Origin of the sequence: Pseudonocardia kunmingensis, from assembly GCF_006716445.1 — a bacterium.
Lineage (GTDB): Bacteria > Actinomycetota > Actinomycetes > Mycobacteriales > Pseudonocardiaceae > Pseudonocardia > Pseudonocardia kunmingensis.
The window spans coordinates 2,837,056-2,950,041 of record NZ_VFPA01000001.1 but is presented as its reverse complement, the minus strand read 5'-3'; the positions used below and the strand labels follow the sequence as shown (position 1 = coordinate 2,950,041).

Annotated in this window: 108 protein-coding genes, 1 tRNA gene, 1 pseudogene and 1 other annotated feature (2 of these 111 cut by a window edge); of the genes and pseudogenes, 59 read left to right on the top strand and 51 right to left on the bottom strand. The window is 73.5% G+C overall.

The features are described from left to right. Positions 1-173, bottom strand: the beginning of a protein-coding gene (locus tag FB558_RS14045; protein WP_142052735.1) for an amino acid ABC transporter permease. The gene continues 634 nt to the left of window position 1, outside the view; 173 of the gene's 807 nt are visible here — the first part of the coding sequence; the start codon lies at positions 171-173; its stop codon lies beyond the left edge, outside the window. Positions 174-180: 7 nt separating this feature from the next. Next, complete coding sequence (locus FB558_RS14040; RefSeq protein WP_246106419.1) at positions 181-987, bottom strand: basic amino acid ABC transporter substrate-binding protein; 807 nt, start codon at positions 985-987, stop codon at positions 181-183. Between the two features lie 220 nt (positions 988-1,207). Here FB558_RS14040 and FB558_RS14035 point away from each other — a divergent pair, with 220 nt between their 5' ends. The 5 genes from FB558_RS14035 to FB558_RS14015 all read left to right on the top strand — a co-directional run bounded on the left by FB558_RS14035 (position 1,208) and on the right by FB558_RS14015 (position 5,827). After that, the gene (locus tag FB558_RS14035; RefSeq protein ID WP_246106418.1) at positions 1,208-1,537 is read left to right on the top strand and encodes an antitoxin; all 330 of its coding nucleotides are present in this window, start codon (positions 1,208-1,210) and stop codon (positions 1,535-1,537) included. A gap of 197 nt (positions 1,538-1,734) precedes the next feature. After that, complete coding sequence (pdhA, locus tag FB558_RS14030) at positions 1,735-2,931, top strand: pyruvate dehydrogenase (acetyl-transferring) E1 component subunit alpha (protein WP_142052729.1); 1,197 nt, start codon at positions 1,735-1,737, stop codon at positions 2,929-2,931. A 2-nt stretch (positions 2,932-2,933) separates the two neighbouring features. Beyond that, complete coding sequence (locus FB558_RS14025; protein WP_142052726.1) at positions 2,934-3,908, top strand: alpha-ketoacid dehydrogenase subunit beta; 975 nt, start codon at positions 2,934-2,936, stop codon at positions 3,906-3,908. Between the two features lie 8 nt (positions 3,909-3,916). After that, positions 3,917-5,281 carry a dihydrolipoamide acetyltransferase family protein gene (locus tag FB558_RS14020; protein ID WP_142054188.1) on the top strand — a complete coding sequence of 455 codons (1,365 nt, stop codon included), beginning with the start codon at positions 3,917-3,919 and terminating at the stop codon, positions 5,279-5,281. Positions 5,282-5,347: 66 nt separating this feature from the next. Then, positions 5,348-5,827, top strand: a complete 480-nt coding sequence (locus tag FB558_RS14015) for an FxsA family protein (RefSeq protein ID WP_142052723.1) — start codon at positions 5,348-5,350, stop codon at positions 5,825-5,827. Positions 5,828-5,850: 23 nt separating this feature from the next. Here the strand turns inward: FB558_RS14015 and FB558_RS14010 are convergent, their stop codons facing one another. Beyond that, positions 5,851-6,495 (bottom strand): SIMPL domain-containing protein, encoded by a 645-nt coding sequence (locus FB558_RS14010; RefSeq protein ID WP_142052720.1) that lies wholly within the window; start codon positions 6,493-6,495, stop codon positions 5,851-5,853. A gap of 97 nt (positions 6,496-6,592) precedes the next feature. Between FB558_RS14010 and FB558_RS14005 the strand changes: the two genes are divergently transcribed. Then, positions 6,593-7,426, top strand: coding sequence for a DUF1206 domain-containing protein (locus FB558_RS14005; RefSeq protein WP_170231296.1), 834 nt, complete (start codon positions 6,593-6,595; stop codon positions 7,424-7,426). Between the two features lie 350 nt (positions 7,427-7,776). Here the strand turns inward: FB558_RS14005 and FB558_RS14000 are convergent, their stop codons facing one another. Further along, positions 7,777-8,376, bottom strand: coding sequence for a TetR/AcrR family transcriptional regulator (locus tag FB558_RS14000; protein ID WP_142052714.1), 600 nt, complete (start codon positions 8,374-8,376; stop codon positions 7,777-7,779). Positions 8,377-8,455: 79 nt separating this feature from the next. Between FB558_RS14000 and FB558_RS13995 the strand changes: the two genes are divergently transcribed. From FB558_RS13995 to FB558_RS13975, 5 genes are all read left to right on the top strand, one after another. Next, the gene (locus FB558_RS13995) at positions 8,456-9,457 is read left to right on the top strand and encodes a saccharopine dehydrogenase family protein (RefSeq protein WP_142052711.1); all 1,002 of its coding nucleotides are present in this window, start codon (positions 8,456-8,458) and stop codon (positions 9,455-9,457) included. A 125-nt stretch (positions 9,458-9,582) separates the two neighbouring features. Next, positions 9,583-10,803, top strand: coding sequence for an ATP-binding protein (locus FB558_RS13990; protein ID WP_142052708.1), 1,221 nt, complete (start codon positions 9,583-9,585; stop codon positions 10,801-10,803). Positions 10,804-10,986: 183 nt separating this feature from the next. After that, entirely contained in the window at positions 10,987-11,304 is a 318-nt protein-coding gene (locus FB558_RS13985) for a GroES family chaperonin (protein WP_211366386.1), read from the top strand. A gap of 99 nt (positions 11,305-11,403) precedes the next feature. Continuing rightward, the gene (locus tag FB558_RS13980) at positions 11,404-13,803 is read left to right on the top strand and encodes a VanW family protein (RefSeq protein ID WP_142052705.1); all 2,400 of its coding nucleotides are present in this window, start codon (positions 11,404-11,406) and stop codon (positions 13,801-13,803) included. 52 nt (positions 13,804-13,855) lie between these two features. Next, a complete protein-coding gene (locus FB558_RS13975; protein WP_142052702.1) occupies positions 13,856-14,281 on the top strand; it encodes a CBS domain-containing protein in 426 nt (141 codons plus the stop codon). A 52-nt stretch (positions 14,282-14,333) separates the two neighbouring features. Here the strand turns inward: FB558_RS13975 and FB558_RS13970 are convergent, their stop codons facing one another. The 3 genes from FB558_RS13970 to FB558_RS13960 form a co-directional block, all read right to left on the bottom strand. Beyond that, complete coding sequence (locus FB558_RS13970) at positions 14,334-17,186, bottom strand: glycoside hydrolase family 2 TIM barrel-domain containing protein (RefSeq protein WP_246106417.1); 2,853 nt, start codon at positions 17,184-17,186, stop codon at positions 14,334-14,336. Continuing rightward, on the bottom strand, positions 17,183-18,235 hold the full coding sequence (locus tag FB558_RS13965; RefSeq protein WP_342787313.1) for a LacI family DNA-binding transcriptional regulator: 1,053 nt from the start codon (positions 18,233-18,235) through the stop codon (positions 17,183-17,185). Before FB558_RS13965 ends, FB558_RS13970 begins: the two co-directional genes overlap by 4 nt. A gap of 149 nt (positions 18,236-18,384) precedes the next feature. Beyond that, positions 18,385-20,229, bottom strand: a complete 1,845-nt coding sequence (locus FB558_RS13960) for an acyl-CoA dehydrogenase (RefSeq protein ID WP_142052699.1) — start codon at positions 20,227-20,229, stop codon at positions 18,385-18,387. Positions 20,230-20,445: 216 nt separating this feature from the next. Between FB558_RS13960 and FB558_RS13955 the strand changes: the two genes are divergently transcribed. After that, on the top strand, positions 20,446-21,465 hold the full coding sequence (locus tag FB558_RS13955; protein WP_142052696.1) for a peptidoglycan recognition protein family protein: 1,020 nt from the start codon (positions 20,446-20,448) through the stop codon (positions 21,463-21,465). A 21-nt stretch (positions 21,466-21,486) separates the two neighbouring features. On the opposite strand, the gene FB558_RS13950 is transcribed toward FB558_RS13955, so the two are convergent. Together FB558_RS13950 and FB558_RS13945 are read right to left on the bottom strand one after the other, a co-directional pair. After that, on the bottom strand, positions 21,487-22,302 hold the full coding sequence (locus tag FB558_RS13950) for a glucose-1-phosphate cytidylyltransferase (RefSeq protein ID WP_142052693.1): 816 nt from the start codon (positions 22,300-22,302) through the stop codon (positions 21,487-21,489). A gap of 94 nt (positions 22,303-22,396) precedes the next feature. Further along, positions 22,397-23,062: an IspD/TarI family cytidylyltransferase gene (locus FB558_RS13945; RefSeq protein ID WP_142052690.1), complete on the bottom strand. Its 666-nt coding sequence runs from the start codon at positions 23,060-23,062 to the stop codon at positions 22,397-22,399. 125 nt (positions 23,063-23,187) lie between these two features. Between FB558_RS13945 and FB558_RS13940 the strand changes: the two genes are divergently transcribed. Further along, positions 23,188-25,860 (top strand): LuxR C-terminal-related transcriptional regulator, encoded by a 2,673-nt coding sequence (locus FB558_RS13940; protein ID WP_246106416.1) that lies wholly within the window; start codon positions 23,188-23,190, stop codon positions 25,858-25,860. A gap of 141 nt (positions 25,861-26,001) precedes the next feature. Here the strand turns inward: FB558_RS13940 and FB558_RS13935 are convergent, their stop codons facing one another. The 5 genes from FB558_RS13935 to FB558_RS13915 form a co-directional block, all read right to left on the bottom strand. Then, on the bottom strand, positions 26,002-27,477 hold the full coding sequence (locus FB558_RS13935) for a dynamin family protein (protein ID WP_142052687.1): 1,476 nt from the start codon (positions 27,475-27,477) through the stop codon (positions 26,002-26,004). Next, complete coding sequence (locus tag FB558_RS13930) at positions 27,474-29,297, bottom strand: dynamin family protein (protein WP_142052685.1); 1,824 nt, start codon at positions 29,295-29,297, stop codon at positions 27,474-27,476. The genes FB558_RS13935 and FB558_RS13930 overlap by 4 nt, the downstream gene beginning before the upstream one ends. 158 nt (positions 29,298-29,455) lie before the next feature. Beyond that, positions 29,456-30,307 (bottom strand): hypothetical protein, encoded by an 852-nt coding sequence (locus FB558_RS13925; protein ID WP_142052682.1) that lies wholly within the window; start codon positions 30,305-30,307, stop codon positions 29,456-29,458. 434 nt (positions 30,308-30,741) lie between these two features. Beyond that, positions 30,742-31,377, bottom strand: coding sequence for an IniB N-terminal domain-containing protein (locus FB558_RS43240; protein WP_170231295.1), 636 nt, complete (start codon positions 31,375-31,377; stop codon positions 30,742-30,744). Between the two features lie 178 nt (positions 31,378-31,555). Next, on the bottom strand, positions 31,556-32,407 hold the full coding sequence (locus tag FB558_RS13915; RefSeq protein ID WP_142052679.1) for an IniB N-terminal domain-containing protein: 852 nt from the start codon (positions 32,405-32,407) through the stop codon (positions 31,556-31,558). 213 nt (positions 32,408-32,620) lie between these two features. Between FB558_RS13915 and FB558_RS13910 the strand changes: the two genes are divergently transcribed. Genes FB558_RS13910 through FB558_RS13895 form a run of 4 tightly spaced genes read left to right on the top strand, consistent with a single transcriptional unit; the run spans position 32,621 to position 36,191 of the window. Continuing rightward, positions 32,621-34,633 carry an Hsp70 family protein gene (locus tag FB558_RS13910; RefSeq protein ID WP_342787310.1) on the top strand — a complete coding sequence of 671 codons (2,013 nt, stop codon included), beginning with the start codon at positions 32,621-32,623 and terminating at the stop codon, positions 34,631-34,633. Positions 34,634-34,692: 59 nt separating this feature from the next. Then, on the top strand, positions 34,693-34,926 hold the full coding sequence (locus FB558_RS13905) for a hypothetical protein (protein WP_142052676.1): 234 nt from the start codon (positions 34,693-34,695) through the stop codon (positions 34,924-34,926). A gap of 48 nt (positions 34,927-34,974) precedes the next feature. Next, positions 34,975-35,793, top strand: a complete 819-nt coding sequence (locus FB558_RS13900) for a hypothetical protein (protein WP_142052673.1) — start codon at positions 34,975-34,977, stop codon at positions 35,791-35,793. Between the two features lie 50 nt (positions 35,794-35,843). Further along, positions 35,844-36,191: an MmcQ/YjbR family DNA-binding protein gene (locus tag FB558_RS13895; protein WP_425468000.1), complete on the top strand. Its 348-nt coding sequence runs from the start codon at positions 35,844-35,846 to the stop codon at positions 36,189-36,191. On the opposite strand, the gene FB558_RS13890 is transcribed toward FB558_RS13895, so the two are convergent. Beyond that, the gene (locus FB558_RS13890) at positions 36,118-37,170 is read right to left on the bottom strand and encodes a helix-turn-helix transcriptional regulator (protein ID WP_211366383.1); all 1,053 of its coding nucleotides are present in this window, start codon (positions 37,168-37,170) and stop codon (positions 36,118-36,120) included. The two genes, FB558_RS13895 and FB558_RS13890, sit on opposite strands and share 74 nt — an antisense overlap. Positions 37,171-37,233: 63 nt before the next feature. Between FB558_RS13890 and FB558_RS13885 the strand changes: the two genes are divergently transcribed. Together FB558_RS13885 and dinB are read left to right on the top strand one after the other, a co-directional pair. After that, positions 37,234-39,504: an excinuclease ABC subunit UvrA gene (locus FB558_RS13885; RefSeq protein WP_142052667.1), complete on the top strand. Its 2,271-nt coding sequence runs from the start codon at positions 37,234-37,236 to the stop codon at positions 39,502-39,504. A 25-nt stretch (positions 39,505-39,529) separates the two neighbouring features. Beyond that, positions 39,530-40,723: a DNA polymerase IV gene (gene dinB, locus FB558_RS13880; RefSeq protein WP_142054176.1), complete on the top strand. Its 1,194-nt coding sequence runs from the start codon at positions 39,530-39,532 to the stop codon at positions 40,721-40,723. Between the two features lie 10 nt (positions 40,724-40,733). On the opposite strand, the gene FB558_RS13875 is transcribed toward dinB, so the two are convergent. After that, entirely contained in the window at positions 40,734-41,171 is a 438-nt protein-coding gene (locus FB558_RS13875; RefSeq protein WP_142052665.1) for a MarR family winged helix-turn-helix transcriptional regulator, read from the bottom strand. A gap of 72 nt (positions 41,172-41,243) precedes the next feature. Between FB558_RS13875 and FB558_RS13870 the strand changes: the two genes are divergently transcribed. After that, on the top strand, positions 41,244-42,404 hold the full coding sequence (locus FB558_RS13870; RefSeq protein ID WP_142052663.1) for a cytochrome P450: 1,161 nt from the start codon (positions 41,244-41,246) through the stop codon (positions 42,402-42,404). Positions 42,405-42,423: 19 nt separating this feature from the next. On the opposite strand, the gene FB558_RS13865 is transcribed toward FB558_RS13870, so the two are convergent. Together FB558_RS13865 and FB558_RS13860 are read right to left on the bottom strand one after the other, a co-directional pair. Continuing rightward, the gene (locus FB558_RS13865; RefSeq protein ID WP_142052661.1) at positions 42,424-43,122 is read right to left on the bottom strand and encodes a class I SAM-dependent methyltransferase; all 699 of its coding nucleotides are present in this window, start codon (positions 43,120-43,122) and stop codon (positions 42,424-42,426) included. A gap of 83 nt (positions 43,123-43,205) precedes the next feature. Further along, positions 43,206-43,661: an Lrp/AsnC family transcriptional regulator gene (locus tag FB558_RS13860; RefSeq protein WP_142052659.1), complete on the bottom strand. Its 456-nt coding sequence runs from the start codon at positions 43,659-43,661 to the stop codon at positions 43,206-43,208. A gap of 62 nt (positions 43,662-43,723) precedes the next feature. Between FB558_RS13860 and FB558_RS13855 the strand changes: the two genes are divergently transcribed. The 4 genes from FB558_RS13855 to FB558_RS13840 all read left to right on the top strand — a co-directional run bounded on the left by FB558_RS13855 (position 43,724) and on the right by FB558_RS13840 (position 46,324). Continuing rightward, complete coding sequence (locus FB558_RS13855) at positions 43,724-44,431, top strand: AzlC family ABC transporter permease (protein ID WP_142052655.1); 708 nt, start codon at positions 43,724-43,726, stop codon at positions 44,429-44,431. Beyond that, positions 44,424-44,753, top strand: a complete 330-nt coding sequence (locus FB558_RS13850) for a branched-chain amino acid transporter permease (RefSeq protein WP_142052652.1) — start codon at positions 44,424-44,426, stop codon at positions 44,751-44,753. The genes FB558_RS13855 and FB558_RS13850 overlap by 8 nt, the downstream gene beginning before the upstream one ends. Positions 44,754-44,772: 19 nt before the next feature. Continuing rightward, positions 44,773-45,582 carry an alpha/beta fold hydrolase gene (locus FB558_RS13845; RefSeq protein ID WP_211366380.1) on the top strand — a complete coding sequence of 270 codons (810 nt, stop codon included), beginning with the start codon at positions 44,773-44,775 and terminating at the stop codon, positions 45,580-45,582. Positions 45,583-45,643: 61 nt separating this feature from the next. Next, entirely contained in the window at positions 45,644-46,324 is a 681-nt protein-coding gene (locus FB558_RS13840) for an alpha/beta hydrolase (protein ID WP_142052649.1), read from the top strand. Positions 46,325-46,349: 25 nt separating this feature from the next. Here FB558_RS13840 and FB558_RS13835 read toward each other — a convergent pair. The 4 genes and pseudogenes from FB558_RS13835 to FB558_RS13820 all read right to left on the bottom strand — a co-directional run bounded on the left by FB558_RS13835 (position 46,350) and on the right by FB558_RS13820 (position 48,400). Then, positions 46,350-46,924 (bottom strand): annotated as a pseudogene (locus FB558_RS13835) (dihydrofolate reductase family protein). 56 nt (positions 46,925-46,980) lie between these two features. Further along, the gene (locus FB558_RS13830; RefSeq protein ID WP_142052646.1) at positions 46,981-47,811 is read right to left on the bottom strand and encodes a helix-turn-helix domain-containing protein; all 831 of its coding nucleotides are present in this window, start codon (positions 47,809-47,811) and stop codon (positions 46,981-46,983) included. Positions 47,812-47,839: 28 nt separating this feature from the next. Continuing rightward, the gene (locus FB558_RS13825) at positions 47,840-48,217 is read right to left on the bottom strand and encodes a VOC family protein (protein WP_246106415.1); all 378 of its coding nucleotides are present in this window, start codon (positions 48,215-48,217) and stop codon (positions 47,840-47,842) included. A gap of 109 nt (positions 48,218-48,326) precedes the next feature. Further along, positions 48,327-48,400, bottom strand: a tRNA-Gly gene (locus FB558_RS13820). A 182-nt stretch (positions 48,401-48,582) separates the two neighbouring features. Here FB558_RS13820 and FB558_RS13815 point away from each other — a divergent pair. The 3 genes from FB558_RS13815 to FB558_RS13805 all read left to right on the top strand — a co-directional run bounded on the left by FB558_RS13815 (position 48,583) and on the right by FB558_RS13805 (position 51,100). Further along, the gene (locus FB558_RS13815) at positions 48,583-49,713 is read left to right on the top strand and encodes a UDP-N-acetylglucosamine 2-epimerase (protein ID WP_142052643.1); all 1,131 of its coding nucleotides are present in this window, start codon (positions 48,583-48,585) and stop codon (positions 49,711-49,713) included. Positions 49,714-49,734: 21 nt separating this feature from the next. Next, on the top strand, positions 49,735-50,319 hold the full coding sequence (gene dcd / locus FB558_RS13810; RefSeq protein ID WP_142052640.1) for a dCTP deaminase: 585 nt from the start codon (positions 49,735-49,737) through the stop codon (positions 50,317-50,319). A 148-nt stretch (positions 50,320-50,467) separates the two neighbouring features. Further along, a complete protein-coding gene (locus FB558_RS13805) occupies positions 50,468-51,100 on the top strand; it encodes a DEAD/DEAH box helicase family protein (protein ID WP_142052637.1) in 633 nt (210 codons plus the stop codon). Here FB558_RS13805 and FB558_RS13800 read toward each other — a convergent pair whose 3' ends face one another. Both FB558_RS13800 and FB558_RS13795 read right to left on the bottom strand, forming a co-directional pair. Then, positions 51,101-51,892, bottom strand: a complete 792-nt coding sequence (locus FB558_RS13800; RefSeq protein WP_142052634.1) for an ABC transporter permease — start codon at positions 51,890-51,892, stop codon at positions 51,101-51,103. Then, complete coding sequence (locus FB558_RS13795) at positions 51,889-52,845, bottom strand: ABC transporter ATP-binding protein (protein WP_142052631.1); 957 nt, start codon at positions 52,843-52,845, stop codon at positions 51,889-51,891. Before FB558_RS13795 ends, FB558_RS13800 begins: the two co-directional genes overlap by 4 nt. A gap of 132 nt (positions 52,846-52,977) precedes the next feature. Between FB558_RS13795 and FB558_RS13790 the strand changes: the two genes are divergently transcribed. After that, on the top strand, positions 52,978-54,159 hold the full coding sequence (locus FB558_RS13790) for a sensor histidine kinase (RefSeq protein ID WP_170231293.1): 1,182 nt from the start codon (positions 52,978-52,980) through the stop codon (positions 54,157-54,159). After that, a complete protein-coding gene (locus tag FB558_RS13785) occupies positions 54,156-54,776 on the top strand; it encodes a response regulator transcription factor (RefSeq protein WP_246106414.1) in 621 nt (206 codons plus the stop codon). Before FB558_RS13790 ends, FB558_RS13785 begins: the two co-directional genes overlap by 4 nt. A gap of 64 nt (positions 54,777-54,840) precedes the next feature. On the opposite strand, the gene FB558_RS13780 is transcribed toward FB558_RS13785, so the two are convergent. Next, positions 54,841-55,479, bottom strand: coding sequence for a class I SAM-dependent methyltransferase (locus FB558_RS13780; protein ID WP_142052625.1), 639 nt, complete (start codon positions 55,477-55,479; stop codon positions 54,841-54,843). Between the two features lie 134 nt (positions 55,480-55,613). Between FB558_RS13780 and FB558_RS13775 the strand changes: the two genes are divergently transcribed. The 3 genes from FB558_RS13775 to FB558_RS13770 are packed head-to-tail and all read left to right on the top strand — an operon-like array spanning position 55,614 to position 57,449. Then, on the top strand, positions 55,614-56,384 hold the full coding sequence (locus FB558_RS13775; RefSeq protein WP_246106413.1) for an AraC family ligand binding domain-containing protein: 771 nt from the start codon (positions 55,614-55,616) through the stop codon (positions 56,382-56,384). Further along, entirely contained in the window at positions 56,294-56,503 is a 210-nt protein-coding gene (locus tag FB558_RS44470) for a helix-turn-helix transcriptional regulator (protein WP_246106412.1), read from the top strand. The genes FB558_RS13775 and FB558_RS44470 overlap by 91 nt, the downstream gene beginning before the upstream one ends. A gap of 52 nt (positions 56,504-56,555) precedes the next feature. Further along, positions 56,556-57,449, top strand: coding sequence for a hypothetical protein (locus tag FB558_RS13770; protein ID WP_142052622.1), 894 nt, complete (start codon positions 56,556-56,558; stop codon positions 57,447-57,449). 14 nt (positions 57,450-57,463) lie between these two features. Here the strand turns inward: FB558_RS13770 and FB558_RS13765 are convergent, their stop codons facing one another. Further along, complete coding sequence (locus tag FB558_RS13765; protein ID WP_142052619.1) at positions 57,464-59,878, bottom strand: 4Fe-4S dicluster domain-containing protein; 2,415 nt, start codon at positions 59,876-59,878, stop codon at positions 57,464-57,466. A 431-nt stretch (positions 59,879-60,309) separates the two neighbouring features. On the opposite strand from FB558_RS13765, the gene FB558_RS13760 reads away from it, so the two are divergent. The 12 genes from FB558_RS13760 to FB558_RS13705 all read left to right on the top strand — a co-directional run bounded on the left by FB558_RS13760 (position 60,310) and on the right by FB558_RS13705 (position 75,700). Further along, entirely contained in the window at positions 60,310-60,570 is a 261-nt protein-coding gene (locus FB558_RS13760) for a hypothetical protein (protein WP_142052617.1), read from the top strand. Positions 60,571-60,573: 3 nt separating this feature from the next. Then, positions 60,574-61,050, top strand: coding sequence for a hypothetical protein (locus tag FB558_RS13755; RefSeq protein ID WP_142052614.1), 477 nt, complete (start codon positions 60,574-60,576; stop codon positions 61,048-61,050). Continuing rightward, complete coding sequence (locus FB558_RS13750) at positions 61,040-64,093, top strand: ATP-binding protein (protein ID WP_142052612.1); 3,054 nt, start codon at positions 61,040-61,042, stop codon at positions 64,091-64,093. The genes FB558_RS13755 and FB558_RS13750 overlap by 11 nt, the downstream gene beginning before the upstream one ends. Continuing rightward, complete coding sequence (locus tag FB558_RS13745) at positions 64,090-66,015, top strand: hypothetical protein (protein ID WP_142052609.1); 1,926 nt, start codon at positions 64,090-64,092, stop codon at positions 66,013-66,015. The genes FB558_RS13750 and FB558_RS13745 overlap by 4 nt, the downstream gene beginning before the upstream one ends. Beyond that, positions 66,005-66,613: a hypothetical protein gene (locus FB558_RS13740; protein ID WP_142052605.1), complete on the top strand. Its 609-nt coding sequence runs from the start codon at positions 66,005-66,007 to the stop codon at positions 66,611-66,613. Before FB558_RS13745 ends, FB558_RS13740 begins: the two co-directional genes overlap by 11 nt. Positions 66,614-66,625: 12 nt before the next feature. Beyond that, positions 66,626-67,642, top strand: a complete 1,017-nt coding sequence (locus FB558_RS13735) for a C40 family peptidase (RefSeq protein ID WP_142052602.1) — start codon at positions 66,626-66,628, stop codon at positions 67,640-67,642. Positions 67,643-67,771: 129 nt separating this feature from the next. Next, positions 67,772-68,200 (top strand): hypothetical protein, encoded by a 429-nt coding sequence (locus tag FB558_RS13730; protein WP_142052599.1) that lies wholly within the window; start codon positions 67,772-67,774, stop codon positions 68,198-68,200. 1,438 nt (positions 68,201-69,638) lie between these two features. Then, positions 69,639-71,495: a molecular chaperone DnaK gene (gene dnaK, locus FB558_RS13725; RefSeq protein WP_142052596.1), complete on the top strand. Its 1,857-nt coding sequence runs from the start codon at positions 69,639-69,641 to the stop codon at positions 71,493-71,495. Further along, positions 71,492-72,175 (top strand): nucleotide exchange factor GrpE, encoded by a 684-nt coding sequence (gene grpE, locus FB558_RS13720; protein WP_142052593.1) that lies wholly within the window; start codon positions 71,492-71,494, stop codon positions 72,173-72,175. The genes dnaK and grpE overlap by 4 nt, the downstream gene beginning before the upstream one ends. Positions 72,176-72,192: 17 nt before the next feature. Beyond that, entirely contained in the window at positions 72,193-73,392 is a 1,200-nt protein-coding gene (gene dnaJ, locus FB558_RS13715) for a molecular chaperone DnaJ (RefSeq protein ID WP_142052590.1), read from the top strand. Beyond that, on the top strand, positions 73,392-73,829 hold the full coding sequence (locus tag FB558_RS13710) for a heat shock protein transcriptional repressor HspR (RefSeq protein WP_142052586.1): 438 nt from the start codon (positions 73,392-73,394) through the stop codon (positions 73,827-73,829). Before dnaJ ends, FB558_RS13710 begins: the two co-directional genes overlap by 1 nt. Before the next feature lie 606 nt (positions 73,830-74,435). After that, positions 74,436-75,700 (top strand): IS3 family transposase gene (locus FB558_RS13705; protein ID WP_246106411.1). Its coding sequence is split into 2 segments (ribosomal slippage): positions 74,436-74,739 and positions 74,739-75,700, totalling 1,266 coding nucleotides; the frame shifts between segments, so codons are not numbered across the junction. Then, positions 74,726-74,857: a sequence feature (AL1L pseudoknot), on the top strand. It overlaps the preceding gene by 132 nt. Before the next feature lie 241 nt (positions 75,701-75,941). On the opposite strand, the gene FB558_RS13700 is transcribed toward FB558_RS13705, so the two are convergent. Then, positions 75,942-77,114 carry a globin domain-containing protein gene (locus FB558_RS13700; RefSeq protein WP_142052580.1) on the bottom strand — a complete coding sequence of 391 codons (1,173 nt, stop codon included), beginning with the start codon at positions 77,112-77,114 and terminating at the stop codon, positions 75,942-75,944. Positions 77,115-77,290: 176 nt separating this feature from the next. Here FB558_RS13700 and FB558_RS13695 point away from each other — a divergent pair, with 176 nt between their 5' ends. Next, entirely contained in the window at positions 77,291-78,004 is a 714-nt protein-coding gene (locus FB558_RS13695; protein WP_246106410.1) for a pyridoxamine 5'-phosphate oxidase family protein, read from the top strand. Between the two features lie 15 nt (positions 78,005-78,019). Here the strand turns inward: FB558_RS13695 and FB558_RS13690 are convergent, their stop codons facing one another. After that, positions 78,020-79,060, bottom strand: coding sequence for a tetratricopeptide repeat protein (locus tag FB558_RS13690; protein WP_170231291.1), 1,041 nt, complete (start codon positions 79,058-79,060; stop codon positions 78,020-78,022). Continuing rightward, a complete protein-coding gene (locus tag FB558_RS13685; protein ID WP_142052569.1) occupies positions 79,057-80,295 on the bottom strand; it encodes an ATP-binding protein in 1,239 nt (412 codons plus the stop codon). The genes FB558_RS13690 and FB558_RS13685 overlap by 4 nt, the downstream gene beginning before the upstream one ends. Before the next feature lie 141 nt (positions 80,296-80,436). Between FB558_RS13685 and clpB the strand changes: the two genes are divergently transcribed. The 4 genes from clpB to pyrE all read left to right on the top strand — a co-directional run bounded on the left by clpB (position 80,437) and on the right by pyrE (position 85,156). After that, on the top strand, positions 80,437-83,052 hold the full coding sequence (clpB, locus tag FB558_RS13680; RefSeq protein WP_142052566.1) for an ATP-dependent chaperone ClpB: 2,616 nt from the start codon (positions 80,437-80,439) through the stop codon (positions 83,050-83,052). Positions 83,053-83,133: 81 nt separating this feature from the next. Beyond that, complete coding sequence (locus FB558_RS13675; RefSeq protein ID WP_142052563.1) at positions 83,134-83,790, top strand: type III secretion system chaperone family protein; 657 nt, start codon at positions 83,134-83,136, stop codon at positions 83,788-83,790. 26 nt (positions 83,791-83,816) lie between these two features. Next, positions 83,817-84,590: an SDR family NAD(P)-dependent oxidoreductase gene (locus FB558_RS13670; RefSeq protein WP_170231290.1), complete on the top strand. Its 774-nt coding sequence runs from the start codon at positions 83,817-83,819 to the stop codon at positions 84,588-84,590. Continuing rightward, positions 84,587-85,156, top strand: coding sequence for an orotate phosphoribosyltransferase (gene pyrE / locus FB558_RS13665; RefSeq protein ID WP_170231289.1), 570 nt, complete (start codon positions 84,587-84,589; stop codon positions 85,154-85,156). The genes FB558_RS13670 and pyrE overlap by 4 nt, the downstream gene beginning before the upstream one ends. Positions 85,157-85,163: 7 nt before the next feature. Here the strand turns inward: pyrE and FB558_RS13660 are convergent, their stop codons facing one another. The 6 genes from FB558_RS13660 to FB558_RS13635 form a co-directional block, all read right to left on the bottom strand. Then, positions 85,164-86,138 (bottom strand): Pecanex-like protein 1, encoded by a 975-nt coding sequence (locus FB558_RS13660; RefSeq protein ID WP_142052557.1) that lies wholly within the window; start codon positions 86,136-86,138, stop codon positions 85,164-85,166. Between the two features lie 95 nt (positions 86,139-86,233). After that, a complete protein-coding gene (locus FB558_RS13655; protein ID WP_142052554.1) occupies positions 86,234-87,319 on the bottom strand; it encodes a DUF4142 domain-containing protein in 1,086 nt (361 codons plus the stop codon). 13 nt (positions 87,320-87,332) lie between these two features. Next, complete coding sequence (locus tag FB558_RS13650) at positions 87,333-88,655, bottom strand: ferredoxin reductase family protein (protein ID WP_142052551.1); 1,323 nt, start codon at positions 88,653-88,655, stop codon at positions 87,333-87,335. A gap of 357 nt (positions 88,656-89,012) precedes the next feature. Then, complete coding sequence (locus FB558_RS13645) at positions 89,013-90,038, bottom strand: NAD(P)-dependent alcohol dehydrogenase (protein WP_142052548.1); 1,026 nt, start codon at positions 90,036-90,038, stop codon at positions 89,013-89,015. Beyond that, complete coding sequence (locus tag FB558_RS13640) at positions 90,035-90,733, bottom strand: iron-sulfur cluster assembly protein (protein WP_142052545.1); 699 nt, start codon at positions 90,731-90,733, stop codon at positions 90,035-90,037. The genes FB558_RS13645 and FB558_RS13640 overlap by 4 nt, the downstream gene beginning before the upstream one ends. Positions 90,734-90,735: 2 nt before the next feature. Next, positions 90,736-91,749, bottom strand: coding sequence for an amidohydrolase family protein (locus tag FB558_RS13635; protein ID WP_142052543.1), 1,014 nt, complete (start codon positions 91,747-91,749; stop codon positions 90,736-90,738). Between the two features lie 184 nt (positions 91,750-91,933). Here FB558_RS13635 and FB558_RS13630 point away from each other — a divergent pair, with 184 nt between their 5' ends. Together FB558_RS13630 and FB558_RS13625 are read left to right on the top strand one after the other, a co-directional pair. Continuing rightward, on the top strand, positions 91,934-93,427 hold the full coding sequence (locus FB558_RS13630; RefSeq protein ID WP_142052540.1) for an AAA-type ATPase lid domain-containing protein: 1,494 nt from the start codon (positions 91,934-91,936) through the stop codon (positions 93,425-93,427). Positions 93,428-93,521: 94 nt separating this feature from the next. Then, the gene (locus FB558_RS13625) at positions 93,522-94,181 is read left to right on the top strand and encodes a TrmH family RNA methyltransferase (protein WP_142052537.1); all 660 of its coding nucleotides are present in this window, start codon (positions 93,522-93,524) and stop codon (positions 94,179-94,181) included. 103 nt (positions 94,182-94,284) lie between these two features. Here FB558_RS13625 and FB558_RS13620 read toward each other — a convergent pair whose 3' ends face one another. Continuing rightward, positions 94,285-94,692 (bottom strand): DUF4262 domain-containing protein, encoded by a 408-nt coding sequence (locus tag FB558_RS13620; RefSeq protein WP_170231288.1) that lies wholly within the window; start codon positions 94,690-94,692, stop codon positions 94,285-94,287. Positions 94,693-95,689: 997 nt separating this feature from the next. On the opposite strand from FB558_RS13620, the gene FB558_RS13615 reads away from it, so the two are divergent. Together FB558_RS13615 and FB558_RS13610 are read left to right on the top strand one after the other, a co-directional pair. Continuing rightward, complete coding sequence (locus FB558_RS13615; protein WP_246106409.1) at positions 95,690-96,394, top strand: HAD family hydrolase; 705 nt, start codon at positions 95,690-95,692, stop codon at positions 96,392-96,394. Between the two features lie 15 nt (positions 96,395-96,409). Continuing rightward, on the top strand, positions 96,410-96,832 hold the full coding sequence (locus tag FB558_RS13610) for an NUDIX domain-containing protein (RefSeq protein WP_142052531.1): 423 nt from the start codon (positions 96,410-96,412) through the stop codon (positions 96,830-96,832). Between the two features lie 144 nt (positions 96,833-96,976). On the opposite strand, the gene FB558_RS13605 is transcribed toward FB558_RS13610, so the two are convergent. Together FB558_RS13605 and FB558_RS13600 are read right to left on the bottom strand one after the other, a co-directional pair. Next, positions 96,977-97,615 (bottom strand): DJ-1/PfpI family protein, encoded by a 639-nt coding sequence (locus tag FB558_RS13605; protein WP_142052528.1) that lies wholly within the window; start codon positions 97,613-97,615, stop codon positions 96,977-96,979. Positions 97,616-97,637: 22 nt separating this feature from the next. Continuing rightward, positions 97,638-98,615, bottom strand: coding sequence for a GlxA family transcriptional regulator (locus FB558_RS13600; protein WP_211366377.1), 978 nt, complete (start codon positions 98,613-98,615; stop codon positions 97,638-97,640). 78 nt (positions 98,616-98,693) lie between these two features. On the opposite strand from FB558_RS13600, the gene FB558_RS13595 reads away from it, so the two are divergent. Beyond that, positions 98,694-99,758: a glycoside hydrolase family 76 protein gene (locus FB558_RS13595; RefSeq protein ID WP_142052521.1), complete on the top strand. Its 1,065-nt coding sequence runs from the start codon at positions 98,694-98,696 to the stop codon at positions 99,756-99,758. A gap of 18 nt (positions 99,759-99,776) precedes the next feature. Here the strand turns inward: FB558_RS13595 and FB558_RS13590 are convergent, their stop codons facing one another. The 4 genes from FB558_RS13590 to FB558_RS13575 are packed head-to-tail and all read right to left on the bottom strand — an operon-like array spanning position 99,777 to position 102,028. Continuing rightward, positions 99,777-100,469 carry a DedA family protein gene (locus FB558_RS13590; protein ID WP_246106408.1) on the bottom strand — a complete coding sequence of 231 codons (693 nt, stop codon included), beginning with the start codon at positions 100,467-100,469 and terminating at the stop codon, positions 99,777-99,779. A gap of 51 nt (positions 100,470-100,520) precedes the next feature. Further along, positions 100,521-101,156, bottom strand: coding sequence for a DedA family protein (locus tag FB558_RS13585; protein WP_142052513.1), 636 nt, complete (start codon positions 101,154-101,156; stop codon positions 100,521-100,523). Between the two features lie 28 nt (positions 101,157-101,184). Then, the gene (locus tag FB558_RS13580) at positions 101,185-101,424 is read right to left on the bottom strand and encodes a hypothetical protein (protein WP_142052510.1); all 240 of its coding nucleotides are present in this window, start codon (positions 101,422-101,424) and stop codon (positions 101,185-101,187) included. A 25-nt stretch (positions 101,425-101,449) separates the two neighbouring features. Further along, positions 101,450-102,028 (bottom strand): SigE family RNA polymerase sigma factor, encoded by a 579-nt coding sequence (locus tag FB558_RS13575; protein WP_142052507.1) that lies wholly within the window; start codon positions 102,026-102,028, stop codon positions 101,450-101,452. A 108-nt stretch (positions 102,029-102,136) separates the two neighbouring features. Here FB558_RS13575 and fbaA point away from each other — a divergent pair, with 108 nt between their 5' ends. The 4 genes from fbaA to FB558_RS13555 all read left to right on the top strand — a co-directional run bounded on the left by fbaA (position 102,137) and on the right by FB558_RS13555 (position 105,516). Continuing rightward, a complete protein-coding gene (gene fbaA / locus FB558_RS13570) occupies positions 102,137-103,168 on the top strand; it encodes a class II fructose-bisphosphate aldolase (RefSeq protein WP_142052503.1) in 1,032 nt (343 codons plus the stop codon). Positions 103,169-103,244: 76 nt separating this feature from the next. Continuing rightward, a complete protein-coding gene (locus FB558_RS13565) occupies positions 103,245-103,658 on the top strand; it encodes a DUF3151 domain-containing protein (protein ID WP_142052500.1) in 414 nt (137 codons plus the stop codon). A gap of 3 nt (positions 103,659-103,661) precedes the next feature. After that, positions 103,662-104,774 carry an FUSC family protein gene (locus FB558_RS13560; RefSeq protein WP_211366374.1) on the top strand — a complete coding sequence of 371 codons (1,113 nt, stop codon included), beginning with the start codon at positions 103,662-103,664 and terminating at the stop codon, positions 104,772-104,774. Positions 104,775-104,853: 79 nt separating this feature from the next. Continuing rightward, positions 104,854-105,516: a lysophospholipid acyltransferase family protein gene (locus tag FB558_RS13555; RefSeq protein ID WP_142052497.1), complete on the top strand. Its 663-nt coding sequence runs from the start codon at positions 104,854-104,856 to the stop codon at positions 105,514-105,516. 9 nt (positions 105,517-105,525) lie between these two features. On the opposite strand, the gene FB558_RS13550 is transcribed toward FB558_RS13555, so the two are convergent. From FB558_RS13550 to FB558_RS13525, 6 genes are read right to left on the bottom strand one after another with little or no spacing between them, the layout of a single operon-like run. Beyond that, positions 105,526-106,287 (bottom strand): urease accessory protein UreD, encoded by a 762-nt coding sequence (locus FB558_RS13550; RefSeq protein WP_142052495.1) that lies wholly within the window; start codon positions 106,285-106,287, stop codon positions 105,526-105,528. Positions 106,288-106,291: 4 nt separating this feature from the next. After that, on the bottom strand, positions 106,292-106,999 hold the full coding sequence (gene ureG / locus FB558_RS13545; protein WP_142052492.1) for an urease accessory protein UreG: 708 nt from the start codon (positions 106,997-106,999) through the stop codon (positions 106,292-106,294). Beyond that, on the bottom strand, positions 106,989-107,654 hold the full coding sequence (locus FB558_RS13540) for an urease accessory protein UreF (RefSeq protein WP_142052488.1): 666 nt from the start codon (positions 107,652-107,654) through the stop codon (positions 106,989-106,991). Before FB558_RS13540 ends, ureG begins: the two co-directional genes overlap by 11 nt. Then, the gene (locus FB558_RS13535) at positions 107,654-109,369 is read right to left on the bottom strand and encodes an urease subunit alpha (RefSeq protein WP_142052485.1); all 1,716 of its coding nucleotides are present in this window, start codon (positions 109,367-109,369) and stop codon (positions 107,654-107,656) included. Before FB558_RS13535 ends, FB558_RS13540 begins: the two co-directional genes overlap by 1 nt. Beyond that, a complete protein-coding gene (locus FB558_RS13530) occupies positions 109,369-109,692 on the bottom strand; it encodes an urease subunit beta (RefSeq protein WP_142052482.1) in 324 nt (107 codons plus the stop codon). The genes FB558_RS13535 and FB558_RS13530 overlap by 1 nt, the downstream gene beginning before the upstream one ends. Beyond that, positions 109,692-109,994: an urease subunit gamma gene (locus tag FB558_RS13525; protein WP_142052480.1), complete on the bottom strand. Its 303-nt coding sequence runs from the start codon at positions 109,992-109,994 to the stop codon at positions 109,692-109,694. The genes FB558_RS13530 and FB558_RS13525 overlap by 1 nt, the downstream gene beginning before the upstream one ends. Before the next feature lie 232 nt (positions 109,995-110,226). On the opposite strand from FB558_RS13525, the gene FB558_RS13520 reads away from it, so the two are divergent. Beyond that, entirely contained in the window at positions 110,227-110,895 is a 669-nt protein-coding gene (locus tag FB558_RS13520; protein WP_142052477.1) for a hypothetical protein, read from the top strand. A 188-nt stretch (positions 110,896-111,083) separates the two neighbouring features. Here FB558_RS13520 and urtE read toward each other — a convergent pair whose 3' ends face one another. The 3 genes in view from urtE to urtC are tightly spaced (each overlapping or abutting the next) and all read right to left on the bottom strand, a layout consistent with a single transcriptional unit that may run on beyond the window. Beyond that, positions 111,084-111,779 carry an urea ABC transporter ATP-binding subunit UrtE gene (gene urtE, locus FB558_RS13515; RefSeq protein ID WP_142052474.1) on the bottom strand — a complete coding sequence of 232 codons (696 nt, stop codon included), beginning with the start codon at positions 111,777-111,779 and terminating at the stop codon, positions 111,084-111,086. After that, positions 111,779-112,555, bottom strand: a complete 777-nt coding sequence (gene urtD, locus FB558_RS13510; RefSeq protein WP_142052470.1) for an urea ABC transporter ATP-binding protein UrtD — start codon at positions 112,553-112,555, stop codon at positions 111,779-111,781. The genes urtE and urtD overlap by 1 nt, the downstream gene beginning before the upstream one ends. Continuing rightward, positions 112,555-112,986: the 3' end of an urea ABC transporter permease subunit UrtC gene (gene urtC, locus FB558_RS13505; RefSeq protein WP_142052467.1), read on the bottom strand. Its footprint extends 648 nt past the window's final position; 432 of the gene's 1,080 nt are visible here — the last part of the coding sequence; its start codon lies beyond the right edge, outside the window; it ends in the stop codon at positions 112,555-112,557. Before urtC ends, urtD begins: the two co-directional genes overlap by 1 nt.

Below are 112,986 nucleotides of genomic sequence, written 5' to 3'. Positions count from 1 at the left end.
AGCGCGATCGTGAGGACGTCGGGGAACAGGCTCGCGGCGACCTCGAAGTCGAAGAACGCGCGGCCGATCGTGGCCCAGTCCGCGGTGAACGCGACGACCAGCACGACCGCGACCGCGATCCCGTACTGGACGCCGCGCCACACCCGGGCCCGCTGGCGGCGGGTGAGTGCCATGCGGGGGTCAGCCCTGGCTCGGGGCCTGGCCGAACCACTTCTCGTAGATCCGGTCGTAGGTGCCGTCGGCGCGCGCCGCGGCGATGGTCTCGTTGATCGCCTGCAGCAGGGCGGTGTTGCCCTTGCGGACGCCGAACCCGTACTGCTCGTCGGTGCGGAACTCCGCGGTGACGGCGAGGCCGGGGTTCTTCTTCGCGAAGTCGAGCAGCGGACCGTTGTCGGCGATCCCCGCGTCGACGGTGCCGGTCTGCACGGCCGTGGTCAGCAGCCCGAGGTCCTCGAAGACGACGATCTCGGCGCCGGTGATGTTGTTCTGCGCGTACTCCTGGCCGGTCGTGCTGTTCTGCACGCCGACCTTCTTCCCCGCGAGGCCGGCCGGATCGGTGATCCCGGTGGCCTCCTGCACCAGCAGGGCCTGGGTGGCGTCGAAGTAGGGATCCGAGAAGTCGATGTTCTGCTTGCGCTCCTCGGTGATCGTCATCGCCGCGGCGCCGATGTCGCACTGGCCGGAGTCGAACGCAGCCCCGGACTGGATGCCGTCGAAGGGCATGTCGATGATCTGCTGCTCGACCCCGAGCTTGGCGGCCACCAGGTCGACCATCTCGACGTCGAACCCGACGATCTCCGCACCCTCCTGGAACTGGAAGGGCTCGTAGGGCAGGTGGGTGCAGGTGGTCAGCTGCCCGTCGGTCACCAGCTCCACGCCGCCGGCGGCCGGTGCCGCTTCCTCACCTCCGCCTCCGCACCCCGCGAGGACGACCGCGAGCGCGGCGGCGCCGAGCACGATCGGGATGGAACGTCGGGTGGCAGGCACGGGGACCTCCTCGTGGGCGGTGAGTACGCGGGGATGCTGCCATCCGGAGGCCCCCGGTACACCTCCGCGTCGGTCACTGTTGTGTGACGTCACCCTGAGTGATTCGTTGCCGCGGGCCCGTGAGGACCGGGACTAGGTTGGGTACCCCTGGAACCAGCAGACACCGCATGCGCGTTGTCCGCGATGAGTGCACCTACCACGGAGGACCGCGATGCCCCTGATGAGACGGCTGGCAATGCTGGCCACGGCGGCCGAGGCCGCGCGCCGCTACGCGAAGAGCAACCCCGACAAGGCCTCCAAGTACCTCGACCAGGCTGCGTCCTTCGTGGACAAGCAGACCAAGGGCAAGTACTCGGGCCAGATCCGCGGCGCCACGGACAAGGCGAAGGGGTTCGCCGGCATCCGCCAGACCCCGGGCCACGGGGTCGCGGGCAACGGGCACGCGCAGGGCTACGACCAGAACGCCGGCTACGGCAAGACGGCCGGCTACACGGCCCCGCCGCAGCAGACCCCGCCCGCCCCGCAGCCCGGCCAGTCGCCGACGCCGTAAGGGCCACCCGCGAACGGCACGTCCTCGAGCACGGGGGGCGTGCCGTTCGTGCGTGCAGGTGCACCTCGTGGGGGCCTCCCGTGCCAGGATGACGTCGAGCCGGCAAGGGCGCCCTCACCCCCGGGCGTCCCGGCCGGGCCGCGTCCCTCCGCGCCCGCCACGAACGGGAGCGGCTGGAGAGAGTACGAGGAGGCAGCGTGTCCGTTCCACACGACTGGACCCCGCCCACGGCAGCCAGCCCGGAGCCCCGGCCTGGTCGCGACCACGTGGTCGCCGGCCTGAAGGCCACCGACGAAGGGGATCCCGAGCTCGTCCAGCTGCTCACCCCGGAGGGCCAGCGGGTGTCCGATCCCCGCTTCGACGCCTACGGCGCCGATCTGGGCGTCACGGAGCTGAAGAGCCTCTACCGCGACATGGTGCTCGTACGCCGGGTCGACCGGGAGGGCAACGCATTGCAGCGGCAGGGCCAGCTCGGCATCTGGGTGCCGTTGCTCGGCCAGGAGGCCGCCCAGGTGGGCGCCGGCCGCGCGATGGCACCGCAGGACATGGCCTTCCCGTCCTACCGGGAGCACGGCGTCGCCTGGACCCGCGGGATCGACCCCACCGACCTGCTCGGGATCTTCCGCGGCACCGACCACGGATCGTGGGACCCGAAGGACGCCCGGTTCCACCTGTACACGATCGTCATCGGCAACCAGTGCCTGAACGCCACCGGTTACGCGATGGGCCAGAAGTTCGAGGGCAAGGTCGGCGAGGGCCCCGACAGCGAGGCCACCATCTGCTTCTTCGGCGACGGCGCCACCAGCCAGGGCGACGTGCACGAGGGCTTCGTGTGGGCCGCCGTCTACGACGCGCCCGTCGTCTTCTACTGCCAGAACAACCAGTGGGCGATCTCCGAGCCCACGTCGCGCCAGAGCCGGGTGCCGCTGTACAAGCGCGCGGAGGGCTACGGCTTCCCCGGCATCCGCGTCGACGGCAACGACGTGCTGGCCTGCCTCGCCGTCACCCGTTGGGCGTTGGAGGAGTGCCGCAGCGGCAACGGGCCGGTGCTCGTCGAGGCCTTCACCTACCGCATGGACGCCCACACCACGTCCGACGACCCGTCGCGCTACCGGCTCGCCGACGAGCTGGAGCTGTGGAAGCTCAAGGACCCGATCGAGCGCGTGCGGGTCAACCTGGTGCGCGAGCACGGCATCGGCCAGGAGTTCTTCGACGAGGTGCAGGCCGAGTCCGACGCGCTGGCCGCGCGGTTCCGCGAGTTCTGCGTGAACATGCCGCCGCCCGCGCCGGACCGGATGTTCTCGCAGGTCTACGCGGAACCCTCGCCCGTGCTGGAGGCACAGCGCGCGGCGTTCCTGGACTACCACGCGTCCTTCGAGACCGAGGGGGTGTGACGGTGGTGCAGCTGACCCTGGCCAAGGCGCTGAACGACGGCCTCCGCGCCGCGATGGAGCGCGACTCGAAGGTCCTCGTCATGGGCGAGGACGTCGGCAAGCTCGGCGGCGTCTTCCGCGTGACCGACGGGCTGCAGAAGGACTTCGGGGAGCAGCGCGTGCTCGACACCCCGCTGGCCGAGTCCGGGATCATCGGCACCGCCGTCGGCCTCGCCATCCGCGGCTTCCGGCCGGTGTGCGAGATCCAGTTCGACGGGTTCGTGTTCCCCGGCTACGACCAGATCGTCTCCCAGCTCGCGAAGCTGCACTTCCGCTCCCAGGGCAAGGTCCGGGTGCCGGTGGTCGTGCGCATCCCGTTCGGCGGGGGCATCGGCGCCGTCGAGCACCACAGCGAGTCGCCGGAGTCGCTGTTCGCGCACGTCGCCGGGCTCAAGGTCGTCGCCTGCTCGAACCCGTCGGACGCCTACTGGATGATCCAGCAGGCGATCGCGAGCGACGACCCGGTGATCTTCTTCGAGCCGAAGCGGCGGTACTGGGAGAAGGGCGAGGTCGACCTCGACGCCGACCCGCCGCCGCTGTACGCCTCGCGGGTGGTGCGGCCGGGCCGCACGCTCACGCTCGCCGGTTACGGGCCGGTGCTCAAGACCTGCCTGGAGGCCGCCGCGGCGGCCGAGGCCGACGGCCACGACCTCGAGGTGATCGACCTGCGCACGCTGTCCCCGCTGGACCTCGACCCGGTCGTCGAGTCGGTGCGCCGCACCGGGCACCTGGTCGTCGTGTCCGAGGCGCCGTCGGAGTCGTCGGTCACCTCGGAGATCGCTGCCCGGGTGCAGCAGGAGGCGTTCCACTCGCTGGAGGCGCCGGTCCTGCGCGTCACCGGCTTCGACGCGCCCTACCCGCCGTCCAAGTGCGAGGAGGACTACCTCCCCGACCTCGACCGGGTGCTCGACGCCGTCGACCGCTCGTTGGCCTGGTGAGGGCAGCGATGCGCCGCGAGTTCGCCATGCCCGACGTCGGTGAGGGGCTCACCGAGGCCGAGATCGTCAGCTGGCAGGTCCAGCCGGGCGACACCGTCACCGTCAACCAGGTCATCTGCGAGATCGAGACGGCGAAGGCCGCCGTCGAGCTGCCCTGCCCGTACGCGGGCACGGTGGGCGAGCTGCTCGCCCGGCCCGGCGAGACGATCGCGGTCGGCACGCCGATCATCGCGATCGAGACGGAGGCGGCTGGAGGCGCGGCGCCGGCGGGCGAGGCGCGGGCGGGCGAGGCGGCGGCCCCCCGGGCCGGCGACGAGGGCGGAGCGAAGATCGGCGAGGCCGGTGCGGACGGCCGCATCGCCACCCTGGTCGGCTACGGCCCGCGCCCCGGCTCGGTCACCCGCCGCCCCCGCCGCACGGCGCAAGCCACCTCCCCACAACCCGCTGACGAACGGCACTCCCGTCGGCTGGGTACCGACGAGAGTGCCGTTCGTCAGGTGGATCAGGGCGCGGACGCGGGGCGCGTGCCGCTCGCCAAGCCGCCTGTCCGCAAGCTCGCCAAGGATCTCGGTGTCGATCTGCGTTCCCTCGCCGGCACGGGCTCCGGGGGCGTGATCACGCGGGCCGACGTCGAAGCAGCCGCCGCACCCGCTCCGGCGCAGGTCGCCGCCGTCGGCGGGGTGCGGCGGGAGCCGATCCGCGGGGTGCGCAGGGCCACCGCGGCAGCCATGGTGAGCAGCGCGTTCACCGCGCCGCACGTCACGGAGTTCCTCGCCGTGGACGTCACCGCCACGATGGCGCTGCGCGACCGGCTGCGGGCCACGCGCGAGTACGCGGACGTGAAGCTCACGCCGCTGGCGTTCGTGGCCAAGGCGGTCTGCCTGGCGGCGAAGCGCACGCCCGAGGTCAACGCCTCCTGGGACGAGGCGGCCGGCGAGATCGTCTACTACGAGCGGGTGCAGCTCGGGATCGCCGCGGCGACGCCGCGCGGGCTGATCGTGCCCAAGGTCCGCGACGCCGACACGCTGTCGCTGCGCGAGCTGACCGGCGCGCTCGGCGAGCTCACGGCCACGGCGCGGGCGGGCAAGACGCCGCCCGCCGACCTGGTGGGCGGCACCTTCACGATCACCAACGTCGGGGTGTTCGGCGTCGACACCGGCACGCCGATCATCAACCCCGGGGAGGCGGCGATCCTGGCCGTCGGCGCGATCAAGCCGACGCCCTGGGTCGTGGACGGCGAGCTGGCGGTGCGCACCGTGTGCCAGCTGTCGCTCTCGTTCGACCACCGGCTCGTCGACGGCGAGCAGGGGTCGCGGTTCCTGGCCGACGTCGGCGCGCTCCTGACCGATCCGGGGCTCGCGCTCACCTGGTGACGGAGGTGACCGATCCGTGACCCCCGGACCGGGAGCACGGAGGGCGTCTCGTGCGTTACTAGGGGTATGGCGTTCGTGCTCCTGTACCTCGTGGTCGAGATCGTCGCGCTGGTCGCGCTCGGGTCGGCGATCGGGCTGGGCTGGACGCTGCTCGTGCTGCTGGCCGGCTCGGTGCTCGGCCTGTGGCTCGCGCGTCGCGAAGGCGTGCGGGCCGCGCAGGCGCTCGCCGAGGCCGTGAACAACCGTCGCGTGCCCACGGCCGAGCTCACCGACGGCATGCTGGTGGCGGCGGGCGGCGTGCTGCTGTTCGTGCCCGGCCTGGTCACCGACCTCGCCGGCCTGCTGCTCCTGCTGCCGCCGGTCCGGGCGCTGGCCCGCCGCCGGCTGGTGCAGGCGGCCGAGAAGCGCTCACCGGAACTGCGCACGGCGCGCATCCGGTCGCAGGCGCCGGTGGTCGACGGCGAGGTCGTCGAGCCGGACGAGCGCCCGCAGCGCTCCGGACGGTTCGTGATCGAGGGCACCGTCGTGCCCGGCGACCAGCGCTGATCCCCGCCGGCACGCACCGCCCGTCAGGGCAGGAGAGCCCAGGTCGTCGTGCACCTCGCCGTCACGCGCACGGGCTCGGGTTCGAGGCCCAGCGCACGCACGTCGGGGCCGCCGGACTCGACCGCTGCCGTCCGGTAGGCCATCGGGGCGGAGTGCTCGGCCGCCTCGGACAGCCGCCGCAGCGGACCGAGCCCGCCGCCCAGCGCGGCGGCGTACCCCTCGGCCCGCACGCGCGCGTCGGCCACGGCACGCTGCTGCGCCTCGCGCAGCGCCGCGGCGGGGTCGGCGAGCACCCAGTGCGGTCCCCGCAGGTCGGTGGGCTCCGCGCCGACCAGGGCCGACAGCACCTCGTCCAGTGCCGAGACGTCCGTGACGAGCAGCGCGAGGTCCTCGGCGGCCCGGCAGCCGACCACGCGGCCGTCGCGCCACTCGTGGTGCACCCGCAGCCGCCGGTGCCGCACCTCCAGCCCGGACCGCTGCAGCGCCGGTTCCGCACCGGCCACGCGCCGTCCCAGCTCGGACACGGCGGCGGAGCGTGAGCGGGCCACCGCGGTGAAGGAGACGTCGAGCTCGGCGCGGTCGCCCAGCTGCTCGAACCAGCCGCTCCCCTCCGTGACGATCTCCGGAGCGACGGTCTCCGGACTTTGGGCGTCGTCGGTCGGGGTCACGACCACAGGAAACCAGATCGGCGAGTATCGAGTTGTCTAGGGAATGCGCAATACGACGGCAGAGACTGCGATGAGCGGCGGAGGGGTACGGGATCGGATGGCACGCCCGCTCGTCCACCTGCGCAGGAAGGTGCGGGAGGGCCGGTCCGACGCGCCGGGCCGCGTCGTCGACGCGCTCGGGCGGATCGGCCTCGTCGGCTACGGCGTCGTGCACCTCATCGTGGCGTGGCTGGCGCTGCAGGTGGCCTTCGGCGTGCCGGACGCTCCCCCGGACGCCGACGGCGCCGTCGGCACGATCGCCCGCACCCCGGGCGGCGTGTTCGCCCTCGGGATCGCCGCCGTCGGCCTGATGGCCTTCGCGTTGTGGCAGGTCACGGCGGCCGCGGTGGGCTTCCGCTGGGTGTCGGGCGGCGAGCGGATGCGCAAGCGGGTGGGCGCGGTCGCGAAGGCGATCGCGATGTCCGGGCTCGCGCTGATCATCCTGTCCTACCTCACCGGAATGCACTCCGGGCGCGGCACCAGGGTGCAGGCCGTGGCGGCCGACGTGCTGGCACTCCCCGCGGGGCGGGTGCTGCTCGGGATCGCCGCCGGGGTGGTCCTCTTCCTCGCAGGCGCGATGACCTACACGGGAGTGCGGCGCACGTTCATGGGCGACCTCGACGTCCGCCGCCTCGGCCGGGGCGTCCGGCACACGATCGAGGTCGTGGGTGTGGCGGGGCACCTCGCGCGGGCGCTCGCCCTCGGCGTCGTCGGCGTGCTGGCCGGGGCCGCTGCCCTGTTCGCCGATCCGGAGCGGGCCGGCGGCCTCGACGCGGCGCTGCGGACCCTCGGCACCACCGGGCTCGGGGCAGGTCTGCTCGCAGTGGTGGCGATCGGCTTCGCCGCCTTCGGGCTGTTCTGCGTGGCGGACGCGGCCACCCGGCGGGCCTGATCGTCGTTTCTCGCACTGTCTAGCGGATCGGCGATAGAGCGGTAGAGCGACCGATCGACTGTCGTCGGCGCGCCCGGGATGCAGGGCTCCCGGCGGACGGGTCGGGTGGGGTTCTGCGAACGGGGCTCTGGTGCGGCGGTTCTCGCGCGTGCGCGCCCACGGGAGCGTGTTCAGTTGGACGCGACGGCCGTCCGGGCAGCGGAACAGCGCGGACGTCGACCTGATCAGGCCGATCGCTGGAAGTGGTGCGAGGGCGACAAACCTGTCGCCGTGACACCACTCCTGGCGATCACCCCGGCGAGAAGAACGTGACCGTGCTGGTAAGGGCCGTGACGGGCGACTCGCACTGATCACGCCTCCCGGGCGTCCTCGCTGGTGAGGCCGCCGACGATCAGGTCGGCCAGTGCGGTGACGGCGTCGGCGGTGGTGGTGCGCTCCCGGGCCAGCTCGGCGGCGATCGACTCGGCCGCTCCGAGCGCGCCGACGCAGCGCAGCCGGAGTGCCCCCGTCGACAGGGCGGAGTGCGGTGCCAGGGCGGCGACCATCACGTCCGTGTAGTCGTCGAGCATCTCGCACAGGCTCGCCTCCATCTCCGGGTTCCCCTTCAGCGCGGCGGAGACGGCGGCGAACTCGGGCATGTCGGTGGCGCAGGCGAAGTAGGCGGCGCTCATCACGCGGGCGATCGCGCCGGCGGTGGGTGCGGCCGTCCGCAGCGCCTCGGCGAGTGCGGCCCGGTGCCGTTCCTCGAGCCGCCGGTAGAGCGCGAGCAGGAGACCGGCGCGCGTGCCGAAGTGGTCGTACGCGATCGGCCTGCTCACCCCGGCGGCCTCCGCGAGCGTGACGAGGGTCAGGCCGTCGGCCCCGTGGGCTCGCACGATCCGCACGGCGGCGTCGAGCAGCTTCTCCCGCCTGGCCTGCTTGGGCAGCCGGGCCGGTCGCGTGGTCGTCATCGCCCTCCTTGCATGCGCCGGCCAGACTAAGCTACAAAGTGTAAGTTACAAAATGTAGCTACGAGGGAACGAGGTAGTCGTGCAGCCGGTACTGATCTTGGGTGGCTCGGGCCAGGCGGGTGCGGGCGCCGCGGCCGTCCTGCGGAGGTGGCACCCCGCGCTGCCGCTGGTGATCGGGGGGCGCGACATCGACCGCGCGCGGCGGGTGGCCGACGGGCTCGGGGCGGCGACGGCCGCCGTCATCGACGTGGGGCGTGACGACCTCGGCCTCCCGGCCGACCACGCCAGCTCGGCGGTGGTCGCCGCGCTGTGGGACGACCACCTGCACGGGCTGCGCCACGCGCAGCGACGCGGGGTGCCCTACATCGGCATCTCCAGCGGGCTGGTCGAGATCGCACCGGAGGTGGTCGCCGGCGCCCAGCGGGCGGGTGCGGCGCCGATCCTGCTGGCCAGCCACTACTGCGCCGGCACCGCCGTGCTCGCGACGTTGCACCTGGCCCGGGACTTCGGCCGCGTCGACACCATCCGCATCGGCGCCGTCCTCGACGCGCTCGACACCGGCGGACCTGCGGGTATCGCGGACCTGGAGCGCTTGTCCACCGCCACCTCGGCGGGTCTGGAACGCCGTGACGGCGTCTTCTCCTGGGTCGCGGGTCCCGACGCGCAGGGCGAGGTGCGCACCCTCGACGGCACCGTCCTGCCGGCGCAGAGCATCCCGATCCTCGACGTGCCGAGCCTCGCCCTCGCGACGGGTGCGCGGGACGTGCGCTTCGACCTCGCGGTCGGTGAGTCCGCCGGCCGGCGCCGCGGGGGCCCGCCGTCCGTCGAGACCCGCATCGACATCGCGGGGGCGGACCCGGCGGGTGCGCCGCTGCGCACCACCCGGTACCTCGTCCACCCGGAGGGGCAGCGGCCCCTGACGTCGCTCGGCATCGCCCTCGGCGTGGAGCGGCTGCTCGGGATGCGGGGCGGACCCGTCCTGCCGGGCGTCCACACCCCCGAGTCGCTGCTCGACCCGTCCTACGCGATGGAGCGGTTGGTCGCGCTCGGCGGCTCCGTCGTCGACGCGCCTGCGGGCTGATCGCGGATTCTCGGGCTCTCTAGGGAGGGCCCGAGAAAGCGGTAGAGCGGCCGATCGGCGACACGCCATCGCCTTCGATAGCCGCTTCTAGGGTCTGAGCAAGATCCGCCGATACCGTCCGATGGGTGGACCCCGTGCGCAACCCGTTCGCGCCCGGAGCGGGCCAGCGGCCCCCCGAGCTCGCCGGCCGGGACAAGGAGCTCGACGCGTTCGAGATCGTGCTGGAGCGCGTGTCCCGGGGCCGGCCCGAGCGCAGCCTGGTGCTCACGGGCCTGCGCGGCGTCGGGAAGACGGTCCTGCTCGGCGAGCTGCGGTCGATGGCGCTGCGGGCCGGCTGGGGGGCCGGCAAGATCGAGGCGCGGCCGGACGCGGACCTGCGCCGTCCCCTCGCCGCGGCCCTGCACCGGGCGATCCGCGACCTCGCCGTGCGCCACCGCGACCCGGAACGGGCGGGCGACGAGCCCGTCGATCCGGAGCGCGCCGACGAGGTACTGGGCGTGCTCAAGGCGTTCGCCCTGCGCTCGGCGCCGGACGGGGCGAAGCTGCGCGACCGGTGGCAACCCGGCATCGACGTGCCCGTGACGAGCGGCCGGGCCGACTCGGGGGACATCGAGATCGACCTCGTCGAGCTGTTCACCGAGGTGGCCGAGCTCGCCAAGGACGTCGGCACCGGCGTGGCGCTGCTCATCGACGAGATGCAGGACCTGCGCCCCGACGACGTCTCGGCGCTCTGCGCGGCGTGCCACGAGCTGTCCCAGTCACGCGCTCCGCTCGTCGTGGTGGGCGCGGGCCTGCCGCACCTGCCCGCGGTGCTCTCGGCGTCCAAGTCGTACTCGGAGCGGTTGTTCAAGTACTCCCGCATCGACAAGCTCGACCGCGCCGACGCCGACTTCGCGCTCCTGGCCCCCGCCGAGCGCGAGGACGCCACCTTCGACGTCGACGCCCTCGACGTGCTGTACGAGGCGTCCGGCGGCTACCCGTACTTCGTGCAGGCCTACGGCAAGGCGGCCTGGGACGCCGCCCCGCGCAGCCCCATCGGGCCCGCGGACGTGAAGCTCGCCGCGCCGGAGGCCGAGGGCGAGCTGGCCGTCGGCTTCTTCGGTTCGCGCTACGAGCGGGCCACCCCGGCCGAGCGGGAGTACCTGCGGGCGATGGCCGAGCTGACGGAGGGCCGGGACGAGCCCGTGGGCACCTCCGGCATCGCCGACCACCTGTCGCGCAAGGCCTCGTCGCTCTCCCCGGCCCGCGACAGCCTGTTGAAGAAGGGGCTCGTCTTCTCGGCGCAGCGCGGGCAGATCGCGTTCACGGTTCCCCACTTCGGCCGGTACCTGCTCACCCAGCCCTGATCCGCGTTCGTCCGAACAGGTGAAACCGGCTCAGATCCCGGTCAGGGGTAACGGTGGGGCCCCCATGTCCGATTTCACCTACAGCCCCGTGGTGCTGTCGGACCCCCGACCTGACAGCACCGCGGGGCTTTCCCGTACGGGCCGGTCAGTGCGGTGTCGGACCCGGCTCGTAGCATCGTGCCGGTGCAGGACGCCAAGCTCGAGATCCAGATGCTGCACGACCGGGTGTTGGTGAAACCGGAGTCGTCCGGCGAGCGGCGCAGCGGAGCCGGGATCGTCATCCCGGCAACCGCAGAGGTCGCCAAGCGTCTTGTATGGGGGGAGGTACTCGGTATCGGAGCGCATGTGCGCACCGTGAAGGTGGGCGACCGCGTGCTGTTCGCGCGCGACGACCAGTACGAGGTCGACGTGCACGGGTCCACCTACCTGGTCCTGCGGGAGCGGGAGGTGCACGCCGTCGCCACGGAGCGCACGGAGCACGGTACGGGGCTGTACCTGTGACGAACCGGGCTGCCGCCCGGTCCGAGGTTGAGGGGAACGGACTTCATGCCCGAGCGGCAGTCTTCGCCTGGGGAGGCGACGGCAACTCCGGAGCCGGAGATGACGCAGAACGGACACGGCGCGGCCGAAGCGCACGGGAGCGGCTCGGCGGGGGGCACCGAGCAGGCCGCGCCGGGTGAGCGGGGCCAGGCGCCCGACGAGGTCGCCGCCGTCCCCGGGGGAGCGGGCACCGGCGGTGAGCAGCCGGCGCGCCCGTCGCCGTCGCCGCGGCCCGCGCCCGGCCCACGTGACGACGCCGAGGACGACAGCGAGAGCCCGACGGTGCGCACGCCGTCCGGGCGGGCCGGCTCGGCGCCGCCCGCCGGGCCGCCGTCGGGACGGCCGGGCAACGACCAGGTTCCGAACGGACACGCCCCGGCCGGTCAGGCCCCGGCGGTTCAGGCCCCGGCCGGCCAGGCTCCGAACGGTCAGGCCTCGAACGGTCACCTCGCGAACGGCCAGGCCCCGAACGGGCAGCTCGCGACCGGTCAGGTCCCGAACGGTCGCGTCCCGAACGGCGCTCCGAACGGCCCGGCCGGCAGCGGTGAGGCGAACGGCCACCCGTCCGGCGGGGAAGCGGCCACCGTCGCCGTCCCGGCCGGCCGCGCGTCCTGGCCGCCCGCCGACGCCGAGGCCACCCAGGTCCTGCCGCGCACGCCGTCCCGGCCCGTCGTCGAGCAGGCCACCGAGCGGATCCCGGTCGCGGCGCGCCCGCCGGTGGATCCGCCCACGCGGGTCGGCGGCATGAACGACTTCGACGGGCCGGGCGGGCCCGGCGGCCCGGGCGGTCGCCGCGGCCGCGGTCGACGGCGCCTGCTGGTGCTCTCGGCCGTGGTGGTCGGGCTCGGCCTGCTGTACGTCGGTGACCTGCTGCTGAGCTCCGGCTCGGTGCCGCGCGGGGTCACGGTGGCCGGCGTCGGTGTGGGGGGCATGTCCCTGGCCGACGCCGAGGAGCGGTTGCGGGCCGAGATCGGTCCCCGCACCGAGGCACCGATCCCGGTCACGGTCGGCGACGTGCGCGGCGAGATCGAACCCGTCGCGGCGGGGCTGTCGGTCGACTGGGCCGGCACCCTGGAGCAGGCCGGCTCCCAGCCGCTCAACCCGATCACGCGGATCACCTCGTTCTTCAGCGAGCGCGAGGTCGGCGTGGTCACGAGCGCCGACCCCACCGCGCTGAGCCAGGCGCTCGAGCAGCTCGGTCCGGTCGTCGACCGGGAGCCGGTCGAGGGGTCGGTGCGGTTCGAGGGCACGCAGCCGCAGCCGGTGGACCCGCAGCCCGGCCAGCGGCTCGACGTGCCTGCGTCCGCCGAGGTCCTGCAGCGGGAGTGGGCGAACGGGAACGCCGTCGCGCTGCCCCTCACCGAGCTGCCGGCCACCACCACGGCCGAGGACGTCACCACCGCGATCGAGCAGGTCGCGCGGCCCGCGGTCGCCGCCCCGGTCACGGTCATCGGGGAGAACGACGTGCGCGGCGAGCTCACCCCCGAGGTGATCGCGGCGTCGCTGAGCTTCGTGGCCGCGAACGGCGACCTGGTACCGGAGCTGAACCAGCAGGCCGTGCAGGACGCGCTCGCGCCGCAGATGGCGGCGTCCGAGGTGCCCGGGCGCGATGCCACGTTCGAGTTCTCCGGCGGCCGGCCGGTCGTCGTCCCGTCCCAGGACGGGCGGGGCGTCGACTACGAGGCCACGCTCGCCCAGCTGCTCGACGTGCTCGCCGGTCCGCCGCCGCGGGAGATCACCGCCGTGTACGCCGACCAGCCCGCTGAGGTCACCACCGAGGAGCTGCAGGCGCTGGGCAACCCGGAGGTCATCGGCGAGTTCACCACCGGCGGGTTCGCCGCTGACTCGGGCGTGAACATCCGCCGTGCCGCCCAGCTGATCAACGGCACCGTCGTGCAGCCGGGCGAGACGTTCAGCCTCGATGACGCCACCGGACCGCGCACCGCGGCCAACGGGTACGTGGAGGCCGGCGTGATCCAGGACGGGCGGTCGTCGCGCGGCATCGCGGGCGGGGCGTCGCAGGTGTCCACCACGCTCTACAACGCCGCGTACTTCGCGGGGATGACGCTGGTCGAGCACCAGGCGCACAGTTACTACATCAGCCGGTACCCGGCCGGGCGGGAAGCGACGATCGCCACCGGGGCCATCGACAACCGGTTCCGCAACGACAACCCCACGCCGGTGCTGATCCGCACCGTCTGGACCCCGACCGCGCTCACCGTCCAGATCTTCGGTCAGCGCCAGTTCGAGGTCACCGGGTCGTTCGGGCCGCGTACCAAGCCCACCGAGCCCAACGAGCTGACGTTGCCGGCGGGCGAGGACTGCCACCCCAGCAACGGCAGCCCCGGCTTCACGATCACCGACACCCGCACGCTGCGCAACGTCAGCACCGGTGAGACGCGCACCGAGACCATCACCACGCGGTACAACCCGGCGCCGCGGATCGTGTGCGAGGAGTGAGCGCTGGCCGTACCCTCGATCCGTCACCGACGACGAGATTCGGGGGTTCGGGATGCGGATCGCGGACGTGCTGCGGAACAAGGGCAATGCCGTGGCCACGGTGGAACCGGGCGCCACGGTCAGCCGGTTGATCAGTGAGCTCGCCGCCCACAACGTGGGCGCGCTGCCCGTCGTCGACGGCGGGCGAATCGTCGGCATCGTCTCGGAGCGGGACGTCGTGCGCCGGTTGCACGCCGGCGGCCCGGGGCTGCTCGAGGCGCGGGTGGCCGACATCATGACCACCGAGGTCACCACCTGCAGTCCCAGCGACGACGTCACCGACCTCGCTGCCGTGATGACCGCCCGCCGCTTCCGGCACCTGCCCGTGGTGGTCGACGGTGAGCTGGCGGGCATCGTCAGCATCGGCGACCTGGTGAAGGCCCGGATCGACCTGCTCGAGTCCGAGCGGGCGCAGCTGCAGAGCTACATCGTCGGGTGAGGCGACCGCGGCCGCGTCCTCATGAGGCAGGACGCGACCGCGGCTCAGGCGATCAGGCGGGCGTCAGCACGAGCCGCAGGGATGCGGGCTCCGCGTACAGCTCGTGCTGGGGAAGCACGTCCGGGCCGCAGCTCGCGGTGCCGACGCCGCGGTGGGCGAGGTCCACGGTGAGCCAGACCCGGTCGCCCGGCACCAGGTCGACGGGGTGCCGCGCGGCGGCGAGGTCGGCGCTGGTCCAGCGCCGCACGGTCAGGCCGAACGTCGCCGGTCCGTCCTCCGCGGCCACCCGCAGCCCGGTGCCGGAGCCGCCGGTGATCTCGGCCCAGCGCACGTCCGTGCGCCTGCCGTTCTCCTGCGGCATGACGTAGGGCGTCTGCAGGGCGTCGATCGAGCTGGTGAACCGGCCGACGCGGGCGGCGGCCCGGGTGTCCGGATAGGCCTCGCCGGGGCCGCCGCCGTACCAGGTGACGGTGTCCAGGTCGGCGGGCAGCGACCACAGCAGGCCCAGCCGGGGCAGCGACCCGGTCCACTCGCCCTCGGGTTGCACGGAGACGTCGAGCTGCAGCCCGGCACCGGCGAGGGGCGTCCAGCGCATCGTGGTGAGCAGTCCGACGTCGAGGGCGGCCGGCGCGGTGCGGGTGCGGACGACGATGCTCCCGTCCTCGTGCCGGACGTCCTGCACGCGGTGCCGCAGCCGGTCCAGGCCGATGGCCTGCCACCCGACGGCCGCGGCGTCGGGGCGGATCCGGTCGTTGTCGGTGGGTGCCCGCCACGCGTCCAGGCGTGGGCCGTCGACGGCGAGCCCGGCGAGCCCGGTCAGCACGCCGCGCACCGGGTCGAGCGCGATCGGGCCGTCGGCGCGGATGGCCTCGGCCGGGGGCCGCTCCGCCAGCCGCACCTGGCCCCAGGCGATCTCGTGCCCGGCCTTCGCCCAGGGTTCGTCCGCCGCGAGAACGGCGCGCACCGTCAGCCACGTCTCGGCGCCACCGTCCGCCTTCGCGGGAAGGTCCAGCTCGACGCTCCCGCCCGGCGCGACCGAGGGGACGTCCAGCTCGCCCGCGGCGACCTCCGCGCCCTCCTCCTCAGCGGTCCAGGTGAACCGCAGGTGGGCGAGGTCGCGCGCCTCGTACAGGTTCGTGATGCGCAGCGGGCCGTCCGCCGCACCGCTGATCCGCACCGGCTCGATGACCTTGGCGAACTCGTGCAGGCCCGGCGAGGGCGTCCGGTCGGGGAAGAGCAGGCCGTCGGCGACGAAGTTGCCGTCGTGCAGCTCCTCGCCGAAGTCGCCGCCGTAGCCGTAGAACTCCCGGCCCTGCGCGTCGCGGGTCCGGATGCCGTGGTCGATCCACTCCCAGATGAACCCGCCCTGGCAGCGGGGGTGGGCCTCGAACAGCTGCTGGTACTCGGTGAGCCCGCCGGGGCCGTTGCCCATCGCGTGCCCGTACTCGCAGAGCACGAACGGGGACTCCCGCCGCGCGGCGTCCTGCACCGGGTCGACGCCGCGGGCAGGCTCCTCGCGGCGGCCGATCAGCTCGACCTCGTCGTGCGGGGCGTACATGCGGCTGTAGACGTCGGACCAGCGCCCGTCGGGGGCCCGCTCGTAGTGCACCGGGCGCCCCGGGTCGCGGTCCTTCGCGTAGCCGTACATCAGTGCGAGGTTGCGGCCGGTCCCCGACTCGTTGCCCAGCGACCACATGATGACGCTGGCGTGGTTCTTGTCCCGCTCGACCATCCGGCGCATCCGGTCGGCGAGCGCCTCGGCCCACGTCGGGTCGTCCGTGGGGTTGCGGCGCCAGCCGACGTGCTCGAAGCCGTGGGTCTCGAAGTCGCACTCGTCCACGACGTACAGGCCGTACTCGTCGCACAGGTCGAGGAACCGGGGGTGCGGCGGGTAGTGGCTGGTGCGCACGGCGTTGATGTTGTGCCGCTTCATCAGCAGCACGTCGTCGAGCATGTCCTGCTCGGTGACCGCGCGGCCGCGGTCGGGGTGGAACTCGTGCCGGTTCACCCCGCGCAGCAGCACGCGGTTGCCGTTGACGGTGAGCAGCCCGTCCGCGATGCGCACGGTGCGGAACCCGACCCGCAGGTCCACGCGCTCGGTGTCGGTGACCACCTGCACGTCGTAGAGGCGCGGCACCTCGGCGCTCCACGGCTGCACGGCCTCCAGGCGGACCTCCTCGCCGGGTGCGACGTCGACGCCCAGCTCGGGCAGCAGCACCCGGGCCTGCGGGGCGCCGTCGACGTCCACGCGGAACCTGCCGGCGCCCCCGTAGTAGCCGGCGTGCACGTACACGTCGTCGACGCCGCCGTCCGGCCGGGACAGCAGCGCGACGTCGCGGAAGATCCCCGACATCCACCACATGTCCTGGTCCTCGAGGTAGCTGCCCGCCGACCACTGGTGCACGCGGACGGCCACGAGGTTGTCCTCCCCCGGCCGGACCACCTCGGTGACGTCGAACTCCGCAGGCAGCCTGCTGCCCTGCGCGGTGCCGACCTCGTGCCCGTTGACCCAGACCGCGAAGCAGGAGTCGACGCCCTCGAAGCGCAGCACGACCCGGCCACCCGCCCAGCCGGCGGGCACGGCGATCGTGCGCCGGTAGCTGCCCGTCGGGTTCTCCGTCGGCACGTGCGGCGGGTCGATCGGGAAGGGGTAGCGGACGTTGGTGTAGGCGGGCCGGCCGTAGCCGTGCAGCTGCCAGTGCGCGGGCACCGGCAGCTCCGCCCAGCCGCCGTCGTCGAAGCCCGGGTCGGAGAACCCGGCGGGCGCCTCCGCGACCGTGGCGGCCAGGTCGAACCGCCACTGCCCGTTCAGGCTGAGCCGGGGCGCATCGGACGTCACCGCCGCGCGGGGCGGGAGCATGCGGGCGTCCGGAAGCGGGTCCTCGTGGTAGGGCAGGGACGTCACTGCGGCATTCCTCCTGCAGGTGGGGGTGGGGTGTAGCGGCCGGTGCTGGAGCGGACGACGAGGTCGGGGAGCATTCGCACGGGTACGGGCTCGGTGCCGGCCCCCTCGATCTGGGCGAGCAGCATGCCGACGGCGCGGCGGCCCTCGTCGGCGAAGTCCTGGCGCAGGGTGGTGAGCGGCGGGATGAGGTAGGCGGCCTCGGGGACGTCGTCGAACCCGACGACGCTCACGTCGCCGGGCACGGCGCGCCCCGCCTCGTGCAGCGCGCGCAGCAGCCCGATCGCCATCTGGTCGTTGGCGGCGAACACGGCGCTGACACCCGGGTCGGCGGCGAGCACGTGGCCCGCCTCGTACCCGGAGCGCGCGCTCCAGTCGCCCTGCAGCGGCTCGTGCACCGGCGCCCCTGCGGCCTCGAGGGCGGCCCGCCACCCGTCGGCGCGGGAACGCGCGGCGGCCCAGCGCAGCGGCCCCGCCAGGTGCCGGACGGTGGGGTGGCCGAGGTCGAGCAGGTGCCGGACGGCGCTGCGCGCGCCCGCGGCGCCGTCGAAGCCGACGCCCGCCGCCAGGTCGTCCAGCCCACCGCGGAGCACCACGAGCGGACCGCCCGCCTGCAGCTCCCGCAGCGCGGCGGCGGCGTCGACCTCCGGGTCGATCGCCACGATGCCCTCGACGCCCTGCGCGGTCAGCCGCTCGCCTGCCGCGAGCGCCGACGCGCGGTCGAACCGCGAGAGCGTCTCCGTGCTGACCGAGTAGCCGGCGTCCCGGGCCGCCTCGTCGACGCCGCGCAGCGTCCGCACCGGCCCGTGCAGGTCGGAGCCGGTCGCGACGATGCCGATCGTGTGCGAGCGGCCGGAGGCCAGGGAACGCGCGGCGAGGCTGGGGCGGTAGCCGAGCTCGCGCATCGCGGCCAGGACGCGCTCCCGGGTCGAGCCGCGCACGCCGGGCTGGTCGTTGATCACCCGGGAGACGGTCTGGTAGGAGACGCCGGCGCGCGCCGCGACGTCGAGCATGACGGGCGCGCCGTCCCGCCCCCGCCCGCTCCGGACCACGCCGCCTCCGTGAACGCTCACAATCCTGGGCCGCCGAACACAGGCCGCACCTTCGTGAACGCTCACATTAGGCGTCACAACCGACCGCCGCCCCCGCCGATATGACACACTTCACACAGCGAGTGGCCACCCGGTGTGTGAAGTGGGAGCTAGAAGGCTGCCTCGGACAGTTCCATCAGGCTGTTGTCGGTGTTCTCGACGATCGCGCGCTGCGCGCTCAGCTGCGGCAGCACCGTCTTCGCGAAGAACCGCGCCGCGCCCACCTTGCCCTCGTAGAACGCCACGTCGCGCTCCGAGGGCTCGCCGCCCAGCGCGGCGAGGGCCACCTCGGCCTGGCGCAGCAGCAACCAGCCGATCAGCACGTCGCCCAGCGCCATCAGCAGGCGCACGCTGTTCTGGCCGACCTTGTACAGGCTCGTGGGGTCCTCGGCCGACGCCATCAGGAAGCCGGTGAGCGTGCCGAGCATCCCCTGGACGTCGGCGAGCGCCGTGGCGAGCAGCGCGCGCTCCTCCTTGAGGCGGCCGTTGCCCGCCTCGGCGTCGAGGAACGCCTGGATCTCCCCGGCCACGTGGCCCAGCGCCTGACCGTTGTCGCGCACGATCTTGCGGAACAGCAGGTCGAGCGACTGGATCGCGGTGGTGCCCTCGTAGAGGGAGTCGATCTTCGCGTCGCGGATGTACTGCTCGATCGGGTAGTCCTGCAGGTAGCCCGAGCCGCCCAGCGTCTGCAGCGACAGCAGGAGCTGTTCGGTGGCGCGCTCGGACCCCACGCCCTTGACGATCGGCAGCAGCAGGTCGTTCACCCGTGCCGCGAGCGTGGTGTCGGCCCCGGTGGCCTCCCCTGCGGCGATCTGCTCCTGGAAGGTGGCCGTGTAGGTGTACACGGCGCGCAGGCCCTCGGCGTAGGCCTTCTGCAGCATCAGGATGCGCCGCACGTCCGGGTGGTGCGTGATCGTCACGCGCGGGGCGGTCTTGTCGAGCTGCCGAGTGAGGTCGGCACCCTGCACCCGCTCCTTGGCGTAGTCCAGTGCGGCCAGGTAGCCGGCCGAGAGCGTGCCGATGGCCTTGGTGCCCACCATCATCCGGGCGTACTCGATCACCTGGAACATCTGGGCGATGCCGTCGTGCACCTCGCCCAGCAGCCGGCCGACGGCGGGCGTGCCGTGCTGGCCGAAGGTGAGCTCGCAGGTCGTGGAGGCCTTGAGGCCCATCTTGTGCTCGACGTTCGTGACGAAGGCGCCGTTGCGCGCACCCGGCTCACCGGTCTCGGGGTCGAAGTGGAACTTCGGCACGAGGAACAGCGACAGGCCCTTGGTGCCCGGCTTCGGCGTGATCCCCGGGCCCTCCGGGCGGGCCAGCACGAGGTGCATGATGTTCTCGCTCAGGTCGTGCTCGCCCGAGGTGATGAAGCGCTTGACGCCCTCGACGTGCCAGGTGCCGTCGGCCTGCTGCACGGCCTTCGTGCGGCCCGCGCCCACGTCGGAGCCGGCGTCGGGCTCGGTGAGCACCATCGTGGCGCCCCACCCGCGCTCGATCATCAGCTCGGCCCAGCGCTTCTGCTGCTCGGTGCCGTTGCGGTGCACGACGGCGGCGAAGTTCGGCCCGGCCATGTACATGAAGGCGGCCGGGTTGGAACCGAGGATCAGCTCGGCGGCCGCCCACTGGACCGTCGACGGGATCCCGTAGCCCCCGAGCTCGGCCGGCAGCGACAGCCGCCACCACTCGCCGTCCCAGAGCGCGCGGTAGCTGTCCTTGAGCGACTGCGGCAGCGTGACGGAGTGGGTGGCCGGGTCGAAGACCGGCGGGTTGCGGTCGGCGTCGACGAACGACTCGGCCAGCGGGCCGACGGCCAGCGCGTTCAGCTCGGTGAGCACGCCGCGCACGGTGTCGGCGTCGATGCCGTCGTAGGGCGCGCTGCCCAGCCTGTCCTGCACCCGGAACACCTCGAAGAGGTTGAACTCGAGGTCCCGCAGGTTGCTCCTGAAGTGGCCCATGTGCCTCGTTCCCCTATCACCTACCCGTCGGTAACCCGAGCTTATTACTCATCGGTAACCGGGACAAGGCCGGGCTCGGAGCGCGTCATCACGCCCGACCGGGCGATCACACGTTCGAGCACCACCCGTTGTGCGACCAGAGCCCGTCACGCATCGTGCGGAGATCGACATTCATCCGACGTGCACGTGCTCCGAGGGCACCGGCGGGAGGACGACATGGCTCCTGATCTGCCCCGCCGCAGCGTTCTCGTCGGAGGTCTCGTCCTCGCCGGCTCGTTCGGCGGCCTCGTGCGGCCGGCCAGGGCGTTGGCCGCGGAGAGCCCGGAGATCATCGGGTGCGACGAGTGGGGCGCCCGCCCGAACCGCGACGTCATCCCGGTGTGGAACGAGCCACCGATCCGGATCATCGTGCACCACACCGCCACGGCCAACGTCGAGGACGTCAGCCGGGCGGCCGCCGACGAGGTCGCGCGCCTGATCCAGGGCTTCCACATGGACCGGCGCGGCTGGATCGACACCGGGCAGAACTTCACGATCAGCCGTGGCGGGTTCGTCCTCGAAGGCAGGCACCGCAGCCTCGAGGTCCTGCGTTCCGGTCGGCGCCACGTGGAGGGGGCGCACTGCACGGGGCAGAACGTCGTCGCCGTCGGCATCGAGAACGAGGGGACCTACACCGGCGAGAAGCCGCCCGACGCGCTGTGGGAGAGCCTGCGCGCGACGTGCGCCTACATCTGCCGGCAGTACGAGATCCGGCCGACGGAGATCGTCGGGCACCGCGACTTCAAGGACACCGCCTGCCCGGGCAACGCCCTCTACGGGATGCTGCCGACGCTGCGCGGAGAGGTCGCGGGGGTGCTCGGCGAGCGCCTGTCCGGGAAGGACGCCCGGCGGGCGTCGTGGCCGCTGTTGCGCACCGACGACCGCGGAGCCGCGGTGCAGGCGGCCCAGCACCTGCTGCGGGCCGTCGGCATGGCCGCGGTGCGGGCCGACGGCCACTTCGACGCCCGGACGACCGATGCGGTCCGCCGCTTCCAGACCGCGCACCGCACGGAGGAGGTCAACGGCATGCTCGGTGGCGAGTCGTGGCCGCTGCTGGTGACGGCCGAGGGTGGGGACCCGGCGGAGGTCGAGCTCGCGGTCCGGGCCCTCACCCCGGCGAAGGCGGTACGGGCGTCGTCGCTCTCGGGTGCCGACGACTGGCTGCGCCTGCTCGACGCCGCCGCCCGCCGCCCCTGACCCGCTGCGGGTGCGCCGACCTCACCAGGTGCCGGGCCCGTCCTCCCACAGCTTCCACGGGGCGTCGCCCGCGGCCCAGAGCCCGTTGAGGGCCTGGTAGTCCTTGTAGGTGTCCATCGCGGCCCAGAAGCCCTCGTGCTTGTTCACGGTGAGCTGCTTGTCGCGGGCCAGTCGCTGCAGGGGCTCGGCCTCCAGGAACAGGTCCTCCTCGTCGTCGAGGTAGTCGTCGAGGAACGACCTCTCGAAGACGAAGTACCCGCCGCTCACCCAGCCGGTGACCTGCGTGGGCTTCTCGTTGAACTCCGCCACGACGTTGCCGTCGACCTGCATCTCGCCGAACTTCGACGTGGGGTGCACGCCGGTGACGGTGCCGATGCGCCCGCCGTCGGCGTGGGCCTTCGCGAGGTGGGCGATGTCCACGGCGCTCACGCCGTCACCGTAGGTCATCATGAACTGCGGTGTGTCGATGTAGTCGCGGATGCGGCGCAGGCGCGCGCCGGTGCCCGCCTCGAGCCCGGTCTCGGCGAAGGTGATCTCCCAGTTCTCGTCGGCCACGCCGTTGCGGAACTGCGGTTGGTGGTCACCCTCGGACAGGGAAAGGGTGAAATCGGACATGTGGGACCGGTAGTCCAGGAAGAACTGCTTGATCTCCCAGCCCTTGTAGCCCAGGCAGAGGATGAAGCGGCGGTACCCGTAGTGGCTGTACAGCTTCATGATGTGCCAGAGGATCGGCCTGCCGCCGATGTCCACCATGGCCTTCGGCAGCCGCTCGCTGACCTCGCGGATGCGGGTGCCTTGTCCTCCGCAGAGGATGACCACCGGGGTGTCGTAGTCCATCAGGAAGCGTGTCCCTCCGCTGTATCGGGATTGCTACTCCGGGTGACTGGGGAGCGTGTCCGGGTGCGCATTTCGTAGCCCAGGCCGGGTGCCGTCAGCAAATCTCACGAGACGTGAGACTCTCTGCTATCGCGAGTTCGGCCCGGGTTGTGACATGCACGTTGCGCACGTCACCGGCCACGGTGACGACGCGGTACCCGCGCTCCACGAGCAGACCGGAGTTCTCGACGGGCCGGGGCCGGTCGGCGTGCACGCCGCGCAGCACCTCGGCCCGGAACGCCTGCGGCGTCTGCGTCAGCACGAGGTCGTCCTTCGGCAGGGTCTCGAGGACGCGCCCGCCGCCCACCCGCTGCACGACCTCCAGGATCGGGACGACCGGTACCGCTGCGTCCGCGCCGTCGCGCACCGCCGCGATCACCGACCGGAACAGCGCGTCGGACGCGAGCGGGTGGGCGGGGTCGGCCACCACGGCGACCGCGGCGTCGGCCGGCACCGTGGCGAGACCCGCGCGCAGCGACTCCGACTGGTGGTCCCCGCCCTCGGCGAGGGCGTCGACGGGCTCGCCCGTCCACGAGTGCCCCGGCGGGAGAACGAGCGCGACGCCGTCGCAGGTGCGGCGGGCGGCGGCGACCGTCCGGTCGACCATCCGCATCCCGCCGACCCGCTCGAACTGCTTGGGCCGGTCGCCGAACCGGCGCGCGGCACCACCCGCGAGGACCACCGCCCAGATGGGCCCGTCGGCGTCTCCGTCGCTGTCCACGTGCCTCCGCTCCGTCCGCTGATCGCGGCGGATCGTCCCACTTCCTCCGATCGGGCGACCGGGGTGGGCACGCCCTGCAACCGCCCGCTGCTGGGACGGGGACCACGCTGAGTACGCTGCGAGCAGTGTCGACGCGAACCCAGCCGGCGACTCGGACGCCGGAGAGGCTGCTCGCGGGTTCGCCCGCGGCGCGGCGCCTTGTGCACGAGGCGGCCGCGCGTTCGGCAGCGGTGCAGCGCGTCGCCGTGATCGGCCCAGGTGGCCACGGCAAGTCCGTGCTGCTGGACGCGCTCGCCGCGGCGTTCGCGGCGGCCGGCGCCACCGTCGTCCGCGAGCTGGCCGGCCGCACCGCGCTCGGCCCCGACGACGTGCTGCTGCTCGACGACGCCCACCTGCTGGCACCGGCCGAGCTCGAACACGTCGCCGCGCTCGCCGCGACACCGGGAGGCCACCTCGTGGTCGCCCACCGCCCGTGGCCGCGGCCCACCGGTACGGCGGCGCTCGGGGCGGCGCTCGCCGCGGCCCGTCCGCCGGTGGTGCTCGACCCCCTGGACCGCACGGGCGTGGCCGCCCGGGTGGCGCTGCACCTGAGCGCCGAGCGCCCGCCCGCCGAGCTCGTCGACCACGTGCTTGAGCGCACCGCGGGCGTCCCCGGCCTCGTCGACCGCCTGCTCGCCGTGCTCGTCGAGACCGCGGGGCCGGACCGGAGCCAGGTGCCGCTGCCCGACCGGCCGCCTGCGGGTCTGCTGGCGCAGCTCGGGTACGTCCTGCACGGGCTCGGCGACGACGTCTGCGGGCTGTTGCTGGCCCGGGCGCTCGGCGCGCCGCTGGAGGCCCAGGTCCTCGTGCCGCTGCTCGGCCTCGCCGAGGCCGGGACCGACGGCGCCGCACGGCTCGACGAGCTGCTGGAGGCGGCCCGGGCCGCCGGCGTGCTCACCGCCGACGGCGCGGCGATCCCGCTCGTGTCCGCCGCGGTGCTCGCGCGCACCCCGCAGGCGTCGCGGGTGGAGCTGCGGCGCGCGCTGGCCGAGATCGAGCTGGGCCGCGGGGGCAGCGTGCTCGCCGCGGCCCGCGGGCTGCTCGGCACGGGGGCGAGCGGCGCGCGGATCGCCGACGTCTTCACCACCGCGGCCGAGGAGGCCCTGCGCACCGGGTCGTCCTCGGCGGGCGAGCTGCTCGACGCCGCGGTGCGCGCCGGCGGTGCCGCGCTCGGGCTGGCAGCCCGGCGGGCCGAGGCCGCGGTGCTCACCGGGGACCTCGAGCTGGCCCTCACCCAGGCCGACCAGGTGCTGTCGGCTCCCGAGCAGGTGCCGCAGGCGGAGGCGGTCCGGGCCGGCACGGTGGCGGCCGCGGTGCTCGCGCACCGCGGCATGCTCGCGCGCAGCGCGGAGCTGTACCGGTGGATGGGCACCGCGCTGGGCCCGGAGCTGGGCAGCACCGCCGTGCTGGCCGTGCCCGCGCTCATCGGGACCGGCGCCCTCGACGAGGCGCGCCGGGTGCTGCACCCTCCTCCGTCCGCCGTGGGCGCCCCGCCCCGCCCGCCGACGCTGCTCGCCGGCGCGGAGGAGCTGATGGCCCAGGGCGCCTACGAGTCGGTCGCCGGGTCGCCCACGGCCGCGCTGTCGCAGCTGACCCGCGCGGCGTCGCTGCTGGAGTCCTCGCAGCGGGCCGCGCTCCTCCCGGACACCCCGGCCGCCCTCGCCGCGCTCGTCGCCGTGCACTGCGGGGAGCTCGACGTCGCCCAGTCGGTGCTCGAACGCGCGCTGCGGGTGCGGTTGGGCGGGCGCGGGGCGGTCACCCGCCACCGGCTGCTGCTCGGGTGGATCGCGCTGTTCCGGGGAGCCACGCCGGCGGCGCGCTCGGCGCTCGCCGCGGCGTCCCCGCCGGGTGCGCGGCTCGAGCCCCGCGACGAGCTACTGGCCGCGGCCCTCGAGGTCGCGCTCGCCCGCCGGGCGGGTGACCTCGCCGTGCTGATGACGGCGTGGGGCCGCGCCCGTGAGGCGATCGTGCGCCACCCCGTCGACCTGTTCGTGCTGCAGCAGCTCGGCGAGCTGTGGGTGGCGGCCACCCGGTTGCGGGAGTCGAGCTGGGTGCGCCCGCACCTGGACGAGGCGGCCGCCCTGCTCTCCCGGCTCGGCGACCCGGCCCTGTGGGCGGCCCCGCTGCACTGGGCCGGGCTGCAGGCGGCGATCCTCTCGGAGAGCCGGGAGGCCGCGCAGCGGCACGCGACGGCGCTGGAGGCGGCGGCAGGCGGCAGCCGGTACGCGGCGGCGATGGCCGCGGCGGCCCCGCACTGGGTGGGCATGCTCGACGCCGAGGTCGACGCCGAGGGTGTGGAGGCGGCGGCCCGCGGCCTGCACGCCGTCGGGATGGCGTGGGAGGGCGGGAAGCTCGCGGGCCAGGCCGCGATCCGCACCCGGGACCGCAAGGCGATGACCGCCCTGCTCGGCTGCGCCCGCGCGCTGCAGAGCAGCGGCCCGGCGGCGCGCGCCGTCGCGGTCGACGCCGACGCCGAGACGGCCACCGACCCGGGAGGCATCCCGGTCACCACGGCGGCGGAGTCCGAGTCCCCGCCCGACACGACCCCGGACGGCGACGGCCCCCTCAGCGAGCGCGAGCGCGAGGTGGCCGGGCTCGTGCTCGAGGGCCTGACCTACAAGCAGATCGGCGAGCGGCTGTTCATCTCGGCGAAGACCGTGGAGCACCACGTGGCGCGCATGCGCCAGCGCCTCGGCTCCGGCAGCCGCGGCGAGCTGTTCGCCCACCTGCGCCAGATCGTCGGCCCCGGCACCGACTAGCGAACAGCCCCCCACCCCGCACCTTGGAGCCAAGGTGCACTCAGGAGGGCCCTCCTGAGTGCAGTATGGCTCCAACGTGCGGCCTGGAGGGCCTGCCTGACCGCAGGATGGCTCCAAGGTGCGCGGATGGGCGGGTGTGGGTCAGCGGGGGAGGCTCGCCAGCACTCCCTCGCAGCTGCGGACCACCAGCCGGGCCACGTCCGAGACCGCGCGGCTGGACATCGGGCTCTCCGCGCGCCGCTGCCAGCGGCCTGCCGCGTCGATCGCGGCGTCCCACAGCTCCTGTGGCCCCGCGTCGGGCTCCAGCCCCAGCCGGGCCGCGGGTGCTCCGCCGTCGCCGCCGAGCAGGCGTTCGGCCTCCTGGATGGCCTCCTTCGGCAGCTTCACGGCGCCGGACCGCAGGGTGGAGAGCAGCCGCAGCTCCGCGAACTCGTGGGCGCCGGCGAGGATGCGTTCCAGCTCGGCCTGCAGCGGCGCGGCGGACGGGCGCGGCTCGCGCGACAGCACCAGGTCGACGGCCAGCAGGGCCGAGCGCGCCTTGAGCAGGTCGCGGCGCTCGGCGAACTGGGTGACGAGCACGCTGCGCAGCTCGTCGAGGCCGCTGCGCTTCACCAGCTCGGCGGCGATCTTGTTCGGGTCGGTCATGCCCTGGCGGATGAGCGTGGTGCCCAGCCGCACCCCGAACAGGCCGAACCGCTCCATGAGCTTCGCGCGCGTCTGGGCGTCGGGCGCGTCCAGCTCGGTGCGCGAGAAGCGGTCCGCGGACAGGAGCATCGACTCGATGTCGGAGCGCGGCAGGGCGGCGAGCGTGGTGAGCGCGGTGAACTCGTCCTGGCGCATCGTGCGCCCGGTCTGCGCGAGCAGCCCGGCCACCGCGACCACCGTCTGGCACAGCCCGCGGATCTTGTCGTCGGCCCGGTAGCGGCGCGCGATCCGCCGTGCCGAGGTCAGCGCGTCGAGCCGGCCGACGCCGATCTCGTCGGCCCGCGACAGCACACCGATCGTGTTGATCGGCGTGGCCCGGGCGACGCCCTGGTCGAAGAACGACTCGAGGAAGCGGACGTCCGTGGCGTGCAGGTGGCGCATCAGGTAGATGACGGCGTCGGCCTGGGTCGGGGCGTCCTCGGGGGCGAGGAACGCGCCCGCTCGCGCGGAGGTGTCGGCCGACAGGGACGCGATCCCCGGGGTGTCGATCAGGGTCTGGGCGCGCAGGTTCTGCGAGGGCCACTGGACCTCGAGCTTGTCGACCTGCTCGACCGGCATGCCCTGCAGGTCGAACGACAGGCCGCCGCCCGCGCGGTTGATCGTCAGCTGCCGCGGCGCCGCCGCGCGCGGGAACATCGTGACCTTGGGGATCTGCGCGTCGACGTACCAGGTGACCACACGCGTGCACTCGCCCGCGTCCGTCGGTGCGATCTCCTCGCCGACGAGCGCGTTGAGCAGCGTGGACTTGCCGGCCTTGACCTTGCCCGCGATCGCGACCCGCAGCGGCTCCTCGAAGCGCTGCAGGTTGTGCTGCAGCCAGCCCACCGCCTGCGGGCTGTCCTGGTAGGTCTCGATGGTGCGCCGCAGCAGGACGCGCACCACGGAACCGAGCGGCGGCGCGGGCGCGTTCACGAGGCCCCCCCGGCGGACACCGCGGCGGGCCGCTTCTCGTTCACCAGCGCGCGGGCGCGCTGGGCGAGGCCGTCGACGCGCGCGATCTCGGCCTTGAGGTCGCGGATGCGCTTCTCGCGCTCGGAGCTGTTGGTCTTCACAGCGCTCTGCGCGGCGCTGACCGACGCGGCGATGGAGGTGCTGACCTCCTCGGCGAGCGCGCTGAAGTGGTCGCGCAGCTGGCGCTGCGTGCGGCGCAGCATGTCGCGGGAGTCCTTCCCCACCTGGAACGTGACCTCGTCGATGTGCTTGCGCACCCCGTTCTTCGCGTCCGCGCGCCGCTTCTGGAGCATCCGCTTGCGCTCGTCGCGCACCGACTTGATGCCCAGCAGGATGCCGGCGGGCGCGCCCGCGAAGATCGGGAGACCGGCCAGGGTGCCCAGCATCCCGAACATCAGCATGCCGCCGTACCCGCCGCGCATGCCGGTGAGGAGCGTGTTGCCGATCCCGGTGTTCTCGTGCTCGGGCTCCGCGAGCGGGTCGACCTTGCCGGCGATGCCCTCCTCGTCGAACCGCAGCTCGGGGAGGTTGACGTCGGCGCCCTCGGCGAAGTGCTCGGCCACCTGGGTGGACAGCCAGCGGGCCCGCTCGGCCGCCCACACGAAGTTGGCCGACGCCGCCGAGGAGATCTGCTGGTGGAACCACTCGATGAACTGCTCCCACACCTCGGCGGGGTCGGCGTCGTCGATGAGCTGCTCCGCCTCGCGCCCGATCGTGCGGAGCCGGTCGCGCAGGTCGTACTCGATGTCGGACTGCAGGTCGGCGACACCGTCGTTCAACGTGATCTGCCAGCGTGACGAGCGCTGCTTGAGCTCGTCGGCGCGGCCCTTCGCCTTGGTCAGGTCGTGGACGAGGGCCTCCATCCGCTGGGGGTCCTCCTGCACGGCGAGCTCGGCCCGCATGCCCGAGGCCAGCTGCTCGGCGACCGAGAGGACGTCGTGGCTCGTGGAGCGCCGGTCGAGCTCGTCGGACTGCGCCACCACCTTGCGGAGCAGGTAGTCCACCAGCGGCTTGAACCCCGACTCGTCCATCAGCTCGGTGTCCTGCGACTTCGCGGCGTGCAGCCGCAGCACCGAGGAGACCGGGAAGATCTCGGCGACCACGCCCGCCCGGGCCAGGTGCCCGCGGTCGAGCTCCTCGATCCGCCGCCAGTGCGGGTAGAGGTCGGTCTTGGTGAGCACGCAGGCGACGTTCGGGCACAGCTTCATGGCCGCGTCGAGGAACTCCAGCTCCGGGCCGGTGTACTCCTGCGCGGCGTCGGAGACGAGCAGCACGGCGTCGGCGCTGGGCAGGGCCGACATCGTGGCCGCCCCGTGCGCCGAGCCGAGCCCGCCCACGCCGGGCGTGTCGACGAGCACCAGCCCGCCGGACAGCAGCTTGCGCGGCAGCCCCACCTCGGCGTAGCTCAGCATCGCCTTGTTGCCCGGGTTGCCGGCCTCGGAGACGTGCCGGACCAGCTCGCCGGCCGGCACCTCGGTGCGTTCCCCCGGCCCGTCCCCGCCGTCGCGGACCACGGCCGCCGCCGTGGTCTCCGCGTACTTCACGACCGTGGGCACGGCGGTGGCGATGTCGTCGTCGACCGGGCAGACCGGCGCGTTCACCAGCGCGTTGACCAGCTGGCTCTTGCCTTGCTTGAACTCGCCGACGATGAGCACCCGCACGTCGGGGTCGACCAGCCGCTTGCGTGTCTGCAGCAGCCTTCCCCCGAGGTCCGGACGGTCGTAGGCGGTGGTCGCCTTCAGTGCGAGGTCGACCAGCTCGACCGCTGCCGGAACCGCCACGTCGTCCCCGCCTCCCTCAAGTTCGATCGGTGCTACGGAACGGACTCGGTCATGACACCGGCCCCGCCACGTCGGGGTGTCCCGGACGGTGGCGGGGCCGGCAGCTCATCACCCGGCAGGCTACAACGCCGGACTTCCGGCGCTGCGACCCGTGACGGTCACATGACCTGGGTGTGGAGGGACTCCTCGGTCTCGTTGTTGCTGTTGTCGGTGGTCTCGCTGTTGTCGTTGAACGAGTCCTCGACCGAGTAGTCGCTGTTGTCGGTGGTCTCGCTGTTGTCGTTGAACGAGTCCTCGGTCGAGTTGTCGCTGTTGTCGTTGAAGGAGTCCTCGACGGAGTTGTCGGTGTTGTCCACCGTCGAGCCGCCGCCCACGGCCAGCGAGCCGCCGTCGTCGACGCTGACGTCGCCGTCGATCTCCGCGGAGGTGGCGTCGCCGTCGCCGAAGCTCGTGGTGTTGTCGTCGCCGATCACGGCCTCGTTGTCGTCGCCGGTGATGTTGCCGTCGCCCTTGACGTTGTCGTCCCCGACGACGTTGTCGTCGCCGGTGACGATCTCCGAGTCCTCGATGTCGTCGCCCGCCGCGACGGAGCCGTCGCCGGAGGCCACCGTGGAGTCGATGTCGATGTCCTGGTCGAAGTCGCCGCCACCGGTGTCGATCTGCTGGTTGACCGAGTTGTCGGTGATGGTGTCGCGGTCGTCGATGTGGTTGTTGGTGATGTAGGTGTTCAGGTACTTGACCGCGGCCTCGTGGTCGCTCTCGCCGGGCTCGGGCTCCGGGGCGGGCGGCGGCGGCGGGACGTGGATGTTGTTGCCGCCGGTGTTGTAGTCGCGGTCGAAGCTCGCGTCCTGGTTGTCCTCGAGCAGCACCAGCGCCTCGCGGACGTCCTCGGGCGAGATGTCACCGCACGAGGCGAGGAAGCCGTCGGGGTCGTCGCGGTAGGCGTCGAGTGCGCTCGGGTCCCGCAGGATGCTGAGGAGCAGCTCGATCAGCGTGGTCGAGTTCGTCATGGAAGGCCCATCTCCTGGATCGGTGGGGAGTACCGGTGCCGGGTGATCCGGCGTTGGGGAGAACGCTATGGCGATCGACCGCCGCGGCCATCGGGGAAAGGCCAGAGTCCTGGATGACGGCCCCTACGGGGATCGGAGCACCGGATCGTAGGGGGTCAGGGGGTCCGGTCCCAACCCCCTGACCGGGGGTTCCGGGCTCTCGCGCGGTCGAACAGCGCGCCGGGCCCGCCCGCCGGGCCGGATCGCGGTGATCGGTCCGATCCGCACGCTGTTGTGGTGCCGCCCGCGCTGGTGCGCGAGCCGGAACGATCGAGCCAAGGGGATCGGAGCGCGCCGCATGGGATGGCTGCGCGGGCAGCGGTGACGTGCTTCCCGGACCGGTCAGGTGGCGGTCCCCGTCGGACCGCGGGGTGCTGCGGCGCGGAGCGTCCGCGTCACGCCCCGCCGGACAGCGCCGGGCCGGGGTCCTCGTCGGGGCCGTCCGGGTCGGCGGCGTCGAGGTCGGCGTCGAGGTCGGCGAGCTCCAGGTCGAGCTCGGCGATGCCGGGGCCGACGCCCGATGCGTCGGGATCGTCGTACCCACCGAGGTCGAAGCCGTCCGCCGGTGCGGGGCCGGCGGCGCCCGGGTCGTCGAGGGCGGGGTCCCATCCGGCGGGGTCGCCGGGCGAGGTGACCGCGCCCGCGCCGTAGCCGAGGTCCTCGTCCGCCCCGAACGCGTCGAACGGCGTGTCGGGGACGGCGACGGGGGCGGCGGCATCCGGGTCGACGTCGGTCCACGCCACGTCCTGGACCGCGGGCGGGGAACCGTCGAGGTAGCGGGCCAGGTACTCGACGGCGGCCTCGTGGCCGTCACCCGCGGGCGGCGGGGGCGGCGGGGCGGAGTCGAGGGCGAAGTCGACGGTCTGGTTGTCCTGCACGAGCACGAGCGCGTCGTGCACGTCGGCCGGGCTCAGGTCGGCGAGGCCGTGGCCGGCGAGGGTGCCCTGGGGGTCGCGTCCGAAGGAGCTGCGCAGCTCGGCGTCGGCGTGCAGCGCCTGCAGGAACTCCATCAGGGACAGCGTCTCGGCCATCGGGGTCGTCTCCGGTGCTCGTGTGGTCCGACAACGGTATGTCCGGATCGGGCGGTGGCCATCGGGGATGCGGCACCGTCCCCCGTACCGGCGTTAGGGGATCGATCCCCCCGGGGCATGGCGAACGAGGGCCCCGCCGCCGGTGCGACCGGCGACGGGGCCCTCGGGAATGCGTGGGTCAGGCCTGGATCTCGACCGTGTGGTCGTGGTCGATCTCGTTGTTGCTGTCCTCGGTGGACTCGCTGTTGTCGTTGTACGAGTCCTCGGTCGAGTAGTCGCTGTTGTCGGTGGTCTCGCTGTTGTCGTTGAACGAGTCCTCGACCGAGTTGTCGCTGTTGTCGTTGAAGGAGTCCTCGACGGAGTTGTCGGTGTTGTCCACCGACGAGTCGCCGCCGATGGCGAACGAGCCGCCGTCGTCGACGCTGACGTCACCGTCGATCTCCGCGGAGGTGGCGTCGCCGTCACCGAAGCTCGAGGTGTTGCCGTCGCCGATCACCGCGTCGTTGCCGTCGCCGGTGATGTTGCCGTCACCGTTCACATTGCCGTCGCCGATGGTGTTGTCGTCGCCGGTCACGATCTCGGAGTCCTCGATGTCGTCGCCCGCGGCCACCGCGCCGTCGCCCGACGCGACCGTCGAGTCGATGTCGATGTCCTGGTCGAAGTCGCCGCCGCCGGTGTCGATCTGCTGGTTGATCGAGTTGTCGGTGATGGTGTCGCGGTCGTCGACGTAGTTGTTGGTGATGTAGCGGTTGATGTACTCCACGGCCGACTCGGAGTCGTCGCCGTCGTGGTTCACCGGCTCCGGCGCGGCGATGTGGATGTCGTTGCCGCCGGTGTCGTAGTTGCGGTCGAAGCTGGCGTCCTGGTTGTCCTCCTGCATGAGGACCAGGGCGTCGTGCACGTCGTCGGAGCTCAGGTGCCCGAGGCCGGCGTCGTCGAGCGCCTTCTCCGGGTTCTCGGCGAAGTCCTCGCGGGCCTCCTCGTTCCAGATGAGGCTCCGCAGGAACTCCAGCAGGGTCATGTCAGCCATCTCGTTGATCCCCTCAGTCGGTGTGTGCGGCTGGGTGGGCCGCGCTGCAACAGAAGTTAGGGGGATGGGGCCGGGGGGCCATCGGGGATCGCACAGGGTTGCGGGAAGGCCCGTTCGGGGATGCGTGGGGGCACCCGATAGGGGGATTGAGGGGGGTCCAAGATCGCTTCGGTACCGCCGTAAGGGGGGCTGACGACGGGCCGAGATGGCGCGATGCGAGGGTGGGGGGTGGCCTGCAGGCCGACTGCCGGGGGTGAGGGGAAGGCCATGAGCTACCAGCTCGGGATCGATCTGGGCACCACGTACACCGCTGCCGCAGTGTGTCGGTCCTCCGACCGGCGCTGGGTGGAGCCCGAAGTCGTGACGCTCGGTAGCCGGAGCGCCACCGTCCCGTCGGTGATCTTCGTGGGTCCGGACGGGTCGGTCGTGGTCGGTGAGGCGGCCGAGCGCCGCGCCGTCACGGACTTCGACCGCGTCGTGCGCGAGTTCAAGCGCCGCATCGGCGATCCGACGCCGGTGATGGTCGCCGGCAGGCCATGGCCACCCCAGGAGCTCTCGGCCCGGCTGGTGCGCTGGGTCGTCGACCGGGTCGCCGAGCGTGAGGGCGGGCCCGCCGACCGGATCGCGGTCACGCACCCCGCCGCCTGGGGATCGCACAAGAAGGACCTGCTCGGCGCGGCGCTCGCGGGGCAGGGCCTCACGGTCACGTTCCTCGCCGAGCCGCAGGCCGCGGCCCTGTCCTACGCCGCCAACGAGCGGGTCGGCGGCGGGTCCACGATCGCCGTGTACGACCTCGGCGGAGGCACGTTCGACGCCGCCGTCGTGCGCAAGGGCGAGCCCTCGGCGCCGGGTGGTGCCGCCGGTTTCGGGCTGCTCGGCAGGCCGCAGGGCCTCGAGCGCCTCGGCGGCATCGACTTCGACGAGGCCGTGTTCGAGCACGTGCTCGAGGGGATGCCGGACGCGTTCGCACAGCTGGACGAGTCCGATCCCGCCGTGCTGTCGGCCGTGGCGCGCCTGCGCCGCGACTGCACGGAGGCCAAGGAGGCGCTCAGCAGCGACACCGAGGTGTCGATCCCGGTGATGCTGCCGGCCGCCCGTGGCTCGGTGCGCCTGCACCGCACCGAGTTCGAGGCGATGATCCGGCCGCACGTGGAGGAGACCGTCTCGGCGCTCCGCTCGGCGGTGGTCTCGGCGGGTCTGGCGCCCGAACAGCTCACCGCCGTGCTGCTGGTCGGTGGCTCGTCGCGGATCCCGCTCGTCGGGCAGCTGGTCTCCGAGCAGCTCGGCAGGCCGGTCGCCGTGGACGCCGACCCGAAGAACGCCATCGCCAAGGGCGCCGCGCTCGCGGTCTCGCCCAAGCCGACCGTGTCGTGGCCAGGCGTCTCGATCCCGCCGGTGCCGGCCGCGGCGGCGGGTGCGGCGGCGGGCGCGGCCGCGGGGGCGGCCATGGGTGCCCCACCGGCGCGTCCCCCGCGGCCCGGGGCGGGCCCGCAGCTGGGTGGGCGCCACGCCGGCGGCGGTCCCGGTGCGCCGTACGCCGCGGGCGGCACGCCCCCGGGGGGCAACCGCCCCGCCCCGTACGCGCCCGCGGCCATGTACGACGACGACCCCGAGCCCCCCACCACGGAGCTGACCCGGGTCGGGCCCCCGCCGCCGGTACGCCCGGCGGTGGACCCCGAACCGGACTGGGACTACGGGCCCGAACCCGAACCGCGGCGCAGGCCCAGCGGGCTGCTGATCGGTGTCGGCGCGGTGCTGGCCGTCGCGGCCGTGGTCATGGCGGTCGTCCTCTGGCCGACGGCGTCGACCGGTGCCGGCGTGGACGCCGGGGGCGAGGGTGCTGCGCCCACCACCGACTCCGCTCCCGCCGAGGAGGGCTCGAGCGGAGGCGGCTCCGGCGGTTCGGGCAGTGGCGGCTCCGCGCCGGAGGAGCCCGAGACGCCGCCGTCGGGCGCGACGAGCAGCGTTCCGGAGCCGACCGGCGAGGACGACCCGCCCGCCGACGAGGAGCCGACGACGAAGCCCTCCACGAAGCCGTCGACGAAGCCCTCGGACGACGCGGGCTCCGACGGCGGGGGCGCCGGGGACGACACCGGCTCCGACTCTGGCGGCGCGGATAACGAAAGCGGCGGCTCCGGCGATAATGCTTCGGGTGCGGACGGTGCCGGGGGCGGCACTGTCGGTGATGTGCCGGTCGCACCCGACGAGGTCACGGCGCCGATGTGACGGCGCGGTAGGTGAAGGGGAGAACCGCTGTGCTGCGGTTGGGGGCGACGGTCGTCGCCATGGAAGTGGTGGCCCTCGTGGTCGCCTACGGGTACTTCGGGTGGGCGGTGCTCGTGATCGGGACGCCCGCGCTGGTCTTCACCACGGGGGTCCTGCTGGCCGTGCGCGCCTCGGAGGCGCCGCGCCGGAAGCTGCAGGCGCACCGCGCGGCGCGCTGGGATCCGGAGGCGGCGCTGCCGGGTGGGCTGATGAGCGGGTTCTTCGACCCCTCGAAGCAGCGGCCCCAGGGCTGACCCGACCGAACTGCGCGGCCCGGTCGGCCGTGGGGCATGCTGAACGGCGTGCTGGTGGGGATCCTGTTCGCCGCCGTGGCGATGGTCCTCAACAGCTGCGGCGCTCTGCTGCAGGCCGACGGCGCGCGGCGGGCCACGCGCGCCCGACCGGCGATCGTGCAGCCCCGCTACCTCGGCGGCATGCTCGTGGACCTCGTCGCGTGGGGGTGCACGGTCATGGCGCTGCGGGTGCTGCCCGTGTTCGCCGTGCAGGCCGTCATCGGCGGCACGATCGCGCTCACCGCGTTGGTCAGCGCCCGGATGATCGGCGCCCGGCTGCCGCTGACCACCAGGTTGGCCGTCGCGGGGTGCCTCGCGGGCCTGGTGTTGGTGGCGGCCAGCGCGGGCAACGAGCAGCCGCCGGTGCACCGTCCCGGCGTCGACGTGGTGCTGCTGGCGTCAGTGCTCCTGCTCGGGGTGGCCGTGCTGGTGCTGCGGCAGGGCAAGCACGCGTGGCCGCTCGCGGTCGTCTCGGGACTCGGCTTCGGGGGCAGCGCCGTCTCCGTCCGGGCCGCGCACGTCCAGACCGGGGACGGGTTCGACCTCGGGCTGCTGCTCGGACAGCCGTCCACGTACTTGGTGATCGGGTTCTGGCTGGTCGGCATGGTGGGCTACACCGCAGCGCTCAGCCGCGGTGACGTCGGCGCCGTCACGGCGGTCTTCACCGTCACCGAGGTGCTCGTGCCCGGCATGGTCGGGATCCAGCTGCTCGGCGACCCGGTCCGGCCCGGCTGGGCGTGGGTGCTCGCGCTCGGGCTCGCCGCCGCGCTCGCCGGCACGGTGGTGATCGCGAAGGCGCCGCCGCTGAGACCCCCGCGGACCCGGTAGCTCCGGTTCGTCCACGACGGCGCGGTGCGCCGGGGGCCAGGATGGCCGGCATGGACTGGCAGGACGTCGTGGCGATCGCGCGCAGGCTGCCCGAGGTCGAGGAGTCGACCTCCTACGGCACCCCGGCGCTGAAGGTGCGGGGGAAGGGCTTCGCGCGGTTGCGCAGCGAGGCCGAGGGTGGGCTCGTGCTGATGTGCCGGCTGGACGAGAAGGAAGCCCTGCTGGCCTCCGGGGACCCGGCGTTCTACACCACCCCGCACTACGACGGCTACGGGGCGATCCTCGTGGACCTGCGGGCCGTGGCCCGCGACCAGCTCGAGGAGCTCATCGAGGAGGCGTGGCGGGCGAAGGCGCCGGTCCGGGTGCGGAAGGCGTTCGACGCCGCTCCTCGCGGGTGACGCCGGCCAGGGACGGGGCCCCGGTGGTGGCCCGGTCCAGCCGGTCCCGCAGTTGCGCGCAGTACTCGGCGAAGCCCACGGGTTCCTCGACGCGGAACTCGACGCCGAGGGTCGCGGTGACCACCGCCAGCCACTCGAAGGAGTCGACCCAGGTCGTGTAGCGGCAGCGGTCGGGGCCGAGCGGTTCCAGGGTGCCGTCCTGGTGGCCGATCCGGTCGGCCATGCGTTCGACGGGGGCGAGGAACGTCAGCACGGCGCGGTGCCGGGGCGCCTTCAGCACGGCGTCGAGGTAGGCGGCCGCGGACTCGGCGGGCAGCGGGCGCGGGGTGAACCGCTCCCCGGTGGTGCGGGCAGCGGCGACGCGGTCCAGCCGGAAGGTCCGCCAGTCGGCGCGGTCGAGGTCCCAGCCCAGCAGGTACCAGCGTCGTCCGGCCAGCACCTGCCGGTACGGCTCGACGCGCCGTTCCGTCGGCTCCCCGGACCGGGAGCGGTAGCCGAACACGAGCCGCTCGTGCTGCTCGGCGGCGGAGCCCACCAGGCTCAGCAGCCGAGTGCTGACGACGGCGCCGGGCGCGGGCGCCGCCTCGGTGGCGCGGTGGACGGTCCTGACCGTGTGCCGCAGCCGGGCGGGCAGCACCTGCTCGAGCTTGCGCAGGGCGCGGGCCGCGGCGTCGTCGTCCGGCTCGTCGTCGGCGCGGGCGCGGGTGCTCGCCGCGAGCCGCAACCCGACGGCGATCGCGACCGCCTCGTCGTCGTCGAGCAGGAGCGGGGGCATCGCGGTGCCGGCCACCAGCCGGTAGTGCCCGCCGGGCCCCGGCCGGGCCTGCACCGGGTAGCCGAGCTCGCGCAGGCGGTCGACGTCGCGGCGCAGGGTGCGCGGGCTGGTGCGCAGGCGCGCGGCGAGGTCCTGCCCGCTCCACGTGCGGCCGTTCTGCAGCGTCGACAGCAGCGCCAGCATGCGTCGGCTCGGATCGGACACGAGTGCGATGCTGCCACGAGATGTGGCCGATATCTGGCCGCGATCCTCCCTAGCGTCGGGCCCGTGAACCACATCCGTGTCCTGGGCGCCCGGGAGAACAACCTGCGGGACGTCAGCGTCGAGATCCCCAAGGGCCGGTTGACGGTCGTGACCGGCGTGTCGGGGTCGGGGAAGTCGTCCCTGGTCTTCGGGACGATCGCGGCGGAGTCCCGACGGCAGCTGGGCGAGACGCTGCCGTCGTTCGTGCGCAGCCGGCTGCCGCAGCAGGGCCGCCCGGACGCGGACGGGCTCGAGAACCTGTCCGCCGCGGTCGTGGTCGACCAGCGGCGCACCGTCGGCAACGTCCGCTCCACCGTCGGCACGGCCACCGACATCGCCCCGCTGCTGCGCCTGCTGTACTCGCGCGTCGCCACGCCGCACGTCGGCTGGTCGCCCGCGTTCTCGTTCAACGACCCGAGCGGCATGTGCCCGCGCTGCGAGGGCCTCGGAGCGGTGGTCGACATCGACGTCGAGCGGTTGGTCGACCGCGACCGCTCCCTCGACGAGGGGGCGATCCGCTTCTCGACGTTCGCCCCCGGTACCTACCGGTGGAAGCGGTACGTGCACGCGGGCCTGTTCGACCGCGCCAGGCCGCTGCGCGAGTACCGCGCCGACGAGTGGGACACCCTGCTGCACGCCCGGGAGCTGACGCCGCCGCACCCGGACCCGGAGTTCCCCCGCACCGGCACGTTCCTCGGGGTGCTGCCGCGGTTCCGGCGCGACTACCTCGAGGGCGGGCACAGCAAGGTCCCGCAGCGGGTGCGCGACGAGGTGGAGCGGGTGGTGGTGCGCCGGCACTGCCCCGAGTGCGACGGCGCCCGGCTGAACGCCGCCGCGCGCGCCGCGACCATCGCGGGCCGCACGATCACCGACTGCGGCCGCATCGAGCTCGCCGAGCTCGCCGCGTTCCTGCGCACGATCGCGCACCCGGTGGCGGCACCGCTCGTGCGGGCCGCGGCGCACCGGCTGGACGCGCTCGTCGCCGTCGGGCTCGGCTACCTCTGCCTCGACCGCGCGACCCCGACGCTCTCCGGTGGCGAGTCCCAGCGCATCACGCTGGTGCGCCACCTCGGCAGCAGCCTCACCGACCTCACCTACGTCCTCGACGAACCCAGCGCCGGCCTGCACCCGCACGACGTCGGCCGGTTGGTCGGGCTCCTGCGGCAGCTGCGCGACAAGGGCAACACCGTGCTGGTGGTGGAGCACGACCGGGACGTGATCGCCGCGGCCGACCACGTCGTCGACATGGGGCCCGGGGCGGGCACCGACGGCGGGCGCGTGGTCTACGCCGGTGACGTGGCCCGCCTGCGGCGCACCGACACCGCCACCGGCCGGGCGCTGCGCCGCCGCCCGGTGCTCACCCGCGCGCCGCGGCGACCGACCGGGGAGCTGCGGATCAGCGCGGCGTCGGTGCACAACCTGCGCGACGTCGACGTGGTGGTCCCCCGCGGCGTGCTCACGGCCGTCAGCGGTGTCGCGGGGTCGGGCAAGAGCACGCTGGCCACGGTGGTGCTGCCCCGCGCCCATCCGGACGTGGTGGTGGTCGACCAGTCGCCACCGCGCGGTTCCCGCCGCTCCACACCGGCCTCCTACCTCGGGGTCCTCGATCCGGTGCGGGCCGCCTTCGCCGCTGCGCACGGCGTGCCGGCGGCGCTGTTCAGCGCCAACTCCGACGGGGCGTGCCCGACCTGCCGGGGGCGCGGTGTGATCGAGACCGACCTCGCCTTCCTCGAACCGGTCAGCACCACCTGCGAGGCCTGCGGTGGCTCGCGGTTCTCCGTCGAGGCGCTGCGCCACCGGCTGGACGGGCGCACGATCGCCGAGGTGCTCGCGCTCACCGTCCGCGAGGCGCTCGAGGGGGTCCGCGTGGCCCGCGCCCGGCCCGCCCTCGACCGCGCGGTGCGGTTCGGGCTCGGCCACCTGACCCTGGACCGCCCGCTGACCACGCTCTCCGGCGGCGAGCGGCAGCGGCTCAAGCTCGCCGCCGAGCCCGGTGTCGAGGGCGGCGTCGTCGTGCTCGACGAGCCGACGGCCGGGCTGCACCCCGATGACGTCGCCCGGTTGCTCGAGGTCCTGCACGGGCTCGTCGACCGCGGCGGCACGGTCGTCGTCGTGGAGCACGACCTCGACGTCGTCGCCCGGGCCGACCGGGTGATCGAGCTCGGGCCGGGTGCGGGACGCGACGGCGGCCGCGTGGTGTTCACCGGGAGCCCGGCCGAGCTCGCCGCCCGGGTGGACTCGGTCACGGGCCGGCACCTGCGGCGCGCGCTCGCCGGGACGGCTCACCACGGGTGACGTTGTCGGGGTGCGATGCGAACATGTGTTCGTGTCCGGGGCGTCCATCCTCCACGCCGACCTCGACGCGTTCTACGCCTCCGTCGAGCAACGCGACGATCCCCGCCTGCGCGGGCGCCCGGTGATCGTCGGGGGCGGGGTCGTCCTCGCCGCCAGCTACGAGGCGAAGGCGTGCGGGGTGGCCACCGCGATGGGTGGGCGCCAGGCGCTCGCGCTGTGCCCGCACGCCGTGGTCGTGCCCCCGCGCATGGCGGCGTACTCCACGGCGAGCAAGGCCGTCTTCGAGGTGTTCCGCAACACCACTCCGCTGGTGGAGGGCCTCTCCATCGACGAGGCGTTCCTCGACGTCGGGGGCCTGCGGCGGATCGCGGGCTCCCCGGTCGAGATCGCCGCGCGGCTGCGGCACGAGGTGCGCAGGCGGGTCGGCCTGCCGATCACCGTGGGCGTCGCCCGCACGAAGTTCCTGGCCAAGGTGGCCAGCGGCGTCGGCAAGCCGGACGGCCTGCTGGTGGTACCGCCGGACGGGGAGTTGGCGTTCCTGCACCCGCTGGCCGTCGAGCGGTTGTGGGGCGTCGGCGAGGTCACCGCGGCCAAGTTGCGCGAGTACGGCATCGGCACGGTCGGCGAGGTCGCGGCGCTGCCGGAGTCCGTGCTGGTCTCGGTGGTCGGCCGGGCGCTCGGGCGCCACCTGCACGCGCTGGCGCGGGGCCACGACCCGCGCGGGGTCGTCGTCGGGCGCCGGCGCGGCTCGATCGGCTCGCAGCGGGCCATCGGGCGGGGGCCGCACACCCCCGAGTACCTCGACGAGGTCGTCGTGGGGCTCGTCGACCGCGTCACGCGCCGCATGCGCCGGGCGCACCGGGTCGGGCGCACCGTCGTGGTGCGGCTGCGTTTCGCCGACTACTCGCGCGTGTCGCGCTCCCACTCGCTGGCGCAGCCGACGTCCGGCACCGGGGAGGTCCTCACCGCGGTGCGGGCGCTCGTGGCCAGGGCGCGGCCGCTGATCCGGGAGCGCGGCCTCACGCTGGTCGGCATCGCGGTGGGCAACCTCGACGACGACTCCGTCGTCCAGCTCGAGCTGCCGTTCGACGAGGGCGCCGCCGACGCGCTCGACTCCGCGCTCGACTCGGTGCACGAGCGGTTCGGCACGTCCGCCGTCACCCGGGCCGTGCTGCTCGGTCGCGATCAGGGCCTGTCGGTGCCGCTGCTGCCCGACTGACGGTGGGAGGTCAGCGGTCCGGGCCGGCCAGTTCCCGGAACCGCGCCAGCACCGCGTCGAGGGCGTGGACGTAGGCGTCGAACAGCTCGGGCGGCATGTGCGCGAACAGCGCGAGCGCCAGCTCGTGGCGGCCCCGGACCAGCGCCGCGGCCGTGCTCCGCCCGTGCGCGGTCGGCGTGACGAGGGTGGCCCTGCGGTCGGTCGGGTGCGGCTCGCGCGTCACGAACCCGGTCTCGACGAGCGCGTCGACGATGCCGGTGACGTGGCGGGCGCTCACGCCCATCGCCTGCGCGAGCGTGCGCTGCGGCACCGGGCCGTGCTGGTGCAGCTCCCACAGCAGGTGCGCGCGGGAGCGGGTCAGGCCGTCGGCCGCCAGTCCGCGTTCCATGTCCTCGTTCACGAGCACGGCCAGTTCGAGGGTGCGGCTCAGCGCCTCGTCGACACTCATCCTTCTCCAGATGATGAACTAGCTTCACTATGTGCTAGGTTCAGTTTAGCCGACCCGACCCCGGAGGCGCTCGTGGACATCACGGTCCCCACCCTTCCCCTCGACCGGCCCGCGGCGTTCGGTCCGGCCCCGGCCTACGCCCAGCTGCGCGCGGTCGCACCCCTGGTGCGGGTGCTGACACCGGCCGGTGAACCGGCGTGGGCCGTCGTGGACGCCGCGACCGCCCGCCAGGTCCTCTCCGACGAGCGGTTCCGGATCACCCCGCCCGGTGCGGAGGGCACCGGTTCGTTGCACTCCGACGGGCCCCCGCACGCGCGGCTGCGCAGGCTCGTGGCGCGGGCGTTCACGCCCCGCGCCCTCGCGGGCTTCCGCCCCTGGATCGCGCAGCACGCGGCGGGCCTCGTCGAGGACCTGGAACGCCGCGGGCCCGGCAGCGACCTCGTCGCCACGGTCGCGCGACCGCTGCCGCTCGGCGTCACCCAGCACCTGCTGGGGATCCGGGTGGCGGACCAGCACCGGTTCCACCACTGGGCGGACGCCGTGTCCGGCCTCACGGCCGGTGCCACCGGGGCCGACGTCGAGCGTTCCTGGGCGGAGTTCGCCGGGTTCCTCACCGGCGTGATCGCCGAGAAGCGGGCGGAACCGGGTGCCGACCTGCTCGGGCAGCTGGTCGCGGTCCGGGACGCCGTCGACGGCGGGCTCGACGACCACGAACTGCTCACCACGGTGCTCTCGCTCGTGGCCGGCGGGTACCTGACGGTCGCGAACGCGCTGTCGATCGGTGTCGTCGAGATCGTCCGGTCCGGTGGCTTCGCAGGCCTCGACGAGCCGGCCGCGGCGGCGCGGGCGGCCGAGGAGGTCGTGCGCCTGCAGATCGGGCTCTCCGGGGAGGCCTTCCCGCGCTGGGCGCGCGAGGACGTGCGGTTCGGGGACGTCACCGTCGCCGCGGGCGAGCAGGTGCTGGTGCGCCTCGAGGCGGCCAACCGGGACCCGGCGCGCTTCGCCGACCCGGAGCGGTTCGACCGGGACCGCGCACCGAACCCGCACCTGGGCTTCGGGCACGGCCCGCACCACTGCATCGGAGCTCCGCTCGCCCGCATCGAGCTCGCCGCCGTGCTCGCCGCCCTGGCCCGCAGGCTGCCCGGCCTCGCGCTCGCGTGCGACCCGGAGGAGGTGCCCTGGACCGGCAACCCGCTCGACGACGGGCCCGCGTCGCTGCCGGTCACGTGGTGACCTCCCCGGAGAGACGGGGTCAGCGCCGGGCCAGCACCAGCACACCCCGCTTGGTGACCGGCAGCGGCAGCGGGCCGCGCTCGGCCACCGCGTCGGCCAGGCGCTCGGCGTCGCCCGCGGGGACGAAACGGGCCCGCAGGTAGTCGCGCACGGCGTCGTGGTCGGGCAGCGTGACGAGCGGCGCGTCCCACCCGTCCGTGGTGACGGCCCCGAAGACCCCCGCCACCACCTCCGGCGCCTCCTCCGCGTCGAACGGGGTGCGCCCGGGCCGCCAGAACGGCGCGAGCTCGGGCGAGTCCGCGCGCGCCGTCGCGCCGGCGAGGAGCAGCCCACCGGGTCGCAGGACGCGGTGCGCCTCCCGCAGCGCGACCGCGGGCCGGTCGAGGTGGTCGAGCACGTTGACGCCGACGACGGCATCCACGCTCGCGTCCCGCACGGGGAAGGCCGTGACGTCGCCGCGGACGACCGTGCCGTGCCGGCGGGCGGCCCGCAGCAGCGGTGCGGCGGCGTCCAGGCCCACGACGTGCAGCGCGGTGCCCGCCGCCGCCGCGGCCAGGGCGCCGTCGCCGCAGCCTGCGTCGAGCACGGTGCGCACACCGGCGGCCAGCAGGTGCTCGACGACCCGGGTCTGCAGGTCCGCGTGCGAGTACCAGGCCGTGAGGCGCACGCCGAGGCGGTACCGCTCCGGATCGGCGTCGTAGTCGCGGCGTGTCGGCACGGGAGCATGGTGCCCCAGTCAACACCGTAGCGGGCAGGACGTCGCCGACCTCGGCACGCACCCCGTGGCCGCGAAGTCGGGCCTCAGTCGCGGGTCTTGATCCGCTTCATGGTCTGGTGCGAGACGACCCGGGACACGGCCGGCAGCCCGAGCAGCTTCATGTGGTGCTCCTCGTAGGCGGCCTGGTCCGCGACGAGGACGCGCAGGAAGTAGTCCGGCCGTCCGAAGAACCGGCGGAACTCCACCACCTCCTCGAAACCCGCGACCGTGGCCTCGAAGTCCTGCAGCGTCGCGAGGTCGGTGACCGTGATCTCGACCGAGACCATCACCTCGAAGCCCTGCCCCGTGGCGACCGGGTCGACCGTGGCCCGGTAGCCCGTGATCACGCCGGCCTCCTCCAGCCGCCGCACCCGGCGCAGGCACGGGGGCGGCGTGAGCCGCACCCGCCGGGCCAGCTCGACGTTGCTCAGCCGGCCGTCCTGCTGAAGGTGAAACAATATTTCTCGATCGATCGCATCAAGCCGATACTGATTGCGCACGGTCCCAGGATAGAGTCACAAATGGAAATCATCGTGCGCATGATCGGACTTATGGTTGCGCCATGTCCGAGTGTGCCGCCGGAAGGTGCCGTCCCGAGGTCCTGCGTGCCCTGGGCGACGCCCTCCCCGTCGGGGTCGGCGCCGCGGCGATGGGCGTGGCGTTCGGGGTTCTGGTCTCCCACTCCGGCCTGGCGTGGTGGTGGGCCACCGTGTTCGCCTCGGTCGTCTTCGCCGGATCCCTGGAGTTCGTCCTGCTCGGCCTGGTCACGGCGCTCGCCCCGCTCGGCCAGATCGCCGCTGCCGCGTTCCTGGTCAACGTCCGGCACGTGTTCTACGCGCTGTCGTTCCCGCTGCACCGCGTACCCGGCGCCGTCGCGAAGGCGTACAGCACGTTCGCACTCACCGACGAGGCGTACGCCGTCACGGCGCGTCCGGAGGCCCGCACCTGGAGCCGCGCACGCATCCTGTGGTTGCAGGGCTTCGTGCACGTGTTCTGGGTCGGCGGGGTCACCTCCGGAGCCCTGGCCGGCACGCTGATCCCGGGCGCGGTGGCCGGGCTGGACTTCGCGGTCACCGCCCTGTTCGTCGTGCTCGGTCTCGACGCCTTCCGCGCGCACCGGGACGTGCCCACCCCGCTGGTCGCCCTCGCCTGCGCGGTGGGGGCGCACGTCGTCGCCGGCGAGCAGATGCTCGTGGTCGCGATGGTCCTGTTCACCGCGTTCCTGCTCGCGCGGTACGTGCTCACGCGAAGGACCGCGCAGCGTGCCTGACGCCGGCTACCTCGTCGCTGCCGTCGCCGTGTCGGCGGCGATCACCTGGGCCCTACGGGCGCTCCCCTTCGCCGTGCTCGCCCCGCTGCGGCGCAGCGCGCTCGTCGCCCACCTCGGTGCGGCGACGCCGGTCGGGGTGATGGCCATCCTCGTCGTCCACACCCTGCGCCACACGGATCCGGCCGTGCCGCCGTACGGGGCCGCGGTCGGCGTCGCGCTCGCCGTCACCGTGGCGCTGCACCTGTGGCGGCGCAGCGTCGTGCTCAGCATCGCCGGCGGCACGGCCGTCCACGTGCTCCTGGTGTCGGCCGTGGCCGGGTAGGGCCCTATCTTCGCGACCCGTGCCGGAGATCCACCTTCCGAAGATCCACGTGACGGTGTGGGACGGACCCGAGAACGCTGCCCGCGCGGTCTTCGTCCACGGTTCGACGACGTGGGGGCCGTCCGCCTTCGCGCGGCAGCGTCCGCTCGCGACCGAGCACCGGCTGGAGCTGGTGGACCGTCGGGGCTACGGGCGCAGCCCCGACGTCGAGCACAGCGACGCGGTGCTGGACGCCCAGGACCTCCTCGACGTCCTGGGTGGCGGGCCGGCTCACCTCGTCGGGCACTCGTTCGGAACCGTCGGCGCGCTGCTGGCCGCGGGCCGCGCCGTCGACGCCGTGCGGTCCCTGACCCTGATCGAGCCGTCCTGCTACCGCGCGGTCGCCGACGACCCCGTCGTGGGCGCCGCGCTGGAGCGGAACCGGGCCGCGATCGCCGCGTTCGGCGACCGGCCCCTCCCGTCCGCGGAGGACTACCTGCGGCTGTCGACCGAGTCGGTCGGGATGCCACCCCTCGAGCCGACCCCGGAGCGGCTGCGCGCCGCCGGCACGGCCATGCGCGAGAGGCCGTGCTGGGACGTCGAGGTGCCGATGGAGGAGGTCGCGGCGGCCCCGTGGCCCAAGCTCGTGATCAACGGCAGCTGGGAGGACGCCCCCGCGGCCTACCGGGAGGCCGGTGGCGTGCCCCTGATGGCCTGCGGCCGGGCCACCGCCACGCGGATCGGCGCCGAGCTGCTGGTCGTGCCCGGCTCGGCGCACGAGCCGCACTGGGACCAGGCGGAGATCGTCAACGATGCGCTGCGCCGGACCTGGGCCCGCGCCGGCGGGTGACCGGAACCCCGACCCGCCCTGCGGACCGGTCCGGACCGGAACGACCGCCACCATGACCGCCATGGATGTCGTACTCGTTCCTGGAGCGAACCACGGCGGCTGGTGGTACCGGCCGGTCGTCGAGCGCCTGGAGGCGCTCGGCCACCGCGGCATCGCGGTGACGCTCGACGGCCTCGACCCGGCCGAGCCGGAGCCGGACCGCCCGATCACCCTGGAGACGCACGTCTGCGAGCTGGTCGACCTCGTTCGCGGCCTGCCCGAACCCGTCGTGGCCGTGGGGCACAGCTACGCGGGCAGCGTGCTCAGCGGCGCGGCCGACAGGGCCCCTGACCGGTTCCGCAGCCTCGTGTACGTGGACGCGTTCGTCCCCGAGGACGGCGACTCGGCCTGGTCGATGACCCTCGGCTGGGAACACGAGTGGTACGTCGACGGCTCCGGACGCACCGGGCGCTACGTCGACCCGCTCCCGTTCTTCGACGAACGCGCCGTCGCCCACCCGATCGCGACGTTGCTGCAGCGCTCACGGCTGACCGGTGCGTGGCGGACGGTGGCCGACAAGCACTACGTCGCGGCGATCTCGCAGGACTGGCTGCCGCAGTCGCCGTTCGTCGAGACGGCCGCGGGGCTGCGCGCGGACCCGGCCTGGACGGTCCACGACCTCGACGAGACGCACGACGTGCTCGCCTCCGGCCCGGACGCGCTCGTCGGCGTGCTGGAAGAGGTGCTCGCCGGCCTGCGCTGACGCGGCCGGTGTCAGTGCGACGGGGTCATTTGCGGACCCGGAAGCGCAGGTGCAGGACGCGGTTGCCCGGGACGACCTCGTCGGGTCCTCGAGCAGGACCTGCGTCGAGAGCGGTCCGAAGTAGCGCTTGCCCGTCCCGAACACCACCGGCACCACGTCGAGCGCGACCTCGTCGACGAGGCCGGCCGCGAAGATCTGCCCGCCGACGTCGCCCGCCGCGATCGAGACGACCCGGTCCCCGGCGAGCTCCTGCGCGAGGCGCACGGCTGCGGTCACGTCGTCGACGAAGTGGAACGGCGCCGCCGGGTCCCAGCCCTCGGGTGCCGGCCGGTGCGAGACGACCACGCCGTGCTCCCCGGCCGGCGGCCGGCCTCCCCAGCCGTCGGTCATGTCGAAGACGTGCCTGCCGACGACCAGCGCGCCGATCGCGTCCAGCATCGGCCGGTAGTAGTCGTGGGACTGCCTCGTGACGAGCGGGCCGTCGTCGTACAGCGGTGTGTCACCTGTCGCGAACCAGTCGAACAGCGGTCCCACCTGGTCGTCCGCCGTCGCGATGAACCCGTCGACCGACACGATCGTCTGCATGACCACCTTGCCCATGCACCGATCCTGTCCCGGCACTGCACGAGCCGGCTTGTAGAAAACCGAAACCGCGGTCACGCGTGCGGCAACAGCCCGACGTCGAGGGCGTTGCCGGGGTGCTCGGCGGCGAAGCGGCGGCGCAGGCCGAGGTAGCCCGTGGGCGTGAGCCCGGTGAACTGCCGCAGCTCGTGGGTGAAGTGGGGCTGGTCGTGGTAGCCGGCCCGGTGCGCGAGTTCCGCCCAGTCCACGCCGCGGGCGGGGTCGATCGACCGGACGACCTCGGCGAAGCGGTACGTCCGCGCCAGGCGCTTCGGCGTGGTCCCCACCAGGTGCTTGAACCGCGTGGCGAGGTGGGTGCTGCTGACGCCGGCCGTCTCGGCCAGGCTCGCGATGGACACGCGGCCCGCGCTCCGGCCGATCCGGGTGCTCGTGTCGTGCACCAGCCCGAGCCCGCGCACCGGTCTCGCACGGGCCAGGAGCGCGGCTTCGAGGACGTCGAGCATCGCCCCCGGTGTCGCGGCGCCGTCGAGGCGGTCGGCCAGCTCGTCGACGGCGGCGGTGCCCCACACCGCCCCGACCGGGACCGGCAGGCCGAGCGACGCCGCGGGCACGCCGGTGAGCGGCGTCAGCCCCCACGGCTTGAGGTGCACGCCCACCGATCTCGTGCACGGGGGGTACTCGAAGGTCGTCCGGCAGGTCGGCGTGGCCCACGCGAACCCGTCCGCGAAGTCCTCGCTCCCGCCCGGGTGGGTGACGCGGAACGGTGCGGCCAGGTTGATGACCACCAGCGCCGAGGGCATCGGCGGGATCGCGAGCCGCGGGTAGGGCGGTGTGCCCGCGAGGTAGTAGAGGTCGTCGACGATCGGCGCCAGCGGGGCTGCGGGCGCCCGGGCGACGTACTCCATCCGCCGAGTATCGCGGCACCGGCGCTGTTCATCGCGGTGGTCGGCCCTGCGCGGGCTGGAGGAACTCCAACCGGTTCCCGAAGGGATCGGCCGCGTAGACCCGGCGGAACCCGGGGAGGTCCGCATCCCACGTCATCGCCTGGCCTGCGGCCGCAAGCCGCCGAACCACCTCGTCGAGGTCCTCGACCAGGATGCCCGGGTGCCCCTTGCGGGCCGGGCGGAAGTCCTCCTCGACGCCCAGGTGGAGCTCGACGTCGCCGGCGCGGAACCATGCGCCTCCGCGAGAGGCGAGAACCGGCGGTTTCGGGATCTCGGCCATCCCCAGGACGTCCCCGAAGAAATGACGCGCCTCGTCCTCTCGGCCTGCGGGCATCGCCAGTTGCATGTGGTGGAGGCGTGTGAACACGTGACGAGTGTGTCGCGACCGGCCGCGCCCTTGGCCCGACGAGCCGAGTGCACGCGGGAACGACGAAGGCCCAGGTCCGGCATATGCTGCCTGACCTGGGCCTTTGCGGTGGAGCGGATGACGGGAATCGAACCCGCGTATTCAGCTTGGGAAGCTGATGTTCTGCCATTGAACTACATCCGCGTGCTGTGCCAGCAAGCCTAGCAGCTCACGCTGCGTCACTGGCAAGGTCTCTTCCGTTACCCCAACAGGGTGGTTCTCACCCGTACGGAACCTCCGGGTGGGTCGAACCCTCGACGCCTGGTCGATGCCCGGTTCACACTCCATGGACCTCGTTCTGCCAGCTCCCCGGCGAAGGACCCAGCATGACCGAGTTCGAACCACCATTGGGCGGCCTGCCCGTCCCGGAGCACGATCACGACATCCTGCTGGTCGCCGGAAGCCGTCCGGACGTCGCGCGGCTCGCGCCCGTCGCCACGGCGTTCGCTGACGCCGCCCGGATCCAGGCGCTCACCGTGGCCACCGGCCCCGACCCGATGACCGTGCACGAGGCGTTCGAGGCGCTGGGGGTGCCCGCCGACGTCACCCAGCTGCTGCGCGAACCCCCTGACCCCCAGCCGGCCGCGATCGCGGCCATGCTCATGACGCGGATCGACGAGCTGCTCGTCGACCTCGACCCATCGGCGATCATGGTCTACGGCGGCGGGATGACGTCCGCGGTGGCCGCCCAGGTCGCGTTCTGGCGGCAGATCCCGGTGGTGCACCTGCAGAGCGGCGTGGCCACCGACGACCTGCTCTGCCCGTTCCCGCAGGAGGCCAACCGGCGGATCATCGGTCAGCTCGCGTCGTTGTTCCTCACCACGGGCGACTCCGGGCTCGGGAGCCCGGTGGGGCCGAACGCCATCACGGTCGGCGACACGATGACCGTCAACCCGCAGCCCGCCGACCTGCGGTTCGCGCGGCTCGTGCGACGGGTCCGGGCCAACGGGCCGCGGCTGGTGCTCGTCGGGCTGGACCGGCCCGACTCGCTCGGCGTCCTCGCCGGCCTGCCCGACCTGCTCGAGCGCGAGCCGGAGATCGAGATCGTCGTCTTCGGCGAGCTGGCGGCCCACGGCGCCGCCTACCCGTTGCTGCAGCACGAGCGGGCCACCGTGGTGCGCACGTTGCCGCTCGCGGAGCTCGTGCAGCTCGTCGCGGCCAGCGCGGTGCTGGTGTCCGACGACCCGGAGCTGGTCGCCGACGCGCCCGGCCTCGGCACGCCCGCCGTGCTGGTCGACGGGCCGCACGTCCAGGAGCCGGGCGACTCGATCCGCAGCATCCTCAGCCCGGCCGTCATGACCACGGTGCGCCAGGTGCTCGCCACGGCCGGCATCACGCCCACCACGCCCGCGGACGGCCTCGCGGCCGCCCGGGTCGAACAGGCCGTCGCGTGGATGTTCGGGCTCTGCCCGTCGCCGCTGCTCACCTCGCCGTTCCCGAGCAACACCGAAGTCTGAGCACCTCGCTACCCTGACCGGGTGCTGCTGTCGGACGGAGACCTGCGCAAGGAGCTCGACGCGGGTCGGCTGGTGCTCGATCCGTGGGACGAGGCGATGCTCCAGCCGTCGAGCGTCGACGTGCGCCTGGACCGCTTCTTCCGCGTGTTCCAGAACTCCCGCTACACCCACATCGATCCGGCGCAGCAGCAGGACGAGCTGACCTCGCCCGTCGAGACCGAGGGCGACGAACCGTTCGTGCTGCACCCGGGCGAGTTCGTGCTGGGGTCCACGTTCGAGGAGGTGTCCCTGCCCGACGACCTCGCGGGGCGCCTGGAGGGCAAGTCGAGTCTCGGGCGCCTCGGCCTGCTCACCCACTCGACCGCCGGCTTCATCGACCCCGGCTTCACCGGCCACATCACGTTGGAGCTGTCCAACGTCGCGAACCTGCCGATCACGCTGTGGCCGGGGATGAAGATCGGGCAGCTGTGCCTGTTCCGGCTCTCCAGCCCGGCGGAGCGGCCCTACGGCAGCAACGGCGTCGGCTCCCGCTACCAGGGGCAGCGCGGGCCGACGCCGTCGCGGGCGCACCTGAGCTTCCACCGCGCCGACACCCGCCGCCGCTGAACATCTCGGTGGAGGACGGCGTCGCGGTGGCACTAACCTCCCCCGCGTGATGCAGCAGTTCATCTTCCGCCTCGCCTGACTCGGCCCCGATCCCGGCGCCGCGCCTCCTGCGCTCGGTGCCTCCCGAGTCATGCCCCGAGGGGGAACCATGCTGTTGCTCGTCTCCGGCGCGTCCGGCGTCGGCAAGACCACCGCGCGCCTGCACGCGCGCCACCTGTTCGAGCGTCGTCACCTCGACGGCGCGTACGAGACCGCCGAGCTGTTCACGCTCGGCCCGATCCCCGCTGTCCCGACCGTCGCCTGGCGCCAGGAACAGGTGGAAGCCGCGGTCCGCCGCGCGATCGCCCTCGAGGCCGAGGGCAGGCACCTGCTGTTCGCGGGCGACCCGGTGCCGGTCGGCGAGGCGCTGGCCGCGCCGAGCGCCGACCGGATCGACATCGCCGCGTGCCTGCTCGACGTCGACGAGGACGCCCATCTCGCGCGTCTCGCGAAGCGCAACGAGCCGGAGGAGCTGATCCCGCTCCACCGGGGCTTCGCGACCTGGCTGCGGGCGCACGCCACTGATCCCGGGCACGTCCCGGAGGCGGTCACCACCGACGCCTGGCCGGAGATGCGCTGGGGGCGGTGGGTCGGTCGGGCGCCCGGGCCGGAGTGGGCGATGACGGTCGTCGACACCTCACGACTCCTGCCCGAGCAGGTGGGGGCCGAGGTCGTCGACTGGTGCGGGCGCGCGGTGGCCGGGGATGCCCCGGTCTTCCGGGCGGGCTGGTTCCGCCGCTGATCACGCTCCGCGTGGCCGGTGCCGCGGGCCCCATCGGAACCGGCGCACGGCGAGGACCCCGAACACGACGGGCCACGCCACCAGTGCGATGAGGGCGGGCACGACCGCGGGCAGGCCGCCGAGCGCGGCCTCCCAGGTCGTGCCCGTCATCGCCAGCCGGGCGAGCTGACCGACCGCGCCGCCCGGCACCACCACGAGCGCCTGCCACCAGCCGCCCAGCGGGGCGATCGCCAGCACGATCGCGGCGCCGAGCAGCACGAACACCATCGGCAGCGTCGTGATCCGGGCCCGTTCCGGGGTGGGGGTGGCGACGCCGGTCGCGAGGCCCGCGGTGATCCCCCACGCCAGCCCGCCGACGACCGCGAGCACCAGCGGCACCGGATCGGCCGGCGCGGGTACCCCGGTCAGGACGTCGACCACGGCGAACACGGCGAGCTGCGCGAGCCCGAGCAGCACGATCGGCAGCACGGTCGCGATCAGGAGTTCGGCGTCGGCGAGGCAGGTCGTGCGCATCCGCTCGAGCACGCGGGTCTGGCGGCGCACCACGAGCGTCTGCGTCACGGTCGCGTAGACGCCGATTCCGAGCACGAGCGCGAGCTGCAGGGCGATGACGACGGCGAAGGCGACCGGACCGCCCTCGGTTCGGACGGGAAACGCGCAGAGCACGCCGAGCCCGACCGGGACCAGGAGCGACGACACCGCCACGGTCCGGTTCCGCAGCAACAGCCGCACCTCGGCACCGGCGAGCGCCCGCACGCGGCTGGTCGACGTCGAGGTCGCATCGCTCGTCATCGCTGCTCTTCCTGCTCGCTCCCGCGCACCGAGTGGTAGATGTCGGCGAGCGAGGCCGGTGCCGTCCGCAGGTCGGACAGCCGCACCCCTCGAGCGGCTGCCCGACCCAGGAACGTCGCCAGGTCGTCCTGCATGTCGCCGGTGCGCACCCGCACGCGGTCGTCGTCGTACTCGACCGCACCCCGGAGGACCGGCAGCGGCGGCTCCCGGCCAGGTGCGAGCGCGGCCGAGAAGCCCGCCGGCTGCGTGGCGACGATCTCCGTGAGCGTGCCGGCCACGGCCACCCGGCCCGCGTGCATGATCGCGACGCAGTCCGCGAGCGCCTCGGCCTCCTCCGGGTGGTGCGTGGTCAACACGACGGTCCGGCCCGCCTCCTGCAGCTCCTGGATCGCGTCCCAGGCACGCCTGCGCGAGGCCGGGTCGAGGCCTGCCGTCGGCTCGTCCAGGACGACCAGCTCCGGCGACCCCCACACCGCCAGCGCCAGGTCCAGCCGCCGCTTCTCGCCGCCGGACAGCCTCCCCACCGGCACCGCGCGGCGCTCCCCCAGCTCGAAGCGGTCCATCAGCCGCTGCGGCCGGTCGGGCCGATCGACCAGCCGCTGCCACAGCTCGAGCGTCTCCTGCACGGTCAGCTCCTCGGCGAAGCCGCCCTCCTGCAGCTGCACCCCCATGCGCTGCCGCAGCGCTGCCCCGTCGGTAGCCGGATCGAGGCCGAGCACGCGGACCGTGCCGGCGCTGCGCCTGCCGAACCCCTCCAGCACCTCGAGCGTGGTGGTCTTGCCCGCGCCGTTCGTGCCGAGCAGCGCGAAGACCCCGCCGCGGCGCACGTCGAGGTCGATGCCGCGCACCGCCTCGAAATCGCCGAACCGGACGTGCAGGTCCCGCACGGTGACCGCGGTGCCGACGCCCGGCGGCGCCGTCGTGCGGGGCGGCCGCCGCGTCGTCCCGGTCATGCTCCCCAGGTTCGCGGCCGAGCCGCGGCGCCCGGTAGTACCGGGGCTCACCGGTCGCGCTGACGCGCACCACGGGAGTCGATGACAGCTGTCATCGCCGGTCAGCGGCGTGCGTCGGCTACCGTCCAGGCCGTGGACGCAACCCCGCTGCTCGGGCCCGAGGAGCGCAAGGTCCGCGCCGCGCGGCGGTTCGGCCGGATCGGGCTCGCCATGACGATCTTCTGGCTGCTCACCGTGCCCGCGTACGGGGTGTGGCTCGCCGGCCTGGACCTGGTCTCCGGGTGGTACCTGTTCGTGCTCTACGTCGTCGCGTTCGGGCTGCACCTGTGGCGGATCCGGCAGCACATGGCCGCGCTCGGAGCACGTGCCCCGTGGTGGTTCGTCGTCGTGGCCACGGTCGTCGGCATCGCGATCACGCTGCTCGGGCTGGCCACGGGCTACCCGGGCTTCATCTGGTCGCTGGTCGGTGGCGTCCTGCTCGGCGACGTCGTCGCCGGTCTCCGGGCGCGGTGGATGATGCTCTGGATCGGGCTGGCCACCGCCTTCACGCTGGTGGCCGGCTACCTCCTCACCGCGCCGTCGCTCGTCGGGACGCCGATCAGCCCCTGGTTCCCCGCGGGCTGCGCGGCGTTCTTCGTCGCCACGATGTGGACGCTGGACGTCGAGCGGCTGTGGTGGCTCAAGGCCGTCACCGACCTGGACGACTCGAGGCGCACCGCCGCCGAGCTCGCCACCGCGCGCGAGCGGCTGCGGCTGGCCGACGACCTGCACGACATCCTCGGGCACGCGCTGGAGGTCGTCGCGTTCAAGAGCGAGCTGGCGGCCCGCCTGCAGGAGGGCGACCCGGTGCGCGCCCGCGTCGAGATGGAGGAGGTGCAGGCCGTCGCACGGCGCTCGCTGAGCGAGGTGCGGGCCCTGGTGCGCGACACCCGCCCCACCGACCTGGGCACGGAGCTGGCCGGTGCGCGCGCGGTGCTGGAGACCGCCGGCGTCGACCTCGTGGTGCGCGGGGACCCTGCGGGCGTCGGCCCGGCCGCCGGCAACGTGCTCGGCCGGGTGCTGCGGGAGGCGATGACGAACGTCCTGCGCCACTCCGAGCCCAGCCGGTGCACGATCGAGATCGATGCGACGGGCGGGCAGGCCCGGCTGCGGGTCGTGAACGACGGCGCCCTGCCCGGCGACGACGCCGACCCGGGCACCGGGCTCGCGGCCCTCGGCCGCTACCTGCAGGAGCACGCCGGGCGGCTGGAGGCCCGTCCCGGCCCGGACGGCACGTTCCGCCTCGACGCCGAGCTGCCCGCGGGCGTTTCGTGAGCTCCCCGGACCGGATCCGGCTCGTGCTGGCCGACGACGAGTCGTTGACCCGCGGCGCCGTCGGGGCGCTGCTGGGCATGGAGACCGATCTCGTGGTCGTCGCCGAGGCGGGCACGGGCGACGAGGCCATCGCGAGCGTCCGCCGGCACCGCCCCGACGTCGCCGTGCTCGACGTCGAGATGCCCGGTCGCGACGGCGCCGAGGTCGCGCAGTGGGTGGCCGCGCACGAGCCCGCCACCCGCTGCATCATCCTCACCCGGCACGCCCGGCCGGGCGTGCTGCGCAGGGCCCTCGCGGCGGGGGCCGCGGGGTTCGTCACCAAGAGCGCGCCGGCCACGCTGCTCGCCGACGTCATCCGCCGGGTGCACGGCGGCGGGCGCTACGTCGACCCGGAGCTGGCCATGACGGCGCTGATGACCGAGGAGTGCCCGCTGACCGACCGGGAGCTGGAGGTGCTGCGCGCCGTCGACGCGACGGGCACCGCGGCGGACATCGCCGCCCGCGTCCACCTCTCCGCGGGCACCGTGCGCAACTACCTGTCCTCGGCGATGCAGAAGCTGGGTGCCGGGTCGCGGACGGAGGCGGTGCAGCGGGCTCGCGACCACGGCTGGTTGTGAGCTGTGACATCGGCCTGCGCTTCGCTCCGGCGGCTCCCTGCTGCAGGACGGCGTCCGCGAGCCGTCAGCGGGTGGCGCGGACGTGCAGCACGCCGAAGCGGCCGCGTTCCCCGGTCCGGACGTCCGTGAAGCCGGCGTCGCGCATCCGGGCGGGGATGCCGTCGCCCGCGTTGGCCCGCAGGTGCTCGTTGCGGTGCACCCAGCGTCCGGCGAGGCCGTGGTGGTGGCCGCCGAAGTCGGCCAGGTGCAACTGCCCGCCGGGGCGCAGGACCCGGCGGACCTCGGTGAGCATCCGGCGCTTCTCCGCCTCGTCGAGGTGGTGGAACATGAAGGCCGACAGCACGCGGTCGACGCTCTCGTCGGCGTACGGGAGCGCACCGGCGGTCCCGCGGTCCCAGCGCACCGCCAGCCCGCGGCGCTCGGCCTTGCGCTGCGCCCGCGCGAGGGCCAGCGGATCGGGGTCGATGCCCAGCACCTCGGCGTCCGGGTGCGTGCGTCGCACCCGCAGCGCCAGGTTCCCGGTGCCGCATCCCACCTCCAGCACCCGGTGGCCAGGGGCGACACCGGCCGCGGTGACGAGGCGGCGGTGCACGTGCGGCACGCCGAGGAGCCAGGTGAACGGGTCGTAGAGCGGGAGCAGCCGGTCCCGCCCCATCGCGGGCAGGTAGTCGTGCTCGGCGTGGGCGGCGGGACGGTCGGACATGGCGGTCGGTCTCCCTCTCCTGCGACGATGTTCCGGTCGTTGTCACCAGGTTCGAACCCGTACGACCTGCTGCCAAGGGAGGATCCTCGGCCGTGGTGGGACGTTCTTCGGCTCGGCGGTCGCCGGGCTCCCGCGTGCCCGTCTACGGCTACCGCCGGGTGCCGGGGGTCCCGCCGATCAGCGTGGTGCGCGGGCGCCACGGCCGCGAGGAGCCCGCGGGCGTCGTGCGTCGCCACCCGCACGCCCACGACTTCCTCGTGATCGTCTACGTCGAGCAGGACGACGGCGTGGTCCGCGTGGAGGACCGCGAGTGGTTCCCGGTGGCGGGCGACGTGTTCGTCGTCGCTCCGGGCGAGGTGGTCGTGGTCGACGAGGCGGGTGGACTCGCCGCGGCGGACGGGTGGGCGGTGTTCTTCCCGCCCGACGTCGTCGCGCCGGCCGATCCCGGTGCCTTCCTGTCCTGGCGGGCTCACCCGTTGCTGTTCCCCTTCGTCCGCGGCGTGGCGGGCGGCGCCCAGCGCCTGCACGTCCCGCCGGCCGGGCGGGCGGCGTTCAGCGAACGGTTCGCGGCCCTCGACCGCGAGCTCCGGGAGCGGCGCGACGGCAGCAACGAGGCGGCGATCGCCCACCTGACGCTCCTGCTCGTCGCGGTCTCCCGGCTGGCCGCCGACGTGCCCGACGACCTCGTCCTGCGCGACGAGCCGCTCCTCGCCGGCGTGTTCGACGTGATCGAGGCGCGGTTCCGCGGGCCGCTGACCCTCACCGACGTCGCGGCGGAGGTCGGTCTCACGCCCGGCCACACCTCACCACCGTCGTGGGCCGCAAGACCGGTCGCACCGTGCAGCAGTGGATCACCGAGCGGCGGATGGTCGAGGCGAGACGGCTGCTGGCCGAGACCGACCTGACGGTGGAGACCGTCGGCGCCCGAGTCGGGTACCGCGATCCGGGCTACTTCGCCCGCCGGTTCCGACGCGCCCACGGCACTGCGCCGTTGGAGTGGCGCCGCGCCGGCCGGACCCGCTGACCCACGGCGACCGCTGGGACACGGTCCGTCCGACCGGTAGCCTCCGGCAGCGATGGAACCGCGACCCGAGCCCCAGCCCCCGTGGCTGCCCGCGGCCCGGCCGTCGCACCCGCCTGCCGCGCCCGTCCCACCGCAGGAGCCGCCGGGCCCGCCCCCGCGCCCGCGGTTCGAGTGGCGGCGGGTCGTCCGTTCCCCGCGGGGCGCCGTCTGCCTCGCAGCGGTCGCGGCGGCGCTGCTCCTCTGGCCCTTCGCCGGCTTCTCCTGGATCCCGTGGCTGATCGGCCTCGGCGCCCTCGTCGTGCTCCGGCTGCTCCGCCTGGAAGGACTGCTGCGCGGTTGGGACCTGCCGCTCGCGTTCCTCGTCGTGGTCGTCGGCCTGATGGTGAGCACCGGGCCGTGGGCCTGGGCCCTCGCCGGCAGCATCGGCGTCCTGCTCGCGGGGCTCATGCAGCTGCCGTGGTGGCGGCTCGCGGCGGTGGGGGCCGTGCTGTGCCTGGCGAGCGGGATCGGCTTCGGGTTCTCGGCCTACCAGGACCGGATCGAGCTCGAGCAGATCCAGGCGCAGGCGGGCGAGCCGCTCCGGATGCGGCTCGGGGAGACCAGACCCGCCCGAGTGCTCCCCGCGCTCCTCTCCGCCGTGGAGCAGGACGACGCCGATCCGGTGTGCCGGCTCCTGTCTCCGCGGGCCGAGGCGGACCTCCTCGCCGCCGCAGGCTCGGCGAGCTGCCCCGAAGCGGTCGCCGAACTCCACCGCCGGGTGGCCGGTGAGCCGGTGCCCGATGAGGAGAACCTGCCCCAGCCGGAACCGTCAGCCGAGCGCTGGAACGTCGACGCGTGCTCGACGGCGTGGGCCCGGGCCGCAGGGCCCGCACTCGGCCGCATCGTCGTCGAGCAGACCGCCCCGGCGGTGCAGCGCTTCGCCGTCGCAGGGTTTGCGCCGTGCTGACGACCTAGCTGCTGCTAACGCTCGTCGTTGTCTGCCTGGCCAGTGGCCCCGTCCGGACGCGCGCCCTTCGGCTCCGCGCCCCCGGTGCTCGCGCCGCCGACCGACACGTCGCCCGCCGGGTCCGCCTGGGCCGCGGACTCGTCGCCCGGGCCGTTGACGGCGGTGCCGCTGGCCGGGGTCGTGTCGGCGGTGTGCGGTGCGCCCGCTCCGACCGAGTCGACCTTCCCGTTCGTCGTGGCGTCCCCGCGTCGGACCGACGCGAGCAGCATCTGGGAGACGTCGAGGATCTCCACGTCCGTGCCCTTGTCCTCGCTCTGGCGCTGCGTGAGGCCGTCGGAGAACATCACGCGGCAGAACGGGCAGCCCGTGGCGATCTGCTCGGCGCCGGTGCCCAGCGCCTCGTCCACGCGCTCGAGGTTGACCCGCTTGCCGATCTTCTCCTCCATCCACATGCGGGCACCACCCGCCCCGCAGCAGAAGGACCGGTCGGCGTGGCGGGGCATCTCGTTGAGCTTCACGCCGGCCGCGCCGACGAGCTCGCGGGGCTCCTCGTAGATCTCGTTGTGGCGGCCGAGGTAGCAGGGATCGTGGTAGGTCACGTCGGTCATCGCGTCCGGGGCGGCGACCGGCACGAGCCTGCCCTCGCGCACCAGCTTGTTGAGCAGCTGCGTGTGGTGCACGACCTCGTAGTGCCCGTCCAGCTGGGGGTACTCGCGCCCCAGGGTGTTGAGGCAGTGCGGGCAGGTGGTCACGATCTTGCGCGTCCCCGGCTCGCGACCCTCGAACACGGTGTTGAGCATCTCGACGTTCGCACTTGCGAGCATCTGGAAGAGGAACTCGTTGCCCGAGCGGCGCGCCGGGTCACCGGTGCAGCCCTCCTCGGACCCGAGGATCACATAGTTCACGCCTGCGCGGTGCAGCAGCTCCGCGGTGGCGCGCACGGTCTTCTTGGCGTTGTCGTCGAACGCGCCCGCGCAGCCGATCCAGTACAGGTACTCGGTGTCGGGGGAGAGCTCGCCGTCGAAGACCGGGACCTCGAAGTCCAGGCCCTTGGTCCAGTCCAGGCGCTCCTTGGCGTTCTGGCCCCACGGGTTGCCCTTGTTCTCCAGGTTGCGGAACAGCACGCCCAGCTCGGAGGGGAACTCCGACTCGATGAGCACCTGGTGGCGGCGCATGTCGACGATGTGGTCGACGTGCTCGATGTCCACCGGGCACTGCTCGACGCACGCCCCGCAGGTGGTGCAGGACCACAGCACGTCGGGATCGATCACGCCGCCCTGCTCGAGCGTGCCGACGAGCGGGCGCACCGCCTGCTCCGGGCCCGACCCCGGCACGCGGCCGAAGCCGGACTCGGGCACGTGGTGGCCGTGGCCGCCGGCCTGGTCGGCGCCACCGGTGACGGAGACGGCGCCCTCTTCCGGCATGTCCTTGCCGTCGATCAGGTACGGGGCCTTGGCGAGCAGGTGGTCGCGCAGGTCCATGATCACGAGCTTCGGCGACAGCGGCTTGCCGGTGTTCCAGGCCGGGCACTGGCTCTGGCAGCGGCCGCACTCGGTGCAGGTCGCGAAGTCGAGCATGCCCTTCCACGTGAAGTCCTCGACCTTGCCGCGACCGAACGCCGCCTCCTCCGGCGGGTCCTCGAAGTCGATCGGCTTGCCCTCGTGCTCGATCGGCTGCAGCGGGCCCAGCGCCTTCGGCATCCGCTTGGCGGAGACGTTGATCGGCGCCGTGAAGATGTGCAGGTGCTTGCTGTAGGCGATGATCACGGTGAAGACCAGCATCACGCCGATGTGCAGCAGCAGCCCGACGCTCTCGAGCACGAACAGCGTGCCCTCACCGATCCCGGCCATGAGACGGCCGACCCCGATCGAGACGAAGGCTCCCGACTCGTAGGGGAACACCCCCAGCGCCGAGGACGCGCCGCGGAAGAAGAACATCGTCCACAGCACGTTGAAGATCATGAACAGGATCAGCCACGCGCCCCCGGTGTGGGAGCCGTAGAACCGCGACGCGCGCGCCTGGCGCTCCGGCGCGTTCCGGATGCGGATCACGGCGAACACGGCGAGCGAGATCAGCGCGGCGGTGGCGATGAAGTCCTGGAGGAACCCGAGGACCGGCCAGCGGCCGATCAGCGGGATGTGGAAGTCGTGGTCGAACAGCGCCCCGTAGGCCTCGAGGTACACCGTGATCAGGATCACGAACGCCCAGAACGTGAAGAAGTGGGCGAGCCCGGGCACCGACCACCGCAGGAGCTTGCGCTGCCCGAAGACCTCGACGAACTGCGCCTTGATCCGATCGCCCAGGCCGTCGGTGCGGTCGTGCGCCGGCTGGCCGGACCTGATCAGCTGGTAGAGCCAGTAGGCGCGGCGGCCGGACACGGCCAGCGCGAGCGCTGTCATCGCCAGGCCGATGACGAGTCTGACAACCACGGGCTCTCCTCCCAGGGCTGGCGCCGCGGGTGGTGGGCCGCGGTGCCGTTGCGGAGCAGGGTAGACCGGTGCTCCCCATCCGTCGCCGATGTCGTTCCGGCTGTTCACCGGGGAACCTACTCATCGGTAACAGCGGAGCGCGATGTGACCCTAACCCGCCGTTCGGGTACCTGGCTCGGTCTACGCGCCCGGTCTTCGTCACTCAACCGGTCCAGATCGACCGCTCACCGCACGCTTCGTTCACCCCTGCGCAGTGCCGCGTGGCGCTCCGTGTCACTCGGTTCTGCCGCCCGGGCGACCCTCTATGCTCCCGCTGGTCAGCATGGTCTACTCGTCGCGGTGCCCGAGCAGACCAGGTCGGGTGTCCACCAGCCCGAGGGGGTCGGGTCAGCGGCGAACTCGGGTTGGCAGCGCCACGAGGAGGAGCCGTCATGACCGGACCACAGGTGCTCGTACTGCACGCGCAGGCCCTGAGCACCAACGGTCTCCAGGGCTGGATCACCGACAACGTCGTGCCGCTCATCCTGCTCGGCATCGCGATCATCCTGCTGTGGATCGGCGGCAAGGGCGACAACGCCGGTGTCGCGCGGCGCAGTGTGGGGCTGGTCGTCGGCCTCATCGCCCTGGGCATCGCGGTCTCGGGCAACGGCCCCGAGATCGGGAACTTCCTGGCCGGCCTCCTCGTCGGGTGATCAGTGCTCGTCCGCACCGACGACGAGATCTACCGCGTCGACTCCGTCTGGCTCGGCCCACCGCGCGCCACGTTCCCGTGGCGCGCGCGGTACGTGAGCTACGGGCTCGGCCTCCTCGTCATGATCCTCATCATGTTCGTCCAGCGCCGGCTCGGGATCGGCCTCGACTTCTTCTCGGTGGCGTGGGCGCTCCTGCTCACGATCGCCGTCACCCGCTTCCTCGGGCAGCGCATCGACTACGAGCGACCGCTCGGGCAGGTCGTCGGGCTCTTCCGCCACGAGGTCACCGGCCCGCGGCGGCGCACCGCGGGAGAGGGCGGCGTCGTCCGCTCGAGCCGGGTGCGGATCGGCCCGGCCGTCCGGTCGCGGTCGCAGCGCAAGCGTGGATCGGGCAGGCGCGGAGGCCGCGCCGTCGAGCAGTGGCAGCCAGGGCGCCGGGCGGAACCCGCGCGCCGGAAGGGACGTTCGCGTGTCGCGTGACGCGAGCCGTGGTCACAAGTCGTCGGGCAAGGCGGGGCGGCGCCGGGGCCGGGCACTCGCGGGGGACAGCGGTCTGCCCACCTACGAGCCCGACATCGCCCTGCGGTCCATCGAGGGGCACCTGACCCGCACCGGTGCGCAGGTGATGGCCTGGTACCGGCTGGCGGCGCAGGCGTGGAGCTTCCGCAGCGACTCGCAGCGCGAAGCGCTGATCCGCCAGATCGCCGCGCAGCTCGGCGAGCTGCAGGGGCGCTGGCTGCACCTGCGGGTGACGACCCGGCCCTACCCCGTGCACATGTGGGCCGAGTCGTTCGACCACAACGCGCTCGGCCGGATGCCCGATGTCGCGGGCGCGCTCGGCTGGGACGCGTTCCTCGAGGGCGAGCAGCGCCACCTGATGGGCCTGTCGATGTCGGACAAGGAGGTCTTCCTCGGCATCGAGGTCTCCGGCCGCAGGATGCTCGACCGCTGGGTGGAGCGCGCCGCGCCGGTGCTCGGCAGGGTCGCGCCCGCGGCCGTGCGGGCCGAGACCGCGGCCCTGTCGTCGGAGGTCGGGCACCTCGACGCGCTCGTCGCCGGCTCCGGGCTCGACGCGGTGCCGGCATCGTCGGACGACATCGCCTGGCTGATGCACCGGTCCTGCGCGCTGGGCCTGCCCGCCCCGCGCACGCTGTCGGTCGTACCCGGTGGCAGCCACCGCTGGGAGACCGAGGATCTCGCGGCCTTCACCGACGGCGTCGAGATGCACCAGGAGCCCTACGCGCCCACCGTGCGCGTCGTCGGGCGGCTGCGGGCGCAGACGGTCAGCCGCAACGTCGCCGTGATGTCGCTCGGGCTGATGGACGGCCTGCGCATCCCCGAGGTCGACGACCCGTGGATGCAGCACTCCGACCGGCTCCCCTTCCCGGTGGAGTGGTCGGCGCGGATGTACATCCGCCGGCCCGAGGACGTGGCCGGTGAGCTGCAGCGCCAGATGGGCAAGGTGCGCAGCCAGATCCGGCACTACACCCACGACCACGACCTCGACCCGCCGATGTCCCTCGCCCGCCAGGCCGACCGCGTGCTCGAGGTCGAGGACGAGCTCACCAGCGGCCTCACCCAGCTCAACACGCGCCTGTACGGCTGGTGGCGGGTGGCGGTCTCGGGCAAGGACGAGGCCGAGGCCATCAGCCGGGCCCAGCAGGTGCTCGACGTCTACCGGCCGAAGGTGCAGGTCGAGCACCCCGAGGCGCAGTACCGCTACGCGCGCGAGTTCATCCCCGGGGAGCCGCTGGCGTCCACGGCCTACCGCCGTCGCGGCTCGGTGATGTGGGCGGCCGCCGCCGTCCCCGCGGCCACCGCGTCCGTCGGCGACCGGCGCGGAATCATGATCGGCGAGACCTGCACGGCCACCCGGCGGCCGGTGGCGTGGGACCCGTGGCTCGCGCAGGAGGTGCGCCGCGCGTCCGGGCTCACGGCGGTCGTGGGGGGACTCGGCTCCGGCAAGTCGTTCCTGACCGGCCTCATCACCTACAAGACGCTGCGCGCGGGGGCCCGCTGGACGTTGCTCGACCCCTCGGGGCCGCTCGCGCAGCTCACCCGCCTGCCCGAGCTCGCGCCGTTCTCCCGGCACATCAACCTGCTGCGCGCCGATCCCGGCATCCTCAACCCCTACCGCGTGGTGGCCGAGCCGCGCCCGGAGCACTTCGCCGACGAGGAGGACCCGGAGCGGGCGTGGCGCCGCGAGCGCTCCCTGGCGGCCGCCACCCGTCGCCGGCTCGTGCTCGACGTCCTCACCGGCCTGCTGCCCTACGACGTGTCCCGGATCCCGCACACCCGGATCGTGCTGCTCCGCGCGGTCCGCGAGGTCGGCGGTTCCCCGGACCGCCACCCCGGCCAGGTCATCGACGTGCTGCGCAGGCACGCCCGCGACGGCGAGGAGCACGCCGGCATCGTGGCCGACTTCCTGGAGGAGCGCCGGGAGCTGCCGCAGGCGGCCCTGCTGTTCCCGGACACCACGCGCGAGGACCCCTGGCAGGCCGACCGCGACTACCGGCTCACGGTGCTCACGATGCAGGGGATGACGCTGCCGCGTCCGGGCAGCCCGCGCGAGGAGTGGACCGACTCCGAGGCGCTCGCCGTGGAGCTGCTGAACCTGGCGTCGTGGCTGACCCAGCGCACGATCTACGACGCGGACCGCAACCTGCGCAAGGGCGTGGCCCTCGACGAGACGCACTTCCTGTCCCAGGTGCCCACCGGCAAGGTGCTGATCGACCGGCTCGCACGCGACTCCCGCAAGTTCAACGTCCGGGCGCTGTTCGCCTCGCAGCTGGCGGGCGACCTGCTGCGCGTGTCGGGTTTCGCGTCGCTGGTCAACGCCGTCTTCGTGGGGCGCACCGACGACGAGGAGGCGCAGGCCGAGGCGCTGCGGCTGCTGAAGGTGCCCACCGGGGTGGGCTACGAGCAGATGCTCGGCACGCTCTCCCCGCGACCGCGGCACGACGACCGGCCCGACGACACCCCGCGCCAGTTCATCTTCGCCGACGGCCACGGCGGCGTGGAGAAGATCCGCATCGACCTCGAGGCACCGCACCTGGAGCACGTGCGCGAGGCGCTCGACACCAACCCCGACGCGAGCCGCGTGGCCGTGCGGGGCGTACCGGCCGCCACCACGCCGGAGGCGGTCCGGGCACCCGACGAGCCCGCGCCGCCGCAGCCGATCGTGTTCGCGCGCCCGGCGGGGCGTGTGGTCGACCTCGGCAGCGACCTCGGCGACGAGCTGCCGACCGTCCTCGACGCGGACGACGACTTCCACACCCTCGACGACCCCGAAGGCCTCCTGGACGGGGGCCCGGCCGGCGCGTCGGCACCCCGGGCCGACGCGCCTCGCCTGCGTGGTGACGAGCACCTGGACCTCCTCGGCGACGTCGACACCGACGACCTCGAGGCCGGTGGCCTCGACGTCGAGGACCTCGACGCGGGGGTCATCGACGCGAACGCCGGAGCCGGGGGCGCCCGCGAGGGCGAGGGCCGCGTCCGGGCGGCCGGGGAGGCCGTTCGGTGATCGCCGCGGGCCTGCCGGCGGCTGCCGGCTGGCTGCCGGTCGCCCTCGTGGTGGCGGCGGCCGTCCTGGTCGAGGCCCGTCGCCGTCGCGGCCGCCGCAGGCGCGGGCCGGCGCGGTCTCCGCGCCGGCGGCTGTCCGTGCTGGTCGTCGCCGGGCTCGTCGGCGGGTCGGTGCTGCTCGGGCAGCCTGCGTTCGGGCAGACCTTCGACTGCAAAGAACCCCCCGAGCCGGACCGGCCGGGCACGGGCCTCGTCGGTTCCCTCGATCCTCCGCGGGCGTCCGGTGGCGTGGAGGGCAGCGTCTACCGAGAGGTGGGCTACGCCGGCCTCGTCTGGCACAACTACGACATCGGCTGCGGCGGTGCCGCGCTCAACCCCGCGACCACCACGGACACCTGGTTGGGCAACCAGACCCTCAACGTCGCGAAGTTCGCCGTCGGCGGCGTGAACTGGGCGCACTACCTCATCGCCGACGGCGGGGAGCTGCTCTCGCCGCTGGACCAGCTGATCAGCGACGGCACGCGGGCGATGTACGACGCGGTCTTCACCACCTGGGTCGGCGTGGCGCTGCTGGTGCTGGCCGTTGTGCTGCTGCTGCTCGCGCTGCGCGGCGACCTGGCCCGCCAGACCCAGCGCGCGGCCTTCGCGGTGGCGGCGCTCGTGGTCGGCTCCGCGGCCTACCTGGCCCCCGTCGACTGGGCGAAGGCCGCCGACGGCCTGCTGCTCGACGGCGTCACACAGATGCAGGAGGGGTTCCTCGGCCAGATCGGGCTCGGCAACCGCGACACGCTGCCCACGGTGCTCGTGGACCAGGTGATCTACCAGAACTGGTTGCGCGGGGAGTTCGGTTCGCCGGACGTGCCGCAGGCCCAGGAGCTGGGGCGCGACCTGCTGCGGGCGCAGACGTTCACGATCAATGAAGTGGCCGAGGGCCGGGACACCCAGCAGCTCGCCGAGCAGAAGAAGGCCGAGTTCACCGCGCTCGCCGACCGCATGGGCGACCGCTACCCCTACTTCCAGGGCGAGTCGGGCAGCCGCATCGGCGCCGGGATCCTCTCGGTCGTGCAGGCGCTGTGCATCGCGCTGTTCCAGCTCCTGTCCAAGGTGCTCGTGCTGGTGGCGATGCTCCTGCTGCGGCTGATGGTGATGACGGCGCCGGCCGTGGCCGTCGTCGCGATCCTCAAGCCGGAGATCCTGCCCGCCCTGCTGCGCGTGGCGGGAGCGGCGATCGTCAACACGCTGGTGGTCGGTGCGCTCGCCGGCCTGCACGCGCTGCTGGTGGTGTCGCTCTTCCGGCCGGGCGCCGGGATCGACCTGTGGCTCGCGCTGCTCGTCACCGGGGTGGTGACGGTCGTCCTGTGGGCGGTCGCGCGGCCGTTCCGGCGGCTGGTGTCGATGGTGTCGCTCACCCGTGAGCAGTTCGGCGGCATCGTCCCGGGCGCGGGCACCGGCCCGATGTCGCGGGTGTGGCAGCGGGTGCGCGGGGCCCCCACCGAAGACCGCCAGACCCGGTGGTGGGACGAGCGGCGCGGCGCAGGCGAGGCCGGTGGGTATCCCGAGGGCGGGCGCCCCGAGTCCGAGCCGGGGATGCGGGTGTCCGGCGCGGCGGACGACCGGCCGGCCCGGCGACACCGCACGGCCGAGGCGCCCGTGCCCCCCGAGCTCGTGCCTGCGGCGCGCCGTCCCGCCCTTCCTGTGGGGCCCGACGGCATGGCCGCGGGCGGTGGCGTCCCCGGCTGGTCCGATGCCGGCGAGGTGGACGACCGCGTGATCTACCGCAGGCCGGACGCGGTGCCGCTGCGCCCCGGCGCCGCCCGCCCGGTCCAGGCCGAGATCGTCGACGGCGTGCCGGTCTACCGGATCTACCGGCCGCACTCGGCGCAGTCGGTCCACAGCCCTCCGGGGACCGGCCGTGCCGATTAGGACGTCCCACGGGCGGTCCGCCGCGTACCGGGCGATCTGGGCGTGGCCGCTGCGCTCGCCCGTGCGGTTGGCGGTCACGGTGGTGGTCGTGGTGGCGCTGGCGGTCGGGGTGACGCTCGCCGTCGCCTTCCTCAACGGGACGCCGCCGGGCGGCGCTGCGCCCGACGACGGCACGACGACCGCAGGGCCGTCCACGCGCGGTCCCGGCGGCTCCGGCCCGCCGCCGAGCCCCACGCCCACCATGCTGCCGCCGGTGCCCGCGCTCACCCCGTCCCCGCTGCCGCTGTCGCAGGCCCCGGACGAGGCGATCGAGGTGGCGGCGCTCTGGTCGGCCGCATGGGTGCGGCCTGCCGAGGGCACCACTGCCCAGGAGTGGCTGGAGGGGCTGCGTCCCACGACCACCGACGAGTACCTGGGCGTGCTGAGCGGGGTCGACCCGGGCAACATCCCGGCCACGCGGGTCACCGGGGAGCCCCGCCCGGTCGCGGTCGCCTCGAGCTCGGTGCAGGTGGAGGTGCCGACCGACGCCCTCACGCTGGTCGTGCTGGTCGTGGACACCGAGGCGGGCTGGCGCGTCGCCGGCTACGACCGGGCCTGACGGCGGCGCACGATGCTCCTGGCGCGGCCGCTGCGGCTCCTCGTCCCGGTGATCGCCGTCATGGCGGCGCTCGGCCTGTTCCTCGGCATCGGGTTCATCGCCTTCACGGCGAGCACCGGTGGGGGCGGCGGGGTCGCCACCACCGGCTCCTGCGACCCGAGCGTGCGCGCGCCTGCCGGGCCGCTGGCCGGCAGCCGGGCCGGCACGCGGATCGGTGACCTGAGCGAGGAGCAGCGCCGCAACGCGGCCACCATCATCGGTGTCGCCCGCGACATGGGTGCGCCGCCCCGGGCCTGGCTGATCGCGCTGGCCACCGCGATGCAGGAGTCCACCCTCCGCAACATCAACTACGGCGACCGCGACTCGCTCGGGCTCTTCCAGCAACGCCCGTCCCAGGGCTGGGGCTCACCCGCGGAGGTCACCGACCCGGTCTACGCCACCCGGATCTTCATCGAGCGCCTGCTGCAGGTGGGCGGCTGGGAGGACATGCCGGTCACGGTGGCCGCCCAGACCGTGCAGCGCTCGGCGTTCCCCGACGCCTACGCGAAGTGGGAGGGCCTCGCGGCCGAGCTCGTGCAGCAGCTCGCCGACGTCGCCGACCCGACCGGGTGCGGGCGGACCGCCGTCCTGCCCCAGGGGGTGGCGGGGGCGGCCATCGCGTTCGCGCTGGGTGAGGTCGGCAAGCCGTACGTGTGGGGGGCGACGGGCCCCAACACCTACGACTGCTCCGGTCTGGTGCTGCGCGCCTTCCAGGCGGCGGGGATCAACCTCCCGCGGGTGTCCCGCCAGCAGTTCTACGCGGGCGGGCACGTCCCGATCTCCCAGGCGCAGCCCGGCGACCTGCTGTTCTACGCCACCGACCCGTCCGACCCGTCCACGATCCACCACGTCGTGCTGTACATGGGCGACGACCAGATGGTGGAGGCTCCCTACACCGGTGAACGGGTGCGCGTGCGGCCCGTGCCGTGGGACTACGAGGAGCTCGTCCCGCTCGCGACGCGCCCGGGCACCACTCCGAACCGCGCCTGACCGCGTCCTCGTCCCCCGCCCCCCGGGCGCGTGCACGGCGGGTCGCGGCGGGCATGGCCGGAGCCGGGCCCGCCGCCCGGCGGCACTACTGTCGCGCTCGGCCTCTCGTACGAGCAGGAGTAGCGAACAATGCCCCCCGACAGCCCGGTTCCGGCGTCCACGACCCCCGTGCAGGACTACCTCGACCGACCCGCCCCCGGCGCGACCACCGACCACCTGGTCGTGCCGCGTTCGCTGGCGCAGTCCATGCCGCTGCGCTGGCAGCAGGTGTTCGTCGGGCTGCTGGCCGACCTGCACGACGCGTACGGACACCTGTCGTGGCCGGAGTACAAGGTCGTGCCGAGCCGGTGGGAGCTGCTGGTCGACCTCGACGAGGAGCAGCTCGCCGCCGCGGGCTACCACGCCGACCTCGGCCCGGACGGCGAGCTGGAGTACCGCGACGCCGCGGAGGACGTGGTGGCCGACCCGGAGCACCACCGTGTGCTCGCGCCGGTGGACGACCCGCTGCCCCCGGCGTCGGCGGGGCGGGTGGAACCCCGCCCCGCAGCGCCGCTGTAGAGCCGGCGGCGAGGACGGCCGTCAGCACGGACCGCCGAGGCGACCCGCAGGCCCCGCCTGAGCCTCCTCCGCCGGGACGCGGTCCGAGCGCGATGATCGGCATGTCGGCGCGTTCCCGGGCGGAATCTGTCGCCCTCCCACCACTCCTGCTGATCATGGCCGTTCCCGCGTTCCGGAACGCACCCGTCCACGACCCGGTCGACGTCATGGGTCTCTGGCCGCGGGTCGCAGACCCGTGGTGTCGACAGGGTCATGAGTTCCTTCCGCGGGCGGGCCGTCCCCGGCTCGAGGCCGCTGCCTCCCGCCTCGGCCCGGGTCTTCGGCGCAGTCGGCACCTTCCCCTGACCCCTCCCGTCGGCGAGGTGGCCGGGTTGGGTCAACTGCCGATCATCGTGGCTGGGTGGGCGGTCGTACCCGACATGGCCCAGGCCGGTTCTGGACGAGTCCGTCGCTGCCGGGTGGGTGCGGGTGCGCACCTTGCGGCGGTCCCGTTGCGCCCCCTTGCTGTGATCGTGGGCCTGGTCCGAGGTGGACGGCGCCGTGACGAACGGCACTTTCGTCGGCTAGGTACTGACGAGAGTGCCGTTCGTCCGGGTGGGAGCCTGACGGGTGCCACGCGTCTGGCTGTGGGGCCGTTCCAGGCCCCTGCCACGGACATGATCAGCGAAAACGGGACATGACCTGCACCGAGCACACCTGCAGCACATGTCCCGATCCCACCGATCACGAGCCTCGAACCCGCCCAGACTGCCCGAACTACACGGGTAGAGGGGTGCAACGGGACCACCGCAAGATGCGTGGCATCCGGCAGGGGCGTTCTCGTCCCGGACCGGCCTGGGCCCGTGTCGGGGACGGCTGCCACGGTGACCACGTAACTCGGTAGTTGTGCCCACCCGACCACTCGCCGACGGGAGGGACGGGCAGAGGCGGGTGATCGGTCCGCAGACCCCGGCGAGGGCGGGAGGCAGTGGTCTCGAGCCGGGAACGGCGCGCCCGCAGGAGCGTTTCCATGGTCAGGTGGACGTGACGGTCGCCCAGATGCGGGAGAACAGCGCTGACGTCGACTTGATCGTGCATGATCGGCGGAAGTGGTGTGAGAGCGACAGATCTGTCGCCGTGACACCACTCCTGGCGATCATCGAGGCGAACCGGCGTGCGAGAAGCACAGGACAACGGCCGCGAGAAACCTGAGGTGCAACTCGGAGCGATCTCGCCGGGCGGCGGGATCGCGTCCCCCCGTCACCGCGGACCTCCGTGCGACGCGCGCCACGGCGCGGCACCGGGCGAGATCGCGCGTCCCGGGAACACGGCAGCGGGGCGGCGCGTTGGACCGGGCGAGCAAGTTGAGCGGAACCGGCTCAAGGGCGGTGCGATCGTCCGAGCGGTTCCGTGGCAGACTTGAGCGAACTGAACTCAAGCTATCTCGGAGGCACTCACCATGGCTCGTGCGGTCGGCATCGACCTCGGGACCACCAACTCCGTCGTCGCCGTCCTCGAAGGTGGCGAGCCGACGGTCATCGCCAACTCGGAGGGGGCACGCACCACGCCGTCCGTCGTGGCCTTCGCCCGCAACGGCGAGGTGCTCGTCGGGCAGTCGGCGAAGAACCAGGCCGTCACCAACGTGGACCGGACGATCCGGTCGGTCAAGCGCCACATCGGCACCGACTGGAAGACCGGCGACGTCGACGGCAAGACCTACTCCGCGCAGGAGATCAGCGCCCGCGTGCTGCAGAAGCTCAAGCGCGACGCCGAGTCCTACCTGGGCGAGGAGATCACCGACGCCGTGATCACCGTCCCGGCGTACTTCGAGGACGCGCAGCGCCAGGCCACCAAGGAGGCCGGGCAGATCGCGGGCCTCAACGTGCTCCGCATCGTCAACGAGCCCACCGCGGCCGCGCTGGCCTACGGGCTGGACAAGGGCGAGAAGGAGCAGACCATCCTGGTCTTCGACCTCGGTGGCGGCACGTTCGACGTCTCGCTGCTGGAGATCGGCGAGGGCGTCGTCGAGGTGAAGGCCACCAACGGTGACAACCACCTCGGTGGCGACGACTGGGACGAGCGGGTCATCAGCTGGCTCGTCGACAAGTTCAAGAACGCCCAGGGCATCGACCTCACCAAGGACAAGATGGCGATGCAGCGGCTGCGCGAGGCCGCGGAGAAGGCGAAGATCGAGCTGTCGAGCCAGTCGACCGCCACGATCAACCTGCCCTACATCACGGTCGACGCCGACAAGAACCCGCTGTTCCTCGACGAGACGCTCTCGCGCGCCGAGTTCCAGCGGATCACGTCCGACCTGCTCGACCGCACCCGTGCCCCGTTCAACCAGGTGGTCAAGGACGCCGGCATCTCCGTCGGCCAGATCGACCACGTGGTGCTCGTCGGCGGCTCCACCCGCATGCCGGCCGTCACCGAGCTGGTCAAGGAGCTCACCGGCGGCAAGGAGCCCAACAAGGGCGTCAACCCGGACGAGGTCGTCGCCGTCGGCGCGGCCCTGCAGGCCGGTGTGCTGCGCGGTGAGGTCAAGGACGTCCTGCTGCTCGACGTCACCCCGCTGTCCCTGGGCATCGAGACCAAGGGCGGCGTGATGACCAAGCTCATCGAGCGCAACACCACGATCCCCACCAAGCGGTCGGAGATCTTCACCACGGCCGACGACAACCAGCCGTCCGTGCAGATCCAGGTGTTCCAGGGTGAGCGCGAGATCGCGGCCTACAACAAGAAGCTCGGCATGTTCGAGCTGACGGGTCTGCCGCCCGCCCCGCGCGGCGTGCCGCAGATCGAGGTGTCCTTCGACATCGACGCCAACGGCATCGTGCACGTGTCCGCGAAGGACCTGGGCACGGGCAAGGAGCAGTCGATGCAGATCACCGGCGGCTCCGCGCTCGGCAAGGACGAGATCGACCGGATGATGCGCGAGGCCGAGCAGCACGCCGAGGAGGACAAGAAGCGGCGTGAGGAGGCCGAGGTCCGCAACCAGGCCGAGTCGCTCGTCTACCAGACGGAGAAGTTCGTCAAGGAGAACGACGAGAAGCTGCCCTCCGACGTCAAGGACTCGGTGAACAGCGCGCTCGGCGAGGCCCAGTCGGCCCTCAAGGGCACCGACACCGACGCCATCAAGGCGGCGATGGAGAAGCTCGCCACCGAGTCCCAGAAGATGGGCTCCGCGCTGTACCAGCAGCCGGGTGCCGAGGGTGCCGCTCCGGGCGGCGACGCCGGCCAGCAGCAGGCGCAGCAGGACAACGCTGACGACGTGGTGGACGCCGAGATCGTCGACGAGGAGAAGGACAAGAAGTGACGGAGCACGACAACCGCAACGAGGCCGCCGAGAACGGCGACGGTGAGCGGGTCGTGGTCCGGGACCGGCGCCGGATCGACCCGGTGACCGGCGAGGTGCGCACCCCGGCCGGTGAGCCGGCCGGGGTCGCCCCCGAGGCCGACGCCCCCGAGGAGCCCGCCGGGCTCGATGCCGTCGCGTCCGCGGAGCTCGCCGCGCAGGTGGCCGAGCGCACGGCCGACCTGCAGCGGGTGAGCGCCGAGTACGCCAACTACCGCCGACGCGTCGACCGTGACCGGGAGAGCGTGCTCGTCGGGGCGCGGGTGCAGTTCGTCTCCGAGCTGCTCACCGTGCTGGACGACCTCGACCGCGCCGAGGCCCACGGCGACCTCACCGGCCCGTTCAAGTCGGTCGCCGACAAGCTGGTCGCCGTCGTGCAGAAGCTCGGCCTGGAGCCGTTCGGGTCGGAGGGCGAGCCGTTCGACCCCTCGGTCCACGAGGCCGTGCAGCACGAGGCCGGCACCGAGGAGGGGCCCACGGTCACCGTGGTCTCCGCGGTGCTGCGGCGCGGCTACCGCATCGCCGACCGCGTGCTGCGGCCGGCGATGGTCACGGTGGCCGACCGCCCCGACGACGGCACGCTCGCCGAGCCGACTGACGACCCGGTGCCGACCGAACCCGATCCGGCCGTAGAGCCCTGAGGCACGAGGGAGGCGGAGTGACCCAGCGGGACTGGATCGAGAAGGACTTCTACCGCGAGCTGGGCGTCGCCTCCGACGCCTCGGCGGACGAGGTCAAGAAGGCGTACCGGAAGCTCGCGCGCGAGCTGCACCCGGACGCCAACCCCGGCGACGCCAAGGCCGAGGCCCGCTTCAAGGCCGTGTCCGAGGCGTACGGGGTGCTGTCCGACGAGAAGAAGCGTCGCGAGTACGACGAGACCCGCGCGCTCTTCGCGGGCGGCGGCGGGTTCGGCCCCGGGGGAGGCTTCCCCGGCGGCTTCGGCAGCGGCGCCGGCGGGCAGGGCTTCGACCTGAACGACCTGTTCGCCCGCGCCGGTGCCGGTACGCCCGGCGCCGGTGGTGCGGCGCCGGGTGGGCTGGGCGACATCCTCGGCGGCCTGTTCGGCAACCGGGGGGCCGGTCCCACCACCTCGCCCCGCGCGCAGCGCGGTGCCGACGTCGAGAGCGAGCTGCGGATCGACTTCGTCGACGCCGTGCGCGGCGCCGAGGTGCAGCTGCGGCTCGCCGCTCCGGGCCGTTGCGAGCGCTGCGGCGGCACCGGCGCGCGTCCGGGCAGCACCCCGCGGACCTGCCCCACCTGTTCCGGGGTGGGGCTCGTGAGCCGCAGCCAGGGCGCGTTCGCGTTCTCCGAGCCGTGCCGCGACTGCCGCGGCACCGGCCGGATCATCGACGACCCGTGCTCCGAGTGCGGTGGCGACGGCGTGAGCACCCGCACGCGCACGCTCACCGTGCGCGTCCCCGCGGGCGTGCAGAACGGGCAGCAGGTGCGGTTGAAGGGGCAGGGTGAGCCGGGCCGGGGCGGCGCTCCGGCGGGCGACCTGTACGTGAAGGTCAACGTCACCCCGCACCGGCTGTTCGGTCGGTCCGAGCGCAACCCCGACGACCTCACGCTGACCGTTCCGGTCACCTACCCGGAGCTGGTGCTCGGCAGCACGGTCACGGTGCCCACGCTCGACTCCACCGTGTCCCTGAAGATCCCGGCGGGCACGGCGAGCGGCCGCACCTTCCGCGTCCGCGGGCGCGGCGTGCAGCGCCGTGGGAAGTCGGGCGACCTGCTCGTCACCGTCGAGGTGGCGGTGCCGTCGCGGCTCGACGAGCCGGCCACCGAGGCGCTGCAGTCCTACGCCGAGGCCACGAAGGAGTACGACCCGCGAGCCGACCTGCTCGGAGGTGCGTGATGACCAGCGGTGGTCCCGGGCTCCCGCCCGGTACCAACATGGACAGCCCGGTGTTCGTCATCTCGGTGGCGGCGGAGCTGGCCGGTCTGCACGCCCAGACGTTGCGCAGCTACGACCGGCTGGGGCTCGTCCGCCCCGGCCGGTCGGCCGGCGGCGGGCGCCGCTACTCGGCGCGCGACATCGCCCTGCTCCGCGAGGTGCAGCGGCTCTCCCAGGAGGAGGGCGTCAACCTCGCGGGGGTCAAACGGATCATCGAGCTGGAGCAGCTCGTCGACGAGCTCCGCGGCCGTCTCGAGGAGATGGCGCAGGAGCTCGACGCCGCCCGCGCCGCCGCCGAGCAGGCCGCGGCGTCGGTGCACGCCTCCTACCGCCGCGACCTCGTGCCGGTGGACCGGCGGCAGGCGCTGGTGGTGTGGAAGCCGAAGCGCCGGTCCTGACCGGCGCAGGGCTACTTTGTCTGGCATGCCTGGTGAGGAGTTGGGCGGTGGGCTGGTTCCGGCACGCGAGGACGAGCAGCGTTTGGAGGATCTCATTGCTCGTCGGAAACTCCGGCTGGGGCACGCGGGCGGTCTGACCGGCCGTCGACCGCGACCGCAGCGGCCCGGGCTCCGGCCTCTCGGCGAGACTCTCGAGCAGCTCCGCCGCGACGAAGACCGGTGATCGAGCCAGGTGGGCAGCTGTCACCGAAGATCGTCAAGGTACCAGCCAGCGGATACGGTTTCCTACGGGGTGAGTGCCCAGTCCCGCTTCTGTGAGCGGCCACGGTGTGGCGAGATGGCCGATCACGAGGTCCTGTATGTCCCCGAGGATGTCCGTAGCGATGTCGGGTAGGTCTTGCCTGGCGACCACAGTAGGAATGCGGGGTACTTGCGTGGCCAACAGGCGTGGCTTTCCGTTCGTGGTCGTGAGCGCGATGTGAGGGGTTGCGAGCAGCGCGAGACCGTCAGGGAGGCTTGCACTGACCTGGTCGACGATGTGTGCCAGCATGTCTGAACCGCCCTGGGTCGTGGAGAGGCTCCTGATCTAGCAAGGAGACTGGAGCCGTGCCCGCACCTCGGAAGTTCGATGACGAGACCCGTGCCCGCGCCGTGCGCCTGTACGCCGACCGGCTGCGTGATCACGGGGCGTCCAAGCTCGCCGCCCGCAAGCACGTCGGTGAGCTGCTGGACATCAACCCGGGGACGATACGGAACTGGGTGGAGGCCGAGGAGCGCGCGGCTCGCCCGGCCAGGTCGGACGCGGACGGCTCGGCCGATACCGCGGCCGAGTTGCGGCGGCTGCGCGCCGAGAACGCCGAGTTGCGGCGGGTCAATGAGATTCTGAAGACTGCGAGTGCCTTTTTCGCGGCGGCGGAGCTCGACCGCCGACTCAAGTAAAGCTCTGCTACGTCCACGCCTATCGACACCGTTTCGGGGTCGAGCCGATCTGCGCCGTACTGTCCGAGCACGGCATGAAGATTGCCCCGGGAACCTACTACAAGTGGCTGACCTGCCCGGTCCGGCCACGCGAGTTGGAGGAAGCGTATCTGGTGAACGCGATCGTGGACCTGTATCGGCGGAACAAGCGCGTGTACGGAGTGCGGAAGATGTGGCACGCTGCGCGCCGCGCAGGACTGCGAATCGGGCGCGATCAGGTCGGGCGGCTGATGCGGATCGCGGGCATACAGGGGGTGCGCCGCGGCGCGCACCGCACCGTGACCACCAGCCGGGACGAGCGCGCGCCACGGCACCCGGACCTGGTCAAACGCGGCTGGAAGACGCCGAACCGACCGGACGCGATCTGGGTCGCGGACTTCACCTACGTGTGGACCGCGAGCGGGTTCTGCTACGTGTCGTTCATCACCGACGTCTATTCGCGCAGGATTCTCGGGTGGCGGGCGTCGATGAGCAAGACCAGCGACCTGGTCACGGCCGCGCTCGCGCAGGCGCTGTCGGCGCGCCGGCGGGCGAGTAGCGAGTTCACCGCCCGCGGTCTGATCCATCATTCCGACGCCGGCTCACAATACACGGCCCTGGCGTTCACTGAGGAGCTCGCCGAGGCCGGGATCGCGGGATCGATCGGCACGGTCGGCGACGCCCTGGACAACGCCCTCATGGAATCCACGATCGGCCTTTACAAGACCGAGTTGATCGTGCCCGGTGCGAGCCGCCGGAACTGGGTCGGACTTCGGCAGGTCGAACGCGAGACCGCCGAGTGGGTCCGCTGGTACAACCACGAAAGAATCCACTCATCCATCGACTACATGACACCAATAGAGCGGGAAGTCATGTATGCTCACACCATCGCCCAACGGGGCGAGGTGGCCTGAACGTCAGCCTCTCGCGATCCCAGGACGGTTCATGTCCGGCACGATGGCCGCCCAGTCTGCCGAGTCGTCGCTCATCTGGGATGATCAGCATTCGTTGACCGCCGATACGTAAGTGGCTCGCGTCGCGGGAGAGTGGTGCGTGGCCTGGAAATTGTCAGTGTCGCCGGGCTAGCGCGGTTCCCGAGAACGTGACGAGCAGGGCCGATGCGAGTGCAGCGCCATCGTCCCGGAGGACTAACGCCTAGTCCATCGTGAACGGGTCGTACTTGATCCGGTCCAGCGGCGTGCCGGCCACGAGCATGCGGGAGACGGTGGCGCGGATCATCGCGGGCGAGCCGCAGACCAGGACGTCGTGGTCGGACCAGGCGCCGTAGCGGGTGACGACGTCGGCGAGGGTGCCGCGCTCGGCGCCGGAGGCGCCCTCGTCGTCCTCGACGACCGGGATCACGTCGAGCCAGGTGTTGCTGTAGGAGAACTTGCGCAGGCTGGTGAAGTCGTAGAGGTCGTCCCAGGTGCGGCCGCCCACGAAGACCTGGGTGCGGGGCTGCTCCGGGCGCTGCGCGACGTCCTCGAGCAGGGCCTTGATCGGCGCCATGCCGGTGCCGCCGGTGACCATCAGCAGCTCGCGGTCCGACGAGGGGTCGACCTGCATGCGGCCCATGGGCGGGCCGATGCGCCAGGTGTCGCCGATCTGGGAGTGCGCGACGATCGCCCGGCTGACCCAGCCGCCGTCGACGGCGCGGACGTGGAAGTCGAGGGTGCCGTCCTCGCGGGGGGCGTTGGCCGGTGAGAGGTAGCGCCACAGGCGCGGGCGCTGCGGTGTCTCGACGCTCACGTACTGCCCGGCGCGGTACGGCACGGGTTCCGCGGTCTGCAGCGTGATCACGGCGAGGTCCCAGCCGATGCGGGTGTGCTGCACGACACGCCCCAGCCACGACGCCGGGCCGCGTTCGGCCTGTGCGGCGGTGCGCATGGCGGTGGCGAGGTCGTCGTAGGCCTCCGCCCACGCCTCGTGCGCCTGCGGGCCCCACGCCTCGCCCGCGTGCTTGCCGATGGCGCCGATGAGCGCCTGACCGACGGCGTCGTAGTGCTCGGCGAGGACGCCGAACTTGCGGTGGTCGCGGCCGAGCTGCTCGAGGAACGGCATGAGGTCCTCGGGCCGGTCGACCATCTGCACGAAGTGCACGAGCGCCCGCATCAGCCGGCTGCGCTGGACCTCCATGTTCACCGGGAACAGGTCGCGCGTCTCGGGGGAGATGCGGAACAGCGTGGCGTAGAACAGCCGCCCCATCTCGTCGCTGTGCGGCTCGGCGGCCGCCCAGCTCTCCCGGATCAGCCGCATCCTCCCGGTCTCCACGCCGCGGGGCTCACCGATCGTCGGAAGGCCGGCGGTGAGCAACTGTTCAGCGGTCATGGAGGCCGGCTCTTCCTGCTCGACGAACGGGGAACGCGGGACCGGGGTCCCGGGGGGTCAGCCTATCGCGCGCAACGCCATCCGGTGACTCTCGAGCGCGAGGATGGCACGGTGGTGGCGTGGCTCCGCGCACCCAGCCCCTCGCTCACACCCGTTCGGTGACCGTTCAGCACTCCGTGGACGTACCGTCACCGTCCGTAGAACATGATCCGCTGCCGGGATCGGCCGGCGAGCACGAGCTCCAGTGCGCTTACGGCACCGAGACGCGCGCTCGGCGCTTCTACGCCGACCAGGTCCGGGACCGGCTCCTGCCGACGATGATGGCCTTCGTCCAACGGATGGAGATGGTCTTCGTCGCCTCCGCGGACGGCAGGGGCGAGTGCGACGCGTCGCTGCGCGCCGGGCCTCCCGGCTTCATCCGGGTGCTCGACGCCCGGACGCTCGCGTACCCGGAGTACCGGGGCAACGGCGTGCACGCGAGCCTGGGCAACATCGCGGAGAACGCGCACGTCGGCCTGTTGATGGTCGACTTCGTGCAGGACCTGATCGGGCTGCACGTCAACGGCAACGCGCGGGTCGTGGAGGCTGCCGACTTCGCGGCGGTGTTCCCGCAGGTCCCGACGGCCTCCGACCCCGGACCGCGCCCCGATCGCTGGGTCGTCGTGGACGTGGAGGAGGCCTACATCCACTGCCGTAAGCACATCCCGCGGATGGCCCGGGTGCACGAGAAGCGCGAGTGGGGCACCGACGACCCCGGCCGCAAGGGCGGCGACTACTTCGGCGCCAAGCAGACGCCGCGCTGGCGCCCGCGCCCGCACGCCGCCCGCAGGCGCTTCCCCAGCACCACGCACCTCGGTGGTGCGAGCTCGCGGCTGCTGCGGCCCCGCTGACAGCGGTCCCCGGGCTCAGGTCCGGCGGAACCGGCGGGCCAGGCCGACCACCATCGCCAGCGCCCCGAGCAGGCCGAGCACGAGCCAGACCAACGCGGCGAACACGCCGACCCCGGTGACGGCCACCGCGAGGAACAGCACCGCGCACACGGTGATGGCGAGGTAGGTGAACCGGAGCGGGCCGTCCGCGCGCAGGGCGGCGCGCACGGCGGGGCGGGTGCGTTCCGGGAGGGTGCGCACCGTCCGCCGGACCAGCAGGCCGATCACCAGGAGCGCGACGGACGCGGCGGCGCGGGCCGACCACGTGGACGCGTCCGGAGCGGGGCCCGCTGCCGCGACGCAGGCGATCGTCGCCACGACGAACAGCATCCGCAGCCGCCACGACAGCTTCCAGAGCACCACGGTGATCGTCCGCAGCACGATCGGCAGCGTGGGGTCGAGGGTCCCGGCCTCGACGAGCCCGCGCAGGGCCCGGGCGGGGTGCCGGGTGTTGACGTCCAGGACGGCCAGGTCGTGTCGGGCGACTGCGTTCTGCGGGTCCAGCCGGAGCGACTCCTCGTAGGCGCGGCGGGCGGTCCGCCGGTCCCCGAGGTCGTCGGCGATGTCGGCGAGCAGGAGGTGCGCGGCCGAGGACTCGGGGGCGAGCGCGACGGCGTGCCGTGCGGCGTCCCCGGCCTCGCGCAACCGGCCTGCAGCGGCGAGGACGCGGGCGCGGGTCCGGGCGGTGCCGGGATCCTGCGGGGCGAGCGAGCCCGCCGCGCCCACGGCGGCCACGGCGTCGTCGTGCCGCCCGAGCGCGGCGTGCAGCACGGCCCGCAGCAGGTGGTGGCGGGCGTCCTCGGGGGCCCGGGCGGTGGCGGCCTCGGCGGCCGCGAGCCCCTCGGCGTGCCGGTCGGCGACGTACAGCACCCACCCCAGGGCGCCGAGCAGGTCGGGGTCGTCGGGCTCCCCCGCCAGCGCCTCGCGCAGCGTCCGCTCCGCCTCGTCGAGCCGCCCGAGCTGCCGCAGGGCCTCGGCGCGCTCCAGCACCGCCGCGGTGCCCGGGGCTGTGGTCACAGCTTCTTGTTCTTCCGCAGGTAGGCCGACAGGTCGTCGTACTCGCCGTCGGTGTTGGCGAACGCCACCACGTTGCGGGCGGTGGCGAACCACGGTCCGGTGCTCGGGCGCACCTCCTTGACGGCCGCCTCGAGGTCCTTCGTCGTGAGCGCGTGCAGCCGCCCGTCGCGCATCGACAGCGCGAGGGCGCGCTCGGCGGCCGTGGTGCAGACGTGGGCCAGGTCGGCGCCGGAGAAGTGCTCGGTGAGCTTGACGATCCGGTCGAGGTTCACGTCGGAGACCGGGCGGTCGCGCAGGTGGTAGCGCAGGACCGCGGTACGCGCCGCGGCGTCGGGCGGGAGCACGAGCACCATGCGGTCGAAGCGGCCGGGCCGGCGCAGTGCGCTGTCGATGTCCCACGGGTGGTTGGTGGCGCCCAGGACGAAGACGCCCTCGTTGTCGGCGGTCACCGAGTCCAGCTCGGTGAGCATCTGGTTGACGGTGTTGCGCATGCTGCTCGAGTGCGACAGGTGGGAGCGCTTCTGCCCGAGCGCGTCCAGCTCGTCGAAGAACAGCACGCACGGGGCGTGGCGGCGGGCCTCGGTGAAGATCCGGGCGAGGTTGCGCTCGCTCTGACCGGTGTACATGTCGAGCACGTCGGAGACGCCGACGCTGAAGAAGCTCGCGCCGAGCTCGCCGGCCACCGCCTTCGCGAGGAAGGTTTTGCCGCAGCCGGGCGGCCCGTAGAGCAGCAGCCCGCCGCTCAGGCTCTTGCCGAACGCCTTGGCGAGCTGCGGGTTGCGCATCGGGCCGAGGAAGGCGAGCTCCAGCCGCTCCTTGACCTGCTGCATGCCGCCGACGTCGGCCAGCCGGACGGCCGGTCGCTCGACGTCCTCCACCACCGGTGTCGACGCGTCGGCCTCGGCGGGGAGGGGCTCCTCGATCCCGGCGACCTCCTCCTCGGCCTGCGCCCAGTCGAAGCCCCGCAGGCGCTGCGGCTCCGGCTGCGGCCGAGCCGGCCGTGCCACGGGCAGCGGGGTGGTGGGGGGCGCCATCGCGGCCGTGACCCGCTGCAGCAGGGCCAGCGCGTCGGCGTTGCCCGGGTCGCGGGTGAGCGCGTGGCTGCAGTGCTGCAGCGCGTCCGCAGCCCGGCCGTGGTCGGCGAGGAGCGCGGCCACGTGCAGTCGCAGCGGGACGTCGTCGGGGACGGCGTCGACCGCGGTGAGGAGACTCGTCAGGAGCACGTCGTCAGACATCGTCGGCAGTATCTCGCGGTCCGGCACGGAAGAGTGACACGGGCCGCTCCTTGAGCGGAACACGCTCAACTTTCCTGACGTTGTTCCTCTCGACAGGGCACGATGGTGCCCGGCTGACCCGACGCAGGAGGACCTGAGGGGATGGATTCCTTCAACCCCACCACGAAGACGCAACAGGCGATCTCCGCTGCGGCGCAGGCCGCGGCGCTGGCCGGCAACCCCGATGTCGGGCCCACGCACCTGCTGGGAGCGCTGCTCGCCCAGGGCGACGGGATCGCCGCGCCGCTGCTGGCCGCCGTCGGTGCCGACCCCGCTGGGGTGCGCGCCGAGCTCACGCAGCTGGGCAACCGGCTGCCCTCGGCGTCCGGTTCCACGGTGAGCGCACCGCAGCTCTCGCGCGACGCCCTCGCCGCGATCAACGCCGCCCAGCAGCTCGCCACGGAGATGGGCGACGAGTACGTCTCCACCGAGCACCTGCTGGTCGGGCTCGCGTCGGCCCGCGGCCAGGTGGCCGACCTGCTGCGCCGCCACGGTGCCACGCCCGACGCCCTGAAGGAGGCCTTCTCGAAGGTCCGCGGGTCGAGCCGGGTCACCAGCCCCGATCCGGAGGGCACCTACCAGGCGCTGGAGAAGTACGGCGTCGACCTCACCGCGCGGGCCCGCTCCGGCGACCTCGACCCGGTGATCGGGCGCGACACCGAGATCCGCCGCGTCGTGCAGGTGCTGTCGCGGCGCACGAAGAACAACCCGGTGCTGATCGGCGAGCCCGGCGTCGGCAAGACCGCCATCGTCGAGGGCCTCGCCCAGCGCATCGTGGCCGGCGACGTGCCGGAGTCGCTGCGCGGCAAGCGGGTCGTGTCGCTCGACCTGGGGGCGATGGTGGCCGGCGCCAAGTACCGCGGTGAGTTCGAGGAGCGGCTCAAGGCCGTGCTGAAGGAGATCACCGACAGCGCGGGCGAGATCGTCACGTTCATCGACGAGCTCCACACGATCGTCGGTGCCGGCGCCAGCGGCGAGGGCGCGATGGACGCGGGCAACATGATCAAGCCGATGCTCGCCCGCGGCGAGCTGCGCCTCGTCGGCGCCACCACGCTCGACGAGTACCGCCAGCGCATCGAGAAGGACCCCGCCCTGGAACGCCGCTTCCAGCAGGTGCTGGTCGGCGAGCCGTCGCCCGAGGACACCGTCGGCATCCTGCGTGGCCTCAAGGAGCGGTACGAGGTGCACCACGGCGTCCGCATCACCGACGCGGCGCTGGTGGCCGCGGCCTCGCTGTCCGACCGCTACATCACTGCGAGGTTCCTGCCGGACAAGGCCATCGACCTGGTCGACGAGGCCGCGTCGCGGCTGCGGATGGAGATCGACTCTCGACCCGTCGAGATCGACACCGTCGAGCGGGCCGTGCGTCGGCTGGAGATCGAGGAGATGGCGCTGGCGAAGGAGCCCGACGCGGCCTCCGTCGAGCGCCTGGCCGCGTTGCGGGCCGAGCTGGCCGAGAAGCGCGAGCAGCTGTCCGCCCTCACCGCGCGGTGGCAGAACGAGCGCGGGGCCATCGAGTCGGTGCGCGAGCTGAAGGAGCAGCTGGAGTCGCTGCGCGGCGAGTCCGAGCGGGCCGAGCGCGACGGCGACCTGGGCCGGGCCGCGGAGCTGCGCTACGGCCGGATCCCGGCGCTGGAGAAGAAGCTGGCCGAGTCCACGGCCGTCACCGCACCGGACGCCGACGTGATGCTCAAGGAGGAGGTCGGCCCGGACGACGTCGCCGACGTCGTGTCCGCGTGGACGGGCATCCCGGCCGGCCGCATGCTCGAGGGCGAGACCGCGAAGCTGCTGCGCATGGAGGACGAGCTGCGCAAGCGCGTGGTCGGGCAGGCCGAGGCCGTGCGGGCGGTGTCCGACGCCGTGCGCCGCGCCCGTGCCGGCATCGCCGACGAGAACCGGCCCACGGGCTCGTTCCTGTTCCTCGGCCCCACCGGCGTGGGCAAGACGGAGCTGGCCAAGGCGCTCGCGGAGTTCCTGTTCGACGACGAGCGGGCGATCGTCCGCATCGACATGAGCGAGTACTCCGAGAAGCACTCGGTGGCCCGCCTCGTCGGCGCGCCTCCCGGCTACGTGGGCTACGACCAGGGCGGGCAGCTCACCGAGTCGGTGCGGCGTCGCCCGTACAGCGTGGTGCTGTTCGACGAGGTCGAGAAGGCGCACCCGGACGTGTTCGACACGCTGCTGCAGGTGCTCGACGACGGCCGCCTCACCGACGGGCAGGGCCGCACGGTCGACTTCCGCAACACGATCCTGGTGCTCACCTCCAACCTGGGGTCGCAGGTCATCGCCGATCCCGCGCTCGACGACCGCGGACGCCGGGACGCGGTCATGGCGGTCGTGCAGAAGCACTTCAAGCCGGAGTTCCTCAACCGGCTCGACGACGTGGTGGTCTTCCACGCGCTGTCCACCGAGGAGCTCACCTCGATCGTCGACATCCAGCTCGACGTGCTGCGCCGCAGGCTGGCGAAGCGCAGGCTCTCGCTGGAGGTCACCGACGCGGGGCGCGAGTGGCTCGCGATGAACGGGTTCGACCCGGTGTACGGAGCGCGGCCGCTGCGTCGGCTGGTGCAGTCGGCGATCGGCGACCAGCTGGCGAAGCAGTTGCTGGCCGGAGAGGTGCGCGAGGGCGACACGGTCCGGGTCGACCTGGACCCGACGGCCGAGGGCGGCACCGGCGGGCTGATCGTCGGCAGGGGACTGCCGGTCACGTCGAGCTGACGCCGGCCTGGCGGGCTCGCCACTCCCGGTGATCGTGGTGTTGCGGGGCAGTGGGGGCGTCCGGCGCTACGCTGGCGCACCGTGGGACTTTCGTCGACGGTGTGGTTCGTCATCGCCGTGATCGCGCTGCTCGTCGGCGCCGTGCTGCTGCTGGCCGACGGCCGGCGCGGAGGCGGTGCGAAGGACCGCAAGCGGTGGGCCGCGATGCGCGAATGGGAGTTCCTGGACACCGATCCGGTGCTCCCCAGCCGCTGGCGCTACGGCACCATCCACCAGGGCGGGCCCGGGGTGGCCCGCAACCTGATCAGCGGTGACGTGCCCACCCCGGACGGGCCGCGGATGGCGTACGTGTTCGACCACGAGCAGGCGGGGCGGCTGACGTCGATCCTGGTGGCGGTCCAGCTGCAGGACCAGCTCCCGGCGGCCGTGGAGCTGCGGCTCCCGTCGGCGCCGCTGCCCGACGACGCCGGGCTCGACCTGCTGCAGCCGGTGGGTGAGCGCTACGCGTTCGTCTCCGACGCCGCGTCCGTGCGCCCGCTGCTCACGCCCCGCCTCGCCGGTGCGGCCGATGCCCTCGGCGACGACGTCGAGCTGCTCTGGGGCGAGGAGTCCTGGGTGCTGGCCACGGCGCCGCTGGGTTCCAGCGCCGAGCGCGTGCAGGACCTCCTCGCCGACCTGGCCGAGTTCGCCACGGCGCTCGAGCAGGGGCTGGGGGTCCGCCTGCGCAAGGAGGGCTGACGGTCGCTCACAGTAGGGTCGGCGCCGTGCCCACCGCCCTGATCACCGGAGCGAGCGCCGGCCTCGGCGCGGCCTTCGCCGATCGGCTCGCGCGCGACCGTCGCGATCTCGTCCTCGTCGCCCGCGACCGCGAGCGGCTCGAGGCCGCCGCCGAGCGGTACCGCGCGGCCGGGGTGACCGTCGAGGTGCTGCCGGCCGACCTCGCCGACGGTGACGGCCGCGAGCGGGTGGCCCGCAGGCTCTCCGACCCGGACGCGGCACCGGTCGACCTGCTCGTCAACAACGCCGGGTTCAGCCACCGCGGCTCGTTCCTCGGCGCCGAGGTCCCGGTGCTGCAGAGCCAGCTCGACGTGAACGTGACGGCGGTGCTGCGCCTGACGCGCGCCGCGCTGCCCGGGATGATCGAACGCGGGCGCGGTGGTGTGGTCAACGTGGCGAGCGTCCTCGGGCTCCTGGCCGGCACCGGGTCGACCTACAGCGCCGACAAGGCGTGGGTGGTGTCGTTCACCGAGGCCGTCGCCGGCCAGCTCGCAGGCACCGGGGTCCGCGCGCTCGCGCTGTGCCCCGGCTTCGTCCGTACCGAGTTCCACGAGCGCGCCGGGATCGACGCCGGTGCGCGCAAGGGTCCGCCCTGGCTCGAGCCGGACCGTGTCGTGCAGGAATGCCTCGCCGATCTGGCGAGGGGGAAGGTGCTCTCGGTGCCCAGTCCGCAGTACAAGGCGCTCATCGCGCTCACCGGCGTGTTGCCCCGGCCGGTGGTGCGCCGTCTGTTGGCGCTCCGCGATCGGGGCGCGGCGTGAACCCGGACGTGGAGCGCGACGAGCTGGCCGCCCTGGTCCGCGAGCTCGGCGTCGTGCACGAGCGGGTCACCCTCTCCTCGGGAGCCGAGGCCGACTACTACGTCGACCTGCGCCGCGTCACGCTCGACCACCGTGCCGCGCCGCTCGTCGGGCGGCTGCTGCGGGTGCTCACCGCCGACTGGGACTACGCCGCCGTCGGCGGGCTCACCCTCGGCGCCGACCCGGTGGCCGACGCGGTGCTGCACGCCGCGGCCGCCGAGCGCGCCGCGACCCCGGACCTGCCGCCGGTGGACGCGTTCGTCGTCCGCAAGGCCACCAAGGAGCACGGGATGCAGCGCCTCATCGAAGGCCCCGACGTCGCCGGCCGCCGGGTGCTCGTGGTCGAGGACACCTCGACGACCGGGTCGTCGGTGCTCACGGCCGTCCGGGCGGTGCGGGACGCCGGTGCCGACGTCGTCGGTGTCGCCACCGTCGTCGACCGCGACACCGGCGCCCGCGAGAACATCGAGGCCGAGGGCGTGCCCTACCGGGCGCTGCTCGGGCTGGCCGACCTCGGCCTCGGCTGAGGCCCGTCTACTCCACCGGGATCCGGACCACGTCGAACGCCGGCGTCTGGTCGGCGCGCTGCATCATCGGCACGCGGTGCGAGCCGTCGCCCGCCCAGACCGCGCACTGAGCCGTGCCCGGGCCCGGCATGCCGTCGACCGTGATCTTCACGGTGTCCGCGCCGGCCCCACCGCCGTTGTCCTGGGTGGCGAGGAAGAACTCCGGCTCGGGCGCCGCGTCCGGGGCGACGTCGACGCGGTCGAGCATCCGGCAGGCCGTGTGGAAGTGCCCGCGCTGGATGCCGCTGCCGTCGAGGAACGAGCTCTCCTTGTAGTAGCCGCCCGCCGCGGCGCCGAGGAAGCGGTCCCGGACGAGGTTGCGGGTGCTCACCGAGAGGGTGAACTCCTCCTGCGCCTTCACCGACCGCGGTGCCTCGGTGATGAGCAGCGACGGGCTCTTCTCCTCCGCGGCGACCTCGCCGAACGACGTGGAGACGCAGCGCGGCGCCTCCTGGAACCCGTCGTGGGGTTCCAGCTCGCTGTTCGTGCAGTCGGTGCCGAGCACGTCGAGCCCCTCGCCCGCGGCGTCGCCGTTCTCCTCGGCGGCGGGTTCTTCCTGCCGGCCCTGCGCGGCCGCCTCGCCGCCCTCGTCGGCGGCGGGCTCCTCCTGGTCCCCCTGCTGGTCCCCCTGCTCGTCTCGCTGCTGGTCGCCGCGCCGTTCGCCGGTCTGCTCGCCGCCCTGCTCGGCGTCGTCGGCCCCGCCCTCGGCGTCGGCTTCGGCGTCGGCTTCGTCGTCGGGCCGCGGGTCGGCGGCGTCCACGCCTCCGACCTCGACGACGTCGGAGCCGTCGGGGCCCGTGCTGTGGTGCCCGGCGTGGCCGGTCTCCGAGTCGGCGTAGGCGGCGCCGCAGGCCGTGGGCAGGACGGTCACGATGAGGGCCGCCGCGCAGAGCGCGATCCTGCGGGCGGTGGTCCAGTGTCGTGCGGTGCTGTTCGGGGACACGGGTCCTCCGTTCGGGGTCGGGGAGGGGTACCGGCAGGCGGGAGCCGACCGGCGGGCCGGCGCGGGGAGCGGGGAGCTGCGCCGGAGAGGAGGGATCAGCGGCGCATCGAGTGCCGGGCGCGGGAGCGCGGCAGCCGGTGCGAGCCGGACGCGGACACGCTGCGCTGCGCGCCGGAGTCGGTGACGTCGTGCGGGGACTCGTCGGTCACGGGGCGGTGCGACCCCGTGCCGGTCGCGGAGCGACGGGTGACCGAACCGTGGCGTCCGGTACCGGTCGTCGAGCGTGCCGAGCCCGTGTCGTCCACCGCGCGGTGCGGTCCCGAGTCGGTGACGCCCGAACTCCCGGAGGCCACCACGGGGATGGGGCCGGTGTCGTCGAGCGCGGCGGTGCGCGGGGCGGGGATCGCCGTCACTGCGGCGAGCTCCGGCAACCGCGTGCGCGTGGGCGGCACCGTGATCCGCTCGCGACGCGCGGGGGTGCGGTTGCGCAGGCCCCAGAACAACGCGGCCGCGGCCAGCAGGGCGGCGACGAACACGAGGATCGGCACGATGAGGTCGGTCAGCTCGGTACCGCCCCCGAACAGCCCGGGGCCGTGGTGCGGCAGGGCCGAGTAGTCCACGAGTCCGGTGCTCTCCAGGTACTCGTGGTGCCGGTTGACGAACTCGGCGGAGGTCACGGCGAAGTCGCGGACCAGGTCGTTGCGGGTGCTGCTGCGGACCTCGGAGATCACCGGCAGCACCTGTCCGTGGGCCTCACGCACCCGCTGGACGAACACCCGGTCGTAGTCGGATCCGGTCTGCGAGGAGATCTCGTCCATCCACGCGTTCTGCTGGGCGCTCGGGGCGCTGGGCAGCAGGACGCCGAGCTGGTTCGCGACGCTGCGCACCTCCTCGTCGAGCTGGGCGTGCTCGAGGGCGAGCTTGCGCCCGACCTCCTTCACCTCGGCGCTGCTCGCCTGCTGCTCGGCCTGCTCGGAGGTGGGGCCCTCCCACAGCCCGGCCAGCCGGACCTTCACGAGCAGGTCCCGGTCGGCGGGGCCCAGCGGCCCGAACTCGGTCTGCACCCAGCCGTTCGCGCCCGGCGAGCCGGCCGCCCAGGACTGGTACACCGACGCGGACACGGCCAGGAGCACCGCGACGACCACGGCGCGACGGAGCATGCGGGGGATACGGCGGAGCATGGGGGCCTTCCTCTTATGCGAAGTCGAACTGCTCGGTGTGCACGCGGCCGGGCGCGACGCCGAGGACGTCGAGGGCGCTCATGGCGTCGGTGACGAGGGACGGGGGGCCGCAGACGAAGTAGTCGACGTCGGCGGGGTGGGCGCCGTCGAGCGCGACGACGGAGAGCAGCTCGACGCCGATCTCGCCGGTGTGCCCGGACCAGCCCGGCACGGGGCGTCGCAACACCTCGGTGACCTCGAGGTCGAGGTGGCGGCGCAGCTCGGCGAGCTCGGCCCGGAACAGCAGGTCACCGGGTGCGCCCGCCACCACGACGAGGCGGTACGGGCGGTGGTCGCGCCGGTGCGCCGCGGTGCGCAGCATGCTCATCATCGGAGTCACGCCGACCCCGCCGGCGATCATGACGAAGCCCGCGGCACCGCCGACGTCGTTGGTGAACGCGCCGTGCGGCCCGTCGACCCAGACCGTGGCGCCGGGCGGGAGCCTGCGCAGGGCGCGGGTGAAGTCGCCCGTGTGGCGGATCGTGAACTCGGTGGTGTCGCAGTGCGCGCTCGACGCGATCGTGAACGGGTGCTCCTCGGCGGCCGGGGAACGCTCCAGGCGCAGCCAGGCGAACTGGCCCGGTGCGAACGCCCAGGCGTCGGCGTCCCGGTCGTCGCGGCGGGGCTCGAGCACCAGCGTGCTCACCGTGGGGCTCTCCCGCCGGATGTCGCGGACCACGAACTCCGTCGACGGGTCGAACAGCGGGCGCCAGAGCCAGCGGTAGCCGAACACCAGCACCAGCAGCGCGGCGAGCAGCCCGAGCATCGTGGCGAACGTGGCCTCCCGCACGAGCTGGTCGAGCCACCAGACGTGCAGCGCGGAGAACCCGAGCACCACCGCGGCGAGCGCGACGTGCGACCACTTCCACAGCTCGTAGGACAGCTGGGCGCGGCTGCGCAGCACCGCGAGCACGGCCAGCGCGACGAGCGCCATCGTGGCCAGCGTGGCGGCCTGGGCCCGGGCGGGGGCGGCGAGGAGGTCCAGCAGGGCGACGTTGGCCGGGTCGGCGGCGACGACGCACGCGAGGTGGGCGAACACCAGCGCCGCGGTGACCAGGCCGAGGAAGCGGTGCAGGTCGATCACGGACTCGATGCCGAAGGCGCGGTTCAGCGACCGCAGCCGCGACGGGAGCAGGGCCGCGCACACGAGCGCCGAGAGGGCGAGCAGGCCGGTCAGGACCGACAGCCGGTCCCAGAGCCCGCCGGGCGCCGGCATCACGAGGTGGGTGAGCGCCGGCCCGACGACGATCGCGCCGAGGACGCTCAGCCACCCCACGCGCAACAGCCGCTGTTCCATGGCCGGGGACGGTAAGAGGTGGCTGTGGGCCCGGGTTGCGAAACTGAGAGGGCAGTGGGCCGGGAGTATCAGCAGGCGCGACGAGTGGCGGCGAATTGCGCCGGACGTCGCATCCGTTGGACCGATTGCGACACAGCGTCTTCAGAGAGTCACGGTTCCGCGCCTTCCTGACGGCCCGCCGCGCCGCTCGCCGCCCCCGCGGGACCGCAGATGGACGTCACGCCGGACGACCGGGAGCAGGAAGACGCCGAACGGGCCGCCGACCGGTCGAGCTGCACAGTTCCTGAACGCACCTTGGAGCCGTACTGCTGTCCGGAGGCCCGGAAAACAGCAGTACGGCTCCAAGGTGGGAATGGATCAGGGAATCAAGATCGCTCTTCCGCGGACCCTTCCGGCCTCCAGGTCGTCGATCGCCTTCTGGAAGTCGGCGAGCGGGTACGTGGTGGTGTGCAGCACGACCCGGCCGCGGGCGGCCAGCACCATCAGCTCGCACAGGTCGGAGTAGCTGCCCACGAGGTTGCCGATGATGTTGATCTCGGCGGAGACGAGGTCGATCGTCGGCACGTCGACGTTCTCGCCGTACCCCACCACGTGGTAGTCGCCCGCCCGCCGCGTCATGGCCAGGCCCTCGCGGGTGCTGCCGCCCTCGCCGACGAAGTCGACCACCACCTCGGCGCCCTCGCCGCCGGCCAGCTCCGCCACCTGCGCGACGTGCGTGCCGTCGGCGACGACGCCGTGGTCGGCACCGATCGAGCGCGCCAGCGCGACGGCGTCCGGATTGCGGTCGACCACCACGAGCTCGGCCGCGGTGATCGCCCTGAGCACCTGGATGCCGATGTGCCCGAGACCGCCGGCGCCGATCACCACGCACCGGTCCCCCGGGCGCAGCCGCCGGGCCGCCTTCGCCGCGGCGTGGTACGCGGTGAGACCGGCGTCGGCGAGCGCGGCGACGCCGGCCGGCTCCAGCGAGTCGTCGAGCTTCACCACGCTGCGCGCCGTCGTCCGCAGGTACTCGGCGTAGCCGCCGTGGGTGTCGATGCCGGGGAACCGGCTGCGGGCGCAGTGCACGTCGTCACCGGAGCGACAGGCGCGGCACAACCCGCAGGTCATGAGCGGGTGGACGATCACCTTGTCGCCCTCGGCGACGTTCGTGACCGCGCTGCCGACGGCGTGCACCCAGCCGGCGTTCTCGTGGCCGATCGTGTACGGCAGCGTGACGCCGGACTTCTCGGCCCACTGCCCCTCGAGGATGTGGACGTCGGTGCGGCAGACCCCGGCGCCGCCGACCCGCACGACCACGTCGTGCGGATCCACCACGGTCGGGGCCGGGACCTCGGTCATCTCGAGGTCGCGGTGGTACCCGACGACCTGGACTGCTCTCATGACGCCTTCTCCTGGGGGGTGTCGGGGTAGCGGGTGCGCAGCAGGCCGCGGCAGAAGTGCGCGTTGCCCTCGATCGAGATGCGGGTGGAGCGGGCCATCCGCAGCCGCAGCGGCACCTCGTCGGCCGGGTAGGGCGTGCCGTCGGGGTCGACCAGTACCGGCAGGCCGGGGTCGTCGCCGAGCCCGATGGCCGCGCGCCGGCGCAGCAGGGCCGCGGTGGCGTCGTCGGCGGGGAGGTCGCCGAGCGTGACGCCGTGCAGGTCGTCCTCCGTCCGGTCGCGGTCCGCCCGCAGCAGCCGCGTCAGCACCCGCTCCATCGCGGCGGTGTGCGCCTTGCGCCTGAAGGTGTCCCGCAGCTCGTCGAGGCTCTCCTCGGCCTCGTGGGCGAACGTGCCGCGGTAGCCGGCGTCGGCCGCCAGGCCGCGGTTGATCAGGTCGGAGTCGTGGTGGTCGTCGAGCTCTACCGTCACGCGGCGGCTCCACGGCAGCGCGACGAGGGCGTCCTTGGCGTCCGAGGCCATGAGGTAGGCGAAGTTCGGTGAGCAGAAGGAGGTGGGCAGGCGCAGGTGCACCGTGACGGCGTCGCCGTCGACGTCGAGCGAGCGGACGAAGCCGAGATCGGTGATGGGCTCGTCCAGCTCCGGGTCGACGACCGCGTGCAGGGCCTCGAGCGCGTCCCGTTCGGGGGTGGACATGCTCAGGCCACCGCCACGGCCTGCGGCTCCTCGCGGGGCAGCTGCAGCTCGGCCGGTACCGGGATGTCGTACATCGCCGCCGCGTTGAGCCCGAGGATCTTCTTCTTCTGCGCCGTGGTGAGCGGGGCGTACTCGGTGAGGTCCTCGGGGATCTGGAAGTCGACGAACCGCTCGATCAGCCAGCGCGGCGTCCAGAGCGCGTAGTCGCTGGAGAACTGGATCCGGTCCTCGTCCAGCCAGTACAGCAGTTCGCCGATGATCTGCGCGAAGTACTTCGGCCGGGTGTGGATGAACGGGATGGCCACCGCGAGGCCCGCGTGCACGTTCGGTTCCTGGGTGGCGATCCAGCAGAAGTCCTCGAGCCGCGGCAGGCCGCAGTGCTCGATCACGAAGTTCAGCTCCGTGAAGTCGGTCGCGACCTTGTCCACGTCGGCGACGTCGAACGCGTCGCGGTCCAGCGGCCGGATCGTCGGGCCCTTGTGGATGTGGATGTTCTTGATCCCGAGCTCCTGCGCCGCCTCGAGGTAGCGGTAGGACCACGGGTCGTCGAGCTTCCAGCCGCGGGACTGGCCGTGCCACTCGGCGGTGTAGAGCTTGGCGCCCTTCAGACCGAACCGCTTCGCGTCCTCACGGAGCTGCCGCAGGCCCTCCTCCCCGTCGCGCGGGTCCCAGTAGTGGTTGTAGGTCAGCTTGTCCGGGTGCGCCTTCGCCAGCGCCGACGCCTCCTCGGTCTGGCCGAACCCGGTCCTGTAGAACTCGCCGAGCCGGGCGGGCTGGAAGATCGCGTGGTCGACGTGGCCGTCGGTGAACAGGTCCTTCATCAGCCGCTCGCCGCCCTGGTAGAGGTACTCCTCGTAGGGCCAGACCTCGGATTCGGGGCTGAGGTTGCGGTGGTAGTCGTAGAAGCAGTCGATGAACTGCTTGCCGTGGATGTTGCGCTGGTTCTCCGGGCGCGCGTCCCAGAGCGCGACGTGCGCGTCGACGATGAAGTAGTTCTCGCCGTCCTTGGTGTACACCAGGCGGTTCCTCTCTCGCGTGACAGCAGTGGCACTCCTCGTGAGCGGCGACGCTAGGGACGCGCCGCTTGCGCCGGAGCCGCCCGACGTCTCAATCTGAGACGGACGATCGGTGGCGGAGCCTGCGCGGTGTGTCACAGTCGGGGGGCGGGAGACGCACCGGAGCGTCCGACGGAGGTTCGGGATGGACGAGCAGGCGCACCTGTCCGAGCGCGAGCAGCTCGCCGCGGCACGCCGCGGCGCGACGGCGGTGACGTCACGGCTGTCCGCGTCCTGGCGCCGCAGCGAGAGCTACGGCGTCTCCCTGGACGCGGTCAACCCGGTCTTCGCGGGCCAGGTCGACGACGGGTCCCTCTTCTACGAGTGCGGGCAGGAAGTGCTGCAGAACCTGCACGCGACGCTCGCGAACGAGCCGATCAGCCTGATGCTCACCGACAACGCCGGGCTGGTGCTGAGCCGGATGTGCAGCGAGTCGGCGCTGCTGCAGGCCCTCGACCGGGTCTACCTCGCACCCGGCTTCGCGTTCTCGGAGCGGGAGGCCGGGACGAACGGGCTCGGGCTCGCCCTCGCCGACCGCACACCGTCGCTGGTGCGGGCCGACGAGCACTACTGCACCGGCCTGTGGGGCTACACGTGCGCGGCGGTCCCGGTGACCGACCCGGCGAGCGGTTCCCTCGTCGGCAGCGTCAACCTGACGACCTGGTCGCGGCAGTCCGACGACCTGCTGCTCGCGCTGGCGCAGATGGCCGCGGGGCACACCGCGGCGCTCATGCTGGCGCGGTCGCGGGGTGCGCAACCCCGGTCGTCCCCGCGCGGCGAGGTGTTCCGGGTGGCCCCGGTCGAGCACGACGCGTCCCCGCCCGCGCTGTCGGCCGCCTGGCGCACCGCGGTGGACGCCGCCGCCGCGGCGCTGGCGGACGACCGGGTGGTCGCCGTCGTCGGAGAGGCCGGTGCCGGCAAGAGCGCGCTGCTGGCCGCGGCGCACCGGCGGGTCCGACCGCACGGCCGGGTCCTGAACGCCCGGCCCCCGGAGCCGCGCGACGCGGAGTCCTGGCTCGCGCTCTGGACACCTGAGCTGGGCAAGGACCGCACGAGCGTGGTGGTCGGGCGGGTCGACGGGCTTCCCTCGTGGGTCGCCGCGGAGCTCGCGGGGATCTTCGAGCGCGTCGCCCGCGCCGAACCCGGCCGGCCCGGACGCCACCGCAGGCCCTACGCGCTGACGGCCGAGGACCCGGCGGCGATCCCCGCCCCGCTGCAGCGGCTGGTCGACGAGGTGGTGGAGGTCCCGGCGCTGCGCTACCGCCCCGACGACGTGCTGCCGCTGGCCCGGTGGTTCGCCCGGCGCGCCCGCGGCCGGGAGGTCCACTTCACCCCGGCGGCCACCCGCGCGCTGGCCGCCTACCACTGGCCGGGCAACGCCACGCAGCTGCAGCGGGTGGTGCGGGAGGCGGTCACCCGTGGCGACGTCGTGGACGCCCGGCACCTCGCGGCCGAGGTGTTCAGCGGCGCCACCCGCCGGCTCACCCGGATCGAGACGATCGAGCGGGACGAGATCGTGCGCTGCCTGCTGGAGCCCGGCGTCACGGTGAACCGGGCGGCGGCCGAGCTGGGCATGAGCCGGGCCACGATCTACCGCAAGATCTCCCAGTACGGCATCCGGGTGCCGGGCCGCGGCTGAGGCCGGGACCCCCGCGACGAACGGCACTCTCGTCGGTACCTAGCCGACGAGAGTGCCGTTCGTCGGCGGGAGGGGGCCGGGCATCATCGCCGATGTGAGTGCCGAGGATGCCGGAACGGGGCCCAGCGAGTGGGCGGTGCCGGGGCAGGTGGGAGTGGGTCCGTGGCCGGGCGCGTGGCCCCGCGACGAGCGGTACGACCCCGAGCTGCTCGAGCACGGCGACGCCCGCAACGTGGTGGACGCCTACCGCTACTGGCGTCGCGACGCGGTGGCGGCCGACCTCGCCCGCCGCGCCCACCCGTTCCACGTGGCGATCGAGAACTTCGGCCACGACCACAACATCGGCACGGTCGTGCGCACGGCGAACGCGTTCGCCGCTGCCGGCGTGCACATCGTGGGCAGGCGCCGGTGGAACCGCCGTGGCGCGATGGTGACCGACCGCTACCTGCAGGTGCACCACCACGAGACCCTCGCCGGCCTCGCCGGCTTCGCCACCGCGAACGGGCTGGTGGTCGTGGCGGTGGACAACACGCCCGGCGCGGCGCGGCTCGAGACCGCCGACCTGCCCCGCGAGAGCCTGCTGCTCTTCGGGCAGGAGGGCCCGGGTGTCACGAGCGAGGCCCGCGCCGTGGCGGGCCTGACGGTGTCGATCGCCCAGTTCGGCTCGACCCGCTCGATCAACGCCGGTGTGGCGGCCGGCATCGCGATGCACACCTGGATCCGGCAGCACGCCGACCTCGATGCGGCCTGGTGAGCTCGCCCATGCGTGGCGACCGCTCGCACACACCTCCTGACCCCGGCACACAGGACAGGTCCTCTGTGCCGAGATCGAGAGGTGTGTGCGGGCCTGCGGCGGATCAGACCGGCACCAGCTCGTCGGCCGGAACGACCAGCAACGCGGGCACCGGAGGGCCGCCGGGCAGCTGGTAGAGGTCGTTGGCGGCGAACAGCCAGTCGGCCGACTCGGGGAACGTGAGCAGGTGCACGTCCCCACTGCGCAGGCGGATCCGCTCACACGGAGAGAGGACGTGGCCGAGGCGGACCAGCTCGCCGAGGTCGTTGAGCACGGTGGCCGAGACGGCGGGAGCCGTGGCGAACAGGATGAGCTCCGGGTGCCGGAACCCGGACAGCCCGACCGTGTAGACGAAGGGCGGGCCGTCCTCGTCGCCCGGGACGGCGTGCAGCGCCCAGCCGTGCCGGCGGATGGTCTCGCGCTGCCAGGCGTCGTGCTGGTCGGCCCGGTGGACGGAAGCGGTGTTGTCCATGGACTCGAACATGCATTCGAACCCCGACGGAATCGCGTGTGGCGCGCCGAACGGTGCGGTGGGGCCCGCCCGGTGCCGACCGATCGCCGGGCGGTCGTCTGGAGATCGTGAACGCAGTAGGGACCGGGGGCTTTCGGGTGGGCGGGTTGCGGTGGGCGCGCCGTTCCCGGCTCGAGACCACCTGCCCCACCCTGTTCCAGGTGTCACTCGCAGTCCGGTCCGGCGCCGTACCCGACCTCCGGTGGCGAGGGTGGACCGGTTGGCACAACTGCCGGGTGACGTGGTCACCGTGGCGGCCGTCCCCGACCTGGCCCCGGCCGGTTCACGACGAGCCCGTCCCTGTCGGGTGCCACTCGTCCGGCTGTGGTGCCGTTCCCCAACCCCTCCGACACGGCGTTGATCAGCGAACCGGGGACTTGAGCCGCCCCTGTGCAGCGCATGTCCCGTTTCCGCTGATCACGAGGAAGGGCCGCCTCGAACCGGTCCGATGATCACCAGTATGGGGTGGAACGGGACCACAGCAAGGTGCGCGCGCACGCGGCAGCGACCGGCTCGTCCGGAACGGGCCTGGGCCAGGTCGGGAACGGCCGCCCACCCAGCCACATATTCGGTAGTTGCACCAACCCGGCCACCTCGCCGACGGGTGGGGGTCGAGGGCCCGGGCCGGGGCGAGGGGCAGTGGTCTCGAGCCGGGAACGGCCCGCCCACGGGAGTTTCATGGTCAGATCGACGCCAGGGCTGTTGGATCACCCAGAAATCGCCGTGTCGACCTGATCATGCGCGGGTGCGTTCCGCGGAACGCGCGAACGGCCATGATCGGCAGAAGTGGTATAAGAGCGACAGATCTGTCGCCGTGACACCACTCTTGGCGATCACCCCTGCGAGAAGGGCGTGCTGGGCAGCGCTGCTGCCGCCGGAGACCGCGGACTTGCGGAACGGATCGGGCCGTCGGCGTAACCCGTGTGCCCACCCTCGGCGAGCATGGCACGCTCTCCGGATGCACATGGTCGAGCCCGGTGGGAGAGCCTGCCTCCTCTTCGACGCCGACGACACGCTGTGGGAGAACAACGTCCTGTTCGAGCGCGTGATCGATGCGTACCTCGACTGGCTGGCGCACCCGACGCTCGACCGGGCCGCCACCCGTGCGGTGCTCGACGAGGTGGAGCGGGCCAACGTCGTCGTGCACGGATACGGCAGTGCGAGCTTCCTGCGCAGCCTGCACGACTGCTTCGAGCGGCTGAGCGAGCGCCCGGTGACCGACGCGGAGGCGCGGGAGATCGAGGAGCTCGCGGCGGCGCTCGCGTTCGACGAGGTCGAGCTGGTACCCGGCGTCGCGGACACGTTGGCCGACCTCGGCAGCCGCCACGACCTCGCCCTGCTCACCAAGGGCGACCCCGCCGAGCAGCAGCGCAAGATCGACGCCTCCGGTCTCGCGCACCACTTCACCAGCGTCCACATCGTGGCGGAGAAGCGCGCGGACACCTACCGCGCCCTCGCGGCGGAGCTGGGTCTCGCGCCCGGGTCGACGTGGATGATCGGCAACTCCCCGCGCTCGGACATCCTCCCGGCCCGCGCCGCCGGCCTGCGCGCGGTGTTCATCCCGAACGCGCACACCTGGGTGCTCGAGGAGGACGAGCTCGACCACGCCGACGACGGGGTGCTGCACCTGCGGCACTTCCGGGAGCTCGTCCAGCACTTCTGACAGGGGAGAGTTCTGATGTCCGTCGACCCGCGCGTCGATCCGGCGGTGTCCTGCGTGTTCGTCTGCCACGACGATGCCGGGCGCGTGCTGCTGGCCCGCCGCGGCGCGGGCGCCCGTGACGAGCCGGGCACCTGGGACACCGGCGCGGGCGCCCTGGAGCACGGCGAGTCGTTCGCCGACGCCGTCCGGCGGGAGGTGCGCGAGGAGTACACGGCCGCGGCGCTGGACGTGCAGACGATCGGCGTCCGGAACATCCTGCGCAGCGGCTCGCACTGGGTGGCCGTCGTCAACGCCGTGCGCGTCGATCCGGCGGCCGTCGCGATCGGGGAGCCGCACAAGTTCGACGAGCTCGGCTGGTTCGCGCTCGACGCCCTGCCGTCCCCGCTGCACTCGCAGCTCCCCGCGACGATCGAGCTGTTCCGGGCCGCCGCGCGCTGACGAGGCGAATGATCACTACGAGCCGCACGCCTCGACCGTGCCGGGAGCCTTCGTGTGCGGCTCGGACAGATCACGGCGATCGAGAAGCACGCCACGGCTGCGCGTGCCGCCGCCACGTGCTTCTCGCGCCGATCACCGTTCGCGTCAGGAGCGGATCTTCGCGTACTCCCCCACCCGCTCCATGACGACCGCGTCCACCTTGCTCGGGTGCCCCGCGTCGAACGGCGGCTGCGGGTCGTACTCGATGAACACCTGCGCTGCCCGGGCCGCCACGTCGTCGACGAGCAGCTCGGCCAGCCGGAGCGCCATGTCGATGCCCGACGAGACGCCGGCCGCGGTGATGATCCGCCGGTCGAGGTGCTCCACGACCCGCTGCTGCACCGGCTCCGCCCCGTACTGGCGGAGGAAGTCGTAGATGCTCCAGTGGGTCGTGGCGGTGAGGCCGTCGAGCAGGCCGGCGGCGGCGAGGGCGAGCGAGCCGCTGCACACCGACGTCGTGAACCGCGTGCGCGGGTGCACGGCGCGCAGCCAGTCCAGGTAGGGTCCGCCGCCCAGCAGCTCGCGGGTGCCGACCCCGCCCGGCACCACGACGACGTCGGGCGCGGGCACCTCGTCGAACGCCGCGTCGACGGTGAGACCGAGGAACCCGTTCTCGGTGCGCACCTCACCGCGCTGCTCGCCGGTGAACACGACGTCCAGGTCGGGGATGCGCTGCAGCACCTCGTAGGGCCCTATCGCGTCGAGCGCGGTGAGGCGGGGGAACAGGGCGATGGCGACCTGCACGGTCGGCTCCTTCCGGGAGGGTTCAGGCGTGGACCACCGCGAAGCGGCGGCGGTAGTGGTCGGGTGGCACGCCCAGCCGGCGCAGGAACGCGCGGCGCATGGTCTCGGCCGAGCCGAAGCCGGCCCGGGCGGCCGCGACCGCGACGAGCACCGGCTCGGACTCGAGCACCCGGCGCGCGGTGTCGACGCGCACCTGCTCGACGTAGTCGCCGGGCGGGCAGCCCAGCGCCCGGGTGAACTCGCGGCTGAAGTGCCGTTCGCTCATGCCGACCCGGGCGGCGAGCACGGACACCCGCAGGTCGGCGGTGGGGTCACCGTGGATGAGGTCCTGCGCCTCGCGCACGCCGGGCCGGCGGGCGGGCGGCGTCCACACCGGCCCGGCGAACTGGCTCTGACCGCCGGGGCGCCGCAGGAACACCACCAGGTGGCGGGCGACCTGCTGGGCCACCTCGGCGCCGTGGTCGGCCTCGACGAGCGCGAGGGCGAGGTCGATGCCCGCCGTGACGCCCGCGGCCGTCCAGATCCGGCCCTGCCGCAGGTAGATCGCGTCGGCCCGCACGTCGACGGCAGGGTGGGCGCGGGCCAGCTCGGCGGCGTAGTGCCAGTGCGTCGTGGCGCAGAGCCCGTCGAGCAGGCCCGCGCAGGCGAGCGCGAAGGCGCCGGTGCACACCGACACGACGCGCTCGGCGCGCTCGGCGGTCCGGCGCAGCCAGCCGACGTACGGGTCCCCGTCGGACATGGTGAGCGTGCCCGTGCCGCCGGGCACCAGCAGCGTGCCGACGGGACCCGACTCGGGCAGCGGGCCATCGGCCACCAGCTGCAGCCCGCTGTGCGCCCGCACCGGCCCCGGCTGCTGCGCCACCAGGGCGACGCGGTAGCCGGGGCCGACCCCCCGGTGCTCGAGGAGCCGCCCGGCTCCCGCGAGCACCTCGTGCGGCCCCACGACGTCGAGCGGCTGGACGCCGTCGAACAGCGGGATCAACACCTCATGGGCGCGCACCTCACGAGCGTCGCCCGGCCCCGCCATGGCGTCAACGACGGGGATCCCACGGTTTCGGCCATCGGGCAGACTGGCCGGATGGCTGCCGCGGACGTCGACTGGTCGGAACGGGCGGGCATCGCCGAACGGGCGGTCGTCCGCCGGCACCTGCGGCGACTCGGCGGTGTCCTGCCCGGCACGCGGATCGGCCGGGTCCGCTGGCCACGCCGCGTGCCCGCGCCGATCGTGCCGTGGCACTACTGGTGGCAGGCCCACCTGCTCGACTGCCTGGTGGACGCGCAGCTGCGCGCCCCGCAGCGGCAGCGGGCCAAGGCGATCGCGGCGCTGGCGCGCAGCGTCCGGCTGCGCAACGGCGGGACGTGGCTCAACCGCTACTACGACGACATCGCGTGGCTGGGCCTCGCGGTGCAGCGCGGGGGCACCCTGTGCGGCCGCTCCGGGCCCTCGGCGCTGCCCACGATCACGGCGCGGCTGCACGACGGCTGGACCGAGGGCGGCGGCGGTGGCATCTGGTGGCGCCGCGACGACGACTTCAAGGCCGCCCCCGCCAACGGCCCGGCGGCGATCCTGCTGGCCCGCGACGGGCAGTCCGCGTTCGCCGCGGCGATCACCGACTGGATGGCGGAGACCCTCGTCGACCCGGAGTCCGGCCTGGTCCGCGACGGTGTGCGGATCGCGCCCGATGGCAGCATCCGCGCGGTCGAGCCGTACCTGTACACCTACAACCAGGGCGTCTACCTGGGCGCCTGCGTCGAGCTGGCGGCGCGCGACGGGCACCAGCGCTGGACCGACCGGGCGATCGCGCTCGTCGACGCGCTGCGCCAGCGGCTCGCCGGACCGGACGGGGTGCTGCCCGGGTCGGGCGGCGGCGACGGCGGGTTGTTCGCCGGGATCACGGCCCGCTACCTCGCCGACGCGGCGCTGCGCGTGCCGGAGCTGGCCGACGCCGCGGCCGGGCTCGTGTTCGCCAACGCCGAGGCGGCCTGGAAGGGCCGGGCCGAGATCGCCGGCGGGCCGGTGTTCTCCGCGGAGTGGCGCGACCCGGCACCAGAGCCGCGGCGCGGCGTGCCCGAGGCCGACCTGTCGGTGCAGCTCGGGGGTTGGATGCTGGTGGAGGCGGCCGCCCGCCTGCAGGTGACCTGAGCCCGCCGAGCGGGTGCGTCAGGCCGCGTCGCGGAGGTCGGGGCTGTCCTCGGGGTGCGGCGCCGTCTCGTCCACGGGCTTGCGCACGTCCTGGACGTACCGGTAGAGGCCGTAGCCGCTGCCGACGACGAAGAACCCGACGGCGAGGATCGTCGCCACCTCCTTGAGCCACGGCAGCGTGTCGAGCAGGCCTGCGCCGTAGTAGCCCAGCATGATCAACGTGGGCACCCAGATCACCGCGCCGACGGCGTTGGCCACGATGTAGCGGCGGTTGTCCATCCGGGCCGCGCCGGCGATCATCGGCGCGAGGGTGCGCACCCAGGGCAGCCAGCGGGCCACGACGATCGCCCAGAACCCCCAGCGGTCGAAGAACGCCGCCGCCCGCTCCAGGTTGGCGCGGTTGAGGATGCGCCCCTCCCGGCGGGCCAGCATGCGGGTGCCGGCGTACCGGCCGACGAGGTAGCCGACCTGGTTGCCCGCGACGGCGACGGCGGCCGCCACGAACCCGAGCGCCCACGCGCTGCCCTCGTGCGCGCCGTGGGCGAGCACGACGCCGGCCGCGAGCAGCAGCGAGTCGCCCGGCAGGAACATCCCGACGATGAAGGCGCACTCGAGGAACACGAAGGTGAGCACGACGGCCCACACCGTGATCGGCCCGGCGGCCTCCAGCGGCCCGGCGAGGGCGAGCTGCTGTGCGGCGGCGATGGTCACGGGGCTCCAGGGTAGGCGCTCGACCCACCCCGGCCGCTGGGCCGATCGGGGCTACGTCGCCTGCGCCCGACGCGCGCGCACCAGCTCGACGACGATCGGCAGCAGCGACACCGCGACGATGAGGATCAGCATCATCTCGATGTTCTCCCGCACGAAGGCGAACTGGCCGAGCCAGAACCCGAGCACGGTGACGCCGGCCGCCCACGCGACGCCGCCCAGCAGGGAGTAGGTGAAGTAGCGGCGCGCCTCCATCCGCCCGACACCCGCCATGACCGTGATGAAGGTCCGCACGATCGGCACGAACCGCGCGAGCACGATGGCCCGGTTGCCGTACCTGTCGAAGAAGCCCTGCGTCTTGACGACGTGCTCGGGCTTGAACAGCCGGCTCTGCGGCTTGTCGAAGATCGCGGGTCCTGCCGCGCGCCCCATCCAGTAGCCGGTGGCGTTGCCGACGAACGCCGCGGCCACGAGGATCGCGCAGACCAGCCAGAGCGGCGTGTCGATCGCGCCCTGCGCGACGAACAGGCCCGCGGTGAACAGCAGCGAGTCACCCGGCAGGAAGAAGCCCAGCAGCAGGCCGCACTCGGCGAACACGATCAGGGCGAGCCCGACGAGGGCCCACGGGCCGAGCCACGAGATGATCGAGTCGGGCTGCAGCCACTCCGGACCGAGAGCGAGCGTCGTCACGGGGGGAGACCGTACCGGGCGGTGGCGTTCACCCGAGCGGCGGCAGGACCCCCGGGGCGAGCAGCGAGATCAGCGCCAGCGCGCTGCCCAGGACGGCGCCCGCGAGCAGGGCGATCAGCAGGGCGGTGGTCAGGCTGGTGCCCGACGGCGCCCGGCCCGACCGCGCCCGACCCGACGGCGCAGGCCGCGGGGTGCCTCGTGGCGCGCCCGAGGCCCGGGCGCTGAGCGCCTCCGCGACCCGGCGCTCCGACTCGTCGCTCGCGGTCACGGACGTCATGGTGCCGCACGCGGCGTCACGCGCGCGAACCCATCACCCGTGCGACCGCGTCGAGCGCGCGGCTCGCCGTGGACTTCACGGTGCCCCTGCTGATGCCGGTGGCCTCGGCGATCTCGGCCTCGGAGAGCCCGCCGTAGTAGCGCAGCACGAGCACCTCGCGCTGGCGCGGCGGCAGCGTGGCCAGGGCGTCGACCACGGCCTGGTGCTCGGTGGAGAGCATCGCCAGCGACTCGGCGGACCGGGCGTTCACCTGGTGGGGAGGCACGTAGTCGCGGGCGGTGCGCCTGCGCCGCAGGACCGAGCGCGAGCCGTTGACGACCGCGGTGCGCAGGTAGCCCACTGCGGCGGCCTCGTCGCGCAGGCCCGACCAGTGCCGGTGCAGCCCGGTGAACGCCTCCTGCACGACGTCCTCGGCGGTGCTCGGGTCGTCGACCAGCAGGACGGCGAGGCGGACCATGCGCATCCGGTGGTCGCGGTAGAGGTCCGAGAGCGTGAGAGGGGCGCCCGGCGCGGGCGCAGGCGTGGGCTGCGCGTCGAGGCGCCTCAGCCGAGAGAGCGTCGCCTCGACGGCGTTACCCCCGCCGCCACCCAGCACCCCTACGAGCCTAGTGCTTCGCGTCGATCGGCTCCGCCACGGGCGACGCCGCGCGGGTGGTGCGCGATACTGCGCTCGGAAAGCTGCGGACGTCGAGGAGGGCCAGCCGTGCCGATCGCCACCCCCGAGATCTACAACGAGATGCTGGACAAGGCCAAGAGCGGCGAGTTCGCCTACCCGGCCATCAACGTCACCAGCACGGTAAGCCTGAACGCCGCGCTGCGCGGGTTCGCCGACGCCGAGAGCGACGGCATCGTCCAGATCTCCACCGGCGGGGCCGAGTTCCTGTCCGGCACGAAGGTCAAGGACATGGTCACCGGTGCCGTCGGGCTCGCCGAGTTCGCGCACGTGGTGGCGAAGAAGTACCCGGTCAACATCGCGCTGCACACCGACCACTGCCCGAAGGACAAGCTGGACACCTACGTCCGGCCACTGATCGCGATCAGCCAGGAGCGCGTCGACCGGGGCGAGAACCCGCTGTTCCAGTCGCACATGTGGGACGGGTCGGCCACCGAGCTGCACGAGAACCTGCGCATCGCCGCGGAGCTGCTCGACACGGCCGCCAAGGCGAAGATCATCCTCGAGGTCGAGATCGGTGTCGTCGGCGGCGAGGAGGACGGCGTCGCCAACGACATCAACGAGAAGCTCTACACCGCGGCGGGCGACTACGAGGCCACGGTCGAGGCGCTCGGTGGCGGGGAGAAGGGGCGCTACCTGCTCGCGGCCACCTTCGGCAACGTGCACGGTGTCTACAAGCCCGGCAACGTCAAGCTGCGCCCGGAGATCCTCAAGCAGGGCCAGGAGGTGGCCACGGCCAAGCTCGGGCTCGCGGAGGGCTCGAAGCCGTTCGACCTGGTGTTCCACGGCGGGTCGGGTTCGCTGCTGGAGGAGATCCACGAGGCGGTGAGCTACGGGGTGGTGAAGATGAACATCGACACCGACACCCAGTACGCCTTCACCCGGCCGATCGCGGCGCACATGTTCTCGAACTACGACGGTGTCCTGAAGATCGACGGCGAGGTCGGCAACAAGAAGGTCTACGACCCCCGGTCGTACCTCAAGGCCGCGGAGGTCGGGATGGCCGAGCGCGTGGCGCACGCCTGCGAGAACCTGAAGTCGACGGGCACCACCCTGCGCTGACGCTCCCGTCGTGAGTGGGAACGGGTGCCAGGGCCCTCGTTTCCACTGACGGGCGGCGGAGCGGCAGGATGACCGCATGAGTCTTGAGGGCAACCTGCTCGGGCCGGAGCCGACACTGCTGCCCGTCGACCCGGCGGCCGCCGCCCTCGACCGGGGCGAGGACCCGGCCGAGGTCGCGGCGGCGCACCCGGCGTCCAGCCTCGCGTGGGCGGTGCTCGCGGAGGGCGCGCTCGACGAGGGGCGCACGATCACCGCCTACGCCTACGCGCGCACCGGCTACCACCGCGGGCTCGACCGGCTGCGCCGGTCGGGCTGGAAGGGCTTCGGCCCCGTGCCGTGGTCCCACGAGCCCAACCAGGGCTTCCTGCGGGCGCTCGCGGCCCTGCACCGGGCAGCGGCGGCGATCGGCGAGGCCGACGAGGCGGAGCGCTGCCGCGTCTTCCTCGCCGACTCGGACCCGGCCGCCCCGGCCGCTCTCGGCCTGAGCTGACCCGTGTCCGCGGCCACGCGGATGCGCGCCCGGCTCGCCGACGGGACGCGGCGCCTGCAGCTCTCGGCGCTGCCGATCGGGCAGTGCGCGGTCGCGGCCGGCGTCTCGTGGTTCGTGGCGAGCGACCTCGTCGGCCACGCGCGCCCGTTCTTCGCGCCGATCGCCGCGGTGATCTGCCTCGGGGTGTCGCTCGGCAGCCGGTTGCGGCGGGCCGCGGAACTGGTGGTCGGGGTGGCCCTCGGCGTGCTCGTCGGGGACATCCTGATCTCGCTGATCGGCAGCGGACCGTGGCAGATCACGCTCGTCGTCGCGCTCGCGATGGCCACGGCCGTGTTCGCCGACGGGGCCACCCTGCTCGTGGCCCAGGCGGGCGCGTCGGCGGTGCTGGTGGCGACGCTGCTGCCACCGGGTGACGTCGGCGGCCTCGACCGCTGCGTCGACGCGCTGATCGGCGGCACCGTCGGGCTGCTCGTGGCCGCCGTGCTGCCCTCGGACCCCGTCGGGCCGGTCCGCCGGGAGGCGCGTGCCCTGCTCGACGAGCTGTCGAACGTCCTCGCCCGCACCGGCGACGCGCTGCGCGACCGCGACCCCGAGGCCGCGGCGGCGGCGTTGAACCGGGCCCGCGCCAGCCAGCCGCTGATCGACGAGCTGCGCGGCGCCCTGCGCGGGGGGCACGAGGTCACCCGCGTCTCGCCGCTGCTGCGACGGCGGCGACGCGTGCTGGGCAAGTTCGCGGAGCTGGCCGAGCGTTCGGACTACGCCATGCGCAACGCCCGCGTGCTCGTCCGGCGCGCGTACACCGCACTCGGCGACGACGAACCGGCGGCCGTCGAGCTCGCCGACGTCCTGGCGGAGCTGTCCACCGCCGTCAAGGTGCTCACCGACCAGCTCGGCCGGGACGGCGACCGGGAGCGGGCGCGCGAACCGCTGCTCGACGTCGTCCGCCACGCGCGGCGGCTGCACGCGACCTGGAGCCCGGGCCCGTCCGAGGTCGTGATCATGGCGCAGCTGCGTTCCATCGTGCTGGACCTGCTGCAGGCCACCGGGCTGACGCGGGGCGAGGCGCTCGGCGCCATGCGCGACGCGCCCGACGGCGGGGGAGACGCGAACTCCTGACGGAGCCGCACCGTGCCGCCGTCCGGGTGGTCGTGGCGCCGCTCGGGAACCGTACGGGCCCGACCGCCGTTCCCCGCCCGTGGATCTGCTCGTGCGCTGGCTGCTCGCCCCGCTCGCCCGCCTGATCTACCGACCGGTGGTGCACGGCGCGGAGTGGGTGCCCCGTGAGGGCCCCGTCATCCTGGCGGCCAACCACCGCGCCGCCGTCGACACCGCGGTGATCGCGTTGACGACCGGTCGACCGGTGTCGTTCCTCGGCAAGGAGGAGTACTTCGTCGGCAGAGGACTGCGCGGGCGGGCGCTCGCGTCGTTCCTGTCGGCACTGGGGTACGTGCCGGTCGACCGGGCGAACGCCAAGGCCGGGCTGGCGGCCTTGGCAGCCGCGCGGCGCGTGCTCGACGGCGGCGGCGCGTTCGCCATCTACCCGGAGGGCACGCGGTCGCTGGACGGGTGCCTGCACCGCGGTCACACCGGCGTCGCGAGCCTGGCGCTGAGCACGGGCGCCCCGGTCGTGCCGGTCGGCCTGATCGGCACCGAGCGCGTGCAGCCGGTCGGCGTCCGGATCCCGCGGCCGCGCCGGGTCGTCGTCCGGTTCGGGACGCCGCTGGACTTCTCCCGCTACGACGGCCTGGAGGGGTCGAGCGCGATCCGCCGCGCCGTCACCGACGAGGTGATGGACGCGATCGCGCGCCTGTCGCACCAGGAGTACGTCGACACCTACCACGAGCGCCCGGCGGCCTGACGGCGTCGGTCACGCTCCGGTGATCCGTTCACCGGACCAGCCGGGATGCGCGGCCACGGCGTCGGCGAGCGCGCGCTGGGCGGCGACGGCGTCGCTCCCGACGGCGGTGGCCAGCGACCCCCGCCCGGGCAGCGGGCTGAGCGACCACCACGGCCCGGCCACGGCAGCGGCCGGGTCCGCGCCCCAGACGAGCACCTCGGTGCCCAGGACCCGCCGCCCGGCCAGGTGCGCGGACGAGGCCTGCAGCGCGAGGTCACCCAGCTCCTGCTCCTGCGCGAGCAGCGGGCGTGACCGGTCCTGCACGCGGACGAGCCCGCGGTAGCGGCCGGACGGCTCGCCGCTGCGCCCGGCCACCAGCACCTCCCGGCAGCGCAGCCGGGCTCCGGCGCCGAGGTCGACGTGCAGTTCGCCGCGGTGGTCGGCGCGGCGGGTGACGACGGTCGGCTCGGGCAGGTACTGCACGCCGGCGCCGTCGGCCACCTGCAGCCGGACGACCAGCCGGCTCGCCCCGCGGCCGGGCAGCGCGACGGCGGCGGCGACCCCGGTCAGCACGACCTCCGCCCCCGGTCCCACCTCGACGTCCAGCCGGACGTCGTCGCCACCCAGCGGGGTGGTGGCCGAGCCGACCATGTGGATCGTGGCGACCGGCGACCGGGCGGCGGCCGCGCCGCGCTGGGGCAGCAGCGTGAGCGGCGCCTGCGACCGCAGCTCCCGCACCGCGCTGCGCCCGTCCCGGCCGCGCTCGACGACCGCCCGCGCTCGCGCCCGCACGGGGTCAGACCCGGGTGCGGACGGCCGCGACCTGGGCGAGCACCCAGTCCGCCACGTCGGTCGCGGCCGGGTCGGCCACCAGCGACTGGGCGATCACCGGCAGCTCACCGCGCATCCGGTGGGCGTCGGAGGTCATGACGTCCAGGTCGGCGCCGACGAGCGGGGCGAGGTCGACCTTGTTGATCACGAGCAGGTCGGCGGTGGTGACGCCGGGACCGCCCTTGCGGGGCACCTTGTCCCCGCCGGCGACGTCCACGACGAAGATCTGCCGGTCCACCAGCCCACGGCTGAACACGGCCGTCAGGTTGTCGCCGCCGCTCTCCACGAGCACCAGGTCGAGGTCGCCGAAGCGTTCCTCCAGCAGCTCGACGGCGTCCAGGTTCGCGGTGATGTCGTCGCGGATCGCGGTGTGCGGGCAGCAGCCGGTCTGCACGGCCTCGATCCGCTCGGGTGCGAGCACCGCGTTGCGGCGCAGGAAGTCGGCGTCCTCGGTGGTGTAGATGTCGTTGGTCACCACGGCCAGGCGCAGCCGCGCGCCCAGCGCGCGTGTCAGCGCCGCGACCAGCGCGGTCTTGCCGCTGCCGACCGGCCCGCCGATCCCGATCCGCACGGCCCGGCCGCGCGGCTCGGTGGCGGCGTGCCGGTCCGGCTCCGACTCGGTGGGGTCGAAGGTGACGAGGTGGCCGTGGCCGTGACCGTGGCTAGCTGACAAAGAGACGCACCTGCTCCCGGTGGTGGTGGACGTGGTTCTCGGCCATGAGGTCGAGGACCGGCGCGCCGGGCGCCGGTAGCTCCTCGGGCGGGCGCGGGACGGCGGCCTCGGCGACGACGGCGTCGAGGACCGGCCGCAGCGCGACCACTGCTGCGTTGACGGCGAACGGGTCCAGCCCGAGCAGCCGCACCGCCGCCGATGCCGGTCCGCTCACCGCGAGGTAGGCCGCGCAGTGCGCCGCCGCGGCGCGGGTCCCGCCGTCGATCCCGATCACCGCCCCGACCAGCAGCGGGTGGTGCGGCCGGGGGTGCGCCGCCACCAGCGCGTCCAGCACGGGCGACGGCCACGCCACCCGGGCCGCGCGCAGGACCGCCCGCCCCTGGGTGCGCGACGCCTCGCGCTGCGCCGCGGCAGGCGTGCGGGCGTCGAGCTCGGCGTCGAGGAGGGGGAACGGCGCCGCGGGGTCGACCGCCGCCGCGGCGAAGGCGGCCGCCACCAGCCCGGCGGTCCGCAGCCGCCCGTGCAGGAACGGCGCCAGGTCGGCCGCGCTCGTGACCAGCCCGCGCGCGACCGCCTCCTCCAACCCGCCGGAATGCACGTGCCCGCCGCCGGGGAACCGGGCGTCGGTGAGGGTGGTCGCGGCCAGGCTCGGCATCAGAAGAGGAAGTACCGCTGCGCCATCGGCAGTTCGCCGACGGGCGCCGGCTCGACCAGCTCGCCGTCGATGCGCACGGCGAACGAGTCGGGGTCCACCCGGACGTCCGGCGTCGCGTCGTTGGCGACCATGTCCGCCTTGCCCACCGAGCGGGTGTCGGCGACCGCGAGTGCCGGCTTGGTCAGCCGCAGGTGGTCCAGGCCGACGTCGAGCGCGGCGGCCGCCACGAAGTTCCGGCTCGTCAGCGCCGCGACCAGCGGTGCGGCCCCGAACATCGGGCGCGGCAGCACCGGCTGCGGGGTGGGGATCGAGGCTCCTGCGTCGCCCATCTGCGCCCACGCGATGAACCCGCCCTTGACCACCAGCTCCGGGCGCACGCCGAAGAACTTCGGCTCCCACAGCACGAGGTCGGCGAGCTTGCCCACCTCGACCGAGCCGATCTCGTGCGCCATGCCGTGCGCGATCGCCGGGTTGATCGTGTACTTCGCGACGTAGCGCCGCGCCCGCAGGTTGTCGGCGCGGCCGTCGCCGGCCAGCGCGCCGCGGGCGGCCTTCATGACGTGCGCGGTCTGCCAGGTCCGGACGATCACCTCGCCGATCCGGCCCATGGCCTGTGAGTCGGAGCTGATCATCGAGATCGCGCCCATGTCGTGCAGCACGTCCTCGGCCGCGATCGTCGTCGGCCGGATGCGGCTCTCCGCGAACGCCAGGTCCTCCGGCACCCCGGGGTTGAGGTGGTGGCAGACCATCAGCATGTCGAGGTGCTCGTCGATGGTGTTGACGGTGTGCGGGCGCGTCGGGTTGGTGGACGAGGGCAGCACATGGGCCTGCGCGACCACCTCGATGATGTCCGGGGCGTGCCCGCCGCCCGCGCCCTCGGTGTGGAAGGCGTTGATCGAGCGGCCGCCGATCGCGGCGAGCGTCGACTCCAGGAAGCCGGCCTCGTTGAGCGTGTCGGTGTGGATCGCCACCTGCACCCCGGACGCGTCGGCCACCCGCAGGCAGGCGTCGATCGCGGCCGGGGTGGTGCCCCAGTCCTCGTGCAGCTTGAACCCGCCCGCCCCGGCCCGCAGCTGCTCCCACAGCGCGTCGGCGCTGGTGGTGTTGCCCTTGCCCATCAGCAGGATGTTCACCGGCTGGTGGTCGAGGGCCTGCAGCATCCGGCCGATCGCGCGCGGGCCGGGGGTGACGGTGGTGGCCTTGGTGCCCTCGGCCGGGCCGGTGCCGCCGCCGGCGAGAGTGGTGAGCCCGGCCGCGAGCGCGGTGTCGATCAGGCCCGGGGTGATGAAGTGGACGTGGCAGTCGATGCCGCCCGCGGTGAGGATCCGCCCGTTCCCGGCGATCACCTCGGTGGACGGGCCGATCACCAGCGCGTCGTCGACGCCGTCCATCGTGTCCGGGTTGCCGGCCTTGCCGATGCCGACGATCCGCCCGTCGCGGACGCCGACGTCGGCCTTCACCACGCCCCAGTGGTCGAGCACCACGGCGCCGGTGATCACCAGGTCCGGGGCGCCCTCGGCGCTGGTGCGGGTGGACTGGCCCATCGACTCGCGGATCACCTTGCCGCCGCCGAACAGCACCTCGTCGCCGGACGCCGGGCCGCGGCTGCGGTCCTCGGTGACCTCGATCAGCAGGTTCGTGTCGGCCAGCCGGATCCGGTCGCCGACGGTGGGGCCGAACAGGTCGACGTAGCGGCCGCGCTCGATGGGGGGCACTAGATTCCCCGCTCGTCCAGCGCGCCCGCGTACTCGGGACGCAGGCCGGGCACCCGGCGGACGCCGGCCAGCGGCACCAGCACCACCTCGCGCTCGACGCCCGGCTCGAACCGCACCGACGTGCCGGCGGGGATGTCGAGGTGGTGGCCCCAGGCCGCGGCGCGGTCGAACTCCAGCCCCGGGTTCACCGCGGCGAAGTGGTAGTGCGAGCCGACCTGCACCGGGCGGTCGGCGGTGTTGGTGACCACGAGCGTCCTGCGCTCGCGGCCCGGGTTCAGCGCCACGGGCTCCTCGCCGGGGAGCACCTCGCCGGGGACGACCATCAGACGATCGGGCTGTGGACGGTGACGAGCTTGGTGCCGTCCGGGAAGGTGGCCTCGACCTGCACGGAGTCGATCATGTCGCCGACCCCGTCGAGCACGTCGGCCGTCGAGAGCACTTCTCGTCCGCTCGACATGAGCTCGGAGACGCTGCGCCCGTCGCGGGCGCCCTCGAGCACGTGATCGGTGATCAGCGCCACCGCTTCCGGATGGTTCATCCGCAGCCCGCGTGCCCTGCGGGCCCGGGCGACGTCGGCGGCGACGTGGACGAGCAGCTTGTCGCGCTCCTGGGGGCTCAGGTGCATGCCCGCCATCCTGACCGCGACGTGTTACTCGGACGGGTCGGTGGTGTTTCGTCCGGCGTCCCCGGCCGGGTGAACGGCCGCCGCACGACCGCACGCTGTGTCCGCGCGCGGGCCGTGAGAGGGTGCCGTGGTGAGCGAGCCATCCCGGTGGGGCCCGCCTGGCTTCGACGCGGCGTCCGGTCCGACGGTCCCCCTCCCGACCGCCCCGCGGTCACCCGCGCCTCGTCCGCCGGTGCCGCCGCGGCCCACGCGCCAGATGGCACCGGACCCGACCCGCCAGATGGCGCCGCAGCCGACCCGGCAGATGGCGCCCGCGCCGCCCGCCGTCCGGGACGACGCCTACACGGGCCACGACGACCGCGCGAGCGTCGACGACCGCTACGACGACCGCTACGACGACCGCTACGACTACGACGACGAGGTCCGCGGCCCGCGCCGGCCCGGGCGGTCGCGCAGCCGCGGCCAGCTCTTCGCCGGCGTGGTCCTGGTGCTCGCGCTGATCGTGTCCGCGCTGCTGGGGGTGCTGACCTACCAGGCGCTGGTGTCGGTCGACCTCATCTCGGCGGACCCCTTCGCGAGCGTGGCGGGCTGGACGTCGGCGCTCGGGTCCGTGGCGCTGGGCGCGCTCGGGGTTTTCCTGCTCGCCGTGATCGCGCTCGTGGTGGCCCGCCCGAAGGCGCTCGCCGGGGTCGGGCTGTTCGCCTCGGTGCTGCTGCCGGTCGCGGCCGTCGTGGTCGGCGTCTGGTACGGCGGGGACGTGCTGCGCCAGAACGTCCAGAACGACATCGAGGCGGAGAGCGCCGAAGCGGCCCAGGCGTTCGTGGAGGAGCTGGAGCGCAACGTGCCGGACATCGGCCCGCTGCGGGACCTGGTCCGCGGCCTCGCCGAGCAGAGCGGCTGACCCGGCCGGGCGGTCGCCGCGAGGCTCCTATCCGGACGAACGGCACTCTCGTCGGTACCTAGCCGACGAAAGTGCCGTTCGTCATGACCTCCGGCGACCGGATTCGGCAACACGCTCTTTCCACCCGGGAACGCGCCGACTTGCCGATCATGAGGCTGGGGAGCAGAAGGGGTGCGCGGGCCACCGCACTAGATCGCCATCGCCGACCGCACGTCGATGACCGACGCCGCCCCGCCGCGGCCCTCCGCCGTCACCCGCCCGGAGGCCAGGACGTAGTAGCGGTCGGCCGCGTCCAGGGCGAACCCCACGTGCTGCTCGACGAGCAGCACGGAGAGGCCGCCGCGGCGGGTGAGCGCCAGGATCGCCTGCTCGATCTCCGCCACCACCGACGGCTGGATGCCCTCGGTCGGCTCGTCGAGCACGAGCATCCGGGGCTGCGTGATCAGCGCGCGGGCGATGGCGAGCTGCTGGCGCTGCCCGCCGGACAGCAGGCCGGCCCGCCGGCCGAGCAGGCCCGCCAGGGCCGGGAAGACGTCGAGCGCCTCGTCGATCAGCGCCTTCCCCCCGCCGCGCCGGGTGTCGGCGACGACCTGCAGGTTCTCCAAGGTCGTGAGCTGGCCGAACGACTGCTGGCCCTGCGGCACGTAGGCCAGGCCGCGGCGCACCCGCTGGTGGGGCGGCATGCCGGTGACGTCCTCGCCGCCGAGCAGGATCCGGCCCGCACGGGTGGGCAGCACCCCGACGGCGGCGCGCAGCAGCGTCGTCTTGCCCGCGCCGTTGTGGCCCAGCACGGCCACCACCCCGTCCGCCGGCACCTCGACGGTGACGCCGTGCACCACGGCCGTGCGCCCGTAACCGACCTCGACACCGGTCATCGTGAGCATCAGAGGGCCTCCCCGAGCACGGTCGCGACCTCGGCCTGCGAGTGGTGGCCGGGACCGAGGTAGACCTCCTGCACCCGGGGGTCGGCCTGGACCTCCCGCACGCTGCCCTCGGCGATCACGGAACCCGCGTGCAGCACGGTGACCGACTGCGCGAACGCGCGCATGAAGTCCATGTCGTGCTCGACCACGACCACGACCCGGTCGGTGCCGATGCGCCGCAGCAGGCGGCCGGTCTCGTCCTTCTCCTCGGCGCTCATCCCGGCCACCGGCTCGTCGAGCATGAGCAGCCGGGCGTCCTGCACCAGCAGCATCCCGATCTCGAGCCACTGCTTCTGGCCGTGCGCCAGCTCCCCGGCCGGGGTGTCGAGGAGGTCGGTGAGCCCGATCGTCCCGAGCGTCCGCCGCACCTCCTCGGGGACGCCCCGGCGGCGGCGCGCCAGCGTGAGCGGCCCACGCCGGTGTCCCGCGGCGATGTCGAGGTTCTGCAGCACGGTGAGCTCCTCGAACACGGAGGCCGTCTGGAAGGTGCGGCCGACGCCGAGCCGGGCGATCCGGTGCACCTTGCGCCCGAGCAGCTCCTGCCCGGCGTACCGCGCGGAGCCGGTCGCCGCCACGAGCCCGGACACGGCGTCGATCAGCGTGGTCTTGCCCGCCCCGTTGGGGCCGATGAGGAACCGCAGGTCGCCGGGCAGCACCGCGAGGTCCACGCCGTCGACGGCCACGAACCCGTCGAAGCTCACGGTGAGACCGGAGAGCTCCAGGTAGTCGCGTTGCATCAGTTCCCTCCCGTCGCCGCGGGGACGGCCGCGGTGGTCGTCGCGGGCCGGGGCGCCCGCATCCGCCGCCACCGCCCGCCGATCGACGCGATGCCGCCCGGCAGGAACGCGATGACCAGCATGAACAGCAGGCCCTGCGCGTAGGTCCAGCCCGACGGGAACTGCTCGGACAGCGTGGTACCCGCCCAGGCGACCGCGATCGCCCCGAGCACCGGCCCGAACAGCGTGGTCCGCCCGCCGATCGCGACGCCGATCAGCATCCCGATCGAGGGCACGATGCCGACGTCGTTCGGGGACACGATGCCGACGATCGGCACGAACAGCGCGCCGGCGATCCCGGCCGTGAACGCGGCGACGACGAACGCGACGGTCTTGACGGTCGCGGGGTCGTACCCGAGGAAGCGCACCCGCTCCTCGGCGTCGCGGCAGGC

Excerpts from the sequence above, each read along its gene's own strand:
- FB558_RS14035 (WP_246106418.1), top strand. The coding sequence starts at position 1,208 with ATGAGACGGCTGGCAATGCTGGCCACGGCGGCCGAGGCCGCGCGCCGC.
- FB558_RS14020 (WP_142054188.1), top strand. The coding sequence starts at position 3,917 with ATGCGCCGCGAGTTCGCCATGCCCGACGTCGGTGAGGGGCTCACCGAG.
- FB558_RS14015 (WP_142052723.1), top strand. The coding sequence starts at position 5,348 with ATGGCGTTCGTGCTCCTGTACCTCGTGGTCGAGATCGTCGCGCTGGTC.
- FB558_RS14005 (WP_170231296.1), top strand. The coding sequence starts at position 6,593 with ATGGCACGCCCGCTCGTCCACCTGCGCAGGAAGGTGCGGGAGGGCCGG.
- FB558_RS14000 (WP_142052714.1), bottom strand. The coding sequence starts at position 8,376 with ATGACGACCACGCGACCGGCCCGGCTGCCCAAGCAGGCCAGGCGGGAG.
- FB558_RS13980 (WP_142052705.1), top strand. The coding sequence starts at position 11,404 with ATGACGCAGAACGGACACGGCGCGGCCGAAGCGCACGGGAGCGGCTCG.
- FB558_RS13975 (WP_142052702.1), top strand. The coding sequence starts at position 13,856 with ATGCGGATCGCGGACGTGCTGCGGAACAAGGGCAATGCCGTGGCCACG.
- FB558_RS13960 (WP_142052699.1), bottom strand. The coding sequence starts at position 20,229 with ATGGGCCACTTCAGGAGCAACCTGCGGGACCTCGAGTTCAACCTCTTC.
- FB558_RS13955 (WP_142052696.1), top strand. The coding sequence starts at position 20,446 with ATGGCTCCTGATCTGCCCCGCCGCAGCGTTCTCGTCGGAGGTCTCGTC.
- FB558_RS13950 (WP_142052693.1), bottom strand. The coding sequence starts at position 22,302 with ATGGACTACGACACCCCGGTGGTCATCCTCTGCGGAGGACAAGGCACC.
- FB558_RS13925 (WP_142052682.1), bottom strand. The coding sequence starts at position 30,307 with ATGACGAACTCGACCACGCTGATCGAGCTGCTCCTCAGCATCCTGCGG.
- FB558_RS43240 (WP_170231295.1), bottom strand. The coding sequence starts at position 31,377 with ATGGCCGAGACGCTGTCCCTGATGGAGTTCCTGCAGGCGCTGCACGCC.
- FB558_RS13915 (WP_142052679.1), bottom strand. The coding sequence starts at position 32,407 with ATGGCTGACATGACCCTGCTGGAGTTCCTGCGGAGCCTCATCTGGAAC.
- FB558_RS13910 (WP_342787310.1), top strand. The coding sequence starts at position 32,621 with ATGCGAGGGTGGGGGGTGGCCTGCAGGCCGACTGCCGGGGGTGAGGGG.
- FB558_RS13905 (WP_142052676.1), top strand. The coding sequence starts at position 34,693 with ATGGAAGTGGTGGCCCTCGTGGTCGCCTACGGGTACTTCGGGTGGGCG.
- FB558_RS13895 (WP_425468000.1), top strand. The coding sequence starts at position 35,844 with ATGGACTGGCAGGACGTCGTGGCGATCGCGCGCAGGCTGCCCGAGGTC.
- FB558_RS13875 (WP_142052665.1), bottom strand. The coding sequence starts at position 41,171 with ATGAGTGTCGACGAGGCGCTGAGCCGCACCCTCGAACTGGCCGTGCTC.
- FB558_RS13855 (WP_142052655.1), top strand. The coding sequence starts at position 43,724 with ATGTCCGAGTGTGCCGCCGGAAGGTGCCGTCCCGAGGTCCTGCGTGCC.
- FB558_RS13840 (WP_142052649.1), top strand. The coding sequence starts at position 45,644 with ATGGATGTCGTACTCGTTCCTGGAGCGAACCACGGCGGCTGGTGGTAC.
- FB558_RS13830 (WP_142052646.1), bottom strand. The coding sequence starts at position 47,811 with ATGGAGTACGTCGCCCGGGCGCCCGCAGCCCCGCTGGCGCCGATCGTC.
- FB558_RS13815 (WP_142052643.1), top strand. The coding sequence starts at position 48,583 with ATGACCGAGTTCGAACCACCATTGGGCGGCCTGCCCGTCCCGGAGCAC.
- FB558_RS13805 (WP_142052637.1), top strand. The coding sequence starts at position 50,468 with ATGCTGTTGCTCGTCTCCGGCGCGTCCGGCGTCGGCAAGACCACCGCG.
- FB558_RS13800 (WP_142052634.1), bottom strand. The coding sequence starts at position 51,892 with ATGACGAGCGATGCGACCTCGACGTCGACCAGCCGCGTGCGGGCGCTC.
- FB558_RS13795 (WP_142052631.1), bottom strand. The coding sequence starts at position 52,845 with ATGACCGGGACGACGCGGCGGCCGCCCCGCACGACGGCGCCGCCGGGC.
- FB558_RS13780 (WP_142052625.1), bottom strand. The coding sequence starts at position 55,479 with ATGTCCGACCGTCCCGCCGCCCACGCCGAGCACGACTACCTGCCCGCG.
- FB558_RS13770 (WP_142052622.1), top strand. The coding sequence starts at position 56,556 with ATGGAACCGCGACCCGAGCCCCAGCCCCCGTGGCTGCCCGCGGCCCGG.
- FB558_RS13760 (WP_142052617.1), top strand. The coding sequence starts at position 60,310 with ATGACCGGACCACAGGTGCTCGTACTGCACGCGCAGGCCCTGAGCACC.
- FB558_RS13735 (WP_142052602.1), top strand. The coding sequence starts at position 66,626 with ATGCTCCTGGCGCGGCCGCTGCGGCTCCTCGTCCCGGTGATCGCCGTC.
- FB558_RS13730 (WP_142052599.1), top strand. The coding sequence starts at position 67,772 with ATGCCCCCCGACAGCCCGGTTCCGGCGTCCACGACCCCCGTGCAGGAC.
- dnaK (WP_142052596.1), top strand. The coding sequence starts at position 69,639 with ATGGCTCGTGCGGTCGGCATCGACCTCGGGACCACCAACTCCGTCGTC.
- FB558_RS13710 (WP_142052586.1), top strand. The coding sequence starts at position 73,392 with ATGACCAGCGGTGGTCCCGGGCTCCCGCCCGGTACCAACATGGACAGC.
- FB558_RS13700 (WP_142052580.1), bottom strand. The coding sequence starts at position 77,114 with ATGACCGCTGAACAGTTGCTCACCGCCGGCCTTCCGACGATCGGTGAG.
- FB558_RS13685 (WP_142052569.1), bottom strand. The coding sequence starts at position 80,295 with ATGTCTGACGACGTGCTCCTGACGAGTCTCCTCACCGCGGTCGACGCC.
- clpB (WP_142052566.1), top strand. The coding sequence starts at position 80,437 with ATGGATTCCTTCAACCCCACCACGAAGACGCAACAGGCGATCTCCGCT.
- FB558_RS13655 (WP_142052554.1), bottom strand. The coding sequence starts at position 87,319 with ATGCTCCGCCGTATCCCCCGCATGCTCCGTCGCGCCGTGGTCGTCGCG.
- FB558_RS13650 (WP_142052551.1), bottom strand. The coding sequence starts at position 88,655 with ATGGAACAGCGGCTGTTGCGCGTGGGGTGGCTGAGCGTCCTCGGCGCG.
- FB558_RS13645 (WP_142052548.1), bottom strand. The coding sequence starts at position 90,038 with ATGAGAGCAGTCCAGGTCGTCGGGTACCACCGCGACCTCGAGATGACC.
- FB558_RS13640 (WP_142052545.1), bottom strand. The coding sequence starts at position 90,733 with ATGTCCACCCCCGAACGGGACGCGCTCGAGGCCCTGCACGCGGTCGTC.
- FB558_RS13630 (WP_142052540.1), top strand. The coding sequence starts at position 91,934 with ATGGACGAGCAGGCGCACCTGTCCGAGCGCGAGCAGCTCGCCGCGGCA.
- FB558_RS13620 (WP_170231288.1), bottom strand. The coding sequence starts at position 94,692 with ATGGACAACACCGCTTCCGTCCACCGGGCCGACCAGCACGACGCCTGG.
- FB558_RS13615 (WP_246106409.1), top strand. The coding sequence starts at position 95,690 with ATGCACATGGTCGAGCCCGGTGGGAGAGCCTGCCTCCTCTTCGACGCC.
- FB558_RS13610 (WP_142052531.1), top strand. The coding sequence starts at position 96,410 with ATGTCCGTCGACCCGCGCGTCGATCCGGCGGTGTCCTGCGTGTTCGTC.
- FB558_RS13595 (WP_142052521.1), top strand. The coding sequence starts at position 98,694 with ATGGCTGCCGCGGACGTCGACTGGTCGGAACGGGCGGGCATCGCCGAA.
- FB558_RS13565 (WP_142052500.1), top strand. The coding sequence starts at position 103,245 with ATGAGTCTTGAGGGCAACCTGCTCGGGCCGGAGCCGACACTGCTGCCC.
- FB558_RS13540 (WP_142052488.1), bottom strand. The coding sequence starts at position 107,654 with ATGCCGAGCCTGGCCGCGACCACCCTCACCGACGCCCGGTTCCCCGGC.
- FB558_RS13530 (WP_142052482.1), bottom strand. The coding sequence starts at position 109,692 with ATGGTCGTCCCCGGCGAGGTGCTCCCCGGCGAGGAGCCCGTGGCGCTG.
- FB558_RS13525 (WP_142052480.1), bottom strand. The coding sequence starts at position 109,994 with ATGCACCTGAGCCCCCAGGAGCGCGACAAGCTGCTCGTCCACGTCGCC.
- urtE (WP_142052474.1), bottom strand. The coding sequence starts at position 111,779 with ATGCTCACGATGACCGGTGTCGAGGTCGGTTACGGGCGCACGGCCGTG.
- urtD (WP_142052470.1), bottom strand. The coding sequence starts at position 112,555 with ATGCAACGCGACTACCTGGAGCTCTCCGGTCTCACCGTGAGCTTCGAC.